This window comes from Pedobacter psychrodurus (assembly GCF_004331735.1).
Classification (GTDB): domain Bacteria; phylum Bacteroidota; class Bacteroidia; order Sphingobacteriales; family Sphingobacteriaceae; genus Pedobacter; species Pedobacter psychrodurus.
This window is the reverse complement of the sequence record NZ_SJSO01000009.1, coordinates 1-115343: the sequence shown is the minus strand read 5'-3', so window position 1 is coordinate 115343 and position 115343 is coordinate 1. Positions and strand designations below refer to the sequence as shown.

The following is a 115343-nucleotide window of genomic DNA, read 5'->3' as shown; positions in this document are numbered from 1 at the left end:
CAACGGGTACATTAAAAACTTTTTATAACTCACTTTAGCGCACGATGAAAAAAAAACTAACAATAACCCTGATCTGTATTGCCCTCATCTTCTTTTTTATGTTTAAGCTGGCCTCCAACAAGAAGAAAATTGAGGAGAAAAATACTCCTGTGAAAATCAAAAATGTAAGTATCCCGGTAACCATATCCCCAGTTATAGCAAAGGTGGAGGCGAATGGCCTGGTGAAAACTGGTGTGCTGGCCCCAATATCACAGGCGAAGGTACTTTCAGGAGCTAGTGGAAACATAAAAAGACTCCTGTTTAAAATTGGCGATCAGGTAACCACAGGCCAGTCCTTCGCCGTTATTGATACCAGGCTGCTTGAAATTGATCTTCAAAAATCATTATCCAATGTTTCAAAACTCAAGCGCGATCTGGAGATCTACACCGAGCTTCTTGAAGGAAATGCAGCCACGTTAGAAAAAGTTAATGAGATCCGACTGAACTATAATGATGCCTTGAGCCAGGCTGGACAGCTTCGTCGACAGATTTCAGATGCCACTATAAAGGCACCAACGAGTGGCGTTGTAGCTTCAAAAATAATGGAAGAAGGTATGTTTGTTACTGCTGGAAACGAGATTGCTTCGCTTGTTAACCTTGAAAAATTGAAAGTAGAAGTATTTCTAACCGAATCGGAAGTCTACCAGATTTCTCTCGGACAGGAAATTAAACTGAAAACAGACGTTTACCCCGAAAAACCTTTTCTGGGTATGGTTACCTTCATCGCTCCACAGGCCAACCAGTCTTACAACTATCAGGTGGAAATCACTACCGGCAATGATAAAAAATCACCCCTCCGTTCGGGAACTTTTGTATCGGCTGATTTTTCGAGTAAAATAGCAAAGCAAATCCTGCTTATTCCAAGAGAAGCACTTATTGAGAGTACACAAGATGCTTCAGTTTATGTAACGCAGAACGGTAGGGCAGTTCTTCGCAAAATCGATGTCGGCCAGGAGTATGGAAACCTTATTGAGGTAATCAAAGGACTTGGCTTAGGTGAACAGGTTGTTACCTCCGGACAGATCAACTTAAAAGATGGAACACTAATCAATATTACCAAATAAAGCACAGCAGAATGTCAATTACCGAAATAGCCATCAAAAGGCCATTGTTACTTATAGTTGTTTTTACTGTACTTGTTCTTTTTGGACTCCAGTGTTATCTTGGCCTGAACTACAATCTTCTGCCGAAAATCGAGGTGCCTACTGTTACGGTAAGTACCATCTATCCTGGCGCCTCTGCTGCGGAAGTACAAACAACAGTAACCAAAAAACTCGAAGATGCCTTTTCATCTGTGGAAGGGCTCGATCAGATCAATTCTACCTCGCAGGAAAGTGTTTCTGTAATCACTATTGCCTTCAAGAGTGGTACAGATATAGATAAAGCAGAGCGAAACGTTCAGCGTAAAGCAGATCAGGCACAGAATAATCTGCCTGGCGATGCTCAAAAACCCCAGGTTAATAAGGTTAACCTGGAAGAAACACCTGTAATCAAATCTGGCGTAACGGCCAGTATGGCCCCAAGGAAATTATATGATTTTGTTGATATCCAGCTTAGGCCAATCCTGCAGAATGTAACCGGTGTTGGCCAGGTAAATATTATTGGAGGGGATAAACGCGAAATTCAGATCAATATAAAGCAGGATAGGTTGTTACATTATGGCATTGCTATAGCGCAGCTTACCCAGGCGGTAAAAAATTCTAATCTTTCTTTTCTCGCAGGAAGCATCGAAACAAAGAACCAGCAGCTGTCCATCCGTTACGATGCCAATATCAGCTCGCTCGAGCAGCTGCGCGATATTATTGTGCTGCAGCGGGCCAATGAAGGAACTGTTTATTTAAAGGACCTTGCTGAGGTAGTAGATGCGACTGCAAAGACCACCGCCATTAACCATATCAATGGTATACCATCAATAGGTATACAGATTATTAAGCAGAGCGATGCCAATGCTGTTGATGTGAGCAAGCAGGTGAAAAAAACATTTGCCGAAATAGCGCGCCAATACAAAGCGCAGGACCTGAAGTTTAACATATCTACCGATCAGAGTGTATATACATTAAATTCGGCCGATGCGGTAATGTTCGATCTTATGCTTGCTGTAATTATAGTTGGGATTGTGATGCTCGCCTTTTTGCATAGTTTCAGGAGCGCTATGTTTGTATTGATTGCCTTGCCCTCATCTATAATCCCAACTTTTATTGCCATGTACCTCCTTGGTTTTTCACTCAACCTGATGACCTTGATGGCCCTCTCTTTAGTGGTTGGCATCCTGGTAGATGATTCTATTGTGGTACTGGAAAATATTTACCGCCACATGGAAATGGGGGCAGATAAGCGTAAGGCAGCACTTGAAGGCCGTAATGAAATTGGTTTTACAGCGCTGTCTATTACCCTGGTTGATGTTGTGGTATTCTTACCACTTGCCCTTGCCGGAGGAATGATCGGCTCGATCCTGAGAGAGTTCTCCCTCGTGGTGGTTATTTCTACGCTAATGAGCCTTTTTGTTTCATTTACCATCACCCCATTGTTGGCCAGCCGTTTTGGTAAACTGGAGCACTTGCAGGGTAATACGCTTTGGGGTAGGATCAATATTGGCTTTGAACGCTTTATCGATAGTCTAAAAGAGGATTACGCAAAGTTATTGGAAAAGGTATTGCGTAAAAAAAGATGGCTTTTGTCTGCAACGATACTTTTGATTATCGGTTCGATAGCGCTGGTTCCAACTGGTTTTATAGGTGCTGCATTCATTCCAAAAACCGATCAGAGCGATATTATACTCAATATGGAACTGGAGCCTACAGCAACAGTTTATAAAACCAATATGCTGGTGCAACAGGCTGAAAAAGTGCTTATGGCCCAGCCAGAAGTAGAAAAAGTATTTTCAAGTATCGGCTTTGTAAGTGGCAGCGTATCGGGGACTAGCAGTAGTGCGAATCTTGCAGAGCTGACCGTTTCTCTGGTGGATAAAAAAAGACGGAGCATGAGCGCTGAGGAGTTTGGTATCCTGGTGCAGGAAAAACTTAGCCGTGCCATTACCGGCGCTAAATTTTCTGCCTCATCAACATCTATAACAGGAAATGTGAGTAGTGCCCCGATACAGATTGCCGTTAAGGGAGTCGACTTGAAACAAGTTAGGGCGGTAGCTGAGGAATATAAAAGAATAGTGCTCGCGGTGGCCGGTACGCAATTCGTAAAACTTTCGGTTAAGGATAGAAAGCCAGAAGTAGATATCAGGCTCAACCGGGAAAAAATGAGTTTATTGGGGCTCAATGCAAGTCTTGTAGGCTCTACCCTGCAGAATGCCTTTAGCGGAAACGACGATAGCCAGTTTAAACAGGATGGAAATGAATACAACATCCTGGTAAGCTATGATAGTTTCAACCGTTCAAATATCAAAAATGTACGGAATCTACCCTTCGTCAATTCGCAGGGACAAACCATCTTGCTGAACCAGTTTGCAGAAGTAAAGGAAGCACTGGGGGAGACCACTTTGCAGCGTATTGACCGCCTGGGGTCAATAACTGTTCAGGCCAATGTGTCGGGCAGGCCAACCGGAACGGTTAGTAATGAGATCAAGAAAAAAGCCCAGGTAATTAAAATCCCAGATGGCATCAGCATCGAATTCCTTGGAGATGCTAAAAATCAGGGTGAGGCATTTGGGAGTCTGGGACTTGCCCTCCTTACCGCAATAATATTGGTTTATCTGATCATGGTTGCCTTGTATGAAAATGCAGTATATCCATTTGTTGTGCTTTTTTCTATACCGGTTGCATTGGTAGGCGCTTTTCTTGCACTTGCCCTTACCATGGAGACACTGAATATTTTTACCATTATAGGGATGATCATGCTTCTGGGCCTTGTTTCAAAAAATGCGATTCTTATTGTTGACTTCACTAACAAACTTAAAGAAGATGGATACGCTGTCAAAGATGCGCTTTTGGAGGCAGGAAAGGAAAGGCTCAGGCCAATATTGATGACTACCCTCGCGATGGTATTTGGGATGCTTCCCATCGCAATTGCTACTGGTGCTGCATCCGAAATCAAAAACGGAATGGCCTGGGTGATTATCGGAGGACTAACCAGTTCAATGATCCTGACATTGTTTGTAGTTCCAAGTATGTACCTCATCATAGACAGGCTGATTGTGGGGCTCTCTAGAAAAGTTAAACATTAAAATTCTATGAACCTTGAATCAAAAGAGGCCAATAATAAGCGTTTGAATTTTCGCTTGGCCAATGTCGAATTAAATAGAGGAGAGCAACTTCAGTTAAAAGCAGAGGATAACCTTCAGGCAAAGGAAGCTGATAATACATGTGTTTTGATCGTAAAATGCGGCTGTATTTTGATCGGTAGAGGCTCTGACCGCCAAGAGGTTTCCGAAGGACACACATTTATCACCAACGGAAGTGTCCAGCTGTTAAAGGTTGTAGCAGAGTGCCACTCTACATGCATCAAATTAATTTGTTTTGATACCGAAGTACTATTTTCGCTTAACCTATCAGAATCATTACTCTTAAACCTTCACTCCTGGTTTTTAGACAATAGCAATAAGTATTTTATCTCTTACAACGAAAATATACTTAAGGTAGCAGATTTATTGGAAACGGTGCTCGAAAACAATTTTGGCAATCCTATGAATGAAGAAGCACTTCTCTGTGCTTTTAAGGTGATGATCTATGAAACGATCGGACTTTTGCGAACAGATTATATAAACGTAAATTCCAGCCGCCAGTTACGTCTTTATTCTGACTTTTATTACATGCTCAGGAGAAATTACAGAAAAGAACATATGGTAAGTTTTTATGCAGACAAGCTCTTTGTTACATCAAGGCATCTCTCCATGGTGATTAAAAACCAAAGCGGTAAAACCGCAAGCGCATTGATAGAATCTTTTATAGTACAGGATGCAAGGAGACTGTTAGAGCGAAATAAACTTTCGATAGCACAGATTGCAGATAAACTTAATTTCAGCGATCAGGTACATTTTGGTAAATATTTTAAGCGCATAACAGGGCTTTCTCCAAAGAATTTTAGGAACCGTCTGCTATTGCCACAAGTCTGCTGACCCTGGCAGGTCAAAAGTTCAAACTTTTAAAATGAAATTAGGCTAGATAGGAGGGGATCCGCTGGTTCCTGGCCAATTTTAAGATTGTATAATTTTCCATTCCCGGAAATTAATCCGGGAATGAAAAAAATAGATTTTAGTCAAATAGCTCCGCGAGCTTTTTCTGTAGTTCATCCCCATGAAGGTTTTTGGCAACGATTATACCATTTGGATCAACCAGGAAATTGGCTGGGATTGCACGGATACCATAAGTTTTCATCGCCCCACCATCTATATTGGCAGGTGAGAGGAGTTGCGTCCAGGGCATTCCATCCTCTTTTATAGCCTTTATCCATTTGGCACGATCCTTTTCAAAATCGATGGATACTCTAATAATTGCAAAATTTCTATTCTTTTAGGCGTTATAAGCCTTTAATACATTGGGATTTTCGGCCCGGCAGGGATGGTACCATGATGCCCAGAAGTCGACAAATATGTACTTTCCTTTGATGTCTGTGAGCTTAACAATCTTGCCGGCGGTATCTGGCTGAGCGAATGCAGGCGCTTTTGATCCTACATCTGTAACTTTAGCACCCATAATCACTGCTTCAATGATCTTTCCATTGTAACTTTTTTTGAGTTCAGGATCTATTCCCGCCCATAGTGACTCTGCCTTTTCAACAAATACGTATGGCCCCATCAGTTCTGTTATCGCATCGATACTGAAATAAGACTTTGGATGCGTTTTTACATAGGTTCTTAACAGATCCTCCCTCTGCTGGGTAGTTCGATCAATTTCTGCCTTGAGCATTGCAGCCCTCGGCAGGATTTTTCTATCGGCGGCCTTTATTTGGACATATTCATCCCATAACGGTTTGCGCACCTTGGCAACTTTGTAATGGAGCCATGTAATTATCACACTAATTACAAAACCTGTCTCTTAGCTTTTGAAGTTGTGATTTCAACATGTTGAGGCCGATATTATTGAGAGAATGTTTAACTTCCGTTAGGTAATAAAGTCGACTTTTCCTAGTAGGATCGTTTGTCGCCGCTTGAGAGTCGACTTTTATACGCTATGTCGACAAATAATTGTATTTGGACATAGCGATAACTTATATGTTTTGTTAATGTTTTGATTTATAATATTTTGTGTTTTTGGATTGATGTTTGGCATTACATGTTGATACTAGAAATCAAGAGGTTATTATTATCATGCCTTTTGAATAATCCAGATACCTTCTAGCAGAGGGTATTTGACCTATATGGTATTTTGCCCGAAAGCTAAAATTGTAAATGTGTTTATATGTGTGGCGGGGCATTATAAACATTTAATAAGCACTTTTTTATGAATATTAGTATAACCCATATCAATACTGCATGTGTGTTACTGGAGATCAATGGATACCGGATATTGACCGATCCAACCCTGGATGAGGCTGGTGGTCTGTACTATCATGGCTTTGGTGCATTTTCAAGAAAAACTGAAGGTCTGGAGATAATGCCGGATCTGCTTGAAGATATCGACCTGGTCTTATTAAGCCATCATCAGCATAAGGATAATCTGGATGTAAAAGGTCGTGCATTTTTAGAACGGGCTAAGACAGTTATTTCTACCGTGCCGGCAAGTAAAGCAATTAAAGGTGTAACCGGCTTAAGAGAGTGGGAGAGTATTCTCTTAGAAACACCAAAGATTAAAGGGCTTAAGATTACTGCTACCCCTGCCCAGCACCGGCCTTCATGGATACCTGAATTTGTTTCCGGGAAAGTGATCGGTTTTATCATTGAAGCAGATGATCAGGAAAACGGGGTGATATATCTATCCGGTGATACGGTTTTTTTTAAAGGCATTGAAGAAATTGGTAAAAGAAATGTGATCGATATTGCCATTCTCAATGTGGGCGGAGTACAGTTCCGTTATTTGACAGGGTTGGGTAAATATACCATGGATGGACAGGGACTGATAAAGGCTTCAAGGGTTTTAAACCCCAATCGAATATTTCCGGTACATACCCGTGGATGGACTCATTTTAAGCAGGATGAGGCGGAGCTTAAGGAACTTTTATATGCTGATCCTGTGACAGCTTTCCGGACAACCTTTCTGAAAGCAGGAGAAAAATATAAGTTAGCCGATCATTGAAGACTATTAACCATTAAAACCATATCAAAAATGAAATTAACCTATTATGGACACTCTTGCTTTGCGGTGCAGGCAGGAAGTAAACACATTCTTTTTGACCCTTACATCAGTCCAAACGAACTGGCATCAGAAATTGATATTAGGCAGATCAAAGCTGATTATATTTTTATATCCCACGGTCATTTTGACCATATCACCGATGCAAAAGAAATTGCTTTGAACACAGGGGCCACGGTGGTTGCAACCTGGGAGGTTAAAGATTGGATGAATGCCAACGGCGTAGAAAATACGCATCCGATGAATCCTGGGGGGCAATGGGCTTTTAATTTTGGTAAAGCGAAATGTGTAATTGCCCAGCATTCCAGCAGTATGCCAGATGGCAGTTATGGTGGAGTGCCATGCGGTTTTGTTTTAGATACCGCTGAAGGTAAGTTTTACTATAGTGGCGATACCGCTTTAACAATGGACATGCAGCTGATACCCAAATGGACAAAACCGGATTTTGCAGTTTTACCCATCGGTGATGATCTGACGATGGGAGTAGAGGATGCTATTTTGGCCGCTGAGATGGTCGGGGTAAAGCATGTTCTAGGCGTTCACTACGACACTTTTGGCTATATTAAACTAGATCATGAGTGGGCATTTCAAAAATTCAGTGCAGCCGGTATTACTTTACACTTGCCTGTTATAGGTGAAACCATTGATATTTAATACCTCCAGATATTAGGTTTGCTGACCAAATTTTTGATAATAAAGAGATGGGCTCATTCGCTGGCTCATCTCTTATTTTCTAGCATATAAAGGGCTGGTTCTCATGGATGTGGATGTTCAGCCCTTTTGCAATGGCCATTCCCAGTCCCATATCTACTCTGAAAAAATGGCAAAGCTGTCTGGTGATAATCTCTTTTCTTTTAGGACCATCGATGCTGCTCATCGCATTGATGATATTTTCAATAAGGCTTTTTTGTTCATTTTCGCTCAATACTGTTCTATAGAAAAGTCCTGGCTGAGTGTAATGGTCATTTTCACCATCGGCGTTTCTCCAATAGTGGTCTGCTATATTGCTTGCCAATTCCTCTACAGGTCTTTTATAGCTAATATCCTCAGATATATCATCAAAGCTATTAGGGTAATAGTTGGGGCAATCCTCGCCATTGCTATCTGTCCGCATCGCCCCGTCGCGTTGATAATTCTGTGTCATGAAAGGGCATGCATTGACCGGAATGAGTTCATAATTGGTTCCAAGCCTATACCGCTGGGCATCAGGATAGGATAAAATTCTTCCCTGCAGCATTCTATCCGGAGAAAAACCGATACCGTCCACGATCCTTGATGGAGAAAATGCAGATTGTTCCACATCTACAAAATAGTTTTTGGGATTCCGATTAAGTTCCAGAATACCGACCTCGATCAATGGAAACTGTTTCTGACTCCAGGTTTTGGTAAGGTCAAATGGGTTAAAATCCAACAATGCACTCTGCTCTTCGGTCATTACCTGGATATTTAGTTTCCATTTTGGAAAATCCAGGTTGTCGATTGCGCTTACAAGGTCGCGCTGGGCAAAATCTGGATCCTGAGATTTCATGTTCTGCGCCTCAATAGCACTGAAATTCTTGATCCCCTGCATAGACTTAAAGTGGAATTTCACGAAAATACGTTTGTTCCCGTTATTATACATGGAGTAAGTGTGGCTCCCAAAACCGTGCATAAACCTGTATCCGTAAGGGGTTCCCCGATCGCTCATCAGGAACATCACCTGATGGATGGTTTCGGGATTGAGGCTGAAAAAGTCCCATGTCATCGTCGGATTTTTACAGTTGGTGTAGGGATCACGCTTCTGAGTATGTATAAAGTCTGAAAACTTTTTTGGATCTTTAACAAAGAAAATTGGAGTATTGTTGCCCACAAGATCCCAGTTTCCATCTTCTGTATAGAATTTGACGGCAAAACCCCGCGGATCGCGTTCGGTGTCGGCGCTCCCCTTTTCACCACCAACGGTTGAAAACCTTAAAAATACTTTGGTCTCTTTGCCCAGTTTATCAAATAATTTGGCTTTTGTTAAATGGCTGATATCCTGAGTTACTGTAAACGTTCCAAAGGCACCCGATCCCTTCGCATGTACCATTCTTTCAGGAATTCTTTCCCTATTGAAATGAGCCATTTTCTCGTGAAGGATAAAGTCCTGTATCAAAACCGGCCCCCTTGGGCCTACCGTTTGAGAATCCTCGTGGTTATAGTATGGGATTCCTGATGCTGTGCGTAATTTTTTCATGTGATCTGTTTTAAGAAGCGGGGCTGTTATCTTAACCCCCGCTAATGGAAATTGATTGTTTTGGACGTTATCAGTTTGTTTTTTGAGCAGGTTGATTAATTCCATGTATCCTCGTTAGCCTTTTTCTCAATGTCTTTGGCAAAGAGCGGGGTTTCTTCATGGTTGTGTTTAGCCGCATTTTTGAGCATTTCAGGTTTTACTAGCGCTAAATCTGTAATGCCTGCCTTTTCGAGCAGAATTTTTAAGTCTTCGGTCAAAAGCACAATGATGTGGTTCGAAAATTCGGTTATCTCATCGGATATCTTTTTAATCTTTAACTCCCAAGTGATGCCCATAGTGGCCCTCCCTAATGGTGAGATGGAATCAGAAATAGAGCTCACACGGCAATGGCCAGCTTCACTGATGTCTTCATGATAGTGCTGTACCAACAAATTATCGCCTACCATTTCTACATTGATTGATATCATTTTTCCATCATCTGTTACAGAAGAGCCGCCGGCAATATGGGCAGTTGAACAGGCCTGATATTCATGGTCTGTTAAGGTAAAAAGCCATTGTGTCAGATTGATTTTTTCTATTGGGGCATTGATCACTGTGGTAGAAGTGTGTTCTGCAAGTATTTCCATGTTGTTAAGATTTGATGCTGGCAATAAATTCATCAGTTGACAATAGCAGATGACCGTAACTTGGAAAGTTTACCTCGACGGTTACATCCACTTCTTGCATATTAAAGGCAGCAATTCCGTCTTTGATCAGGGTAACATGGTAGCCCAGTTCTACGGCATATCTCGCGCTAGAGTCGATGCAGGTATTTGCCCGCATGCCGGCAATTACTACGTTTTCTTTTCCGTGCATCCTTAGCAGGAAATCGAGATCAGTGTTCGCAAAACCGCTCGCCGTCCAATGGTTCTGGGCAACCAGGTCACCTTCCTTTGGAACAAGGTCGGGATGAAATTCCCCACCCCAGCTACCTTTTTCAAAGAGTTGATGTTTTTTGCTCCCCTGATGCGAAGGGCTTAAAAAGCGCCAGTTCAGATAGTCGCTCTTGGTGGTCTGTCTATGCGGGGCATAAATGACCTGAAGATGGTTTGCTCTCGCCCCGGTAACGAGTTTCTTCAGGTTTTCTATTAATCCGATCTCTTCAATACTGGCTCTTGTAAGCGGCCAGAGCTTTCCGCCCTCTGATAAAAAATCATTATAAGGGTCAATAAGGATCAATGCTGTTTTTTGTATCTGCTGCGAGGTCATAAGATTTTAGTTTTAGTGGTTAAACTCGATACTCAAACTATATGCCTTGTATTTAATTCGTTGTTTTTCAGTTGTTTATGTTTGTTTTTGGAGGCTTGTTTTTATCGATATTCCGTTAATAGTGTTTAAAATCGACAGCAAACGATTAGAGTAATGTATCAGATGCTAACTAAATCATTTCAGCTTTTGCACATAATAGCGAATCATCTATCGCCGATTAGCGGAATACCGTTGTTTTTGAAACAATGAATTGTGCTTAAGTTGCTGTTTATTAATTATTTATGTTTTTGGTATGCCAATCGCATTAAGGGTAAAAGAATATTTAAACCTAAAAACCTAAAGAAATGGAAAAAGAAATTTTATCAAGGAAAATCAAACTGATTATGGGCTTGGCCCTAGCTGTTTGGATGACTTTTTTTGCACTGAATGTATTTGCTCAAAATCCCATCAAGAATATCGTCTTAGTGCATGGGGCATTTGCTGATGGATCTGGTTGGGAGTCTGTTTATAAGCTACTGAAGAAAAAAGGCTATAATGTGAGCATGGTCGGAAACCCCAATACCGGAATGCCTGAGGATGTAGCTGCTACTAGCCTCGTACTAAAAAAACAGCAAGGGCCGGTTTTATTGGTAGGGCATTCTTACGGAGGTGCAATTATAACAGAGGCCGGTAATGCCTCCAATGTTGCCGGGCTGGTGTATATTGCAGCTTTTGTGCCCGATAATGGGGAAACACTGTTAAAGCTGTTGCAATCCGGTCCTCCCGCACCAAAGTCAGGAATATTGCCTCCTGAGAACGGCTATATCTGGTATGATAAAGCAAAATTCCATGCAGGATTCTGCGCGGATCTGCCTAAGGAAAAAGCGGATTTTTTAGCTGATTCACAGATTCCAGTCTCTGCTTCGGTATTCGGTCATGTGATAGAGAACGCTGCATGGAAAACCAAACCCAGTTGGTATATTGTTGCAACAGAGGATCAGACCATACCGCCAGATGCAGAAAGGTTTATGGCAAAAAGAGCTGGGGCAAAAGTGACTGAAATCAAAGCCAGCCACCTGGTATTCATGTCGCAGCCTGATGCAGTTGTTAAGGTAATAGAGGAGGCTGCAAAAGGCGCTTCAAAATAGTTGGCTTTCAGATCAAGTGCCTTACCTTCGGTTTTTAAGCTGAAAGAGGTTCCAGGCTATCTTCACTTTCCATTAATTTGATTGTTTTTAGATCATTATTGGAAAGTGAGGATATTGTGATTTTTGTTCCGCCCTCGGAATCAATTTTTAGATAAGCCTCCAATTGCCCGGTAAGGCCCTTTATCAATTTCATGCCCAGCGACTTGATGCTGCCCAGTTCGAAGTCGTGTGGCAGGCCTTGTCCGTTGTCGGTTATACTCAGTTCATAAAGGTTCTGGCTACAGTGTTTTAAACTGATAGTAATTTTTCCACGGTCCCCGGCTTTGAATGCATATTTTAAGGCGTTGGTGATCACCTCATTGACGATCAGTCCCAGCGGGACAGCCTCAGCTACATCAAATTCGACTTCGGTTATCTGGATATCAAATTTAATATTGTTCTTTACATCGAAACTCTCTTTTAGGTAGCGTACAAGTTCAGGGATATATTGTGCCATGTTAATGGCCTTAACATCGTCGGATAGATATAATTTCTGATGGATCAGCGACATTGCATAGATCCGGTGCTGACTGTTTTTGATTGCTTCGAGTGCATCATTCTCTAAGTAAGCAGACTGCGATTCGAGCAGGCTCATCACTGTATGCAGATTGTTCTTCACGCGGTGATGGATCTCTTTTAAAAGCCATTCCTTTTCTTCCAGCAGGATCCGCAGTTTATTGTTGCTCTGTTCTATTTTCACTTGCTGGCTCTCCAGCTGCCTATTGCTGGTTCTTTTTATCCGGTATAAGCGGTAGAGTAATAAAGTGAGCAGTAAAAGCATTAGCGCAGCACCGATGACAACTTTCTGCTGGAATTGCTGTTTTTGCAGGTTACTTTCCTGAAGTTTTGCATTTTGATTGAGCAGGTCGATATCCTTCTGCCTCAGCTTAAGGTCCGTCAAGTTCTGCTGTGTAATCAGGCCGGCTTCTTTTAGCTGTGCCTGCTGGGTTTTTGCAGTCTGGTAAAGCAGAGCTGCATTTTGGTTAAGCAGGCGGATATTATTGTCTTTGAGGCGCAGATCCGTTTCCTTTTTTTGCGTCTGGTACGCAAATTCAAGTTCCTGGGTATGCTTGTCTTTGCTGACCATATAAATAGAGTCGCTCAGGCGTTTACTGATCCCCAGATATTTATAGGCCGGTTGATAATTTCCCATAGCAGAGTCGATCCGGGATTTTAATGCGTAATACTGGATCAGATATGGGGTGTTGTTGGCCAGGGGATATTTTTCTGTATTCCTGATACTTTCATCGGCCTTTTTAAAATCTCTGGTAAGCGCATAGAGGCTTCCAAGGTCGTTGTATAATGAACCTGGGTTTGCCCTTTGCCGCTCGCCGTAGCGGATAGCCTCTTTATAGTTTTCTTCCGCAAGGTGATATTGTCCGAGCGCCCTGTAGCAGTGTCCAAGGGCAACATGGTAATAAAGTTTCGATTGCTCCATATCAGGGGGCAATTTGGTGCTGATGGTTTTTACGTAATTTAAGGCTTCACTGGGACGCTGCATGGCAATAAGGCATTCTGCGTAGCTGTTGATGATAGAATAGATCAATATTTTCATGCCGAAAATAGCATTGCCATCTATGAGTTTTCTATGGTAGATAAGGCTTTTTTCATAATTTTCGGTACGCTTATAGATGCTTAAAAGACCGGTATAAACAGATATCCTATCTTCCACACTAAGTTTTTCATTCAGGTTTTTTTCGGTCAGCTGTGCATAATAGAGTCCCTTGTAAAAATTTCCGCGGTTAACATACTCATTGCAGAAACTGCTGTACAGTCTTGCTTTGGAAGGATAGCCCGCGGATGGGGCATAACGCATGATGAACCCATAATGTGTTTCAGGATCCTTTTTACTGCCGTATTTATACCATTCGGCCAGACGCATGAGACGGTCCATAGACTGTTTGATGTAAACCGGTTTTGCCAGTACCATACTTGATTTTAAACTTTGCTGGTTCAAAAGTTCCGCAGAATCGAGAAAACCGGTATTTATCTGCCCTGGTTTTTTGAACGCAGCATACCAATAATGATCGCTCAGATTAATGAGCAGTTTTACTTTGGAGGTATCGCTGAGAACAGATAATATCTTATTTACAATGCCGATCTGATTCCGTTCCTGATAGCAGGAGGCGGTAAGTAACAATGTTTCGTTATAGCAGTGTTTATCTTTCAGCGCTATGCTAAGTGTTTTGGCCTGGGAGAGCAACAATACGGCGCTGTCAATATGCACTTTTTCTTCCCCGTTACGGTAGATATAAATGCTTGCCAGGCGTAATAGCAGATCCAATTTCTCTTGTTTAACGCTCGTTTCATTTATTTTTTTCCTGATGGATGGAATATTGGAAGGGCTGATTGGAAGATAACCGGGAAAATACTGGCCTTTAACCGTCAGCTCGTTTGCCAGACCGGTTAGTATGTCCATATACTTCATGCGTAGTTTATCGCCATTCTTGCGGTAACACGTCTTTGCTTTTTTATAACAGCTCAACCGCTCATTTTTTTCCTGCAATATACCCAGCTCATACCAGGTCCTACCCTGCAGATCGAACAGACTGGCCTTGTTGGCTTCGGTGAGTACTTTACGGTAGATACTCACTGCTTTGATGTCATTTCCCTGTTGGTGGCATGCAATTCCTTTGAACAGATCTGCTGTTAGTACTCCTTTTCTGTAATCAATTGATCTGCTGAGCAGTTGACCCTGTCTGCCGTAAAAATCGGCAGAGTCAAGATTACTGTTGAAACTGGCGCGGGTTTCATAAGTTTTGTATAAATAATAGTAGGCCAGATCCAATAACATGTCTGCCTTGATCCTGTTGTTGCCTGTTTTTGACAGGCGTTTAAGGATACTGTTGGCATCTTTATCTGAAATGGCAATATAAATGGGGTCTGCTGATAGTCTGATACCAAAAAAGACGAACAATATAATTAGTAGGTTAAGCTTAATTTTTTTCATTGGATTACTGCCAAAAGGCTTATATCAGTTTATCAGTTCTTCAATTTCTTTAGCTTTGTTTGTATCTGCCAAAACATTGTTGACTATCGAGGTGATCATTATCCTGGTTCCGTTCTTGCCCTTGATTTCCAGAATGCCTTCAAGTTGTTCTGTTAAACCTTTAATGAGTTTCATGCCCAGTGACAATACTTTTTTCAGTTCAAAATCTACGGGCAGTCCTATCCCGTCATCTTCGAGGATCAGCTGATAACAACTGTTGTCCAGCTTTTTTAATGTGATACTTACCTGTCCTTTTTCCCTGCCAAGAAATGCATATTTCAGTGAATTGGTAACGCCTTCGTTTATGATCAGGCCGAGAGGTACAGCCTCGGCAATTTCAAATTCAATAGGGTCAATATCCATGATGATCTGGATATTGCTCCTGATTTCAAGGCTTTCTTTAAGATAAACGACCAGATCGGGGATGTAAACGGCCATGTCGATTGTTTTTACATCATCGGATTGATAAAGTTTCTGATGGATCAGCGACATCGCATAAATCCGGTGCTGGCTGTTTTTGATCGCGTAAAGTGCGTCAGTTTTAAGGTAGGCCGATTGTGATTCCAAAAGACTGATTACCGTGTGAAGGTTGTTTTTGACTCTATGGTGCATTTCCTTTAGCAGCCAGCTCTTGTCAGACAGCAGGTCCTGTAGGAGTTGGTTCTTTTGTGTGATGAGCTTATTTGTTTTTTGTTTGGAGCGGAATTGTCTCCATAATAGTGCTATCACCAATGCGAACATGATAACCAGGGCAGTTACGATATTTTTGATCAGGGCCTGTTGCCTGATCTCGCTTTGGTGGAGTTCGGACTTTTTGTTCAGTAGTTGAATGTTCCTGTCCTTAAGTATCAGTTCTGCTTTCGTTTTCTGTGAGGCCAGTGCCGCCTGGTAGAGTTCGTTCTGCTTAAGTTTTGCCTCTTTGTTTAAAAGTGTTGCATTTTGTTTGAGTAAAAGGGCATCTTTACCTAGTACCTGAAGCTCACGGTCCTGGGTATTTAGTTGAGCCTCTTTTATAGCCAGATTGGCTTTGTTTTCCTTAACCTTAAAACTGAGCTCCATACTTGCGAGCATTTTTGTCCTGTTTTCATTCTGAAGAGAATCACTGATCGATTTATACTTTTTATAGTGTGATAGGGCACCTTTATAATCACCGGCAATGGAGTCTATCATACTTAATCTGAAAGCGATCCTTGTAGGTGGACTGATGGATCTGCTTGCCTCTAAGTAATAAACCTTAGCTTTTTCATAATCTTTGAACTGGAAATAAAATTCGGCCAGCGATGTATTTACTGTAGTTTCCCAGGCAGGTTTTTTATTCGCTTTGTACATATTTACCATCTCCTTCCGAGTTGAATCTGCCTGCCTGAACATATTGGTTATGGTATATAGCCGCAGGAACATTGCGGTCGATTCAAACGTATTTTTTTCAGATTTTGCTGGATACTTTTCCGTAAATACGATATAGTTATCAAGTGCCGTCTTTTCCTGCTTTGAGTCTATGAGGTTGTTGGTGATAAGGCTCATGTTGTAAAAAAGCCAGTTGATATTCTTTTCCCGCTCAAATATGATTTGTGCCCTGACCAGGTAATCTGTTGCATCTTTACTATTACCGGTCACACGATAGCAATTGCCAACTATCGAGTAGGATATCGCTAAATCTATATCTTCTTCCTTTGTGCTTTCAATGGCCATCAAGCCATATTTTAGTGCTTCAGTTCTGTTTTTTAGTAAATTGTTCAGCAGTGCCAGGTAATTTAATACGCCTGTTATCTTTTTATACCTGAGGGAACTGTATATATTCCAGGCTTTCATATATTCATCCAGGGCGGGCTGATAGTCAGTTTTCTTATAGTATACCCATCCTTTCCATTTGTAGATTGAGGCGAGCCTGAGCCTGTCATTGCTTTGCTTTAGGGATTCTTCTGCCTTGATGAGATATTTTAGCTTGGCTTCCTCTTTTGCTTCCAGCATGGCAGTTTCAAACCATGCCCAACCTTCAAGATCCTTGAGGTTCGCATTGGCCCCTTCTGATATCACGTTCTTTAACAAGGAGCCTGCTTCCCCGTGTCTTTTGGTCTGGGCAAATGAAATAGCCTTTAAGATTTCCGCTTCCAGAATGCCTCTTTTGTACTGTAGGTTTTGATTGAAAACCAGTGCCTTTTGAATATAGACATCCGCATTCTTTTGATTATTAGGTTCTTTTTTTTCGGTATATAAATAATAATGGGCCAGGTCAAGATATAACCGCGAGCGTTCCTGACTGCTTTTGGTCGTCTTTAGTTTATTAAGGGCCACTTTTGCCTGTTGAGGACTAAGCCCTGGCAATAACGGATCAATCGCCTTTGCGTTGTTGACCGCAAAAAGATTGACTGATAGCAGTAGCAGAAATATCGGTGATCGCATATTATTTAATTTAAGACAATCTCGCCGGTCGGATTACATTTCCTATGCCACAAAGGCTAAAAAAGATACGCAGAGAAAAATCGCCTGTTCAAGGCTCCGAATAAATTTCCATTTTGCGGTAAGCCCAATAAATTATGGGCCTGAAAATAAATCGTTGAGCCAATGCCAGGTGCCATGGAGGACTTTGAGCATCTTACCTATACTAGTTTTTTGTCTGTTCCGGTTATAGTTTAAAAATAACAATAATTTTGATTAAAAAGAGATCATTTCCAAAGTTGTTCAGAAGGTTTACACATCGGCTGAGATATGAATAGCGATATTTCGACAGTAGATCCGGGATTAGCGAAATATCGATTGCTGGGACCATGATTTTTAAGGGCTGGGCCATTTAAAGAGCCCTTTTGTGATAAGGCATAGGTTTTGTCTTAATGGTTATGTTAAACCAATCACCCTAACGATCATGAAAACAAAATTCCTTTTAACCTATATTTTCTTGCTACCCTTATGTTTTTTTAATGTAAGGGTCCTCGCTCAGGATAAGCTGGCCCGGACAGATAGTATCTGGGTCCGGTTACTTCCGAAATATGATAGCGTCAGTAATTTCCACCGGAAGCTTTTTGGGGAAAATTACAGGAAGGAATATGCGCTGGAAACCAAACTTCCTGTTATCCGTTTATCAAATTTTGCGGGAGGTTTAAAGGCTGTTCAAAGAGGCGGGGGCAACCAATAGAAATCCATCAGGCTTTTAGATACCAAGGGCGATGAATGGGTATTGCGCAGCGTGGAAAAATATCCTGAAGTCTTGCTTCCCCCTGCGTTGCGGAAAACTTTTGCAAGGGATATCATCAAAGATAATATGTCGGCCCAACACCCTTTTTCCGCCTTGGTTGTACCTGTTTTTGCCGAAGCCATCGGTGCTCCGCACAGCAGTCCTGTTATCGGCTGGATAGCCTCTGATCCAAACCTTGGCGAATTCTCCGCGGATTTTGCAAACACGGTAGCACTGGTGGAGGAACGGGAGCCTATGGGTAAATCTGATAATACCGCTAAAATGCGCCAGAAACTTATTGAAGATAATGATAATACCATAAACGCAGTGTTGCTACTGAAACTCAAATGTTTGGATGTGTTGCTTGGCGATTGGGACAGGCACGATGACCAGTGGAGGTGGAAGCCATTAAAGTCCCCCAAAGGGATCAGTTATATCCCTGTCCCAAGAGACCGTGACCAGGTTTTTTACCGCTCAGAGGGTAAAGTTCAGCGTTATGCCCAGTCTTCCTGGTTTTTGCCGATGATGCAGGGATATGAAAGGGATATCCGGAACATCAACTGGTTTTTATGGGAAGGAAGGGAAATCAACAGCCGCTGGTTTAACGCGCTTGATGAAAAACAGTGGAATGAGGTGGTCAAAGAATTTTGTGGGCTCATGACAGACGGACTTTTTGAAAAAGCATTAAAAAAACTACCTGAGCCCGGTTATACGTTAAAGAAAAATGAATTGCTTGATCAGTTAAAAAGCAGGCGGCAAAATATGCCCAAACTGATGAACGGTTATTATCATTTCTTCAACAGCATTGTTGATATAGAGCTGACTGACAAAAATGAGCTGGTAGAGATTGCCGATAGTGCAAACAGAAACCTTTTGGTTAAAGTATTTAAGCTCACAAAAGAGGGAAATAAAGGTGAGCTGTTCTATCAGCGTAATTTTGTTCCTGCCATTACCAGGGAAATCAGGCTTTATCTGCATAATGGTAATGACAGGGTGAAATTTAATAACACCGCGTCAGATATCAAAGTGAGGATAATTGGGGGAGATGGAGGGAAGGGATATGGTATTGAGAAATCAAAAAAGGGCATTTTACTTTACGATTCAAAAAAGCAAGAATACAGTGGCGCTGATTCTGGAAAGCTTAGGAAATATCTTTCTTCCGATTCGGCCAATCTGGTATATCTGCCGAAAGATTTATACAAAAGGCATTTTATCACTCCAAATTTTGGCTTTAATAACGATGATGGGCTGTCAATTGGATTGGGACTTAATCTCATCAGGCCAGGGTTTAGAAAAGTCCCTTATGGAAGTTCTCAGTCTTTTTCATTTTTGTATGCATTTGCCACAGGGGCCTTTAAATTTAATTATATAGGGGAGTGGCTGAAGGTCATTGGAAAAGCTGATGTGGTAATTCAGGCCAATGTTTATGCGCCCAGCAATACGCAGAATTTTTTCGGTCTTGGAAATGAGACCTTTTTCAATGAATCAGGCAATAACATTTCTTATTACCGTGCCCGTTTCAATCTTTTTGAAATAAATCCGGCTATCAGGTGGAAAGGTAATAAGGCAATGGTCAGCGCTGGTCTTGCATATCAATATTACCGGTATGACCCAACTGAAAACACCGGGCGCTTTATTGGTGAACCTTCTTTATCGCATTCTGCAGATAGCGCATCTGTAGACCGGGACAAGATGTTTGTGGGAATAACATTTAAGTACAGCCTTGATACCAGAAACAATGGTACACTGCCATCAAAGGGGATTTTACTTGATTTAAAAATAGTTGGTTACAAAGGTCTGAACGGTTATTCCAATTCCTTTGGCCAGTTTAACCCAAGCCTGAGCTATTATCAAAAAATAGGGCCTAAAGGAAACCTTGTTTTTGCTGAAAGGATCGGAGGAGGGATTGGCGTAGGTAAACCGGCCTTTTATCAGGCCCAGTTTTTGGGTGGGCAAGGAAATTTATTGGGGTATAGGCAGTTCAGGTTTGCAGGGGAGCAGAGTGTTTACAACAACCTTGAGCTGAGGCTTAAACTTGGTGATTTTGTGAATTATGTTCTGCCCGGGCAATTGGGCCTTGTGGGACTTTACGATGTTGGCAGGGTTTGGAAGCGTGGCGAAAAATCTGATGTTTGGCATCATGGGGTGGGAGGCGGTTTTTATTTCGCACCCGCATCGATCACGGTAATCCGTTTGCTCGCTGCCTATTCTAAAGAAGGCTGGTATCCTTATTTTGGTCTGAGTTTCAGGTACTAACGAAAAGCCGCTAATTTACTGGTTAAATTTTGCTATTTCGACAATATATTTTATCTGTATTTATGTATCTGATTGTCTGTTAGTGTTTTATGATGTAGGTATGTCTTTTGCTGTACCCCAGTATGTCTAACTAATTCTAATGGTGATGAACAATAAGATATTTGGAAAGAAATGCGGGTTAAGGGTTTCTGAAATGGTTTTGGGAACTGGCAATTTTGGTACACGCTGGGGTTACGGTACCCAGGCAGATGAGGCAGAGCGGATATTCAAACGGTATATCGATATGGGCGGGAATTTTATTGATACCGCGGATGGCTACCAATACGGAGAATCAGAAGAGCTGCTTGGCAGGTTTATTAAAGGAAATAGGGAAAATCTTGTCCTGGCCTCTAAATTCTCTACTGGTGGCTCTGGTGTACAGACCACCGGAAACAGCAGAAAAAATATTGTTTATGCTGTTGAGCAAAGTTTAAAAAGACTCCAAACAGACCGTTTGGATATTTATTGGGCGCATTTCTCAGATAACCAGACACCGATCGAGGAAATTTTGCGGGCCTTGGATGATCTGGTCCGTTCGGGCAAGATCCTATATTGTGGATTTTCCAATTTTCCCGCATGGCGCATCGCTGTAGCCTCGCTCATTGCCGATATGAAAGGCTGGACACCTGTAATCGGCATCCAGATCGAATACAATCTTTTGGAACGCACCGCAGACCGGGAATTGTTGCCCATGGCAGATGCGTTGGGACTTGGTGTTGCCTACTGGTCTCCATTGGCAGGAGGTACATTGACCGGCAAATACCGGAATCAAAACCTTGCTGAAGAATCCAGGAAAAAAGCCTGGGGAGGGGTATTGGTAAAAGGTGAGAACAGCCAGCAGGCCAGCCAGGTTTTAGATGCGCTTGATGATGCTGCGAAAACATTGAATATCAATGTAACCGAGCTGGCATTGGCCTGGTTGAGGCAAAAGGATAAAAGCAACGGAATTTACAGCTGCACGATTGTGGGGCCCAGAACACTGCCACAGCTTGATGTTTACCTGAAAGCATTAACCGTTACTTTGCCACAGGAGATTATAGATCAGCTCAATCTCGCCAGCGCTGTTGCTTTAGGCAGTCCACATGAAACTATTGCGGAGCAACAGAACAGTATTTTTGGCGGCAATGCTATAGAAATCAAACATAAAGTATATTAGTTCATCACGCTAAATTTGCCGATTTAGCGTGATGTAGTTTAGCTCAACTTGGTAAAGGCAGCGATATATCTGCTTGCTAGTTTTGGATATTCATGCTGTGGACCATGACCTGAATTCGGCAGGATAATAAACTGCGAGGTTTTCCATGTTTTGATGATCGGAAACCAGTTTTCTACCGGGAAACTGGGATCGTGGTCACCCATTAAGATCAATATCGGGATTTTGGTGTGTGCCAGTTTTTCCCTGGAGTTATAGCTGTCTGTTTTGAAATCGGCACCTCCCATAAAGTAATTGTTGAACAGTTCCGGCGGCACCATTACGCTTAAGTCTGTTTTTCTGGCTGCTATCCTTTCATTCGATTTTTTTGCGGCCGCCACGCTTGACTGCGAGGCCGGTTCAAAAAACAGGACGATTTCATCATTCAGATCGTTTACCGGTTTAAGCGCTGCGTCAAAAAAGACCTGTTCCGGCGGCGTCCCGTTTTCTCCCGGTGGATTTGAGCCGATGATGATCAAATGGGAGATCATCTCGGGGAAATGAGCGGCAAAAGTCTGGGCAACGGTTCCGCCATAAGACCATCCGCCGAGGATAAACTTTTTCAGTTTCAATGCCTCCGCAAATGCTTTTACTTCCATTGCCACTTCCAGGCTTGTGGTAGGCAAGCTTCCGGTGGACAGGCCGATTCCCGGATAATCAAAAATGATTACCTGGTGTTTTTTCGCAAGATTGTCCAAAAACAGGGGGTCCCAGGTGTCTAAAATTCCCCTGAACCTATTGCAGAGCAGGATGGCTTTTCCCTCGCCAAGGCTACGGTAGGCAATTTTGTTCTTTCCCGCCTGGATATATTGGTTAGGGATTTCAACGGCAGTTAACTGTGGTTCTTTAATTGTTTTCATGTTTCGGTTTTAATTTTCACAATGCCTCCCAATTCTTATGCCGATTGTTTATGTTGCTGTTAATCAATTCGTTGTGTTTTGTTGGTTTTTCTGTTTAGCGGTATTCCGTTAAAGTATCCGTTGGATATATAACCTGATCAAAGATTAGCGATATTTCGATAAATGAGCAGTTTGTGTATTCTGTAACTGATTGTTTTTTAGTTGTTTATCTATTTGGCATGATGTTTAACTCCTGCTTGATAAAATTATCAACATGAACAGCCTTTTAACCAAACAGGTTATCGATCTGCATGCCAGGGGATATCATCTCGATTTTGCAATAACGGCCGATTACGGGGTGCTCTGCATACAAAGCAATTCGTTCTTTCTCAGTGAAGCGGTTGAGCTTAGGCTGGCTGCGCAGGGTTTTGATCAGTTGAGCTGTTGCCAAAAATATGTTTATACAGTAGAAACCTTTACTGGTGAACAGGGACTATTAATGGCTGATGTTGTTTTCTGCGGTAATAGATAGAAATAATGATTTGTTCACACGATAACCAATACAAGTTATGACCGTTTTTTCTGATCAGCAATGCAATATCCTGTTATCAGTAAGTACCGATATCGCCAATATCAAAGGCAAGGAAGCGCTTGTCCATTTAATCAATAACAGGATCAAACCACTTTTAGGCTTTACCGGCTTTACCATATTTACTTTTAACAATCCAGAGAAGGTATCCGAAAATTTTGTGTCGGATCCCGGGGATAATTTAAGGCGGCATCCGGATTATGATAGTTTTATTACCACCGGTTCAACGGTCAGATGGGAAATGCTCTTAGGGCCCGCAGAAGATCAGGGCCCGATAGTTCTTGATCTTGGGGATGCGCCCTTAGCCTTGAGCCGCTGGGAAGTGAAGATCTTTCGTGATTCAGGTATCGTGCAGGTGGTCTGTGTGGTGCTGCAACAGGCGGGCGAAAAATTCGGGCTGGTCAAGTTTTACCTGGAAAAACCTTTAGATCAGGATAAAGGGATGCTCAGTCTGGTTTTGGGAGCAGTTAACCAGATTGCCGTTGCCGTATCAAACATCATTTATCTGGAGGAAATCAAACAGCGGGAAGAAGAGAAGGAAATATTGCTGTCCTTTAGTAACAGCATGGCCGCAGTGAGGACCAAGCATGACCTGAATGCCATCATCAATGACCAGCTGAAAAAACTCTGCAACATCAGGGATTATGTGATTTCTGTGATCCACGAGAATGGAAAAACCCATGGTGGATTTATCTATAACTTAGATGCAGACTACATCAGAATGCCGGAATTTACCAAGGCGCTGAATACTAAATTTGACATCAATGATGGGGTTTTTGATGTGTTTATGGTTTCGGACAAACCTTTTATTTTCAATATCGCAGCGCTGCTCACGCGCAAGGATGTACCGGGGTATATCAGGTTTTGGCACGGGATAGGAATCAGGACCGTTATCGGCATTGCACTGACGCGCTACAGCGAACCGATCGGCGTACTGTGGATAGAGCCTGAAAAGGCCGAGACATTTGATGTGTTTTATAGCAGCCTTTTTAGCGGAACGGTAGTGCAGCTTTCCATTGCCTTATCAAATATACTGGCCAATGAAAAAATAGAGGACCAGTTAAAGGAAATTGATGGTTATAGGCTCAAGCTCATGGAAGAAAAATCATATCTTCAGAATGAGATCGAAACAGACAATAACCATAGTGAGATCATTGGCTCAGGTGAAGAGATGGCTGAAGTTTTCCGGATGATCAGTCAGGTATCCCCAACAGATAGCACGGTTCTTTTGCTCGGTGAAACAGGTACAGGCAAAGAGCTTGTTGCAAGGGCAATACATGGAAATTCAAAAAGAAAGGAAAAACTGATGATCAAGGTAAACTGCGCCGCCCTGCCCGCCAATCTCATCGAAAGCGAACTTTTTGGGCATGAAAAAGGGAGTTTTACAGGCGCTATGGAAAGACGGACAGGTAAATTCGAACTGGCCCATCAAGGGACCATATTCCTCGATGAAGTTGGAGAAATGCCATTGGACCTGCAGGTTAAATTACTGCGTGTACTGCAGGAACGGGAAATTGAGCGGATCGGAGGTAAGGGGGGCATAAAGGTAGATGTAAGGGTTATCGCCGCCACCAACCGTGACTTGCTAAAAGAGGTTGCCAACGGGATGTTCAGAAGCGATCTTTATTACCGCCTGAACGTTTTCCCCATTACCTTGCCGCCTTTGAGGAGCAGAAAGGGAGATATCCATGGCCTGGCTAATTTTTTTATTGAAAAGTTTGCGAAAAAAACGGGCAAAAACGTGGCCACATTCAGTGAGAAAGTTCTCCAGGACCTGATAGGTTATCACTGGCCAGGTAATGTAAGGGAGCTTGAGCATCTGATGGAGCGGAGCGTGCTGCTTTCACCGGGACCGGTGATCAAAGAAATCCATTTTTCCATTACGCAGAATAGGGGCAATGAAAAGAAAGCAGGCCATGACCATATCAAAACAATAGATGAAAACGAGCGGGAGCATATCTTAAATGTACTCAATAGGTGTGGAGGGAAGGTTTTTGGGCCGCATGGTGCTGCAGTCAAACTTGGTGTCCCTGTCTCTACGCTTAACTCCAAGATAGCCAAACTAGGCATTGTTAAGGAAAAAGTTGTTTCCGTTGGGAAGGGTTAAAAACTAAAAGCCCCTCCGCAGGGCTTTTAGTTTAGTGATTGTTAAGCCAGTCAATAATAAAGTCTGTTTCTTCCCGCCAGTTGGCGTGGTCCATTGCCAGATGGTTTTTGTCAGGATATTCTTTATACTCCCTGATCGAGCCTGTGTGGCTATATTTTTTGAAATTGGTATAGTTCAAAGATGGCGGTATAATGTTGTCTTTGGTACCCGAAAGGAACAATAAAGGCACGTGCGGTCTTTTAAAATCTACTTTCCCTTGGCTGGACAGTGCGCCCCTTGCTGCCCGTTTTGATTCAGGTATCACCAGTTTGTTGTACATTTCCTGTTGATAGGCCAAAGGCATACCGTTTGTAAAAGTATACTGCCAGTGTTTAAAAGACATCAGATAGGTTTTGTCTGCCGAAGTGAAAAGCCCCAATGAAGGCGTTACCCCTTTTAAAAAAGACCATTTAAAAGACAGTACGCCCTGCGGCGGAACCGAGTGATATATCACTGCTGCATCAGCCAGCCCTCGCTGAACCAATAGCTGGGTAATGAGGCCGCCCAATGAATGGCCGATGATAATGGGTTTCTCTGGTAAGGCATTGATGATGTTAGCATAATTGTCCACCACCTGCGTCAGGTTCAATGAAGCAATTCTGGCATCAGGCTGCCTTTTCCTGATTTCTGCCGGAGGATCTTCCTTAAAGGGCCAGGAGGGTGCAATGGCCTTATAACCTTTGCTTTCAAAATAGGTAACCCATTTGTCCCAGCCAATGTGGCTCACGAACGCCCCGGTTACAAAAACGACTGTTTTTGATTTTATCGATTTCATTCTGTTTTTTTTATGATCTTTCTTTTGATGTTTAAGAAATCTCTGGTTTGAGGTATGCTTTAAGTTCAGCTGCGGCGTGTAGGAAGAGGGACTTTGATTGTGGGGTATCAGATAAGGGGTTTAGCAGACCGAAATCGTGAATTGCCCCGGCATAGACCATTGTCGTTACCCTGACACCGGCTTCATCGAGTTTACGTCCGTATGCCAGACACTCATCATAAAAAATATCAGCCTCACCGACCTGTATCAGCGTGGGCGGGAGGCCCGTAAGCTGATCTTTGGTGGCCAGTAACGGTGCTGCATAGATCTCCTTTCTCTGTTCATGGTCAGGGATATAATTCTCGTACATCCAGGTGATGAGTGGCGTGGTAAGAAACCTTTCCTGTCCATATCGCCTGTATGAACCGGTTTCAAAATCGCTGTTTACCGTCGGCCAGAATAAGATCTGAAGTTTTATTTCAGGGCCATCGTTTTCTTTTGATTTCAATGCGGTTACTGTCGCCATATTTCCCCCTGCGCTGTTTCCTACCAATGCCAGTCGTTTGCCATCAATGCCTATTTCATGCCCGTGTTTCGCAATCCATTTAGTGGCCGCAAAAATTTCATCAGGTTGTCTGGGATACTGCGCATCGGGTGCGGGAGTGTAATTGATGAAAATGCCGCTGCAGCCTGATAGTATCACCAGGTCTCTCACCATGCGTTTATGAGTTGGGTAATCGCCAAGTACCCAGCCGCCGCCATGTATGAAAATAAATGCCGGTAGTTCTGCTGTGGAACCCTCTGGTTTTACAATGTTGAGGGCAATCTGGTAGCCATCAGCATTAATGATCAGTTCAGATTCGCTGATGCCAGAGAGATCTACCGTTTTTGATGCCTGGGCGCCGACAAGAACTTGTCTGGCAGCTACTGGAGCCAGGGATTCTATAGGCTGGCTGCCCGAACTGTTCAGGGCGTTCAAAAAAACTTTTGTTTCTTTTGAAAGCGCGCTGTCAGCAGAAACCGACGGTATAAACTGGTTTTGTGTGGCTGTAATGTTCATTGTTTTTTTCTTTTTTTTTGTTGGATAGGCACGGATATGCCAAGGATATGCCGTTTGTTTAACTTGTTGTAATTGAGTGTTTTGTGGTTTGTTCTGTTTTGGGATTTCTGTCGGAATATCAATAATTATCGAAATGGAAAATATTCTGGCAGATTGTTTCTTGTTGAGTTAGAGTGTTTTGGTAATGAGGTGGTTATGATTTTTTGTTGAATTAAATTTTTGTCGTAGCTTTAGTGAACCGAACCCTATTTTTGATCCCAAACTGCCTAAACAGACCTAAAGATGATGAAGAAACGTATACTAATTGTTGAAGATGAATTTGTAGAGGCCAATAACCTTGAGATGATCCTTCATCGGGCAGGTTATTACGTTTGCGATATCGCCGGTTATGTAACCAAAGCGCTTGAAATTATTGAAAGAGAAAAGCCTGATCTGGTATTGCTCGATATCTTCCTTAAAGGGAAACTGACGGGGATCGATCTGGCGAAAGTGTTAAAGGAAAAAAATATCGCCTTTGTTTATCTTTCTGCGAATTCTAACAAGGATATACTTGCAGAGGCAAAAAAAACTGAACCATACGGTTTTCTGGTCAAACCTTTCAGGGAAAAGGATGTGCTTGTGACGATAGATATTGCAAACTACTTGCATGAACAAAAACTAAAGCTTAAATTCAGGAGTGAACATGTTGCCAAGGATGCTTTTGTACAGCACAGGGATTTTGAGGGGATAATCGGAAAGAGCCAGGCACTGAATACCGTGTTCAACCATATCAAACTGGTGGCACCCACCGATACATCCGTACTGATCTTAGGTGAAAGCGGTACTGGAAAGGAACGGTTGGTGGATAGCCTACATGCACAGTCACTGCGAAAAAGCAGGCCTTTAATTAAGGTCAACTGTGCCGCACTTCCTGCATCGCTGATTGAATCTGAGCTTTTCGGACATGAAAAAGGAGCCTTTACCGGTGCTTATGATAGGCGCATAGGGAAATTTGAGCAGGCAGATACCGGCACTATCTTTTTGGATGAGGTGGGAGAGCTTCCGCTCGATCTTCAGGTGAAACTATTGCGCGTGCTACAGGAAAAAGAGATTGAGCGTGTAGGTGGTAAAAACACGATCAAAGTTGATATCAGGATCGTTGCAGCAACAAACCGTAACCTGGAGACAGAAGTCGCCAACGGCAAATTCAGGATGGATCTCTTCTACCGGCTGAATGTTTTTCCGATTGCCGTGCCACCTTTGAGGACAAGAAAAGATGATATTCCGGTTCTGGTTGCACATTTTATTTCGCATTATGCCCCAAAGCTTGGCAAAGATATCGAGCGCATATCGGATGAGGCGATGAAGACACTGATGAACTATAACTGGCCCGGGAACATCAGGGAACTGGAGCACCTTATCGAAAGGAGTATCCTGCTCTCTCCGGGGAAAATAATTACAAGTGTGCTCTTACCGATCTTTGAGGACGTTCCGCCTGTGAAAGAAATTACCTCCGTGGGCATAAAAACGATGGAGCAGAACGAGGTCGAGCATATTGTACATGTCCTAAAAATCTGTAAAGGCAAGATCGCCGGGCCAGGTGGCGCGGCCGAACTGCTCAATCTGCCTTACTCCACGCTGGTTTCCCGGATGAAAAAGCTTGGCATAAAAAAGGAAAATGTACTGCGCTGAGAAATGGTAACATGGTGTTACTTTTTCCAATAGTTGTTGGCTGCTGCAATCGTTGCAAACTCGATGGCTACAGTATGGCCGATCGAAATGAGCATGCCCGCATCTCTTGCATAAATATCTCTTAATTTGTCCCGGATCTGGTCATCTGGCTGGGTTGCTTTAATGATCAAGCGGGCCATCTTTATAGCCAATATCCGTCCTTCCAAAGGTGAATCTGTAATTAAGGTGTTGCCGGGGATAAGGTCGATCGTATTGGACATATTCGGTTTTTAAGTTTTTGAAATGGGAACATGTTGTTTCATGCTCCCTTTAACTATTACTTTACCTGGTAGGGCAAGGAGAGGTCTTTTGATAAAATCTGGAAAACATTGTAAACGCCCAGCATAGGTTTATCCATTCCCCCATCTGCGGGTGCACTGATCTGCATGTAACAGGTAAGCACATCGAATTTAAAACTGGTTACATTATTAACGTGGTATGCGGGTACGCTTAACCTGATCACTTTGCCTTCGGTAGCTACCGGATATCCCGGGGAATCCATATACATGGGCATATCTGCTGCGGTTTTGGGCTTGGTCACCTGTTCGGCTTTTTTGTGTTCTTTGACCGAGAATCCCCCTGGCACACGGCTATCTTTTACCAGTATTACCCAGTGGGGATGCCAGACTATCCCGTCGTTATCGAAACGTTTGTCCATATTTTCGTCCCATAAAGGTGTATCGTCAAAATCCGGATGGGAGGTGAGTGCCATTGCTACAATTCCTTCAGTGGAGCTGAATCCAATATCTTCAGCTTTAAGTGTTGTGGGAAAGACATAACCCAAAACCGGTGCCATATCAAATTTACCGATTGGGCTGGGTGTTGTGCCACCTGCTTTGCCGGCAACGGTAATCTCGAATTCCAGTGTACCAAAGGCTTTGTTGTGTACAATTTTTGCCGCCTTGATATTGAAGTCCTCTGATTTGGCAAAATCCCTGCATTTATCGCAGGACCATGCATTAAAAGCTGAAATAGCCAGTAAAGTAATGAATAGGGTTCTTTTCATGATCTGTTTTTTTTGATATTTATTTGTTTTAAAATTGATTCTTTATCGTCTTCTATTTTTTCTATCGACACCGGCTGGTTATTGCCTGTTGTCATTGAACCATATTTGAATAATCCATTAAATGCAGATTATCATGCCAATATTTCTTTCATGGCAAAATGAATGTTGTATTCGGTAGAAGGATACTAATATTATGCCTATTTGTTAAGGTGCTGTTATATAGCTTTTTGCGCATATTAACACTTTTTGCTGAATGGTTGCATTTAAACAATTAGCGAAATTGTTTATTAAGCCCTGGGGTTTGGACTGATTTATATATAAAAAATAGCAATCAATAATACTAGAACAGTTGAAAAAAGATGGATTAAGTATTTGCTTCTGATATTTTTACCACTTCGGTGTTCCACAAAGGATCCGAAGGGAGTCGAACCTCTCGATTTATTTATCTGTAAGTCAGTATGTTGTGTTTTTTGATTAGCTTTGAGGAACCAATAACTCACCTTTACTTTTAAATGCAAAATCTTAATGATTAAAGGTGCTGAATTACCTGATAACATACAAAAGGCTTTGGCAAAAAAAATATTGTTTAAATTAGGTTGGGCAGCAAAATTCAATTATGAACACGCTAATCCATCACTCCGACAGGGCTTGCAATACTTTTATAAGGAATACTGATAAAAAATAACATCAGATGCTGCATGACCGAAAGCTACGATCCATAAAGGAATGCTGTGGCTGAGCGGGTGAATGGAATTTTAAAACGAGAATTTATTTTAATTAGGGAAGGAGTCCAAATTTCTGAAATGAAAAAAATAGTTTCTGAAGCATTAATATTTATAATGATATTAGGCCACACCATGTATGCTTTATGAATACACCAAAGTATATGCATGGTAAAATCAAAACTTATAAACGAAAAATTAGCAACCAGAAAGAACTGGCTGCTAATTAAAATGTAATTTTTATTTTATTATTAATCCTGTATCTAATTTTCAGGACTGGTCATTTCTTGCGCTTTCGAGAAGCGCCTCAAATTAAAATCTGTTTTTGATTTTTCATTTTGATAAATTCCCCTTTCAAACATAATGTTGAAAAGTTATTGCGCTTCCAATATCCATTGCTGGTTTGAAGAACCTGTACTTCCGTTGATACTATATTGGACGATTTTGGTTCCGCCTGTAGTTGTACTGCCCGGATTATCCAATACGTAATGATTTGAAAGATTGCTCTGGATCACATATTTGTTAGCAGCTACCGGAACCAGATTCCATAGCTGGTTAGCACCATTGCTAAGGGTATATTGGATAATATTTCCGTTTAGCGTCTGCGTTCCCCCAGAAATATCCAGCGCCTTATTACTGTTGGCGTTGACGATTACATATGAACTTCCCTGAGTATTAAATTTCCATTTCTGTCCATTGCCTGTGGCGCTTGTCGCTTGGACCAGAAAGGTGCCATTGGCAGTGCTGTTATTTTCTATGGCGAGGTAAAGACTGCTTGCCGCATTTTTTATTTTGTAAAAGGTACTTCCGGAAATACCCGTAGATACCGGTACAGAAAAAGCGCTGGAAGTCTGATTGAAGATGTCGGTAAGGGTAATCCTGACAGAATAACTTCCTGATCCTAAAGTTGTGCTGATCGTAGCCGTTCTTTTTTGGGGCAATGTTTCCTCTGTTGTATTGATAACGGTGCCTGAAGAATTCAACAATTCTACTTTTGAGGATAGTTGTGGACTTTTAGATGAGTTGTTCTGCCAGTTTACCGTTACCGAAGTGCCATTACTAATGGCACTTGCAGACTGTACCTCACCAATGGTAAGTGCTGGCGCACTTCCCTGGTTGGTCTGTGCGGGGAGGGCTAATATTCGGCCTGTACCAAATCCTGCACTTGGCTGTACGTTGCCTCCGTGTTCCATAAAATAAGCATCTTCTGTGGCATCATATCCAGAGTTGAAAGCCTTATCATATATACCGTTCCTGCCCTGGTCACCGGCATTTGCACTGAAACTCCTGGCGGTATGTTTTTGCCATGCATTTGCCGTATTGAGATTCCAGCAATCTTTAAAGAAAGCCTTTCTGATGAAACTGCCATCGTAGGCTGTGTTGTATCCTGTCCAGTTCTCTAAAAAGGCATCATTACTCGAACCTAGAAATGTTGTTCGTTCAGGGATAGCCAGTGTGGAAGTATGGAACCAGACACCCGTTGACATGTTCTGTATAAAGGTTCCGATATAGAGCTTGCTGTTGAGTTTCCAGGCCCTGAGGGCAACATTATACCAGGTGTTGAGCGACCATTGATATGGGTTGATCGTTTTATACCCGTCGCCCTCACCACCGAACCTGCTGCTGGTCGTTCCTGGTCCCGTGTAGGCCACTTCCGAGAAAACCCCTCCGGCGGTATTGGGATCCCAAAGAGAGGAAATCAAAATGTTCGGGGTTCCGAAAGAATTATCGGGAGTCTGTTGCAGTCCTGCGTAACCCCCGCTGAAATTGTGCACAGAGAAATATTCGGCATTAGCCGACTGGGTAATTTTTACCTTATGGAGTTTAACGATAGCATCGGATGGAAAAGTGAAATAGATGTGCTCTGAGGGAGCGGCGTTTTCTGAACTGGCAAGTGCTGTATTGGCAACTGCCAGCGGCGTTTTTGATAGTCTGGGACTTTCAGTGACCATAGCTTTTTGACAGGCACCAAAGGTAGAGAGAATAATGAGGATGGCAAGCAATGGCCATCTCAGTAAAATGGTTGATTTCATGGTTGTTAAGGTTAGGTTTTTTAAGTTGTTTCCAAGTTAGTTATTAAAATATGACCGGATTTTTTTTTCTCCACGCAAACGATTGAGTTGTTGAATTGGTGCCAACTGTTGTTTTTTTGTGCAAATATTATGAACTGTATCCCAGATTGGGTCTTATGGGTTCTTTTTTACGATTTAAAAACAGGCACGATGTTTTTTTTACGCTAAAAAGTGTTATAGCAGACCGTACCGGCAGTTTTTTAAACAATCAAACGTTTGCGCTTTATTCATTTTTGTACCGCATGGATGAAGCTATGAGGTTATCTGTACTTACTTTTATCACCATCAGCCAGGATGTTATTTTTTTTGAAGGGATTTTAAAACAGGTGGAATGGGATCAATCGAATGGGTTTGTCCGCCACCGACGAAAATGGCCATAGTATATTTATCTTTGGGACACTGATCTGTATCCGTAAGGCTGCCTTTTTCTTCGGAAAGAAACAGACAAAACTGTTGTTGACCGAAGGTATTATCCGGTGCGGAACTGACTTTATCAACGGCCTTTCTTTCCGAGTGATATAAATGCGCGAAGAACGGGAATGCACCCAAGGAAAGCATAGCAATGTTATTGTCAAAAGGACAATATAGAGCACTGGTTTGAAAACTACCCCTGATCTCGATGGCACCGTTGACCGACAGCTCTGGTTGGCAGGCGAGGTATTGTTAAAACGGACACACGGATAGTCGGGCTGCAATGCATAGAAGTTGTCCCATTGGATATACCTTCCCGTCGAAACAAAGTGATAATGGGTTATCCCACCTGATATATTGCTTGTACCTCCCCAGTCATAGTACACATTGTTGCCCAATTTACATCCCCAGGCACTACTGGAGGCTGGGGGAATATTCTGGCAGAAGGCTGGGACAGCGAGCGCTATTAAAATCAAAGAAAAAAACCAGGTAGGTATGATTCCTGAAACACTGGCTTTAGCCCTGCAAGGCATTAAAAACATATAGGACATGGTAAAGATTTATAGATTTAAGGGTTCTTTAAGAAAAGTCTTTGTTATTCAGGGACTGTCGGTTTTTATACCGATGGCTGGCAGAAATACCGCTCCTGGTAATAAAATATAAGCTTGGGGACCTGCATCAAATTAATCGCCTCCAATCCTTCAGAATTCAATATGATTTCAAAATTTACGGGATCATCATGCAGCCTGGATTCCAGTTGCTTAAGATAGAGGTTAGTAGCTTTTGCCAGTGCTGAATTTCCAATGACCTTTCCGTTTAACCAGTCGGTCTTTGCACATTGTTTGCCAGTTGCAAGATCGACACGTTTTTTTTCAATTGTAATCCTCATGTAGATAAAGGAGTTACCTTCCTGATCTGTTTTTCCTTTCAGAAAGAAAAGTAAACTGAAATTTCTTTTCATAAAAGTAATCTTAAAGGTGAAAAAAGTTAAGATTGCAATCAAAAAAAGTCAAGATTTTTGCGTGGTAAAATAGTTGTATTACAGATAGTTATCATCAAATTCGGTGCATCAGATTTTTTTGTTTGACGCACCTCGCATATGCGTTATTTGGCCAAAAAAGCCAATAAATACAAAAAAAAAGCCTGCAAATCATTGATTTGCAGGCTTTTAGTGTTTTTTGGTGAATTTTGTTACTGATTCCAGTGGAGCCGAAGGGAGTCGAACCCTTGTCCAGTTGTGAGATAAATTATACCTTCTACATGCTTATTTTTCAATTGATTTTCGGGAAATAAACGGGCTGAAAACCGACCTTATTTAAATCCTTAGATACTTTATCTCACTTTAAGTCGTATCTCCTTAAAGCCAGCTTTGTTGTTTCGATGCCCCAGATTCTAACCCAACAATGCAGCAGTTAGAGGGACAAAAGCTAGTTAGTTCTAAACTAAGCAGCTAAGGCGTAAGTATTTTCGCCAACTAAAATGTGAACGTTCACTTTAAGTGCTCTCCGTACAACGCACTGCATGCTAACATAACCTTCGCCACCCTGTCAAATCCAAGAACGGCCCCTTTTTAGTTTACAGTTTTAAGTAATCAGTTTGTAAACCGAACTGCAAATATACAAATAAAATGCCAAATAATAGCTGTAAACTAATATTTGGCATCTAAAACTGCGAATTAGGAATTGCAAAATGTCAACTATATTGTTCTTCCAGGGTATTGCTGCAATGCTACTTCCAAACAGTCCATAGCTGCGTTTAAATCGCCGGTATTTAATACGTACGCCATGCGCACCTCGTTTTTACCAGAACCTGGGGTAGAGTAGAAGCCGGTTGCAGGTGCCATCATTACCGTTTGGTTATTGTGATTAAAATCTTCTAAAATCCACTGACAGAATTTATCAGCATCATCAATCGGGAATTTTGCTACCACGTAAAATGCACCGCCCGGATTAGGACAGAAAACGCCTTCTATATTATTTAACCGGCCAACCAAAGTATCACGGCGCAAAGTATATTCAGTATTTACTTTTTCAAAATAACTATCTGGTGTATCTACGGCCGCTGCACCAGCAATTTGCTCAACCATGCCCGGGCTTAATCTTGCTTGCGCAAATTTTAATCCTGATGCAATAACTTCTTTGTTTTTGGTAATTAAACAGCCTAAACGTGCACCACAAGCGCTGTAACGTTTAGAAACCGTATCCATAATAACCACATTTTCATCTAAGCCGATTAAATGCATTGGTGAAATAAATTCCCTTCCATCGTAACAGAATTCACGATAAGCTTCATCAGAGAATAAAAATAGATCGTATTTAACACAAAGTGTTTTTAAAGCCTCTAATTCTGCTTTTGAATATAAATAACCAGTGGGGTTATTGGGGTTACAGATAATGATCGCCTTGGTTTTTTCAGTAATCAATTTTTCAAATTCGGCAATCGGCGGTAATGCAAAACCATTTTCAATGTAAGAAAGGATTGGTTTTACCACCACGTTGCTCATACAGGCAAAGCCATTGTAATTGGCATAAAAAGGTTCTGGGATGATAATTTCGTCGCCCTCGTTTACGCAGGTTTGCATGGCAATGGTGATGGCCTCAGAACCACCAACCGTTACCAATATATTTTCGGGTGTAATGTTGTAACCCAGTTTATTGTAGTATTCGGTAAGTTTTAAACGGTATGCAAGTGTACCTTCTGATGGTGTATAGGCCCAAACATTAAAATCAATGTTTTTGATGGCGTTTAACATTCCTTCAGGTGTTTCTATATCTGGTTGACCAATATTTAAATGGAAAACTTTTTTACCATCTTTTTTAGCTTGATCTGCAAATGGAGTTAACTTTCTGATTGGCGATGCAGGCATCTGCACACCTTTTTGTGAAATTTTTGGCATGGCACAAAAATAAAAAAGTCCCGATGAAAATCGGGACTTTTTAAATATTATCGTTTAAAAAATTATTTTGAAGTTGCAGCAACCGTTTCACCTTTAATGTAAAGCACTTTAATTGGTGTTTTAGCATTTGAAGTAATGGTTACGGCTTTCGAAAAAGTAGATGGGCCAGCAGCAGCGTTAAACGTTACTGAAATTACACCAGTTTCACCTTTTTTCAATGGTGTAGAAGTGTATTTAGGTACTGTGCATCCACAGCTTGCTTCAGCTTTGGTGATAATTAAAGGTTCTTCACCAACGTTGGTGTATTTAAAATCGTATGTTACTGGTTTGTTTAAAACAATTTTACCGAAATCGTGAGTTTCCGATTCAAATTTAAACTCTGCAGGCTTAGTTTGCGCATTTACAGCAATACCTAAACCTAAAACAAAAGCGAATAATACTAAGATCTTTTTCATGTTATGTGGTTGTAATTTATTTTTTAAATTCTAAAACAAATTTAATGTTTTCATATTAAAACAAAAACTATTCCAAATATATTTTACAAATCCATATATAATTTTACAATGGAGGATAAAGGCAAACTTTTAATTTTGTATATATTTGCCGCAACCAATCTTTGATTACTATGCCGAATGAAAAATTGATGACCAACACTATTGATGCTTCTGAACTAAGTTTTAACGATTTTAAATCTATCGTAATAAACGACTATAAAATAGCCTTTGAAAGTAGGCAGGCCAGTGTTTTAGGCCGTAGAGAAGTATTAACAGGGAAGGCTAAATTTGGGATTTTTGGCGATGGGAAAGAAGTACCCCAGGTGGCTATGGCAAAAGCTTTTAAAAAAGGCGATTGGCGCTCGGGCTATTACCGCGATCAAACTTTTGCCTTTGCAACAGGGATTTCTACCATTAAAGAATTTTTTGCACAGCTTTATGCCAATCCAACCGAGGGAGCAGATCCATTTTCGGGCGGAAGACAAATGAACTGTCATTTTGCAACAAAATCAATTAATGAAGATGGAAGCTGGAACGATTTAACGCAAATTAAAAACTGCTCATCAGATATTTCTCCAACAGGTGGCCAGATGGCCCGTTTGGTTGGTTTAGCTTATGCTTCTAAATTATTTAGGCAAAATAAAGAGCTCGATTACCTAAAACACTTTTCGGTTAACGGAAATGAAGTTGCTTTTGGTACCATTGGTAATGCATCAACTTCTGAAGGGGTATTTTTTGAAGCCATTAATGCTGCAGGTGTTTTACAAATACCTATGGCCATTTCTATTTGGGATGATGCCTATGGCATTTCAGTTCCGGCAAAATATCAAACTACAAAAGAAGATATTTCTGAGGTTTTAAAGGGTTTTCAGCGTGATCCTGATCAACCAGGATATGAAATTTATAAAGTAAAAGGCTGGGATTATCCAGCTTTATGTGAGGTGTATGAAAAAGCAATAAATGTTTGTAGAGATGAACATGTACCTGTTTTAATTCACGTTACCGAACTTACTCAACCACAGGGGCACTCTACCTCTGGTTCGCACGAAAGGTACAAATCAAAAGATCGTTTATCTTGGGAAACCGAACACGATTGTATCCTGAAAATGCGTACCTGGATGCTCGATTCGGCGGTAGCAACCGAAGAGGAAATTGCAGAGATTGAAAAAAACGCAAAGGTTTTTGTACGTAATGCACAAAAAGAAGCTTGGAATGAGTTTTTAGATAGTATTAAACCAGAACAAAAACAAGTGGTTGATTTAATTAGTGGTATAGCTAAACATCAACCAGAACTGGCTAAAATTGCAGCAAATCTGGCTTCAACTGCCGATGCACAACGGCGGGAAGTTTTTACTGCTGCACGAAAAGCCATACGTTTATCGGCTAGTTTTGGCTCTCCAGAACGCAATGAACTGTTAGCATGGTATAAACAGCAGGCTAAGGTTAATTACGACCGTTACAATTCTAAACTGCATACTAACGGCAAAGAAGGTCCGGATATGATTGCAGTGGTTAATGCTGCATATGATGAGCAATCTAAAATGGTCGACGGTAGGGAGGTACTTAATGCCTGTTTTAACGAAAACTTTGCCCGCGATCCGCGTTTAGTTGCTTTCGGAGAAGATTTAGGGAATATTGGTGATGTAAATCAAGGTTTTGCAGGATTACAGGTAAAATATGGCGAGTTAAGAATTACCGATACTGGAATTAGAGAAATGACCATTATGGGGCAGGGTATCGGTTTGGCTATGAGGGGTTTAAGACCGATCGCCGAAATACAATATCTAGATTATTTAATTTTTGCACTGAATGTACTTAGCGACGATTTAGCGTCGCTATCATACCGTACCAAAGGGATTCAAAAAGCACCTGTTATTGTACGTACCCGTGGTCATCGATTAGAAGGAGTATGGCATTCGGGTTCACCAATCAGCATGATTTTAGGCGCTTTAAGAGGGATGCATTTATGCGTACCAAGAAATATGACCCAAGCTGCCGGTATGTACAACACCCTTTTTAGGGCTGATGAGCCTGCAGTAGTAATTGAGTGTTTAAATGGTTACCGACTTAAAGAAAAACTACCAATTAATGTTGGCGATTTTACGGTTCCATTGGGCAAAGCAGAGGTTTTAGAAGAAGGAACTGATATTACTGTAATATCTTACGGTTCGTCATTAAAAATTGTTCAGGAGGCAGCAGAAGAATTGAGCTTATTGGGCATTTCGGTAGAAATTATAGATCCACAAACACTGTTGCCTTTCGATACCACACAGGTTTGCGTAAACTCGCTTGCCAAAACCAATAAATTACTGGTAGTAGATGAGGATGTTCCTGGAGGTGCATCTGCATATATCCTGCAAAAGGTACTGGAAGAGCAAAAAGGTTATTTTCATTTAGATGGTCAGCCGAAAACATTATCGGCTAAAGCACACCGTCCACCATTCGGGTCAGACGGTGATTATTTCAGTAAACCATCGGTTGATGATGTAATTGAAACCATTTACCAGATGATGCATGATGCAAATCCAGCTAAATACCCTCCATTTTTTCAATAAGGTGATAGATAAGGTATAAGATTTAACCGTCTGAATAATTTAAAGGGTTTACAATCAGTTTCTTATTTTGTTTATGCTTAAATGATTGGGATTTTGATGGAAAGGTACAATACTGATTACCTATTGATTAGTATTTTAATTACTTTTATAAACCAAACCCTATTTTGTTATTTCTTATGTTTTATCTCATCCCGGATATGAAACGCCGTGATTTTCAAGATTTTTCATGCCCATTTTCTAGTAGGAACAAATCATTGGTTTGATCAGAAAATGAAGCGCCATCTTGTAAATGCTCGGTTTGTTAGTAAAGCGTGTTTTTTTAAAAAAGGCATGCTGTGTCTCTTTTTCTCGTTTTTATACGCGGCTAGCTTTAGCCAGGTGAGTGCGCCGCAGAAAAAACTGGATAGCCTTTTAAGTTTAAATCAAAAGAATTTAAAATCAGACTCCACTAAAATCAAAATATTGACGGAAGTTTACCGCCAATACATGAGGATGAAAAATGTAGATAAAGCAGAAGAATATGTGGATAAAACCATTCAGCTTTCGCATGAGAAAAATTTAAAAAAATTCTCTGCAATGGCTTATTACCGTAGAGGCTTAATGTATCACGGTAGGTCTAATTATCAAAAGGCAGAAGAAAACTATCATAATGCAGTTGCCGAGTTCTCTTCATTAGGCAATTTGGATATGGTAGCTGGTGCTTACCTCAATCTAGGTGCCTTATATGGCAGTATTCCCGATTATGTTAAATCATTAGAAGTTAACCAAAAGGCAATAGCGATCTACGAAAAAATGGGCAACGAAACCGATATGGCAAGTTGTTATACCAATATTTCTACTATTTATCAGCGTTTGGGTAATCAGAGTCAGGCACTGGTTTACATGAACATGGCACTAAAAGTTTTTGCTAAAGAAGGCGAAAATACAAGAGGCGTAGCAGTTGTTTATGAGCTGATTGGGACCAATTATTTCGAGGCTTCAGATCGTGAATTAACGGAGATGAATGTAATGCCCAACCAGAAAATAAAACTGGCCTTAGCGTATTATAATAAATCGTTAAGGGTATCAGAAGCTATCGGAGATATAGGGTTGGTAGCTACCGTTAAACGAGATCTTGCCGATTTGTACAGTTCGGTAGGACAAAAGGATGCGGCGTTAAAATCGTATCAAAAATCGGTCGATTTAAATAAATCGGGAGAAGATAAGGAAGCCTATGCCGCAAGTTTATATGCTTTGGGAAACTTTTACCAAAAAGAAAATGATTTTGAAAATGCAATCCTATTACTCAATAATAGTTTAAAAATTGCAGAAGAAAACAGACTGCTGGATATTGAAAAACTAGCTACTTTAGGACTAAGTGCCGTATATGAAAAACAAAAAGACTATAATAAATCATTAGCCTATTACAGACAGTATATTGCAGTTAGAGATAAAATTTTCGATCAGGAAAAGGAAAAGGAAATTACCAGAAGGCAGCTACAGCTCGATTTTGGCATTAAAGAACGCGACTATTTATTGAAGCAAAAACTTACAGAAGGCGAGTTAAAAAGACAACAACAAGAACTTGCGCTAAAAAGGCAACAATTAGTTTTGAGTGATAAAGAAAAAGCATTAGATCTGTTAACTTTTCAAAAGGCAAAAGCTGATCTCGATATTCAGCGTTTGGCTCAAAACAGCAAATTTGCTAGTGCTAAATTTGAGGCACAGTTAGCCGCCGGAATAAAGGATAAACAGATTAGTAAACAGGTGCAGCAGATTAAATTTGACGAACGTATAAAATTATTCCTTACCATAGCCACTACACTTATTCTGATTATTGCCATTGTTATATTTTTTAACCAACGGAAAACAACCAGGCTGAATAAGATTATCAATACTCAAAAACGAGAGTTAGAGCAGTTAAGTAAGGTTAAAGATCGCATTTTTAGTGTAGTAAGTCATGATATGCGTACGCCTGTTAATTCATTAATTTCCTTTATGCAGCTGTTAGAAGGTGGTAATATTGAGCAAGAGAAGTTAAACAGATATGCTGCGTCACTAAAAAATAATCTCACCTATACCTCCACAATGATGGAGAACCTCCTTAATTGGGCGGCCAGCCAGATGCAGGGGTTCGACCCGTATTTAGAATCATTAGACGTTTATGATCTGATTAATGAAGTTATCCTTTCTTTGCACGATAACGCCAATGAAAAGAGCTTAGCTATTCAGAATTTAGTGCCAGTCAAAACATTTTGCAAAGCTGATTCGAATATGTTCATGCTGGTTATTCGCAATATCATCAGTAATGCAGTTAAATTTACGCCTAATGGCGGTACCGTCACAGTTAGTGCTGTTCCCAATGGAAATACGCTGGAAATTAAAATTTCAGATACGGGCATCGGTTTAACGCCTGTACAGGTCGAACATTTTAATAAGCCAGGTTATCTGGGCGCGGGTGTGAGCACATTGGGTACCAATAAAGAAAAAGGTACAGGTTTAGGTTTATTGCTCTGTAGAACCTTTATTAGCCTAATGGATGGTAAAATTAGCGCCGATATTAATCCTACAGGCGGAAGTTATTTTAAAATAATTTTGAAGAAATAAACTTATTTTAAAAATCTCGACAGAATTTTCTTGTCAATTGATTTTTCTAATAATTCTTGCCGGTTAGAAGCACTTATTGGAACCAGAAAGTTATGATTTAAATGAACCTCATGATTGGTTAAGGTTACAATATGGTTAATGTTAATAATGTACTGTTTGTGTACTCTTGAAAAAATTCTCGAAGGCAATTGTTTTTCTAAATTTTTTAGGCTTACCAAAATAACATGCTTATCGCTACTGGTAAATAGCTTTGAAAAATCGCCCATACTTTCAATATAAATTACATCATTATATTTCAGCTTGGTTATGCCTTTAGTTTCCCTAAAAAAGAAATAATCATCGTCTTTTTTATCGTCGCTATTTAAGTTTTCGACAGGAAGTTTACTTACTTGTTTCCTTAATTCAATATACTCAATTGCTTTATTGGTGGCTTTTAATATGCGTTCGAATGTTGCTGGTTTAACAATAAAATCCAGGGCATCCAGATTAAAGCTTTCTGCAGCGTACTCACTAAATGAAGTGATGAAGATAAATAGCGGCTGTTTTTTAAGGCTCTTTAATAAATCCATGCCAGAAAGTTCTGGCATATCGATATCAGAATAAACGATATCTACTGTAGTAGTGGCTAAAATTTGAGAAGCTTCTATACCATTACTGCAAACAGCGATAATATTTAATGATGGGATTTTTCTTAGGTGCATTTCTATAGCATCTCTTTCAATTTCATTATCATCAACAATTAAACAGCTGTACGTCATTTAGAAATAGGTTTATATAATTTATTTTAGAGAACACGTATTTTTACTTAAAGTTTGTAATTTACGTTAAAATGTGGATTATAATACAATCCAGGTATCATTTTATAGATAAACGTAACATCAACATTTATTTCTGGTGTTTCTTTTCACCAGTGTATAATTTTTCGCCTGCTTTTATAGCCAATTGTAAGTCGTTTTCTTCTGGCGGCACAGGGCAACGGTATCCGTCACTATAGGCACAGTAAGGATTATAGGCTTTATTAAAATCGATTTCGATGTGATTATCTACGATTTCTTTTGCATCCAGATCGATGTATCTGCCACCGCCATAAGTTTCCTTATTATTAGTTTCGTCAGTAAAGGGGAGAAATAGGTGATCTTTATAAACCGGGTTGGTTGATAAAGAAACACTTCTATATAAAGTCATTTGAATTTTTTTGTCATTCAGAACGAAGTTTATACGTGCATATTTATAATAATCGCTGCTGGAGCCATTAAAAGCAGGCATTTTGAAAACTTTTTCATTCTTCAGTATTTCTACATCAGCCAAAATTTTATATGCACTGTCTGCATCATAAAAGTGAAGGTTTTGCAGGTCTTTTTTCTTGAGCGGAGACCGTTCTTCTTTAATGAAATCCTGTTTATAGGTTTCACGATGTTTTGCGATTTGTTCAGCATAACTTTGTGCAAAAGTATTCACGCTGATCAATAACAAGAAGAAAGTGATGATTCTCATTAACAAAAATTAAATAATACTTGCTTTGTTTCTTAAAAACTGATCAGCTAAAACGAGTGCTGCCATGGCCTCAACAATTACTACCGCTCTAGGTACCACACAAGGATCATGTCGGCCTTTCCCTTTAATCTCTGATGCTTCACCAGCTGCATTTATGGTTTGTTGGTTATGCATAATGGTTGCTACAGGCTTAAAAGCTACTTTGAAGGTAATATCCATTCCATTAGAAATGCCGCCTAAAATACCACCGGCATAATTGGTTGTAGTTTTAAAAACTTTCAAATCGGCAGCTTTTGGCTGAGGGATATCATTGTGCTGCGATCCCCTTAACTCACTTCCGGCAAAGCCTGAGCCATATTCGAAACCATGAACCGCATTAATACTAAGCATGGCTTTACCTAAATCGGCATGTAATTTATCAAAAACAGGCTCACCTAAGCCAGCAGGGCAGCCTTTTACTACGCAGCCTATTTTTCCGCCAACGGTATCGCCATCTTTACGAACCGAATCAATAAATTCAATCATTTCGTGTGCAGTTGCAGGATCAGCACAACGCACAATATTTTCTTCTCTAATTTGCAATAAAGCTGATAAATCATTACTTTCTAAATTAGGCGCTTCTATTGTTCCTACTGAAGTTACATGTGCAAAAATTTCAATGCCCTGTTGCTTTAAAAATAGCTTGGCAATTGCTCCGGCTGCTACACGGGCAGCAGTTTCGCGCGCAGAGGAACGACCTCCGCCACGGTGATCGCGGATGCCATATTTTGCATCATAAACATAATCGGCATGGCTAGGGCGGTAAACATCAACGTTATGACCATAATCTTTTGATCGTTGATCTTCGTTCGGAATTAAAAGTGCAATAGGCGTGCCTGTACTTTTTCCTTCAAATACACCCGATAAAATCTGAACGGTATCACTTTCTTTTCTTTGTGTGGTAATTTTGGATTGGCCCGGTTTGCGTTTGTCCAGTTCTGACTGGATAAAATCCATATCGATATCCAATTGCGCCGGACAGCCATCAATAATTACCCCAATGGCTACGCCATGAGATTCGCCAAAAGTGGTGATGCGAAATAGTTGTCCGAATGAGTTGCCTGCCATGTTTGTTTAGATGTGAGAAGCTAGATATGAGATTTGAGAAATACTCCTGTTATCATATCTAAACTTCGATGTTTTAGTTTAAATTATTTAGATGTTAGATTTGAGATATTAGATTTGAGATTTCGGCCTCAAATTGCACTCAAATCTGGTTAGATTAGTGTTATTTTATTTCTTGAGCCTCACGTCTAGTATCTCAAATCTCATGTCTCAGATCTAGTGTCTCAAATCTCTCTTACCTCAAAGCCTGCTTTTTTCAAATCTTCCCAATAATACGGATAAGATTTTTCTACTACCTGCATTTCTTCAATTTCAACTTCGTTAATCAATAATGCTAGTGGTGCAAAAGCCATCGCCATACGGTGGTCCTCGTAGGTTGCAATGGTAATTTTATCTGGGAAATGAAGATGATCAGTGTTTAGTGTATAAACCAGATTGTCTTCAATTAAAGTAACGCCTATTTTTGCCAATTCGTTCTGAAGGGCTGCAATACGGTCTGTTTCTTTAATTTTTAAGGTTTCTAAACCTGTGAAAGCCATGTTTTTGCCCAAAGCGGCTGCAATAACGACAATGGTTTGTGCTAAATCTGGACAGGTTTTTAAGTCTAAAACCTCTTTTGTATCTAAAGAAAGGCCTAAGTTGCTAATGGCAATTCCATTATCGGTTTTGCTGGTCGCGATGCCAAAAATCTTCATGATATTTTTGATCTGGCTATCGCCCTGCAAACTTTTTTCTTTTAAAGCAGGTAAACTAATTTCTGCTTCATCAGCTAAAGCTGCAATGCTATACCAATATGATGCGGCGCTCCAGTCGGGCTCTACAACCAAAGTACCATGTTTAAAAGCCTGTGGTTTAATGGAAATCGAATTCCCATTCCAGGTATGTTCAATACCAACTTCTGCAAGCATATCTAAAGTCATATCTACATATGGCTTCGAGGTCAATTCACCTTCAATCTCTAATACCAGGCCTTGTGGTAGGATAGGAGCAATCATCAGCAAGGCTGAGATATATTGACTACTGATATCGCCTTTAATTTTAACTTCAGCAGTTTTTTGGTTTAAAGGGCCAACAATATTCAATGGCGGGAAACCTTCAGCTTCTGCATAAGAAATATCTGCGCCAATCGTTCTTAAAGCCTCAGCTAAAATACCAATAGGGCGCTGTTTCATCCGTTCCGTTCCGGTTAACAGGAAATTTCCATTTTTAGCCGAAAGGTAGGCCGATAAAAAACGCATGGCTGTTCCTGCTGGGCCAACATCTACTGTTTTTGATTCCTGGATTTCTACTTCTAATTCTTCTTCAAGATTATTAAGGATGCCATTTAAGGTTACCGTATCGGCAGCATTGGAAAGGTTTTCAACTTTAACCAGTTTTTTGCTTAAAGCGCTAATAATTAAAGCCCTGTTGCATTCGCTTTTTGAGCCTGTTAATTGGATTTCCGTATTAATATTCTTGGTTCCTTTAAAAGAAACTAAGGCGTTTTTCGACATTTTATTCTGTTTTTATTCTTAAATGTAAGTGTCAGATGATAACATCTGACACCACATTATATTTGTTTTTTGAGTTATCGAAATTATTATAAGTCCTTCGACAGGCTCAGGATGACACCACTGTTAAACTTAGCTTTAAGCTTTAGTCTTTCAGCTTTAACCTCAATTACGCTTTAACCTCTGTATGTTGCTCAGCAGCAATGCCTTGTTCAGCTTTGCCAGCATTCATAATTTCAGTTTGTTTACGGATTGATTCACCGTGCACCAATTCTAAGAATTTCTCAGTAAAGTTTAAGTCTAATTTTAAAGCTTTTGCAAAAGCATGACCCTTTTTAATGATGGCATCCCAACGGTTAACCTGTAAAATAGTTACCTGGTTATCGCGTTTAAACTCACCAATTTTTTCTACAATAGCCATACGCTCACCTAATTTCTGCAATAAGATGTCATCAATTTTATCGATTGATTTACGTAGATCAGCTAATTTATCAGCGAAAGCTTCGTTTGGTGCTTCTGGTTCACGAACGGTTAAACGATCAACCAATTCAGCTAAAGCCGCTGGCGTAACTTGTTGTTTAGCATCTGTCCAGGCAACTGAAGGATCTACATGAGATTCGATCATTAAACCTTGCATATCTAAATCTAATGCTTTTTGAGAAATGTAAGGGATTAACTCACGGTTACCACAAATATGACTTGGATCGTTGATGATCGGTAATTCAGGACAAAGTGTTTTTAATTGGATCGCAAGCTCCCACATTGGTTCGTTACGGAAAGAACTTTTCTCGAAAGAAGAGAAACCACGGTGGATAGCACCAATTTTAGTAATTCCTGCGCCATTAATACGCTCAATTGCACCAATCCATAATTGTAAATCAGGGTTAACCGGGTTTTTGATCAATACCGGAACATCATGACCTTTTAAAGCATCAGCAATTTCCTGAACAGTGAAAGGATTTACAGTAGAACGTGCACCAATCCAAAGGATATCTACACCAGCTGCTAAAGCCTCTTCAACGTGTTTTGCATTTGCAACCTCTACAGCTGTTGGTAAACCTGTTTCTGCTTTAGCACGTTTTAACCATTCTAAACCGATACTTCCGATACCTTCAAATTCTCCCGGACGTGTACGTGGCTTCCAGATACCAGCTCTCAATACCGATACTTTACCAGTTGCAGCCAATAAATGTGCTGTAGTTAATAATTGTTCTTCAGTTTCTGCGCTACAGGGGCCAGAAATGATTAAAGGCTCGTTGTTTACGTTTAACCAGGTGTTTAATGGTTGGATGTTTAAATTAAGTTTCATGATGATGGGTTTGTTTAAAGTCCAGAGTCCCTAGTCGGAAGTCTGAAGTTATATTTTAATTATTTTATTATTACAAGTTTGAATGTTCTACTATTTGTCTTCGGACTCCCGACTTAGGACTCCCGACTTTTTATACTTTATCGTTCTTCTGGTATTCTCCTAGTATGTTGAAGTTCGATGTATATTTTAATGCTTTTCTAATCGCCTTATCATATTTTTCGGTACTTGGCCACTCTAAGTCGACGTAAAAGTAATACTCGTTTCTTTTACCTAAAACCGGCATAGATTGTATTTTTGTTAAGCTTACATCCTGTTCGGCGAAAATATTTAACACAGTTGCCAATGAGCCTGCTTTGTGTCCAACCTGAAAACAGATTGATGCTTTATTTATTTTCTTTCCTTCGTCTGTTTTATCCTTTTTAAGGATTAGAAAACGGGTGTAATTTTTTTTGTTCGATTCTACACGGCGTTCTAAAATGTTTAAACTGTAAAGTTCTGCAGCTAAACTATTTGCAATGGCCATGGTATCGGTTAATTTCTCCTCCTGAATGCGTTTTGCACAGGCAGCAGTATCGTTGCTCTCCACGATTTTAATGTGTGGATAATCATAAAAGAAATCGATACACTGGCGGATGGCGATAGGATGTGAAGTAACCACTTTAATATCTTCAAACTTTACGCCTGGTAGCGCCATCAAGTGCAATTGGATAGGTAAGTAAACCTCGCCCACAACCGAAAAACCAAAATCTCTGATCAGTGTATAGTTTGGTAATAAACTGCCAGCGATAGAGTTTTCGATAGCCATTACTACGAAATCGGCATCGTTTTTCTCTAGCTTGTCGCAGGTTTCTTTAAAAGAATTACACTCAACAGTTTCAATGTCTTTACCAAAGAATTTGTATGCGGCCTCCTCGTGGAAAGATGCTTTAATACCCTGAATTGCTACTCGTTTTGTCGTTTCCATTTTTGCGTTAAAACAAAAAAGTCCCGGCTGTTTGCCGGGACTTTCTTATACATTTTAATATTGTTATATATCTTTTTGCATATTAGCCCCGGCTCTTACTAAAATAGTAAAAGTAACCAAAGTAATATGTGTTTGTAATTTGCATTTCTTCTTTTTGTTGAGCCAAATGTAATAACAAAATTTTATTTGTCAATAGGAAATTGAAAATATTTTTAATAAAATTTAATTTTGTTTAAAATGGACTAGTTTCTTAATAGGCCTTTTTGTTTCTTAAAACGGTTGAAAAACGGATTTATATATGGTTAGGGTTAGAAATATTGATTAGAGATGATCAGTCGCGCGAGATCGTCATTCCCAACTTGATTGGGAATCTTAATGCAAAAGTATTAAGATTCCCGCCTGCGCGGGAATGACGATTGTACTAATTGAGTACTATCATAGAAGCGTAACGAAGTACATGCAGACGATGAAATACCTGTTCGCCACAGTCATCGATTCTTCGCTGCGCTACCATTGATAGACTCCAATAGAATGATCGTCATTCCCGCGCAGGCCTATCGTGTGGACTCATCTCTGTAGCGGTCGTCATGCTGTCCCGAATCTTCGGGATCAGCATCTTTCCTGCTATTAAATGATACTTAAACCCTTAAAAACGCTAGTTTAGGCACATATGTTGATTGTTTTTTTTCGCTCTTTGCCGCGGGGCATCAAACTTTTGAGGCATCAAAAGTATGCAAAACCGGAGCTTTAGCGGAGCTCATTCATGCCTATAAAACAATAAATAACCATGAATAAATGCTTTGTCAATCCAGCAATGTGGCCTCACGCAGCCCAGGCTCATCAAAAAAACAGCGGCACTTTGTTTTGTTCGTTTCTACAAAATGAAAGTTTGAGGGCTATTTTTACAAAACCACTGTGTTTTAGGTTTGGCAGTACAACTTGTTCTTTTTTTTACCCGTTTTTTTGATTTCCTGCCACTTGGGATTGACGGACGTTCTTCGGTAAAACCTGTGTATTATTAAAGTAGGCTAGCATAATGCCCAAAAACCCAACACTCAAAAGATGTGTCCACACGATAGGCGCAGGCGGGAATCTTAAAGCGCGCGCTACTAGCGATCGCTGTAAGATTGCTTCCCCGAAAAACAGGGCAGGCTGTCGGCTGAAAAAGCCTTTACAGCAATGACGATTCCTCGCAGGCTATTGTGGCTAAAAAAAATGTTCACAAAAAAAGGTCTGTGGAGACACAGACCATTAGATTAATATTTTTATCCAGTAGAACTTAACTCTCCCCGGTCATTGAGTCCTTTTACTTTATTCTGTTGCAAAGTTTCGTACCTGTTTCGTTCCTCTTCACGTAATTCCTGTTGCATAATTTTAGCAATTTTGGTGCTTCCATCATGGCTCCATCCCGGGGGATTGAAAATGTATTTCACTTTATCTATAAAAGTAGGCGCTTTTTTAACATCAGCGCTCAAGGCAATAAACTCATGAAAAATAATGTTAACCGCACCAGTATCTTCTGGCTGAGTAGTTAAACCATATTTAATCACATCTTCTGGTAACTCCTCTTGGAAAGTGCCGAACCACCTATCCCAAAGTATTAAAACCATACCCATGTTTTTGTCTAAGTAACGTACATTGCTGGCATGGTGTACGCGGTGATGCGATGGTGTTACAAAAACATATTCATACCATTTTGGAAGTTTAATGTTGTATTGCGTGTGAACCAGGTTACCATAAATTTGGGTCACCAGGTAAGCAAAAAGAATATCAACCGCTGTAAAACCCATAAATGCTAAGGGCAAATAAAAGAAAACACGGTACAATGGTTCGAAAACGGTTGAACGGAAACCAGTGGTTAAGTTAAAATGTTCTGATGAATGATGTGTAACGTGCATTGCCCAGAAAAAGCGTACATAATGACCAACTGTATGCAAAAACCAATACAGAAAATCCTGCGCTAAAATCAAAACAAACCAATAAAGCCAAATATTAGGAATTTGGAACAAACGGAATTGATAGCAATATTGCAGTAGAAAAAAAGTGCCTGTTTTTGTTGCTAAATTGATCACAATAGCAGCCGTCATCAGGTAGATATTGGTCCAGGTATCGCGTTTGGTATATAATTTTCTGTCGTGCATATAGCTGAAATACATCTCAACCAGGGTTAAAACGATTACGAAACTAAATAGCCCGATAACAGAAATATCACTTCCAGTAAACTTCATTTTACAAACTGTTATAATAGTCTAAACTGCTTAAAATATCGGCTGTGCTTACACGGCAGTTAAACGTGCATTTGCCTGTTGTTTCTAAAAGCGAGAAAAGAATATTTCCATCTTCATTCTTTTTATCGCTCTGCATCAATTGTAAAAGCGTATCGAAACTTTCTTTTTTGATGTGGTATTTAGGATATAACGATAAAATATATTCACTAATATCGTTCAGTTCCGCTTTGGTTAACGTACTGTTTTTGATTGATAATGCAGCCTCACAAACGAAACCGATGGCAATCGCTTCACCGTGGGTTAACGGATTTTCGTCATTCGTCAAAGAATAACCCTCTACAGCATGCCCAATGGTATGGCCGAAGTTTAAAATCTTACGCAGATTTTTCTCATGCGGATCGATGGTTACCACTTCATTTTTAATTTCTACTGAGCGGTAAATATCTTGAGCAGAAGGGGTTAAGTAGTTGCTTTCTTTTAATTTTTCGTAATAAGGCTTATCATAAATCAAACCATGTTTAATCATTTCGGCAAAGCCCGATAAAAGCTCACGTTGTGGCAATGTTTTTAAGAATGCAGTTTCGATAAAAACCATTTGTGGTAAGGTAAAGGTACCCACCATGTTTTTTACATTATCGATATCGATTCCTGTTTTACCACCTACTGAAGCATCAACCTGGGATAAAAGGGTAGTAGGTACGTTAATAAAATCGATTCCTCTTTTATAAGTAGAGGCAATAAATCCACCCATATCGGTAATTACACCACCGCCTAAATTAATCATTAAACTTTTGCGGTCTGCCTCAAAATCCAAAAGCGTTTTCCAAATTCCGATACAAAAATCGATATTCTTGTTTTCTTCTCCTGCCGAAGTTTCGATCAGGTCAAATTCAGAAAAATCATCTAAAAGGGACTGAAAAAGCGGTAAGCAGATTTCGCTCGTATGCTCATCAGCAAGTACAAAAACTTTACTGTATTTGTTGCTTTCTAAAAGTGTTTTTAGTGCTGCTAAACTACTTTCGAAATATAGGCTGTGGCCTGCGCTGGTTAGTGGTTCCATTAAATAATTTCTATTTTATTTTCGCCAAAAGTGATAATATCGCCAACCCTAACCTTATAGCGTTTGCGGAACTCGACCTCGCCGTTAGTTTTTACTAAACCATCCTCAACAACGGTTTGGGCATCACCGCCACTGCCAACTAATCCGGTTGCTTTTAACAGCTGGATTAATGGAATAAATTCGCCTTCTAATTTGAATTGTATCATTTTGTGCAAAAATACGATTATTTAGAGGTTTTTAGTTTTAACAATCAATGCTTTTTATAATTTTGCACCAATCTGACTTATTAATAGATAAAAATGGATTTATCCCCCAACAAACAACCAAATTTCGACAATACGGAAATTGCTTTCCGTCAAAAAACCAACAACGAACTAAAAAAAGCATATTGGCTTTTTAAAATGATTGGCAGTAATTTCCTTACCAAAGTTGGTCCTGCCATTACCAATTTCTTTTTAAATATTGGTTTACCCATTCAAGGCGCTATAAAGGCAACTATCTTTCAACAATTTTGTGGTGGCGAAACCATTGCCGAATGTGATAAAGCCATTGAACAATTGGATAAAGGCGGAGTGGGTACCATTTTAGATTATTCGGTTGAAGGCGAAGAAGAGGAGCAGGTTTTTGATGAAACCTGTGCAGAGATTATCCGTACGATTGTTCGCGCTGATGGTGATACTAAAATTCCGATTACGGTTTTCAAAATTACCGGAATTGGTCGTTTTGCCTTATTACAGAAGCTGGATGCTAAAGAAACCTTAAATGATACAGAAAAGGCAGAATACGAAAAAGTAAAACTGCGTTGCGAAATGATCTGTAAAACTGCTTTCGATAAAGGCGTACCAATTATGATCGATGCAGAGGAAACCTGGATACAGAATACCATTGACGAACTGGCATTGGATATGATGCGTAAATTTAACCGTGAACGTATTATTGTTTACAATACCTATCAAATGTACCGTCATGATAAATTAGCCGATATGAAGGCCGACCATTTAATTGCCAAAGCTGATGGTTTTATTTTGGGTGTGAAAATGGTTCGTGGTGCCTATATGGAAAAAGAACGTAAACGTGCAGCAGAAATGGGTTATCCTTCGCCAATTCAGCCAGATAAAGCAGCATCAGACCGCGATTATAACGAGTCTTTGCGTTATAGTGTTGATCATATTGAAGAAATTGCCATTGTTGCCGGAACGCACAATGAAGATAGCAGCCGTTTATTGACTTACCTTTTAGAGGAAAAGAATATTACGCACAATCATCCCCATGTATATTTTGCCCAGTTGTTAGGGATGAGTGATAACTTAAGCTTTAACCTTGCCGATTCGAATTATAACGTAGCAAAATATGTTCCTTATGGACCGATTAAAGCGGTAATGCCTTATTTGTTCAGAAGAGCACAAGAAAATACTTCAGTGGCCGGACAAACAGGCCGTGAGCTGGGTTTGATTGAAAGAGAATTAAAAAGAAGGAAACTGTAATTCAGTTAACAGTTGGTTTTTTCAGTTAATAAGGTCGTCATTTCGAGCGGAGTGCAACGCAGTCGAGAAATCTAATTAGATAGATCTCTCCATTTCACTGCATTCCAGTCGAGATGACGATTTTTCTTTTAGTTTCGTCATACTGAACTTGTTTCAGTATCTATCATTCTGTAAAAGACCCTGAAATAAATTCAGGGTGACGAACAGAGGATATTGAGGTGTTATAGATGCCTGCGAATTGAAAATTCGCCCACTGGTAACTATTTCTTCACTACAAAAGATTGTTTACCGCTAAGCAGGTCGTAGAACAAAATAAAATCGCTAACTAAGCTATAACCTGGATATTGAAAAGTAGCCGGTTTGTTTTTTTCGAAGAAAAAGTGACCCACCCATGCAAAGCCGTATCCCAATACGGGTATGGCTAAAAAGAAATGCCAATTGTGAAAAAGAAAGCCTGTAAAAAAAGCAAGGCAAACCAGTCCTGTACCGATAAAATGTAAAATGCGCGATGTGGTATTGCTGTGTTCTGATAAGTAGAAAGGGTAGAACTCTTTAAGCGATTTGAACTTTTTTTCTGACATACACTAATTTACAAAATTCCGTTTGCTTTTAAAAAGGATTCCAGTTGAGCCGGTTTTTCTGTCATTAATAAGGTATTTAAACCTACTTTTTTAGCACCTTCTATATGTTGTGGACTATCGTCAATAAATAAGGTTTCGGATGGGTTTAAATTGTTGTCTTTTAATACCTGTTCGAAAATATTGGTGTTGGGTTTACGCAGTTTCATGTGCTGAGAGAAATAAGCTTTCTCAAAATAAGCATCGTAATCATTAATTTTGAAGGTTGTTTTCAAGTAATTGATAATCCAATCGTAGTGGATTTCGTTGTTATTGCTCAATAAAAAAGTACGGTATTTTTCTTTTACCCTAAGCAATAAATCGTGGTTTTCCTGTATGGTTCCAATTAATAAGCTGTTCCATGCATCATCAATCTGCTGGTCGGTTAATTCGGGTTTCCCTGCGGCATTTCTAATTCCTGCCCTAAATTCGGCTGGAGAAATTGCACCAGTTTCAAAATCATCAAATAGTTGATTGTGCGCTTTGTGGGCGAAGAAATTTTCAATATCCGTAATGCCCAGTTTTTGAAAAGATGCCTGAGCAATTCTGAAATCGATATCAAATATTACGTTGCCGTAATCGAAAATAATGTTTTTAATGTTCTGCATGGAAATCATTAGGATTTGCTGCAAAGATATTATTGCTGATTTAATGAAGTGTATTAAATCACGTTTTTTTACAATAAATAGCAATACAACCTAATTTGATAAGTTTTAATTATTGAGTGATCTTTTGAAGGTGTGCCATTCCCGCCCAATGTAATTAAGTTAAGGAGAAAACAAAAAAACATTGTCATCCTGAGACTGTCGAAGGACAAATGTTTTTTTGTTTTCTCAATTAAATGGTCTTCGACAAGCTCAGACTGACAACAGATGTGCTAACTCAATGATATTGTATTTTCGCCTTCGCGGCAATGACGCAACATCAAAATGATTTTATTTATAAACCTATTTCGGCTCTACTGTTACCGATTGGATAATTGGTCTATTCTTTTTGTCATTCGTTTTTAGCGCTTTGAACACAAAATAGATAGAATGGAATTTTCCATCCGAAAGCATATTAATTGGAATACTTTTCCTGAAGGTAGATTTGCCAATCATAATGCCTTTAATGTCATCCAACCTGATTTCGATCTCTCCATCGGTACCTTGATCAAGGTTTAAGAATGAAAGATCAAAGCCCGAAATGCCAGATAAGTCGATGTTTTTGATGGCTAACCAACCATTATCCTTAGTTAATACAAGTTTTTCTCCGCCAAAAACATCTTTTCGCTGAAAACCACCAAAATCTTTAATGTCGTCAGCATCAATTATACTGCTTTTAAGATTGATGAGATTAGTTGTGGTTAAAGGTTTTAAACCTGCTGCACCTGCATCGGTATAGGTTGCTTTTAGCGTCAATACAGATTTCTTCTTATCGGTGGCTGCTGGTGGAACAATTTTGCCAGAAGTTGGAAGTGATGCTTTAACGGCTTCCTTGTTGCCTAAAGTCATAATCCACGCTGTAATTTTTTTCACTTCAGCCTCTTTCATTGCGGTATGTGCAGGCATTGGTACTTCTCCCCATACGCCATGACTACCTTCAATCACTTTTGAAGCCAGGTAATCAACCGCTTTGCTGTCGTTTTTATATTTAGCTGCAATTTTATTAAACGCAGGACCGATGGAAACTGCAGCCTCTTTGTGGCAAGTGCTACAATCAGATTTTAGCATTAGCGTTTTACCCACAAGCGTTTGTGCAGCTTGTTGGTGGCCCAATTGTGCGCCTGCTAAATCGGTTCCTTCGGTATAGGTATTGGAAATATAAATGCGGCTGCTATTCACTTTTGCACCCTTATCGCTCACTAAAACCTTGTAATCAACTGGTTTATTCGGGAAATAAAAACTTTTGTTACCAGCTAAATCTATACTCACATTAGGGTACTCGTTACCTGCAAAAACCGATATCACCTGGCTCTTTGCTGAAGCTTTACTTTTATCCATTACGGTAACACTTACCGGATATTCGCCTACCTTAGTAAAGGTATGCTGTAGGGTTGGTGTTGTGGTTGTTTTGGTCATTCCTTTTCCAAGGTTCCAAATATAAGTTAAAGCATCTCCATCAGGATCTTTAGCTGTAACAGTTGCAGTCATCTTGTAAGGAAGTAAACCGCTTGTTTTTATAATGTTCAGGCTTTCAACTGTTGGTGGTCTGTTTCCTTTCAGGTAATCGATCCTGGTAATTGCAGCATCAGGATTTTTGGTAAACCAGCCTTTGCCGTACTCGAGGATATATAACTTTCCATCGGGACCCAACTCCATATCAATTGGTGCTGCTAAAGAAACTTTAGACATAAAAGGCTCCATGCTTAGGTAATCACCCTGTGCATTCATTGTAACCGCTTTAACCCATCCACGTACCCATTCATAAATAATCAGCTTTCCGTTGTAATAAGCTGGGTAAGGTGAGTTTGCTGTAGCATAATATACTGGCCCGGCCATTGCTGTACGGCCACCTGCACCAACCTGTGGAAATTCCTTTGATTCGCCATAAGGATACCAGATATATGCCGATTGCGCGGGTGGAAGTTTTTCCAAACCCGTATTGTTTGGCGAGTTATTGATAGGAGATTCAGGATCAAATGCATTCCCATTTGTTCCATTGGTATAGTCGTATGCTTTATAAGGGTAGTTGTTCCCGATAAACAATGGCCAGCCGTAATTACCAGCTTTTCGTGCCTGGTTTACTTCATCATAACCTCGAGGGCCTCTTAAATCGTCATCATTGGATGCATCGGGGCCAACTTCTCCCCAGTATAAGAAATTGGTTTTTTGATCTACCGAAATGCGATAAGGGTTTCTATTTCCCATTACATAAATTTCTGGTCTGGCTTTTGGATCGTTTTTAGCAAAAAGGTTGCCATCAGGTATGCTATAAGTTCCATCCTCATTTACTTTTATCCTTAAAATTTTGCCTCTTAAATCGTTGGTATTACCTGCCGATCTTCTGGCATCGTATTGTTCTAAACCCTTTCTGTTATCAAGCGGGGCATAGCCTTTATTTACATATTGTTGTTTGGGTACATCAAAAGGAGTGGAGTTGTCGCCAGTAGAAACATAAAGAAGGTTGTCTGATCCAAAAGCAATAGATCCTCCGGTATGGCAGCAGATTTCGCGTTGAGAATAGAATTCTAAAATGATCTTTTCTGATTCTTTTACAATCTGATCGTTTATGAGCTTAAACCTGGATAATCGATTTACCGATTTATCAAACGGACTGTAGAAAAGGTAGATATATTTATTAACTGCAAATTTTGGATCTGCGGCCATGCCCAATAATCCTTCTTCTGCATTCACATCAGGGGTGTTGGTTTTAAAATAAACATCAAGTTTGCCAGCTTCTTTAATTTTTTTGGTCTGATTTTTATAAATCAACACTTCACCTCTGCGCTGCGCTACCAAAATATCCAGGTTAGGGAGGATGGTCATTTCAGTAGGCTCTGTGAATTCTCCTTGTGCAAGGGTAACTTTTACAAAACGGTCTTGATCTGGTGTGTCTATTTTATGTTTTGGGGAAAATTCGAAAGCCTTGCTTTCGTAAATGTTTTTGTTTAGTGTTGTTGCCGATATAAATACAAATGCAATGGCAGATAACAGTAGCGTAAAAGTTGTTTTCATTTATTTGGTTGAGGAATTTTTAATAAATATAGGATATAGTTTTATAGCCTGAGGTATTGTATCAAAATTTATGCGAATAATGTATAAATAGAATTTGTTATTTATAAAATGAATGAGTTATAGAATTATAGATTGATTGAATTACCATCTCAAGTTAATCTTTTCATAATATGTAAATATTAATGTAACTTAAACAAGAGAAAGCAATTGCAGAGCAGTTTTTAATTTTATTAAAGATTTGGTTCGCTAGTGCCTAAAATCAAAAATGATTTATAAAAATGTTTTTAATCAAAATCCATTCGTCAACAAATTTAGTATGGTTATCTATTTTTTATTTTAGAATCTCTACTGTTGAATTGGTATGGTGTTGATAATGTTAGCTTTATATATAGACACACTAAAAATGATGCTATGACTGGAGTAATAACAGCTTACAATAAAGAAAGAGGTTTCGGTTTAATCTCGCAGTATTTGGTTTTAGAAAGCATTTATTTTGATATAGTAGATTGCAAAGCGAAGGGTTTGTATGTTGGGAGTTCGGTTGAATTTGATACTGCTATTACTAAAAGAGGAGTAGTGGCTAAAAACATAATGGGTATAGTTAAACTTAAGGTTAGGCCCAAAACTTTAATATAAAGATTTCGATTTTAAAATTTTGCTTAATCCCTATTCAGCGCGTTCCGTTTAGGCTATTTAAAATCAGTTATTATAAATAATTGATTTAATACGTATGGCAACGGGAACCATTGTCACATTTCATAACCACAAACCTCTCTGTTTCTTAGCGCATGATCAGCTTAAAAAGCGGGTTTTAGTCCTTAAGTTCGAAGGATTTAAAATTGGCGATCGGGTCAATTATCAGCTCATATCATCTCCAACCGGACTCATCGGAATCTGCGTAAAAAGCAATTGCATTTAAAAATCGCACAACTTTAAGTTGTTTTTTGAATTATTTTTTGTCAGCCTATTGTCATTCTGATTTTAATCTGTAAATTACGAAATGGGCGATAAAGTAAATTTGATTCTTGGAATAGTTTTCCTTTTAGGTGGTTTTAGTGTTTTCTTTGTGATTTTTAGCGGAAAAAAGGGTTAGTTCAATTTTCAAATACTTTTTTCAGGAGGAATTTTTCTCTTCGAATGGTTTATTGATGATGCGGCGAAATTCGGTATCCGAATAAAAAAGAATTCATTTTCTGGTATTACATCAGCCCTATATTATTTAGGATTGCTGGAGTATGTAACAATAAATAAAGCTGAAGCTTAATTAGTAGGAGATTTTTTATAAAATCTTCAATTACAGGCTATGCCATATCTTATTGTATGCCTATCGAGATATTTATTGCCGGTAAGCAGTGCTGTTCCTATCTGTTGTTTAATTCAAATACAATGTGTTGATGCTAGTGCAATGCCCTAAAATAGGAAAGTCGTTGAGCCTGTATTCGACTTTTTTTGTTTACATGTGCTATGTTTGTTCAAGTACTAAAATCATCACTAATTATCGCTTGATCTATAGATTTGATATAGAAATCTATTTAATAGCTAAACCTTTTCTATTTTTTGTATGTTTAGTGTATAAAATCTAAATTATGCAAGGAACAATAAAATTTTATAATGAAGCTAAAGGTTTTGGCTTTGTTGTAACAGAAAATGGAGATGAAGTTTTTGTTCATGTTACAGGCTTGATTGATAAAGTAAGTCAGAATGATCGGGTAGAGTTCGAGATTGGACAAGGGAAAAAAGGTCCCAATGCGGTTAATGTAAAACTGATTTAATGCTTCGATGAGATTAGGTACTGTAAAGTTTTATAACCCTAAAGAAGGCATTGGTAGCATTACCCCATCAAATGGAGGGAGAGAAGTAAGCGTTTTTGCCCGCGGCGTAATAGATCCGATAAGGCCCAATAATATTGTTCAGTTTGATATTGAATTTACACCAAGTGGCATCGAGGCCATTAAGGTGATCGTGTTATCTACATAGATAGGCCATTTAAATAAGGTTCTTTTTATATCATTGTATTAGTTTATATATTATTTGGCACAGTTTTTTGGGTTAGCTATAATAGTTAACGCAAAAAAGTCGAAATGGTGATAAAAGAAATGGGAACTATAGATTACTATAATGAAACTGAAGGCTTTGGGAAAATCAGGAGCGATATTGGAGAAGAAGTTCTGTTTTATCAAAGCGGCCCAATAAATGGATTTAATCCGAGTAGGGGCTCGAAAGTTTCTTTTGAATTGCATCAAATATTATCAATTGCAATAAATGTGCTAATTATTGAGGCGAAAGCTTAATGATTGTTTAATGTGTTGATCCTTTAGCCTGTATTGCAGATAGAATTTATCATTAAAATAAATTATTTTAGCAACTTGTAACCAAATCTGATAAATTTGGTCTTACTGTTGTTTATCCTTAAGTTTTTATGATACAGTTAGAGCCAATTAACGGGTTTTTTAAAAGAGAACGTGCGTTGCAGGCAATATACCCTATGCGTATGTTGATTGTACGCGAGGGAAATGGCTTTTTGTGCATGAATTCTGGCGATTACCCCCTGTTAAAAGGTAGGATGTTTTTTATTCCAGAAGAAGGTCTGGTTAGGTTGGATGGAGAAATTACCTCAGGTTATTGGCTCAGTTTTAGCAGTTTGTTATATGCCGAATTTTTACTTCAGCACTTAGATCCCCAGGCTAAGAACCTCTTCTTAAATTTATCTTTCAGGGATCTCGATCCGCAAAAATCTACCAAAACTTATAGTTTACTCGATCAGCTAAAAAGAGAAATCAATATTAAAAAAGATATGCCCTTTTTAGCACAGTACTTATCATTATTTCTGGGATTTACAGCTGGTTTAGATGGCTATCTTACTGCTTTAACCTTAGATGAGTTACAGCAGGTATTGCGGTTTAGGGCCATTTTGGAACAATTTTATAAGCAAGAAAGATCCATTCAATTTTATGCGGAAGGCATGGGAATGAGTACTGGTAAATTAAATAAATTTTTAGACCATGTACTTGGAAAAAGCCTAACCGTGCTCATAAAAGATCGGATTATGCGCGAAGCGGAAGAATTGCTGCTTCATAGTGATTATACGGTTGATGAAATAGCTGAACTATTGGGCTTTGAACAAACCACTAATTTTAGCACAAGTTTTAGACGGCACAAAGGCGTATCAGTACTTCAATTTAGCCGTCTAACCTAAATTAAATGAAAAATTGGTGCGTCTGGCAAAGAAATGATCATCCGTTTGATTTCATCTCTTCTAGAGAACAGGTTTCCAGACCTCACCACATTAATTGCTTTCGCGCCTAACGCGTAAAGTTTTGCTTACTGCATCTATTTTATCAGCCGCACCAATTTTTACGTCCGCTAAATTATAAAATCTTAGTCTAAAGAAGAAAAATATTCTTAATAATGTTACGTATTTGTATTTTAGTGTTTACAAGTATGTGTCTGCGTTACTCTCGAGCAGACAAAATAAAAGTCTAGTAAATTTGTAGATTATTGGCAAAAAATTATATTTACCAAAAATATAATCATTGTAATAAGAGTTTATGAAATCTTTTCCCATACTAAATGCATTAAAATTTATAGCTTTTGCTACGTTGATGGCCAGTTTTACTTCTGTACAAGCACAAAGTAAAAAGAAACCCAACATTATTTTTATCCTGGCTGATGATTTAGGCTATGGTAACGTACACAGTTTTAATCCAAATTCTAAAATCCCGACACCAAATCTGGATAAGCTAACTGAAGATGGAATTAAGTTTACCCGTTTCTATGCTGGAAATACAGTTTGTGCACCTTCAAGATGTGCTTTAATGACTGGTTATACCATGGGCCATGCCTGGATAAGGGGCAATGCAAAAGCAAAAGATGGTCTGGCCGCCTTACGTGCACAGGATACTACCCTGGCCGAACGCTTAAAAGGAAACGGATATAAAACAGGCATGTTTGGTAAATGGGGACTTGGCGATGAAGACAGCAAAGGTGCACCACATTTAAAAGGCTTTGATAGTTTTTATGGATATCTGGATCAGTCGCATGCACACGATTATTATACCAACCGTCTGTATGAAATTGTTGGTGGTAAAACAGTAGAAATACCTGTTGACACCACAAAATATACTGAAGACTTGATTGTAAATAAAGCTGTTGATTTTATTAACGCCAATAAAGATCAGCCTTTCTTTTTGTATCTGCCTTTAACGGTTCCACATGCGGAGTTGAAAGTACCTGCAGCACTATTGAAGAAGTTCCAGCATGCAGATGGTTCGAGTAAATTTCCGCCGGAAATGCCTTTTGAGAAAAAGGGAAACTATGATAGTCAGGCGCAGCCACATGCTACTTTTGCAGCAATGGTAAATAAACTCGATGCTGATGTGGGTACTATTGTAGCGTTAATCAAAAAATTAGGTTTGGATAACGATACTTATATTTTCTTTACGAGTGATAATGGCCCTCATAAAGAAGGTGGTGCCGATCCGGTATTTTTTAATAGCAGTGGTGAGTTTAGGGGCGTTAAAAGAGATTTGTACGAAGGTGGCATCCGCGTGCCGTTAATTGTAAGGGCACCGGGTAAAATTGCGGCAGGACAGGTTAATCCTACACCATGGGCCTTTTGGGATATATTGCCAACCTTGGGCGAGCTTACCGGAACAGCATCGCCAAAAAATATAGATGGCCTGTCGTTTTCTCCATTGTTAAGTGGGAAAAAAGCAGCTAAAGAACACGAATATTTCTACTGGCAATTTAGCGAAAGTGGTTTAAAAGAAGCTTTAACCAAAGGCGATTGGAAATTGATTCGTTTTAAAGATAAAGGCACTGCCGAAAAGTTAGAGTTGTATAACCTAAAAGCTGATATTGGGGAAAAGAACGATATTGCTGCGAAAAATCCTGATACGGTTAAAGCACTTTATGCTTTGATGAAACAGGCTAAAACACCTGCAGAAAATCCACGTTTTGATTGGTCTGAAATTGAAAAATAGATGAAAATGAAAGTGATTAAGCCAATTTTAGTTTTAAGCTGCGCTTTGCTTTTTGCCTGTAAAAACGATGTGGTGAAGCAGAATACTCAAGTGAAAGTGAAATATAAGCCTGAGGCTTGTTGCTCGTCTAACCTGCCATCAAGGTTTGGTATAAAAGCGACTGGCAATGTTCGCCAATTCGGTGATAAGAAGACTTTATAAGGATGGTAGAGAAGTCAAGTTTTTAAAACTTGACTTCTCTTTATTGCGCCCTGCAACCCCGAAAATGAAATACTGTTTAGGCCCATTAGCCCCGGTTGGAGTGTTACCCTGCAGCAACGAGGTACGAGGTACGAGGAAGCGAAGCGTAAAAGCGTAAAACGGGAAGAAACTGACTGTTTTGTACCCGCATTGCGCTCCAAATGGAAATTGGTGTTTTTTAGATTAGGAAATGAGTGGCTTGTGGCTCTTGGCGGTTTGCAGTCCCGCTTTTGCTTATAGTCCTCGCTGCGCTCCGGGCTATTCCGCTCTATCGGGTTTACGAACAAGGGTCTGTGCACCCTGCAACCCCAAAAATGAAATACTGTTTAAGCCCATTAGCCCCGGTTGAAGTGTTACCTTGCAGCAACGAGGTACGAGGCAGCGAAGCGTATAAGCGTAAAACGGGAATAAACTGACTGTTTTGTACCCGCATTGCGCTCCAAATGGAAATTGGTGTTTTTTAGATTAGGAAATGAATGGCTTGTGGTTCTTGGAGGCTGTCAGCCCCGCTTTCGCTTATAGTCCTCGCTGCGCTCCGGGCTATTCCGCTCTATCGGGTTTAGGAACAAGGGTCTGTGCACCCTGCAACCCCAAAAATGAAACACTGTTTAAGCCCATTAGCCCAGGTTGAAGCGTTACCCTGCAGCAACGAGGTACGAGGCAGCGAAGCGTAAAAGCGTAAAACGGGAAGAAACTGACTGTTTTGTACCCGCATTGCGCTCCAAATGGAAATTGGCGTTTTTTAGATTAGGAAATGAATGGCTTGTGGTTCTTGTAGGCTATCAGCCCCGCTTTCGCTTATAGTCCTCGCTGCGCTCCGGGCTATTCCGCTCCAATCGGGTTTAGGAACAAGGGTCTGTGCACCCTGCAACCCCAAAAATGAAATACTGTTTAAGCCCATTAGCCCCGGTTGGAGTGTTACCCTGCAGCAACGAGGTACGAGGCAGCGAAGCGTGTAAGCGTAAAACGGGAATAAACTGACTGTTTTGTACAGGCATTGCGCTCCTGATGTAAATCAGTTTCTCTTTGACTACTAAGCATATAATTTTAACCATATGAGACATTTAAGAACATATTAGTTTCAATGAACTTCCATGTCTTATGTGGTTCAGAATATTAAATGAAATAAGTCTGTGAGGACACAGACCATGGTATAAGAAAGGTCGTCATTCCCGCGCAGGCGGGAATCTTAAAGCTTATTGCATTAAGATTCCCAATCAAGTTGGGAATGACGATTCCTCGCAGCTTATTACTTCAAAAAAATCCTCTGTCATTTGTATCGGTTTTTATACAATAAATTATCTCTCAGAATGACACTACGCGTAATTAATCCTCAAACAAATAACCGCTATAGGCTAATCCTTTAGCCACACTTTTAAAATTGTCGCCAGAGTTTAATGGAATGTGCGGGAATTTGGTTTTAAACAAGTTTTGCACGGCCGAAACCATCGATGTTCCACCGGTTAGAAACAAACAGTCAATGTCATCTGGGTTGATTTTGTAGGTTTCCATAAATTGATTCAGATACGCATCAATTTTATTGATGTCTTTTTCGATAATCGAATTATACTCTTCGAGCGAAATGTTTTCATCAATCTCGATTTCCATGTTGCTGTAGGTAAATGTAGAAACAGGCTGATCGGAAAGTTCAATCTTTGTTTTTTCGATCGATCTGAACAAAGAATAACCCAGGTTATTTTCGATCAAGGTGATCAGGTTTTTAAATTTCGGATCGTTTCCAGAGTAATAATAATATTCCTCAATCTCTTTCTGGATTTTTAAACCGTTAAAAAAGTTCATTTTATCCCAGGTGCAAATATTGGCAAAAAGCGATTTCGGTACATTTAAAACTTTGCCAGGTGTGGCCTCATACATGGTGTTTTTTCCGAAATATGGCGTGCCTTTATCCCACATAAACGCAGAATCCAGACTATCGCCACCAATGTAGATACCACCAGAGGCAATCATATCGTTTTTACGGTCTTTGCTACCTACCTTATCCGGATCAAGGATCAGGTAGGTGAAATCTGTTGTGCCTCCACCTAAATCGGCTACTAAAACACGTTCTTTCTTCCTGATTGTTTTTTCGTAGGCAAAGGCCGCCCCAATAGGTTCGAATTGAAAACGCACATCCGTAAAACCTGCGCTTTCTGCAGCTTTTTTTAACCTGGTTTGCGCCAGGGTATCTTTCATCGTATTATCATCATCAAAGAAAACCGGACGGCCGATAATGGCTTTGTGGCAATCTTCACCAATGATCTGATCAGCCTTTGCTTTTAAATCTTTAAGAATCAGGGTTACCAGGTCAGCAGCTGTATATCTTTTGTTATGGATTCTGGTTTCGGTAAAAGTAGTTCTCGAAAGGATCTGTTTAATGGATTTAATAAACCGGCCTTTCATACCGTCGCTCAGGTAAGCATCTATTGCTTTTTCGCCAACAATATGACTTTCACCATCAACAAAACTTTTTACCTCAGTAAAATAAATTAACGAGGGGATCGAAATCGTATCAACAATTTCTTTCTTTTCTTCATCATAAATAGAAAGTGCCGAATTGGTTGTTCCAAAATCGATTCCGTATAAAAACTTACTCATGGGCTTGATGTATTGTGGTTGTGGCGATTTAAAAAGGGGTTGCGAAAGTATTAAAAAAAAGCGAGGCCTGAAAGTTTTAAGCTAAAAATATACCTTGTATATAAAACCTTATTCACTATATTTAAAAAACATTCACGCTTTTAAATTAAATCACAGTTGAAAACTACTATACTCTGTTTACTGGGCTTAATTTTCCAGCTTTTTTGTATCAATACGGTTTCTTTCGCTCAAAAAAATGTACCCGATACGGTAAGAACCGGAATTTATGTAACGAGCATTCACGATATAGATTTTAAAGACAAAGAATATACTGTTAATTTCTGGTTATGGCTAAAATATAAAAACAAAGAATTTAATTTTGCTGATAACCTGGAGATCCCGCAGGCCAAAACGGTTAGCAAATCATTTTCTACGATCGATAGCAGTGGTAATGAAGTGTATATGCTCATGAAGTTGCAATGTGTAATGAAAGATTCGTGGTCGATCAATAATTTTCCATTCGACCATCAATTGCTGAGGCTTTCTGTAGAAAATTCTCAATTCGATTCAGCTGCCTTGGTATTTGTTCCTGATACATTAGGTAAACAGTTTGATCCGCGGTTTACCCTTCGTGGATGGAATATCGACAGTTTAAAAACTTCTTCTGCCAATAAAATTTATGAAACGGCTTTTGGCGATCCAGGTATAAAAGTACCAAGAACCGAATACAGTAGTTATAAAGTGAGGATCGGGATTAGCAGAGATGCTTTTGGCCTGTTCTGGAAAATGTTTTTGGGCATGTATGTAGCTTTTTTTATTGCTTATATGTGCTTTTATATCCATGCCGATAGCATCGATTCGCGCTTTGGACTAAGTGTAGGCTCTCTTTTTGCCGTAATCGGTAATAAATACATTATTGATGGTTCGCTCCCCGAATCGACTACTTTTACACTGGTAGATACCTTGCACGGAATTACCCTGGTGTTTATTTTAATCGTGATCATATTAACAGCCTTTTCTTTAAAAATGATCAAAAAAGGAGAGGAGAAAAAAGCTGAAAGGTTTGATCGGTTTTTCTCCATCTCGCTTTTAACCGTTTACCTTCTTTTAAATATTTTCTTTATCGTAAAGGCTATAAATGCTTAGCCGAAGATTAAAATAACTCACTTGTACCCAAATGGGCGTTTACAATGCGGGTAATCTGCTGGCCAAGCTCTTTCGCATTGCCAATCCCTATGCTTTTAAGCGCTGCCAGCTGATCGGTAGTTCTGGGCATTTTTTCGGCAATAGAAAGTAGTGCTAAGTCAGAAAGTACTGCATAATCTTGGGTGCCGCGTTGCAGCGCGATTGTTTTGCGCCATTCGACCAGGTTTTTATAAACCTGCGGATTGGAAATCTCTTTTGGCTTGATGCTTGATTTAACCTGTTTTTTCTCCGGTTGTTTATTACTTGCCGCGTGTAAGGTATTGATGTAATCTTTGATGGAAAAGGGATTCCACGAAATTTTAAATAAAGCCAGCTTGATCTGCAGTGCATCTTTACAGTCGTTTAATACCGTAAGCAGTTTATCAGAGTGGGTATCATTATAAAAGTTGATGGCCACAATTCTTGCCATTAAAGTAAGGAGTTGTTCCAGTTTTGGAACGAAATAATCAGATGCTTTCTGCAAACGTTCCCTAAAAGCACTTTCATTGGCCGGATTTTCATCGGTGCTTATTTTCGAAAATTCCTTTGCGATAAAATTCCTGGCTACTTTAAAAATCTCGTGCTGAAGGATCTGGTTGCCTTGTTCGTAAATTGATAAAAAGGCATTCTTCTCGTCTTTGTCGATCAATTTAGACCGACCGAGTTTTTCCCAGTCTTTGGCTACCAGCGAGAAATCCAGCAATTCATGGATCAATCCCCAGGCATATTGCTGCGTATAACGTGTCAGCAGCTCAGCCGAAGGTTTATCCTGGTAAGTGGCTTTTGTGAAACCGATTACTTTGGCATCGGTAATGATATTTTCGGCAACCACAGGCGATTTTAGGATAAGCCCTTCTAAGCTTCTGCAACGACTTAATGCTACGTAAGCCTGTCCGTGGGTAAATGCGGTGCTTACGTCAACTATAGCCTGATCAAAAGTTAATCCCTGGCTTTTATGTACCGTGATGGCCCATGCCAGTTTAAAAGGATATTGCGAGAATGATCCGGTGCTGGTTTCGTCGATTTTATTTTCTTCGGCACTCAGGTTATATTTAACATTTTGCCAGATTTCTTTTTCTACTTCGATTTCCCTGCCGCCACTGCTAAAGGTTACTTTTATTGAATCCTGACTAATAGCCGTTATTTTTGCCGCTTTTCCATTGTAATATTGTCTTTTGCCCGACGAATCATTTTTGATAAAGATGACCTGCGCACCCAGTTTTAATTGGAGTTTTTCGTCGGTAGGATAGGCATCCTTTGGGAAATCGCCACTTAGCTCCGCATTAAATTCGAAAATTTCTCCGGGTAATTTTTCTAAACAGCCCTGGTTAATTTCGTTAACCAGTTGGTTGTGTGTGGTTAAAGTAATGTAATCATCTTTCCATTCCTGATCTAAAGATGGATCGTAACGTTCATTCAGTTTCGCTAGTAAGCCAGCATCCAGACTGTTTTCGCGCATGCCATTCAAAATATCCAGAAATATGGGGTCCGATTGACGGTAAACTTTATCTAAGGTAAACGTAAGCATGGGCGTAGACCTGAAAACCAGGCTATCGAAAAAGTAGGGGCTGGAATAGTAACTGCCCAGGATATGCCAGGCATCGTGAAAAATAGGAGAGAGCTGGTAAAGATCGCCGATCATCAATACCTGAACGCCACCAAAGGGGCGGTTGGAGCCTTTAACACGCTTTAAAGTACGGTCGATAAAATCAATTAAATCGACCCTAACCATACTAATCTCATCAATAATTAATAAATCAAGGCAGCGTAATAACCTTGTTTTTTCATCGGAGTATTTAAAATTCGTTTCCGCATTTTCATCAACAACCGGAACCAAAGGGCCAAAGGGAATCTGAAAAAAGGAGTGAAGCGTTACGCCTCCGGCATTTATTGCCGCAACAGCGGTAGGTGCAACAATGGCAAAATTCTTTTTGGTGGTATCTCTAATCTTGCGCAGCAGGGTAGTTTTTCCCGTGCCAGCTTTACCAGTTAAAAAAACAGGCTGGTTGGTGGTGGCTAAAAAATCTAAAAGAAGTTGGTTGTCCGGATCGGGCGTATTCATATCAATTACAAAATTAACCTATTCGAAATTGATTTGAGGATAGATTAACGGGTGTTTTATCCACAATTTTTAATCAGAAAAGAGGGGTGGTAAAATGAAAAGTAAAATTAAGCACTTGAAAATGAGTTTATATTCTTTCTTTTTATGAAAAAATGCCGAAAACATTTTCGAAAATTCAATTCAAATTTGTAACATTGCACTCGCAAAAAAGGATAACCTTTTTTCCGGGCCTATAGCTCAGCTGGTTAGAGTAGAAGACTCATAATCTTTTGGTCCCTGGTTCGAGCCCAGGTGGGCCCACTGCTTTAAACCCCTTTAAGGATGACTTAGAGGGGTTTTTTGTTGCCCAAAAAACTAGGCTACTGGCTATTTAAAGGCTGTTTTGATGATGGTAGGGCCTTTGTAGATATTTTTAATTATTGTCTGCTTGAAAAGACAGGATTGCGGAACATCGGTTGACCAGCCATAAAGCTTTCGCTTTATCGATCCTATCGTGCTCAACTTGACAGATGCCCAAGTAAAAAAAAGCGATTCAATTTAAAAAAGGTTAACCTACATGGGCTAGGAATTTTAAAAGGAAAAAATGCTGGAGAAATAACATATCTTCTGTCATGATAATACCTATATCTCTTATTTAAAATTCCTACCCCCATGAAAAGCTTCTTTAGTTTCTTTGAACGCAACTTACCCGCCAACAGGTTAAAGATTACCTGAACATTAGCGAAAGCACCTCCAAACGTAAGGTAAAAGACGGCACATTAAAGCCTGTAAAACTAACGGGCAGCGATCGTTTTTAACCTGCGAAAAGGCCGTATCTGATTACCCCTTCTTTACCTGTTGTTTACCCTTTCTTGCTACCAGGTTAACCCCAGGGTTACCCCAGGCTTACCCCGGCTTTACCATTTGGTTACCTAAAAGGTAAAGCCAAGGCCTGTTTTGGCCGATCGGCCACACAGGTCATAGTTATGCTGCCCTTAAGCAGGCTGCCACAAGCAGCCCGGTTGTAGCAGTGCGGGCCAGCTGTAATGGTTCATTTTAGCTCGTTATTCGTGTTAATTGGTCTAATTTAGCTCATTTTAGCTCAAAATGGGGTGCCAATGCCGCAAAGCCGCTAGGTTTGGAGCATGGATTTAAACATACCGGTATAAACAGCAATCCTTTTTGAACAAACATTTTTTTACTTAAAAAACAAAAATTATGGCAACGTATTCAAAAGGAGCAAATGGCACATTCTCGGGCAAAGTAGGCCGTGTAATCGGCAGCAACTGGCGCAGCATAGATTACCTGAAAGCAATGGCAATGACGAAGAAGCGTTCACTTTTTACAAATCGGTTTTGGCGGCGAGTTTACAAAAATCAGCCGTTTTAAAGATTTAGCAGGCCCCGAGTTTCAGGTAGCCGAAGATGAGGCTAATAAAATAATGTACATCGGCTTGCCGCTTGGCAAAAACAATGTGTTAATAGCCAACGATGTTCTCGGCTTTTTGGGGCGGGTGAGCGAAAGTGAAAACCGGTCTAAAATATGCGTGGCTGAAAGCCGTGAAGAAGCAGCTAAAATATTTAAAGGATTATCGGCAGGCGGAGAGGTGGAAGGACCTATTGGCGACAGCCCATGGGGTACCTATGCCTGAATATTTAGAAATAAATATGGATACTTTAGGTATCGAATTTTGAAACCTTTTCGACAATGAGGCTTAATTGGTTAATTTTGATGGGGACACTATCGCTTTCCTCCTTTTCAACTTGGCATAAAAAAGAGGGCACTTTTCAGTACCCTCTTTTTTTATCTGATCTGTATTTGGTTTATTTATAAAGGTAATTTACTGCAATCACATCATTTGCATTAAAGGTGCGGTTACCACCGTTAGAGCAAGCCAGCATAAACGATTCTGCATCGGCTTTTGATGGTGTTCCAGGTATTTGGATAGCACCAACTCCTGCTGATCCTTCGTTGGAGCGTTTTCCCCCACAGCTATATGCTCTGTTCATATAGTCGGTATGGCGGAATCCTATGCAATGTCCAACTTCATGTTGTAAAACAGAAGCCAGATACAATAAATCAGGATTTGTTCCATAAGCATTAACATTTGTATTCATTTTAACCTGGTTAAATGGTTCGCCTGTTGAGGTAGGAAAACCAGCAGATCCTAAAGTGATATAGCCACCACTTGGTCCTTCGTTAAATCCAAATACATCAATGTTGCCAGTAGTACCTGTATTTGCCCTTTGGAAAGTAACACGTAGACCCAGAGAATTATATCTTGAAATCATCAGGTCAACAGCATCACTATATACTTGTGGTAAATTTGTAACAGAAACTGTAATCACACGTGGCAGTGATTTAACAAGATTCGTTGTGCGGTACTGTTCGGTTTCAGCAATGTTTAAATTAGGACTTAAAGACTTTTCAGTTAAGTTGGCATCTGTTAGCAGAATATCGCCTTCAACCAGATAACCGTTATCCACTTTTCGTGCATTTTCGACACTAAACCCTAAGTTTTTTATTTGTTGTAAAGTACTTGCTGATATTTCCGCTTTGTTGTCAGTTTGTTCAGAAGTGTTGTTCTTTTTACACGAAGATACGCCGAGAAATAAAGCGCATAGCATGGCTAATGATAAAAATTTTGTGTTTTTCATGTTTAAGTTAGTTTAGGTTAATGGTATTGATCAGATGATCTAATATATAAACAAATTATATGTAATCAAATAGTTACAATATTTTTTTAAAAAATATCTTATGTCGCTGTTTTTGGTATTTATTAATGGATCGTTTGGAATCTTAGATGGCTGCGCCTAAACTATCTAATGCGATTTGTATAGTATTTAATTTAAAAACTCACGCCTACCTGTAAACCTGTAGAGAGTGAGGTAGGTAGATTGTTGCCGAATCTTACTGGGAATGGTAATGAAAAATACAGGCTCGCATTTTTTCCTTTTTTTATAACCTGGTTCAAAATTGGTGTAAAGCCATAACGGCCGCTAGTCTCAAATGCTGCGCGACCAATCAATGTAAATCCGTGTTTAAACCGGAACATCGCTCCTGGATGAAACAGGACTGAACTTACTTTCGAAATGTTATGCTCGGTACGGATACTGGGTGCAATCTCGAAACTGATCCCAAATTTGTCACTCTTTAAAATGTTTATTCCAAATGGAAATGCGAGGGTATATACATTCGAAAAGTTATCATGAAATCCATTTTTATCCCAGGATCCGATGGGGTGGAGCAAACTGAAATAGCCGGTTACCTTTGGATAGATCTGAGTTTGGGTTGTTTGTTGTGCTGTTGCAGATAAACTTAGTGCGGTAGTGAAAACCAGCACAAACATACTGTGCATGAAAAAGGATCTGGTAAAGATTTTATGCATAATTCCTAAATGAATTTAATGAGTAGTCCGATGATAGCCGCTACACCAATGATGTAAGGCTCCTGTAATTTTCTGATGTAGATGAGTGCCAGTATAGCGGCTACTGCGATAAATGCGGTTGGAATGTCTTTTATAGAGCGCGTACCGATCACAATTACTGAACCCACCAGAGCGCCAATTACAGCGGCGGTAATTCCTTCTACGAATGTTTTAACGCTGTTGTTTTTTGCAATCTTTTTGAAAGAGGGGGCTAAAGCTACAGTAAAAAGGTAGCAAGGCAGAAAAGTAGCGAGTGCCGCAACGCTGGCCCCCGGAAATCCTGCAACAAGATAGCCGATAAAGCCTACCGTAATTACTACTGGTCCGGGTGTGATCATGGCAACCGCAACCGAATCTACAAACTGCGCCTCTGTAAGCCAACCGAATTCCTTCACTACACCACCGTGCAGGAAAGGTACAATAGCCAGTCCGCTACCAAATACAAATGTGCCTGCTTTAGCAAAAAACCAGCCGATCTCTTGTAAGGTTTTGCTGTCATAGTTCCAGAAACCAGTACTGAATAGTATTCCGGCAGGTAGGGTGGATGGCTTTTTGATCCATTGTGGTGGAGCCTTAATGAGCATATACAGGATGCCACAACCTAGAAAAAGTAAGACTTCCTCTTTTTCGGTAATGATGGTGATTACGATTCCAATGATATAAAACAGCCATAAAAGCCATTTGGATTTAATGGCAGGAAGTTCCAATTTGCTGATTGACTTAATAGTCAGTTTATAAGCACTCATGGTAATGATACCGATTACGGCAGCACCTACACCATAAAACACCGCTTGCATCCACGCTAGTCCGCCATATAGTTGGTAGGCCATGCCGAGCAAAACCACCATGATGAAGGATGGCAGTACAAAGGCTAATCCTGTTAAAGTAGCTCCGATTAAACCATAATGTACAAAGCCAATATAAATGCCTAGCTGTGCTGCCAGAGGCCCTGGGGCCAGTTGTGCAAGCGCCAGCCCCTCTTTGTATTCCTCTTCGCTTATCCAGCCTTTCTGCTCAACCAGGTCACGCTGCATATAACCAACCAGCGCAACCGGACCACCAAATCCCCAGGTACCCAGTTTTAGGAAATACTTGGTGATTTCGGCTAGTGAGTATTGCGGCTTGGTTTTATCTGTTTGTTCTTTCATCAGGCAAATTGTATTTTCATTACAATATTGCTTATTCGCAGAACCTTATAATTGTACAGATTTAACTATTTGTATCCGTTTTACTTTTTTGGTGCTTTTTTCTGTAAAATGATGGATTTTCTCCGGTCTGCTTCTTAAAAATCCGGTTAAAGTGGCTCTGGTCTGAAAACCCAGTGAGATAAGCAATCTCGGTTAAGGAGTAAGTTGTACTTTCTATTAACAGCATAGCCTTTTCAATCCGCATCTTCCGTATATAATCTCCAAAAGATAGGTTATCAAAGTATTTGGAAAACGCTCTTGATAAATACGCTGGGTTAATCTCCAGTTCATCTTAAGCCTGCTGGAGGCTCAAAGACATATTGGTGTCCATCTGATCCTGTATCATTTCCCGTAATTCATTCGCCCAGGCTGGTGCTTTCTTTCCTTTATTTTCCCGAAGGTACTTGGTATATATCTCCAGTAACATTTTTTCAACTGGACTGGCCTGTGTATGTTTTTTGTGGTAAAGGTGTTTTGCCCAGCTGTATAGCCCATCATAGATCCGTATACCTAGTGCCAGTAATTCCTGGTCATTTGAACTGTGATAGGCTAATCCCGAAAATACAGCTTCTAGCCCTGCTGCCTGTGGAGCGAAGTCATGACGATCAGTGTCTGCCCCACGAACGATGGCAGCTATCCGGTCAAGAGCAATATCTTTTAACTGGTATTTTTTGATGAAATAATCAAATGTGCATTGATCGTCGTAATGCGTATATTCCACATCTGGCATGTCAAACGGTACGGCCCCTAATTCTTCAGCCTTAATCATCACCTGATCTGAAGGCACATAAATAATTTCTGCATCGGGATCGATAAAACGCCTGATCAGCCAAGGGCAGGCAATTCGGTCAATTTTCGGATGCTCGCGGGTGATCCATTTTGTCATTTTTATTAGGAGTTTAAGCAAAGTTAACTATCGTAGGTGATTTTAATAATAATTCGATGAAACCTTCGCTTTAATAATTAGAGTGGATAATATCATTCCTCTAATTAAAATTTGACGACTTTTTTTAGATAGTCTCCAAGATACATGCTGTTACTTTTTTACCAAAAGCGGTTTTCCTTTTTCAACGATATAGGTTGCGAGTTCAATGGCCTTCGTTTTTCCGATATTTTTTGCAGCGTGCGCCACACCGGCAGGAATAAAAAGTGTATCACCTGCTTTAAGTGTTACTTTTTCTTTTCCCTCAACCTCATAAATAAATGTGCCTTTGAGTACGTAGATAACTTCTTCGCCGGGATGGGTATGCATACCGAAAGCTGTTCCTTTGTCGAAATCTATTCTCACTTGTACGGTTTCCCAGCCGTGAATGCTGAGGTCGTGTCGCTGTAAGGGTATGCGTGTGATGCCTTGTTGTGCAGCGGCAGTGCCTGGTAAAAAAAATGCAGATAGGCTGAGTACTACGGCTATTGCAAGGATGCTGAAATTCGTTTTCATCTTGTTTTTTGTTTAAAATAGGTTTAACGGAGTGTTTTAAAAGCTGCGCGGATCTCTTCTGAGAAAATTTGAGGTTGTTCCCAGGCGGCAAAATGCCCTCCTATACTTACCTCATTAAAATAGATTAAATTTTTATATGCGCGGCGCGCCCAGGTTTCGGGTGATGCATAAACATCTTGAGGAAATGTTGTAACCGCTACCGGAATGGTGATTTGATCGGATTTCATAGCACCTGCACTAATGAGGCTTACATTTCGGTTTTCCCAGTAAATTCTTGAGGAAGAACCTGCCGAGCCAGTAAGCCAGTATAGCGAAATGTCGTCAAGAACTTCATCTTTTGTTGGCAACTGTTTGGGATCATTTCCATACGACCAGTTTTCGAAACCAGGATGCAGGAAAATCCATGCCGCAAGTCCTGCTGGAGAATCGTTAAGACCATAACTTACGCCTTGCGGACGTGTTTCCATTGTTGTTTTATAGATAAACCCACCGCCAACGATCTCTTTATTGAGTTGTTCAAAAGCAGCACGTTCTTTATCAGAAAAACCTGCCGGTACAGTTTTACCTCCCAGTGCCATTCCTGCTTCTGTCGGTAATGTAGCTGGTAAATTGCTATGGATACCTAACAATCCTTCAGGTGCTCGTAAGGCCATAGCATTAACAATTCCAGCACCCCAATCGCCACCTTGTGCAACATATTGTTTGTATCCAAGACGGTCCATCAGTACAATCCAGGCTTTTGCAATCCTGTCGATATTCCAGCCTGCTTCAGTTGGTTTACCTGAGAAACCGAAACCAGGAAGGGAGGGAATGATTAGATCAAAAGCATCTTCGGTTTTTCCGCCATATGCAGTTGGATTGCTTAGCGGACCAATAACATTTGTAAATTCAAATACCGACCCAGGCCAGCCATGGCTTAGAATTAATGGCATGGCATTTTTATGTTTCGATTTAACGTGGATAAAATGAATGTCAACTCCATCTATCTTGGTTACAAATTGTGGATAAGCATTTAGTTTGGCCTCAGCTTTTCTCCAGTCGTAATTTGTTCCCCAGTATTTGATCAGTTCTTTCATTTTGGAAAGTTTAGCGCCCTGCGATTGATCTGTTACTGTTTCTTGATCTGGCCATTTTGTAGCCAAAACGCGTTGACGGAGATCTTTAATAGCCGTATCTGAGATGTTTACTTTAAAAGGCCGTATGGGCTCTTCAGTTTTCAACTTCTCCTGAGCAACGGCAAATGTGACTTGCATCAGTAATATTCCTGTGAATATTATGCGCACGAAATTATTTATTGTTTTCATTTTGTTATTCTCTTTAATTATGGTTTAATTTTTTATTATGATGAGAGATGTTCAAATAGCTCAAATCTTTATTCAACCGGTCAATCCCTGATTACCTTGTTTTTATAGAATATTAGTCTCAACGTTGATATTACCTTTTATCGCTTTTGAATAAGGACACAAAGTATGTGCGTGTTCTGCAATGGCTAGCGCATCTTCACGATCGATACCTGGGAGATTAATGTTTAAGCGAACCTGTAATGAATATCCTTCGGTATCTGATAGTACCAGATCTACTTCTGCATCAATATGTGAGTCTGCCGGAAGTTTGATGTTTTTGATTGCTGCTGATTTACCCATGGCGCCTAAAAAACAAGCTGACCAACCTGCAGCAAACAATTGCTCGGGGTTAGTGCCTTCGCCTCTTCCTCCAGGAGGAGTAAGTGTAATGTCTAAACGGCCATCTGAACTTTTTGAAGCGCCTTGACGGCCACCAGTAGTAGTTGTTGTTCCTGTGTACACCACTTTTGATGTACTGTTGTTTGAATTTTCCATTTTTTGTTATTTTAAATTGTTTATTGATCTGCGATAAAACTGTTTTTGTTTTATGCAGTAAAGGTATTGTGGTAATGGCTGGAGAACTATGACAGAGTAGTTGAAGTAGACAAAGTAGGGGATAGAATAGACAGAATTGGTTATGATCTTGTCTGGCGGGTTCGGAAGTTAATCTTGTATACATCCCGAAACTGTTCTAATATATTATCCTGAACCTGCAGAATTTTGATTGTATCCTTTGAATGAGAAAATTAAGCCCTGATTAATCCTAGCATAGCTACAGTATTTTTTATGCCAAATATGTTATAGCTTTTTTTAAAAAGCCTGTCTGGTAAATTTCGTAGATGGTGGAATGTTTAATAAGAAGTGCTTTCTCTTTTGATACCTTGCGTTGCCGTAAAGCCCCTTCAACATTGTCGCATATTACCACTGGCAAACTCGAATTTACATGCCATCTTGGTGTAGTCAGGAATTCATATTAAAAACCGACAAGTTAGTGGAGCAGCTACCACTCCAAAAACGGGCGAAACCGAAAAGCCTGAAGAGTAGGGAATTAAAAAATGATTTTATGTCGAACAACAGCGTTTCATTGCACAGAGTTTTAAAAGCATCGCCAGAAAAAATATACCGTGCAATCACCGAGCCCTTGGCCATTGCTTCATGTTACCTCCATACGGTTTTCTTTATACCGTTCACGAAATGACAGTAGCATTAGGAGGTTCTTTTAAAATGTCGTTTCAAAATTTTACCACCTCTAATAGTCATTCATTCGGAGGGAAATACATTGAAATCATACCAAACGAGTTTCTAAAGTACACCGATCAGTTTGATGATCCAAATCTGCCTGGTGAGATGATCACCGCAGTTTGGTTAAAAAAGACTTTGGTAGGTACTGAAATTAAAATTTCACAAGAAGGGATTCCTTCAGTTATACCTGTAGAGATGTGTTACCTCGGTTGGCAGGAGTCGCTTGAAATGTAGCAACTCCAGTTTGTAGGTTGCATTAAGATTCCCGCCTGCGCGGGAAAGACGACGATTTTCAGAATCTGTCATTGGTAGCTTGTCGAAGGACTTAGTTAAATACGTTTTTATGTGTTTCGACAGGCTCTCCGTAGGAGTCCTTTGGACAACATGACAAAATATGAAGAGAAATTGCCTTTATGATAAGCCTCTAGTATGTACTTACTTCCATTTTAATATATTAAACTTATGCCCATCTGGGTCGGCAAAGGCGCAACCATACATGCCTTGAAATTCCTCCGGTGGTGAGAATACAGCACCACCAGCATCTTTTACTTTTACGGCCCAATCATCTACTTCTGCATCTGTTTCTGCCGAAATGGTAAATATGACTTCGTTGCCCTTGCTCAAATCGGCCAGCTCGCCTTTCATGCCCTTTTTTAAACTATCTTCCTTAAAAAAGTGGATCACAAAATTATCCTCTCCAAATAAAAAGCTTGCTAACTCATCACTTTCGCGCCCTGCATTTTTTTCAAAACCAAGTTTGGTGTAAAAGGCGCTGCTTTTCTCTACATTTTTAACGCCTAAATTGGCCCAGATTTTTGTTTTCATCATTATAGTATTTAAATATTGATAACAAAACAATAACGAACTCACCAACAAAACCGATTATGGATTTGATGCAAGATATGCCGGAGAGAATAATAAAAATAATAAAATCATAATCAGTAATAAGAGCCCATTCACCCAATAGCGGTTTTTCCAGGGCTTTAAATCAACAACCTGTTTGTTCTGTGCTACATAGGCTGTTTCCATGGGGTATAACCTTCCAATGATGAGCATAATGGCTGTAGTAACAACAAAAAGAATGGCCAGCACATGCAGAAAGTGTATACCGGTATCAAAAACCATTTGTGTAAATATATAGGCTAGAAAGCAAAATCCCAGACCTATTTTTGCGGCAATTGGCGGAACTTTTTTGGTTACAAATCCAACAAACATAATGGTAAAGATCGGGATACTAAATGCCGCATTTATCTTTTGCATAAACGTATAAAAGCTGTCATTAGAAAAGATGAATAATGGTGCAATGAACATGGCCAGTAAGGAGGCAAACATTTCAAATATTTTCGAACTTTTTAACATATTGGCCTCGGTAAGGGCAATGCCTTTCTTTTCTTTGGCTGGTTTGTAAATATTAAGGATAAACAAGGTGCTTGCGCTGTTCAGTCCAGGAGAAAATGAGGTAATAGCAGCGCCAAAAATAACGGCGGCGATAAAACCGCTCAGTACGGGAGGCGATACATCGCTTACTACCCTCGAAAAAACTTCAGTGGTATTCTGCATATTGCTATACATATGAACAGCAATAATTCCTGGTAGCATAAATAATAAGGGACCAAGGAGTTTACCCGCACAGGCCAGTGCAATTCCCTTCTGGCTGGCTTTAAGATCAGAAGAAGCCAATGCCTGTTGCACAATTACCTGTTCAGTACCCCAATAAAAGAGGTTCATCAAAATCATGCCGGTAAAAATGGTAGAAAACGGAATGGCATCGCCTGTTTTTCCTATTGAATTAAAGTGTTCGGTTTTTGAGGTAAGGATGGTATGTATGCCGTGTTGCAGGTCTCCATTTCCAACATGTCTCAGCCCAAAATAAGCAAGTAATAATGCGCCTGTAAACATACAGGCACCTAATACAAGATCAGAAATAACAATGGCTTTTAAACCGCCCAAAATAGAATATAAACTGCCCACAAGCCCAATGCACCAAACCAAAATCCAGATGCTGCTGCCATAACTGATGTTCCAGCTATCGGAAAAGTGAAACAGGCCATTTAATGCCACTGCACCGCTGTACAGTACAATAGGCAACAGGTTAACGAGATAGCCGATCAGAAAAAGGAAGGATACCAGTTTTTTGGTTTGCGGATCGTAACGGCTTTCCAGAAAATCGGGGGTTGTAGACATGGCGCCCTTTAAATAAACAGGGATCACAAATTCTGAAACCACTAACATGGCGAATACAGAACTTACTCCCCATGCCATTACCGTCATGTTGTTAATGTACACCGATTCGCTGCTACCTACAAATTCGGCCGCACTGATATTGGTGAAAAACAAAGCACTTCCCACGGCGGTAAAGCTTAAGGTACGATTGGCAAGAAAGAGCCCTGCAGAGGTCGTAATTTTATGCTTTCGGGTTTTGATCCATGAAATCAATGCAACCAGAAAGGTTACCACAATAAAAGTAACAAAGGCTGTAGTATTCATGTGCTTTGGCTATAAAGAATTTCTTCTGATGAGTACCGTTGGAATAATTTCCTGGATTTTTTCTTTTTTCAGCACTGCCTGTGCAACTTTTTTGCCCATTAACGAGAAATCGGCCGAATATGTGGTGATGCCTCCACCTATAAGTTCTTTTACAACTTCATCGTTATGCGAAAGGATGCCGATATCTTTTCCCACCTGAAGCTGCTTTGCTTCGCAATCTTTCAAGATTTTCCAGATTTCTGAGTTGTTCAGTGTAAAGTAAACCTTGCCTTTTTCTACACTTCCAGGCTCATATTCATTTATGATCCGTGTATTTACGGCAAAATCTTTAGTGAACTTTTTAAAGGCCCTGATAATTTCGACAGGATCTAACGAACCGGGAACATGGAAGAAAATCATTTCATCGAACTTTTTTATGGTATCAGCAAGTTCGGCTAAAACCTGATAGGTAGATTGTTCAAATTCTTGCGTAACATAATTAAATTCACCTTTTAGTGCTTCGTAACGGTCGAACATGATGAGTTTATTGTTCGGCAAGCTATCTAACAGGTGTTTGGTTTTAGGGTGTGGAATTGGCGAAATAACATAAACACCATATTTTCCTTTGATCATATCCAGCATCGTTTCGAACATGGTGATATTACCATGATGAAAAAAAACATCGATATGCACATTTGGCCCAAGTTCATTTCTAAAATTACGGTAAAACTGCTCCTGAAAAGAATCAATCAAATACATGAGCAGGGCTACCTTTAAGGTTTGTTCGGTATCGTCGTTAGCCACAAAATAGCCTAAGCGCTTTTTAGATTCCACTATACCCCGGCTAATCAATTCACGATAACCTTTCATTACCGTTTCGCGGGCAAAACCAAGTTCTTTAATCAAAACATTGATAGAGGGAAGCGCTTCTCCTTTAGAAATAATCCTTTCATCAATGGCATTAATAAAACCCTGAACAAACTGCTCATGTTTCGAATAAGAGGGTATTTCTTCCAGTTCCTGTATTTTTTCGAAAATAGTGATCATAAAGTAGATTGGGCTACACTAGTCTATAGGTTTATAATTCTTGTTTGCCTTTTATTTACAAGGTAATAAAATTCAGTTAATCAACAATCGAAAAAAAAATATTCCACATCTCATTTTCCGTGTATTGGTTTGTAAAGATAGATTATGTAACAATAAAGGCACAAAATGGCTTGTTTTTGTTAAGGCAGCTAAATCCTGAACGCGATTTTTTTTATAAAAGCCGAAAATAAGTTTTGCAATTCTAAAAAAAGATCGTTTATATTTACATTATAATAGAACAGAATAGACTAGATTAACTAGACTATCTTTTTATTTCCAACCAAAATAAACCAAATATGAACTTAAAACTTACTTTTCAAAAGTTAGGCTATCCTGATTTGCTCTGGAAAAAGCTTATTTTATTACTACTCTTTTTTGCCGTTTTTGTCCCCTCGTTTGCCCAGCAAATGGTTTCGGGTAGGGTAACAGACAATGGATTGGGATTACCAGGGGCTTCGGTTAGGGTAAAAGGAAGCCAACAGGGCACAAAAACAGATACCGATGGAAGATTTAAATTAAGCGTTCCCTCTAATGCCATTTTAATATTCAGTTATATAGGTTACACTGATCAGGAAATTAATGTAGGTGATAAAACCAACATCGAGGTACAGTTGGTAGAAACATCAGGCGCTGGCCTTAATGATGTGGTTGTGGTAGGTTATGGTACCAAGAAGCGGGCAAATTTAACGGGTGCGGTTGCCACGATCAGTGGAGCTGAGCTGGCTAAATCTCCTTCAACCAACCTGACCAATTCTATTGCCGGTCAGGTTCCGGGGCTTATTGTAAATACCAGAAGCGGCGAGCCGGGTAATGATAATGCCGATGTGTTTGTTCGTGGAAAAAGTACTTTAGGCAGCACGGGGGCACTGGTGGTAATTGATGGGATTCCAGACAGATCGGGTGGTTTTGCCAGGTTGAACCCAGCTGATATCGAATCTTTTACGGTGATCAAAGATGCAAGTGCTGCAATTTATGGTGCACGATCGGCAAATGGTGTTATCCTTATTACCACAAAAAGAGGTAAATCTGGCCGACCAGTGTTTTCGCTTGGAACCAACTGGGCTACAACACAGCCTACACGTGTGCCAGAGATGCTCAATTCTTATCAATATGCACAGGCAACCAATGAATACGATGCTTTAGTTGGTCAGCAATTAACATGGAAAGCGGAAGATATTGAAAAATTCCGCAACGGATCTGATCCGCTGGCTTATCCCAACAGCAACTGGTGGGATGCGGTAATGAAAAAACGTGCACTACAGCAAAATCATATTCTTTCACTTAGTGGTGGAACAGATAAAGTGAGTTATTTTTTCTCGGGCCAGCACCAGAAACAAGATGGTATTTATAAACGCGATGCCGCCTATTATACACAAGACCAGGCGAGGGCAAATGTAGATGTGAATGTAACCGATAATTTTAAAATAGGGGTGGATGTGAGTTACCGTAACGAATTCCGCAATGCAGCCAAACGTGGTTATGATGCCGGGGGAATTTTTAGGGAATTATGGTTAGCCTATCCTTACCTTACCCCGATATACGACAATGAACTTGTTGGTGTGGGTATTGGAGGCGGTCCGGATAACAGTTTGGTTTACATTACTTCTGGAGAGGCCGGATACCAAAGATTCACAACTGATTACCTGCAAACCAAGGCATCTTTTAGCTGGAAGCTGGATAAGGTGGCCAAAGGACTTTTTGTAGATGGGTATTACGCGTTTGACAAAACGATATCGAAAACCAAATCGTTTACCAAAACACCACCACCAGCATACCGCTATAACCCGGCTACGAAAGGATACACTCAGGTTGTTTCTTCGATTACGCCATCTTTATTTGAACAACGGGGCGATATTAATCAAGGTTTATTAAATTTAAAGTTAGGATATTCAAAAACAATCAGCGATCATACTTTTGATGCCTTTGTTGCTTTCGAAAGCTTTAAAGGAAATACCGACATCATTAATGCCAACAGGGTAAATTTCCTGAGCAATAGTTTGGACCAGCTTTTTGCAGGTAGCCTTATCGGGCAGCAGAACAATTCGAGCGCTGCAAAAGCCGCACGTGTGAATTACATTAGCCGTTTCTCTTACAATTATAAAGGTAGGTACCTGTTAGATTATACCATGCGTTATGATGGTTCTCAGAATTTTCCACAAGGAAAACGTTATGGTTTTTTCCCAGGAGTATCAGCAGGATGGCGTATTTCGCAGGAAGATTTCTTTAAATCTGAAGTGATCAACGAGCTGAAATTGAGGGCTTCGTGGGGCAAAACCGGTAATGATGCGGTTTCTGCATTCAATTACCTGCAAACCTATTTGCTTGGTAGTGGTTATGGCTATTCTTTGGGTGCTGGCGCTTCACAGGTCTCATCTCTGGTATTAGGTCCAACACCAAATCCGAACATTACCTGGGAGCTGGCCAATACTACCGATATTGGTCTGGAAGCACAATTTTTTAAAGGAAAACTAGGCGTTAATATCGATGTATTCAGGTCGCTGCGTTCTAACATCCTGATCACGAGAAGCGAGTCAGTTCCTGGATATACAGGTCTAACACTACCAAGTGAAAACTTAGGTAAAGTATTAAACCGTGGTATAGAAATGGAGGTTTTACACCACAACAATATTGGCGATTCTTTTAAGTACAACGTTAGGGGCAATATCACTTTCGCAAGGAACAAGGTAATCTTTATGGATGAAGCCGCCAATATTCCCGATTACCAACGCAAAACCAATATTCCTATCGATTCGTGGTTCTTGTACCAAAGTGATGGCATTTATCAAAATCAACAGGAAATTAACAATACGCCACACCCGGCAGGTACTGGTGTTGGCGACATCAGGTATAAGGATATAAACAATGATGGTGCGATTAATGACCTGGATAAAGTGCGAACCCCACTTACCCGTACACCAGAAATTATGTTTGGTACCTCTGTTGGTGCAAGCTGGAAAAATATAGATTTTACGGTTTTCTTTCAGGGGCAGGCAAGGGCCAAATCTTACCTGGCACCCGCAGGCTTAAATATGGTGCAGGAATTTTTTGAAAAAAGATGGCAAAACCCGGGAGATAATAAATACCCAAGAAACTTTAGCGGTCCAACCGGCAGAACATTTGGCGTAAATACCCTTGAATCGGATCTGTGGTTAAGAAATGCAGCTTTTGTAAGGTTAAAGAACATTGAATTTGGTTATACCTTTTCAAAAACGTTAATCGAAAAGATAAAAATGCAAAATGTAAGACTTTACATCAGCGGAACAAACCTATTTTCTATCGATCGCTTCGGGCCATCATTTGACCCCGAAACCCCAAGTAATTCAGGACAGTATTATCCACAACAGCGTGTGATCAATGTTGGCGCAAACATTACCTTCTAAAAAAGTATATCATGAAATTGAACATCAATAATTATAAAATCAACAGCACGATTTTACTCATCTGTACACTGCTGTTAATCGGAGGATGTAAAAAGGCGCTCGAGCTGCAGCCTTTAAATGCTTACTCAGAAAAGGATGTGTGGACCGATCCGAAACTGGTTCAGGTTTTTGTAAACAGTATTTACGATCAAACCGTGTTGGCTTACCAGGATGGTGGACTAGGCTGGGGCGCGCAAACCGATGAGCTTTACGGAAACTTTAACTGGACAAACGAAAACCTGTATGTACGGGGTGAGGCCACGCCAGATAACCAAAGTTCAGGATCGCTGAACCATTGGAACAAAATGTATGCTTCTATCCGCTACAGCAATATATTCTTTGCAAATATTGATCAGGTAACGGGAGGAGGCGATGCGGTTAAAAACATGAAAGGTGAGGTGCATTTTTTACGCGCTTTGGCTTATTTCGAACTGCTAAAAAGGTTTGGCGGTGTGCCGCTTATTGTTAAGGTTTACGATGTGAACGACAAAAGCTTTAGCGAGAAAAGAGCCACTTGGACCGAAACGAAGGATTTTATACTTGCCGAGATCACAGAGGCTTTAAAAACCTTGCCAACAGTTTATGCAAGTGCCAATGATAAAGGTCGCGCCACCGCAGGAGCAGCTTTGGCCTTAAAATCGAGACTCTTGCTGTATGCTGCGAGCCCATATTTTAACAAAAGCAACGATAAGAAGCTGTGGGAAGATGCAAAATTGGCAGCCAAGGCGGTAATTGATTTCGCTACGCCTAAATATGCCTTATATGGCAATGCGGCCAACGGTACCTATAATAAAACCTATCTCGATTTTTTCAATTCAGAAATCATCTTTTCAAGGGTATACAGCGGCTTGGTAAGGGCAGATCGCTACAATACCGTTAGCCGTGATTTGAGTCCAAATGGTTATAATGGTTATAGCGCATACAATGTTGTTCAACAAATGGTTGATGATTTTGAAATGGCCGATGGTACGAAATTTAGCTGGAGCAATCCTGTACAGGCAAAAGACCCGTATCTGAACAGAGAACCAAGATTTTATGCTACAATTTTGGCCAATAACCAGCAGTTTAAAGGGCGTTTAACGAGCTTTTTTGAAGGTGGTGACGACTCTCCTCAAAGTCCTTATTCTCCATGGAATGCGTCGAAAACGAGATACTGTGTGAAAAAAATGGTAAATGAGGCCTTCGACTGGAATGTTCAGGACTACGATGCTACCCAGTGGGTGGTTTTCAGGTTATCAGAAATCTATTTGAATTATGCTGAAGCCTGTGCTGCACTTGGTGAAGATGGCGAGGCCCTAAATTACCTGAATAAAATAAGAACCGAAAAAGCGGGTATGCCAGTGGTAAGTGGATCTGGAGCCGTGTTAATGGATAAGATAAGACATGAGCGCAGGATAGAACTTTGTTTTGAAGGACACCGTTATTTTGATATCAGGAGATGGGGGATCGCAGAAACAGGTTCAGAAGATGCAAAAGGGGTTACCATTACCAAACAAGCAAATGGTACGTTTAACTATGCATTAATGACCGTTCAAGAGCGCACCTGGGTGCCAAGTTTTTATTTCTACCCAATACCAAGAAGTGAAATACAAAAGAACCCTGCCATTGTGCAAAATCCAAATTATTAATTAAATGCTATTTTTAATGAAGGTTGTCTCATAAATAATAGAATTTGTCATCCTGAGCCTGTCGAAGGACCTTATCGAAAGATTTTAGGGCGTTTCGACAGGCTCAACGTGACAGATTTGAAGAAAAATTGTATTTATGAACAGGCCTCTTCATTTTTTTCTTTTTTGATATGAAATCTTTCCCGATAAAATGTATATCGCTCATCTTATTTTTGCTCTATTATTTTGATGCAAATGCCCAGGATTTACGCTGGCACCTGCAAAAGAGCGGGGGCATTGAATGGACCGTTAAAAAAAATGCCAAACATACCGATCAGATAGAAATGAGCGGGAAACAAATTTCCGCCATAATTACCTATGGGGTAAACGATAAAAATAACCTGATCTTAAAAAGAAAACTCGTGTTCCCGATGCTGCGGATTATCCCGAACGATACCCGTGGGAGCCTGATTAAGGATTTTGATCAGTTAATGCCGTCAGTTTTGATAGATGGAACACCCTTGAACGAGCAGCCTGTGGCTTTTTCCATCAACGGTTCTGTAGTGGCTAGGTCTGAGGTGGGGTATGTGAGCGTGCTGCGTGAGCTCTTTCCATCAACTGATAAACCGGCATTTATTGAACACACGGTATTTAAAAATAAGGGATTGAAACCAGTAGAAATTGTTGTCCCGGAGCTTAATCACACAGATAGTACAGCACGCAATAAAGGTGTTTATGGTATATACCTGCTGAATACAAAAATATTTGGAGCCGGTAGGTTTATTTTAAAGGCCGGAGAAGAGCAGGCCTATGCAATTGTTTATTCTGCATGGAAAACAGCCGATGAGCCTTATACTTATTCTTCAGCATACGAATTGTTAAAGCGACAGAATTTTGTAAACGAAATTACGCAGCAACTGGTGCTGAAAACGCCAAATGATACCCTGAATCAGATGTTTGCTTTTGCCAAAATCAGGGCATCTGAAAGTATTTTTGACACGAAAAATGGTTTAATGCATGGTCCTGGTGGTGGATCTTATTATGCTGCAATCTGGGCAAATGATCAGGCAGAATATATGGATCCGTTTTTTCCTTTTTTGGGTAATGCTGCAGGAAATGAAAGTGCTAAAAACAGTTTCCGCTTGTTTGCTAAATATATGAATCCCGATTACAAACCTATCCCAAGTTCGATCATTGCAGAAGGAACTGATAAATGGAACGGAGCTGGCGATCGTGGCGATATGGCTATGATTGCTTATGGAGCCTCAAGGTTTGCACTGGCTTATGCAGATACTGCTGAAGCGCGAAAATTGTGGCCACTAATAGAATGGTGCCTGGAGTTTTCGAGGAGGAAAAAAAGTGCAGATGGCGTAATTGCTTCCGATTCGGATGAGCTGGAAGGAAGGTTCCCTGCTGGTAAAATTAACCTGTCAACCAATACACTGGTTTACGGCGCATTAATCAGTGCTTCTGATCTGTCGGTGAGCCTTGGGGATAAAACGACTTCAGTGAAATTGCGTAAAGAAGCTGCCGTATTAAAAACAGCAATAGAGAAATATTTTGGCGCTAAGGTGCAGGGATTCGATACTTACCGTTACTACGAGGGAAACGATAAGCTTCGGTCGTGGATAGGAATGCCCCTGGTGATGGGAATTTACGACAGAAAAGAGCAAACCGCCAAAGCACTTTTGTCTGATTATCTGTGGACGAAGGATGGGATGTTGAGCGAATCGGGATCAAAAGTATTCTGGGACCGTTCGCTTTTGTACGCGGTGCGTGGCTTGTTTAATGCAGGTATAACCGATACCACCATGAAATACCTGAAATACTACACCGCCAAACGTTTGCTGGGCGAACACGTACCCTACGCTGTTGAAGCCTGGCCGGAAGGAGATCAACGCCATCTTTCGGCTGAGAGTGGATTATATTGCCGTGCCATAACCGAAGGATTGTTTGGTATACAACCTACAGGTTTTAAATCATTTCGTTTGTGCCCTTATCTTCCTTCAGACTGGAAGCAAATGTCGCTTAAACACATCAGGGCATTTAATAGCGATTTTGGCCTTACGGTTTCCAGAATTGGAGGAAAGATCAAAATTTTAGTGGAGCAGGAAAGCGGCAAAAAACAAGAAATAAACTGGGACGGAAAACAGGCTGTAGAAATTAACTTATATTAAACACATGAAAAGAATTCTTTTTGTACACTTTTTTCTTTGCCTATGTTGTGGCGTTTATGCGCAGGGCGGAGTAAGTTTTAAATCAACTGATGCCGCTTTACAAACCGCATTTGTTCGGGCTAAAGAAATGGCATTAAGCTATAAAGGTAAAGCCACCGATCCGGTTGGCCCTTGGTACGAATCTGCTTTGCCACCAAGATCAGCATTCTGTATGCGCGATGTAGCCCACCAGAGCATTGGAGGCGAGATACTGGGCTTGAGTAAGGAAAATAAAAATATGTTCAGGTTGTTTGTGAACAATATTTCCGAATCTAAAGACTGGTGTTCTTATTGGGAAATTAACCATTTAGGGAAACCGGCCATAGAAGATTACCGTAATGATACAGCATTCTGGTATAACCTGAATGCAAATTTTGATATTTTAAGTGCTAGCTGGAAGCTGTATTTATGGACGGGCGACCAAGAATATATTAATGGTGCAGGTTTTAAAAACTTTCACGAAAAATCGGTAAGCGAATATATTAAACGTTGGGTATTACAGGCAGATTCATTGCTGAAAAGGCCAACGCATCCAAATGCTCCAGTACCTTTTAATGATAACGATGCCTTTCATAGGTGCCGTGGTTTACCTTCTTATTCAGAGGGTGTGCCCAATATTAAAATGGGGGTCGATCTTGTTGGGGCAATTTACAGCGGCCTAATGTCGTATGCGGCTATCCTTGAGCTAAAAGGGCAACACGATAAAGCAAAACAGTTTAAAGAAAAGGCGGTCGGTTATCAGAAAAGTATCGATGCTTTATGGTGGAATGATCGTGTTTCGCGATACAATACTTTTTATTCGAACGACAATAAGTTCGGCATGGATGAAGGAGAAACCTTTTTACTTTGGTTCGATGCTTTAAAAGCTGGTGAGCGTAAAGAAAAAACCATACAACATTTATTGTCAAAAGACTGGAATGTAGAAAACCTATCGTATTTCCCATTAATTATGTACCAGAACGGACAGGCTGAAAAAGCCTATGGTTATCTGCTTCATTTAACCGATCCTGCAACAGCCAGGAGAGAATATCCTGAAGTTTCTTTCGGTGTAATTAAAGGTTTTACAGAAGGATTAATGGGTGTAGAAGCTGATGCGCGGCTTAATCAGATCAGCACTTTATACCGTGGTAAAAAAACAACAATTGCTGAATTAAAAGATCTACCTGTATTAATGACTTCGATCACGGTAAAACATGATGGTAATATTGCTACAACATTAACCAACAATGGAAAAAAGAAAATTCTTTGGGAGCCCAAATTTTTAGATGATAAGGGAAAAACCATTGTGAAGAAAGCAGTTTGGATAAAACCAGGGAGCTCGCTTAAAATAAAAAGGGCTTAACTGTTTCATTAAGACTATTATTTAACCATTCAGATATTTTTCATCATTAGTTCAATTCCTTTTTTTTAAAATGGCGTAGGGGTAAATACAAATGTTGTTGTCATACTTTCAAAACACAATAAATATTCAATTATTTAAAAACAAAAAGTATGAAAATGAACAAGTTTTATTTATTAATTGCTGTTATGGTTATTACAGCGGGAGTAGCAAAAGCACAAGATTCTGACCTGGTATTTGGTGTAAAAGCTGGTGTAAACTATGGAACATTGCCAACAAGTTTTAAGACCATAACAGATAAAAAAGGAAAGGTAGGTTATAATTTGGGGGTATTTGCACGGGTTGGTAAATCGCTATATTTTCAACCAGAATTGAACTATGTTAGTTTTAAGAGTTCATATGTTTATGCAGCTAACACGTATACACCAAAATTTAACCAACTTAATTTACCACTTATGGTAGGATATAAGCTTATCGATACCGAAGACTTAAATTTCAGGGTTTCTGCAGGCCCTGATGTTAATTATACCCTTAATGACGCAAAAGGGCCAGTTGGCTTTGAGTATAAAAAGCTTAATTTCGGTGGGGTGCTCAATGCTGGTGTAGATATTGGCAACATCAGTATCGATGCCAGATACAGTAGGGGCCTTACCAAAATTAATAAAGGACTAGACGAAAAAAGCGGTTTGTTTAATCTATCTGTAGGATTTAAACTGTTTTAAAAAGTAGGTTAATCAACCTTAAAATAATAATATCCTTATTTTACTATAAAATTGCCCTTCAGTTTATTCTGAAGGGTTTTTTTGTGTCCTTAATGGTATTATGCTTGTTCTTTGATTGATTATAAACGAAACTACGTTTGGATATGAACTAATTCTTTAAAAACTAAAAATGTGTAACTTGAATTCGTAAACACATATTATATGAAATACAACCGACGCGATTTTATTGGTGGCAGCATGGCACTCACATCTGCTTTATTTTTAACGCCAATGGAAACACTAAGTATACCTTCTTCTGGATCTGAAAAATGGACGAGCGGTTTCGCGCTAAAAATTATGGCACCTTATTGGGGCTTTAATGGCTCGGTAACCGATTTTTGCAAAAAGGCAAAAGCGTCGGATTATGATGGAATAGAAATCCTCTGGTCGGCAGAAATTGCTGAAGAATTATTTAAAGCGTTAAAAAAATATCAATTAGAAGTTGGTTTCCTTTGCCGTGGAGATGAAACCCTTCCAGTACCGCACTTTGCAACTTTTAAAAAAGTACTTAAAGAAGCTATTGAACATCGGTATCAAAAACCTTTGTATATAAATGTTCACTCAGGGAAGGATTTTTTTCAATATCAAGACAACAAAAAATTCATTGATTTTACTGTTCAGTATGCTAAAGAAACTGGAGTTCCTATTTATCATGAAACCCATCGTTCGCGTATGCTTTATTCGGCTCCGGCATCATTACAATATTTACAGGAAAACCCTGATTTAAGACTAACCCTCGATATTTCTCATTGGTGTAATGTTAGCGAAAGTTTACTCGAAGATCAACCAGAAACTGTGGCACTTGCTATTTCACGTACTGATCATGTTCACTCCAGGGTTGGCCATGCAGAAGGGCCACAAGTAAGCGATCCGAGAGCACCGGAATGGAAACAAGCGGTTGAAGCGCATTTTGCCTGGTGGGATAAAGTAGTTGCCATAAAAAAACAGCAGGATAAAATTCTGACCATGTTAACCGAATTTGGACCGCCCGGTTATATGCCAACCATTCCGTTTACCAACCTACCAGTTGCCGACCAATGGGCAATAAATGTATTTATGATGGAGGTTTGGCGAAAAAGATATTTGTAGTTTTTGCAAAAAAGAAGGCTGGTTTTGGCCAGCCTTTGGTGTTATTTTTGGGTTAATTCCCAATTGTAAATTCGCTCTTCTATTAGCCTCAGGTACAAGTTTCGCTTTTCAGATACCTTTCTTTTATATCAAAAAAAGGGAGGCGAAAAGCCACCCTTAATATCATGAGGTTATGTTTTTAAACAGTTTATATTGCCTGTATCTTTAAAACCACACTTGTTCTGTAAGCATTGGCTTCCGGATTAAAGCCTACCTTCATTAAAAAGTCGCCAGAGTAAACTTTAGTGCTATCAATTGGCGATTTGGCACCGGGGTACAGATTAATTTCTTCTATTTTATACTTTTTACCCGGGTCTAATCCCTTTAGTTTAATCGGTAATATTACACCATTGGTAAATAGGGTTGCCACATGGTAATTAAAAACAATAGCCTGATCTTTAGCATCATTTACATAGGCAATTGAAGCTATTTTATTTTCGTAAGGATCCTGTAAACGGTATTGCTGACCATGCCAAATAATATCTTTAAAGCTATTATATGTTTTAACGGCATTCTGACTAAAAAGCAAATCATTTTTACTGAGCTCATTTACACGTACATCATAGCCCAGTTTTCCCATCATGGCCACATCTGTTTTAAATTTAATGGGTTGTTTACCCATATCGGTAATGTGGTTATCTACTGCAATAGAAGGAAAATAATACGAGTATTCCCATTGAATAAAGATGCGGTCGTATGGATTGGTATTATCACTAGGCCAAAATTCGGTGAAATGTTTTAATGCAGCATAATCTACTCTCGAACCTCCTCCAGCACACAGCATCATCGGTGTTTTAGGATATTTTTTTCTAATCCTATCCAAAACGCTATTTAATCCCCTGATGTATTCAAGATAAAAATGATCCTGGTTTTTTAAGGTAGGAGAGTTGGCATTGTATATTAAGGAGTTACAATCCCATTTAATAAAAGCAACTTCTGGCACTTCCTTAAAAATATCATCTACTGTTTTGTAAATAAAATCCTGAACCTTGGGGTTGGTTAAATCCAACACCAACTGGTTACGCATGTAATATTCTTTTCTTTCAGGCTGTCTGATAATCCAATCGGGGTGGTTCTCATAAAGCTCACTTTTAGGGTTAACCATCTCTGGCTCTATCCAGATGCCAAATTTTACACCACTTGCTGTGGCTTCTTTACCCAAAGTACTGATGCCATTTTTTAACTTTTGTTTGTTGTACTGCCAATCGCCCAGGCCAGAAGTAGATCCATTGCGAGGGTATTTATTTCCAAACCATCCATCATCCAATAAAAAAACATCAACCCCTAATTTTTTGGTATCCTTTGTTAATTCGTTTAGTTTTTCATCATTAAAATCGAAATAAGTAGTTTCCCAGTTGTTTAGTATGGTAGATCTTTGGCCCTCTCCATCTAATATTTGATAGTTTCTGGCCCAATCTTGTAAATTTCTGCTCGCTAAACCTTTTCCTGCAGCTGAATAGGTATAAATAAAGCGGGGTGTAATGAAGTTTTCGCCAGCCTTTAAAGTATAGTTCGACGAAAAATTATTAATCCCGGCAGTTATCCTGAGGTAATATTCGTCGAAAGTTTCAAAATCTAACTTAAAGTTTCCTGTCCACGCTAACGATCCCGCAATTACTTCACCCATATCTTCAGTGGCAGGCTGATCTATCGAAACCATAAACGAAGAAGAATGAAGCAGGTTTGTTCTGGTTCCTAGTTTAGAATCTATGGTCTTTATGCCATGCAACAATTGCTGCTCTTCCGATCGCATTTCGCGCGTAGCCCCACTATATTGGTTTTTAAGGAAGAATTTTTTTCCACTTAAGGTAAGATTTGCAGAAGCATATTTGTTTAGCACTATAGTGCCTTTTTCTTTATGTTCAATTTCTGCCCATTGCTCAATTACGTTTTCATTAAAATAGGCCAGGTACTTTAAAGTAACCTGAAAATTGTATTTTAAATCTTTAAGGATAATGCTGGTTAATTTTCTATTCTGATCTAGCTGTTCGGTTTTTACATCCAAAAATGTCAATACTGTAGATTTGTTCCCATCAGCATGGGTTACAGTTAATGCAGGTTCTAATAAATTGAGCGAGCCAGAGGCAATATAAGCTTCACGTTTATTTAAAAGATCATCAGAGCCAGGTTTGTATTTATCTAATGCCTGTATGCTTGGGTATTCGCTCGAATTATCTAATTTTTTGCCAAGGTATGTCGATAATAAGGTGTTATCGCGATCTGTTTCCAGGATCAGTACATTGTTTTTTGTAGCAATTTCTATGGTTTTTTGCGCAAAGCTATTTAGGCCTATTGTCATGGAGATTAAAAAAAAAAGTTTGTTTTTTCTTTTCATTATATATTTGGGTAAAAAGTTTAGGTGATGCACCTAATATTATTAGCATCAAATTAAAATACGATTTGCGATCAATCATGATGTTAAAAGGTGAAATTAGCACTTTCTGCTGTCAATGAATTTGCTATTTATATCAAATTATTATCATTTTTTGACAAGATTAGCATAAGATTAATAGTTTAAAATTTGACCGTTTCTAAATCTTAATGTAAAATAAATAAGGCATTATTATTGTTGAGGGGAGATCAGTGTTGTTTTTAAAAAATTAGCGTAATTTTATCATCATAAAAAATAATACAATTTTCAGCTTTAAAGATTTTCAAGAAATGCATTTCCTTCGTCATATTAAATTATCGCAACCCCATACTCATGAACTATAAACAATTGCAGGAAGATGTAGAAAAGCACGTTGGCGATTACTTCCATACGCATAGCGATCCACGCTTAGTTTATCATAACCTGGAACACACGCAAGAAGTAGTAAATGCGGCGCAGCAAATTGCCAATCATTACCAGCTAAATGAGCAGGATTTTTTTTCTGTAACAGTTGCGGCCTGGTTTCACGATACAGGTTATTTTGAAGATGCATTAAACCACGAAGCAAAAGGAGCAGAATTGGCTGATGTTTTTTTAGCAAAACATCAGGTTAATCAAGAAATCCGTGATCATGTTAAAAGTGCAATATTGGCCACTAAAATTCCCCAGAAACCTAAAAATGAAATTGATAAAATTCTTTGCGATGCAGATCTGTTCCATTTAGGCCTGGCCGATTTCAGAGCAAAAGGTAAATTAATGCACAAAGAAAATGAACTCATCTATAAAAAAGATATCAGTAAATTAGATTGGCGCAAAAAAGATATCCAGTTTATGGAATCCCATCACTACCATACCGATTATGCCAGTCTGTTATTAAGCGATCAGAAACAGAAAAATATCAGTAAACTGAAAAGTAAATTAACGGCTCAGGAGGAAATAAGTATAGAACTAGACGAGGCTAAAAACTTTGCACCTAATGTGGTGCCAGACAAAAAGAAGAAGGATAAAGACGATAGGCCAGATAAGGGGATCGAAACCATGTTTAGGATTACCTCAGCCAACAACCAACGGTTGAGCGACATGGCAGATAACAAAGCACACATCCTCATCACCGTAAATTCGATTATGCTTTCCTTAATTGTGAGTTTATTGTTAAGGCGATTGGAAGATCATGGTAACCTGATTATCCCCACATTTATTTTGTTAGTGGTGAGTTTAACATGCGTGGTCGTTTCCATTTTATCAACCCGTCCATCTATTCCGAAGGGAGAATTCACTCAGGAAGATATGGATAATAAAAAAGTAAATTTATTGTTTTTTGGTAATTTTTATAAAATGAGCTTACCCAGTTATACCGATGGTATGATTAAGGTGATGAACGATAAAGATTTTTTATATGGAACATTGATCACCGACGTATACTCGCAAGGCGTAGTTTTGGGCAGAAAGTATAAACTAATCCGCCTGGCTTATAATATTTTCATGTTTGGTTTAATTGCAGCGGTATTGGCATTTGTAATTGCTTACGCAGCTTACGGTAAACTTTAATGGAACAGCTAGTAGAAACCTCCCTTTTCAACAGAGATTTAAGCTGGTTAAAGTTTAACGAGCGTATTTTAATGGAAGCCGAGCGAAACACTGTTCCACTTTTAGAGCGAATTAAGTTTTTGTCGATATTCTCTTCCAATCTCGATGAGTTTTATCGCGTAAGAATGCCGGTGCTGCTGGCATTGGAAAAATTGAGCAATAAGGAAGATAACGATATTCAGATTGACGATAATTTGCTGAGCACGGCCAATCAGCTTATTTCAGAACAACAACAGCGTTATGGTAAGGTGCTTAAATCAGATCTTATTCCCTTGCTCAAACAAAATAAGATAAACTTAATTTATGGGCAACCATTCCCCGCAGAAATTCAGAAAAGTATAACCCGATACTTTTTGAGTCAGGTAATGGCTTTTTTGCAACCTGTTTATGTGAATGCTAACACCAATTTCTTTCCTTCAAATAATGAACTCTATTTTCTGATTACACTAAAAAAGAAAGAAGATGCAGAAGTTGTTATTTTAAATATTCCTTCCAATCAGCTACCCCGTTTTTATAAGGTAGAAACAGGAGATGAAATCTTTATTGTTTTTCTGGATGATATTGTGCGTTTTCATTTAGACCGTATTTTTCCCGAAGGAGAAGTTACCGGATGTTATAGTTTCAAAATTACCAGGGATGCCGAAATAGATCTGAAAGATGAATATTCGGGCAGTTTATCAGAGCAGTTAGAAAAACAATTGTTAAAACGCGATTCAGGTTTGGCTACACGTTTTCTCCATCAACCAGGTATACCGGCTAATGTTTTCGAATTGCTTAAAAAGCTTTTCAATTTAAAAAAGGCCAACAGGATGGAAGGGGGACAATACCATAACCTGAAAGATTTTATGGGTTTCCCTGTAAATCAGCCAAAACTCTCTAACCAAAACTGGCCAAAAATTTGCAATACCGATTTGATAGATGGATCATTAACTGAGGCCATTTATAAAAACGATATTATTGTACATACACCTTACCAGAGTTATGATAGTGTGTTGCGCTTTTTTAACGAAGCGGCTATTGATGCTGAAGTTAGGGAGATATATGTCACGCTTTATCGCGTAGCCAGCGATTCGAAAATTGTAAATGCTTTAATCAGCGCTGCAAAAAATGGCAAAAAAGTTACTGTTTTAGTAGAGCTCAAAGCCCGTTTTGATGAGGCCAACAACATCAAGTGGGCAAAAAAAATGAAGGAAGTTGGCGTTGATATTATTTACAGTGTTACCGCCTTAAAAGTTCATGCTAAAGTTGCCTTGGTAAAACGCCAGACCGGTAATAGAATGCGTTATTCTGGTTTATTTGCTACCGGAAACTTTAACGAAAGCACAGCTGCTTTTTATACAGATCATATTTTAATGACGGCCAATAAAGAAATGCTGCGCGAGGTAGAGCTGCTTTTTATTTTCCTGGCTAAAAGGGTTAAACCAACTTCTGCCGACCTGATTAAATTTAATCATTTATTGGTGGCCCAGTTTAACTTACAGCAAGTTTTTCTTAACTTGATAGATAGAGAAATTGAACATGCCAAACAAGGTAAGCCAGCAAGTATTACCATTAAAATGAACAATCTCGAAGAGAAGGTTTTAATCGACAAACTTTACGAGGCATCATCGGCAGGCGTAAAGATCGAAATGATTGTTAGAAGCATTTGCCGCTTAATTCCAGGCTTAGCAGGAATGAGCGAAAATATTAAAGTTACCCGTATTGTAGATCGTTATTTAGAACACGGACGTGTTTTTATTTTCCATAATTTAGGTAAGAAGGATGTCTATCTTGGCTCTGCCGATTGGATGAACCGGAATATCTACCGTAGAATTGAAGTTTGCTTTCCGATTTATAATGAGCAGATTAAACGAGAAATTATAGATATTATCGAAATCCAGAAACAAGATAATGTGCAGGCGATTTGTATAGATGAAAATATGAATAATATTCCTGTTAAAAGTGGTGGGGCTCCAGTCGAGTCTCAACACGATATTTATGAATTATTAAAAAAAGCTTAAATGCAGCTTAGTACGGTCGTCATTCCCAACCCGATAGCTATCGGGTTGATTGGGAATCTTAAAGCCTATTGCATTACGATTCCCGCCTGCGCGGGAATGACGGACGATAAATAAAAAAAGTTATTAAAGATTAAATTTTACCCTTATGAAATACAATAAAAACTTCCTAGCCCCCAGCTTTTTAATTGCCGTTGCCTTTTTAGGTATATCCTGTGTAAATGCTAACCGCGATGATAAAAATAGTGATTCAACAGAAACAGTTTCTGCAGGCGGAGGCGAAAAATCAAGCCTTCCTTACGATTTAGCAAATCCGGTAAAATATAACATGCCACAAAATCTTTTCGAAATTTCTGGAATTGTATTTCATAACGGCGACCCGAAAGAAGTATTTGCTATACAGGATGAAGATGGCGATTTATTTCACCTGGGTTTAACCGATAAAGAATCGAAATTTACCAAATTTGGAGGTAAAGGCGATTATGAAGATGTGGCAATCTTAAATAACACCGTAATCGTTTTAAAAAGTAATGGCGAACTGCATACTTTTCCAATTAGCGAAATCAATAAACCAGAAGTTGCAGATGTAGTTAAAACCAAAGATCTGGTTCCTAAAGCTGAATACGAAGGCTTGGCTGCTGATGAAAAAACAGGCATGGTGTATATTTTAACCAAAGAAATTAAGAAAAATAAAAGCGACCAGACCGATGTTTATGCCTTTAAATATGCTGATGGCAAATTTACAGCAAGTGGAACGTTTGCCTTACCTTACAAAGAAATAACAGACTTATCGGGTGAAGCCAAAATCAAGTTTCGTCCATCTGCATTGGCTAAAAACCCATCAACTAATGAGTGGTATGTACTTTCGTCAATGAATAAACTATTGGTGGTTACTGATGCAAATTTTAAAATTAAAGCAACTTATCCACTAAAAGGAAGCTTCTTTAACCAACCAGAAGGTATTGCATTTGATCGCGATCAGAACCTTTATATCTCTAATGAGGGTGGTACATTATCGGCAGGAAACATTTTAATGTTTAAATTGAAGAAGTAAGGGTTAAAGAAAAATCTGTCGTACCATCGTCATCCAATAAATCGGTCGTCATCTCGACTGAAGCGTAGCGAAATGGAGAGATCTATAATAGATTTAGCTTCGCTGAGCACTTTGTGGTTCTCGATTGTGTTGCACTCCGCTCGAAATGACGATTGATTATGATAAAAACTTAATGTCCTTAACTTCTTAATGGTGAAGAGGCTAAAACTTTTGAATGGAAAGGACCATTAAGGTATTAAGATAGTTAAGGTTTGATGCTTAGTGTATTAACTTCTTAATTGTAAAGAGAATGAGATTCTCAACCCAAAAATAGCCAAAAAACAAATTAAATTTTAAAATAACTATATTTATACAAACGCTGAGTCTATGATTAAAAGATTTACCCTTTTTACCATCTTATTTTTAATCAACTTCATTGCCTTTGCGCAGGATGATGTAAAATACCGTGTAATTCTTTTTGGTGATGCCGGCGAAATGAACCCTGCGCAGATGCAGGATTTAAAAAATGCGGCGAAGCAGATTCTGCCTAAAAAAACTACCGTTGTATACTTGGGTGATAATATTTATCCAACCGGAATGGGTTTGCCTGGCAGTGTAGAAGAAGAGGAAACTAAAAAAATCCTCCGTTCACAATTTGAGCCCATGCGAAAAATGGGCGCTGCGGTTTATTTTGTTCCCGGCAACCACGATTGGGATAAATCAGGCCCTAAGGGTTTGGCCAAAATTAAGGCGCAAGATGATTTCCTTAAAGCGCAGAATGATCCTTTATTGAGGTTAATACCAGAAAATGGATGTCCTGACCCTGTTGCAATTAAATTAACTGATAAATTAACCATTATTGCCTACGATAGCGAATGGTGGCTGTTTCCTTACAATAAATCGAACCCTAATGGCGAATGCGAATGCAGGACAAAAGATGAGGTTTTGGTAAAAATGGAACAACTGCTCGAAGAGAACAAAGACAAGGTTATTCTGTTAGCTTCACACCATCCATTTCAGAGTTACGGACCACATGGAGGTTATTTCAATTTAAGGAACCATCTTTTTCCATTAACATCTTTAGCTAAAAATCTATATATCCCTTTACCTGTTTTGGGCTCTGTGTATCCTTTACTCCGTTCTACCATGTTAAGTCCTGAAGATTTAAACCATCCGGCTTATAAGGATATGATTAAATCGGTAACCGGTGTATTTGGTGATTATCCAAACGTAACTTATGTTGCCGGTCATGAGCATGGTTTACAGTTAATTAAAGGAAAGCAATTGCAGATCATCAGTGGATCGGGCTCAAAAGTATCACCAAATAAAGAAGGTAAAACCTCATTGTTTCACGAAATGCAACAGGGTTACGTAGTGGCCGATCAGTTAAAGAACAATGATATGCGTTACGAATATTATATTTATTCTGATACAAGCGTTAAAAAGGTATACAGTTATATCAAAAAGTTCGAAACCATCCCTCAAAAGGTAAGAAATAGAGACAAGCCGATCGCTGCTGATAGTATTTTTGTACGCATTAAGCCCGAATATGATAGCGTTGGCCGTTTTCACCGTGCTATTTTTGGCGAAAATTACCGTAAAGAATATGCTGCAAGAACAAAAGTTCCTGTACTAAGGGTTTCTCAAATGATGGGCGGCTTAAAAGCGACACAACGCGGTGGGGGCAATCAATCACGTTCTTTACGATTAGAGGATAAAAGCGGCAAAGAATATGTATTGCGTAGTGTAGAGAAATATCCTGAGGTACTTTTGCCCGCTGCCTTGCGTGAAACTTTTGCTAAAGATATTATTAAAGATAACATGTCTGCACAACATCCGTTTTCGGCTTTGGTTGTGCCCGAACTGGCTAAAGCAGGTGGCATTGCACATAGCAATCCGATTATCGGATGGGTTTCGCCTGATGATAATCTTGGCGAATTTGAATCTGCATTTGCCAATACTTTGTGTTTGTTTGAAGAAAGAGAGCCAACAGGGGAGTCAGACAGTTCTCCGAAAATGGATAAAAAACTAACCGACGATAATGATAATAGGTTAGACGGACCTGCCTGGGTAAGAGCAAGGGCATTTGATGTGTTACTTGGCGATTGGGACAGGCATGAAGACCAATGGCGCTGGAAAGAAACCAAAACAAAAGATGGTTCGCTTTACTCGCCAGTGCCAAGAGATCGTGACCAGGTATTTTTTAGATCAGACGGTTTTTTACAGCGTTATACGCAATCTTCTTCCTTATTGCCAATGATGCAGGGTTATGAGCGTGGCATAAAAGATATTAATTGGTTTTTATGGGAAGGAAGAGAAATCAGCAGCCGTTGGACTGCCAATATCAACGAAGAAGAATTTGATAAAATTGTGAAAGATTTCTGCGCAAATTATAACGATGCCGTTTTCGAAAAAGCACTAAAAAAACTCCCTGAACCAAGTTACTCATTACATCACGATGCTTTTTTAGCACAGATGCGTAACAGGATAGCCACTTTACCAAAGTTAATGAACCAATATTATCATTTCTTTAACCGCATTGTAGATATCGAGGTGACCAATAAAAATGAACTGATTCAGATTACCGATGCTGAAAACGATGGGTTACGCGTAAAAATCAATAAAATTTCTAAAGAGGGTAATATCAAAGATGAACTCTTCGATCGAAAATTCGATTCCAAAGTAACCAAAGAGATTAGGGTGTACATGCACAATGGTAACGATAGCTTGATCCTGAACAATAAAAACTCGAACATTAAACTGCGGATTATCGGTGGCAAGGGTACTAAAGTATACGATTTTGTAAACAGCAACGGATCTGTAAAGTTATATGGTAGAACCGATAAGGCAACTTATAATGGAGAGGATACCAATAAAATCAGAAAAATAATCTCTAACGATACTTCGAATTTTAGCTATATCCCAAAAGATATGTACCGTCGGAATTCGTGGTTGCTAAATGCAGGTTACAATAATGATGATGGTGTTTTATTAGGCTTGATGTACAAACAGACCAATCCTGGTTTCAGAAAACAACCTTATGGCAATTCGCAGACCATTTCCTTTCTGCATTCGTTTTCGACCAAAGCTTTTAGATTTAATTATAAAGGTGAGTGGTTAAAAGCTTTAGGTAAGGGCGATTTTATTTTAAAAGCCGATGCTTTCGCCCCAAATAACACACAGAATTTCTTTGGTTTGGGGAATGAAACACCTTTCGATGATAACGACAACATCAGGTATTACCGAGCACGTTTCAATCTTTATCAAGTTGATGCCTCAATCAGGTGGCGCCATCCCAAATCTACTTTTAGTGTAGGTCCATCATACCAATATTATAAATATAATAAAGAAGATAACGATGGACGTTTTATCGAAAACCCATCATTATTGCATTCGTCTGATTCGCTTACCGTTCGAAACGAAAAGATGTTCGCAGGCGCATTTGTAAATTTCACCAATAACACTCGTGATAATGATTTACTACCAACATTGGGCAGTTTTGTAGATTTTAAACTGTTGGGCTATAAAGGCGTTAACAAATATTCTAATTCTTATGGGCAATTTACCGCGAGTATAGCGCTTTATAAAAACCTCGATGGCAGAAAAAACTTCATTTTGGCCGATCGTTTCGGCGGAGGAGTAACCATTGGTAAACCTGCTTTTTATCAGGCTTTATTTTTAGGTGGACAAGGCAACCTTTTAGGCTATCGTCAGTTTAGGTTTGCTGGCGAACATATGTTTTATAATAATTTAGAGTTACGTGCTAAAATTGGCGATTTAGTAAGTTATGTATTACCGGGACAAGTTGGCTTATTGGGTTTTTATGATGTAGGTAGGGTATGGAAAAGAGAAGAAGCCTCTACATTATGGCACCATGGCATAGGAGGAGGAGTTTACTTTGCTCCAGCATCACTAACAGTTGTGCGATTTGTGATGGGGCACTCGTCTGACGGCTGGTATCCATACGTATCACTTAATTTTAGGTACTAAATTTGTGTAACATATTAATAGATGTAATATCCAAGTATTACGTTCAGCAGACGAACATTGTTTTTAGGAGTATGTATCTTTGCAATGAATTAGTAATTAAATAGATAACTATAAATTTTACACTATAGCAAACTTATACAATGAATACCAATGTAATACAGATACATAAAAACGAATGTATACATTGCCAGGTAGAATCATCTCTGTCTTTCCGCCCACTTGTGGAGTATTTAAAAGGCAGATTGAAAACAGAAAAATCGGTAAAATCTGAGTTTTACAGGTTTTTACTTCAAAAAATTGAAAAAGACGATGTGCTGCTTGGCAACATCAGTGCCGAAGATTTATCCCAATATAAAGATACTTTAGAATTAATTTTCACTATTCTAACCCCTTTAATGGATAATGAAGATGATTTGTTTTGGGCATTAAGTACTCCAATCCCAGATCAGATTTTTTTTAGCACCAATGCATTCTATAAATTTTTTAAGGATCATGATCCTAAAAATAAGGTAACTAAAGACAACGAGCCTATTGAGAAAAAACAGCTTAAGTTTATCTACAATATTATTTTAGGCCGTTTTTATAATTTTACTTCGGTACTGAAAAATGAGATCATTTATGCTCACATTAATCAAGATACAAAGCTTACACAATACTACAATATCCAAACTGATACAAAGTTTGTAGATATTGTGTATAAAGGAGATTTACCTGAGCTTAATTTTGAAGAACTGGGCAAGCATTTTCAAGATGAAACCGAATTGGAATACCTGGTAGAGCATTTGCCATTACAAAATTTCCATTTTGAAGGATTCAGCATCATCTCTATAACAGATGTGACCTTGCAACATGCCATTGATGGTATTCGCGATGCGCTTGTTAATCACAATTATCAAACTGAGGCGTACACGCATGTAATTCACGCTTTAAAAACGCTTAGCGGAAACGGAAAACTTGAATTTGGCTTAATGCCTTTTTTAACTGTTAACAACAAGCTTGTTTTTGATAACCAGGAGTTTTCACAAAGTATGCTGATTAATTCGGCAAAATCATCCAATCTCGAAGAAGAAGTTTTTTATTCGTTGGTTGATAAGTATAAAGAAAACCCAAGGGCAATTTTTGTAAGCTCAATCAATGACGATCAGATTGATAAAGATCCTTTTTTAAGGGTTTTAAAAGCTGCCGGAGTTTGTTCTTATTCGGTATTACCCGTGTATTACAATACCCAGTTGGCAGGCGTTTTAGAAGTTTATTCAAGTGAGGAAGTATTGGTTGATGATAAACTTTTATCGAGGTTACGTCCGGCTATGCCCTTAATCGGTCAGCTTTTCCAATACAGTATCGAAGAATTTGATGCTAAAATGGACGAAGTGCTGATGGATAAGTTTACCGCTTTACAACCATCAGTACAATGGAAATTTAACGAAGCTGTTTGGCACTTTCTTCAGCAAAATAACAGTTACCATAAATTAAAGGAAATTGAAACGATCACCTTTAAACATATGTATCCGCTGTTTGGCGCAATTGATATCCGTAATTCTACAATAGAGCGAAATAAAGCTTTAAAAGATGACATGGAAGTACAGTTAAATAGTTTAATTGATGCTTTAAAGGCCATCCGCAAACATGTTTCTTTAGAACTTACCAATAAACTATTGTTCAATTGTAAAGATTGGATTAAACGAATTGGTGATTTTGCTTCATCAAACGAAGAAAACAAACTGAACGAGTTTTTAGAAATCGAAGTTTATCCTTTCTTATCGATTATAAAAGCGAACTATCCTATAACAGCTGAGTTTGTAGATCGTTATTTCGAAGTAATTGTTCCAGAAACTGGCGCTGGTTTTGAAAACCGCAGGCAGTTGGAAGTTTCAATGCAGTTGATCAACACAGAAGTGAGTCAATACCTCGAGAAGTCGCAGGTCAATTTACAGGCTTCTTACCCTTGTTATTTTGCCAAGTTCAGAACCGATGGGGTGGAGTACGATATTTACATCGGACAGGAGATTGCACCTGAGCGACCATTTGATTTGTTGTACCTAAAAAATATCCGCCTTTGGCAATTAACTTCCATGGTCGATATCGCGCGTTTATCTAAAGGATTAATTGGCGAAATGCCTCGTGCATTAGAAACCACACAATTGATTTTTATCCACTCTAATGCGATTGATATTAGTTTTAGAAATGATGAACGTCGGTTTGATGTAGAAGGTGCTTATAATATTCGTTACGAAGTGGTTAAAAAACGTATCGATAAAGTGTTGGTTAAAGGTACAACTGAACGTTTAACCCAGCCCCATAAAATTGCAATGGTTTATTTCAATCTGGAAGAAGCCAAAGAATATATGGAGTACATTAAATACATGCAGGTTCAAGGTCATTTAAACGACGATTTAGAACAGTTGGAACTAGATGAACTTCAAGGTGTTTCCGGGTTAAAAGCTTTAAGGGTAGGTGTAAAATATCTGGAAAATAAAGTAGCTACCAAGACCGATGTTGCTAAAAAACTTAAACCTAAAGAGATCAAATCTATCGAAAAGGAAATTGCCCAGGTGCTACAGCATTAATAATCCGTAAGAGGTCGTCATTTCGAGCGGAGTGCAACGTAGTCGAGAAATCTATTTGGATAGATATCTCCATTCCACTGCGTTCCAGTCGAGATGACGGATTTACTGCTGAAGGTTTAGCATATCATTAATTTTGTGCATTCCATCGTCCATCTTACATTTTCCATAAAACAAAAGGCCTTCTGATTCCGATCAAAAAGCCTTGTTTAATTTGTGTGTTTTATAATTACTTGATTGCGGCAATTTCTTTTTCAACAGCAACAGTTTCTACAGAACTGATGTTGGTTTTCAAAGCTGCAAATCTATCGATGGTTAATTTTTGCGATTTACCCATTACTAAAGTATGATTATCAGTAGAACCGCTTAATTTTAAATCTGCATGATCAGAAATTACGGTATATAAACCTTCTGAGCTGGTATTGATTTCGGCATGCGCATTTCCTTTTAAGAAGATCTGAAGATATTTAGTTCTTATTTTTCCTTCAGTTTTAACAATTGCATTTTCTGAAGCTTCAATTCTGTAAAAATCGTTTACATAAACGGTTAGTTTTGCTTTTTCGGTACTGGTTGAAGTGATTTTTAAATTATCACCATCCTGCATAACTTTTGCCGTTCCTATGTTATCATCAGTATAAGAAATGCCAGAATTACTCCGTTGGATAATGGTTACTTCTACATTTCCTTTTACAGAAATTCTTTTAAAAGCCGATATTTTTAAAATTGCATCTGGCTCTTTTTCTGTTGCAGAAACGCTTGTAGTAAATACAGCCGACGATAAAACGATTGCTGTTAATGAAGTGGCGATTAGTGTTTTGATTGAGGTTTTCATAATATTTTTATTTAATAATTAAATGTTAATTAATTGTTATTTAAATGTTTAAGTCTTTTTGTTGTAGTTTTGTAGATAAGACGCAGTGAAATGAAAAACGTTGCAGGCAATGTTGCGTTTTTATACTATCGATAGATTATACTCGACGAACAGGCATTAATTCAAGACGAAAACTTGAAACTTTTACTACCCAATTGTAAAATATTTTAAGATCTATTATTGGATTATTCTTTTTCTTTATCTTTAGGGAGAATTTTAGTCTGTTTATTTATGAAGAAAAAGGTTGTACTTGTTCAGGATAATAAAGATATCCTTGATATAATGGACCAGGTATTGGAAGAGGAGGGGTTTGATGTTACTGCATCATTAACAACCGAGCCTATAGATAAAATAGATGAAATTGAACCCGATGTAGTGATTGTGGACGATCACATCAAAGGGAGAAAGAAAGGATCAGAAATAATTAAAGAACTTAAATCTTCCCCTGAAACGGAAGATGTATCGGCCGTTTTAACCTCAACGTCAAATAACTTGCCACAGCAGGCCGAAGAATGTAAAGCTGATGATTACATCGAAAAACCATTCGATATCGATCATCTGGTTAAAGTGGTTAAGAAAAATAGTTAACAAGACATCGTCATTCTGATCAGATAGCTATCGGATGCAGTGCGACGGAATGGAGAAATCTAAAAGGGCATTTTTTATTAAATATAACTTACAGATTTCTCGGTTGGGCTAGAAATGACGGATTCCATTAGTGCGTTCGTCATTTCGACTGGAGTGCAACGGAATGGAGAAATCTACAAGATCATTTTTATTAGATCTAACTTATAGATTTCTCGGCTACGCTCGAAATGACGACTCTCTATCTAATATGAGGCTTAAATGTATCTGTTTTAACCGTTGCTTTTAATTCATGTAATATCGTATACAGACCAAAATTAGTTCGGTTAACATAAATAAAATGTTTTACCCCACGGGCCTGTTTAAATTCTGGCATTTTCGAAATTTTTTCGCCATAAGCATATAGTTGCTCAAAAAAATCAGGTTTACTAAAATCGAAAGATTTACTGGTATAAGGTTTGGCAAAGAGACTAATCATCTCCCCATAAGATTTATGGTAAAACTCAATCTGCTCCGGAGAATCGTCCGCATGGATCATATCTAGTTTTCTAAAGGCATCTATCGTTTTATTTTTATCGTTAATTACATCAGTAGAAATTAAGGAGAAAAACGGGTAATAGAAATCATCAGGCATCTCTTTAATACAGCCAAAATCAATTACACCTAAATTTTCATCTGGCGTAATCATAAAATTCCCTGGATGTGGATCGGCGTGTACGGCCCTGAGTTCGTGCTGTTGAAAGTTGTAAAAATCCCACAACGCCTGTCCTATTTTATTTCGAAGTTCTTGAGAAGGGTTAGTTTGTAAAAATTCTTTTAAATGTAAACCATCAATCCAGTCCATGGTAATGATCCGCTTCCCTGATAATTCGGGATAATATTTCGGAAATACCACATGGTTAAGGTTTTTACAGGCTTCAGAAAATTCAATTGAACGCTTAATTTCCAGTTCGTAATCTGTTTCTTCGAGTAAACGTTCTTCAACTTCTTTAATATAAATATTTAATTCCCTTTCCGACATGCCCAATAAACGAAAAGCGAAAGGTTTTACCAGTTTTAAATCGGAAGAAATACTATCTCCCACACCTGGATATTGAATTTTAACGGCCAGTTTTTTACCATTAAGCATTGCCTGATGTACCTGCCCAATAGATGCCGCATTGCTGGAGCTTAGGTTAAAGCTATCGAAAATATTTTCTGGTGTTTTACCGAAATTCTTGGTGAAGGTTCGCACAATTAATGGACCCGAAAGGGGCGGGGCATTGTATTGCGACTGAGTAAATTTATCAACATACGATTTCGGCAGGATATTTTTATCCATGCTCAGCATTTGTGCAATTTTTAAGGCGCTTCCCTTTAATTCACTCAGCGATTTATAAATGTCGGTGGCATTATCCTCATTTAGCTGCTCGCGGTCCATTTGGGGGTTAAACAGTTTTTTGGAGTAATGTTTAATATAGTTGCCTCCGATCTGAATACCGGTTTTAACAAATTTTGCGGAGCGCTCTACCTTGGTAGTTGGAATACTTTTTTGTGTCTTCATCTGGTGTTTAAAACCTCATCTTATCTGCAAACTTTCCATTCCTAGATAAAAACTTCCCATATTCCAATAAATTATCAATGGGCGAATACTGAAAAAGATCGAAAGTTACATTGATGCCTTTTTCGATGGCTTCATCGCTTTTTTCGAAACCTTCGCTATCATCGTTAATCCAAAAATTAACAATAAAAGCAAACTGAATCCATAAGGCATCTTTGTACCTTTTACTTAGAAAACGGCGCTCGGCAAGCTCGCCACTATCTAAACCTTCTTCAATAATTTCTTGTGCAAAGTTTTCGAAAATAGGTTTTACTCCAGCCAGAACATCGGGGGTAGAAAATTTACCACGATGATTTTTTAAGCTGTAAATCACAAAACTACGTTCGTTCTTCAGGTTTTCAAGATAACTGTAAAAGAAAGAAAGCATTTTTTCTCTGGCTGTATATTGGGGCCAAACTTCCTGCTCTTTGATTTTGTTAATGGTTTCGAAAGTAAGTTCGAACCAGATTGTTTTTTCTATACTTTCGAAAGAAGAGAAAAACTGATAAAAATCCGCCTCAGTAATTTTAAGCTTCTTCACAAAAATATAAACCGATTTTGGTTTTTCATCATTCGTTAAAACATAATCTAAATATGCTTTTCTAATTTGCTGAGCGGTTGCCATATACCTGTTTTTTACAAGTATAACGTTTAATTTATTGGCTTGTTTTTTCTCTTGGTTTTTTGTTGATCATGAAATTGTAATAATAGCTTTCAAAATATTTGAAAGTTGGTTTTTTGACTAATTATTTTAGTTTTAAGAAATTTTTATTTTAACATTTTTTTATAATAAAACTAAAATAATTAGTATTTTTGTTTCTAATTATTCCTTAACAAAATAAAGCAACATGATTCAGGTAAACGATTTTTTATATGGCAAAATGGAACTGCCAATGGTATTTTCTGATCTGTTAAATACTGATGCTTTAAAAAGGTTAGGTGGGATACATCAAAGCGGTGCTATATTTTTGGTCAATCCAGATATCTGCCATTCGCGCTTGGAGCATGCCATTGGCGTCACTATGTTGATCAGGATGCTCGGTGGTTCAGAACTGGAGCAAATTGCCGGGTTGCTGCACGATATTTCGCATACCGCTTTTTCTCATGTGGGAGATTATGTTTTCGATAATACAGATGAAGATTATCATGAAAAGGTTTTTGCTGAAGTTTTATGTAAATCTGAAGTGCCTGATGTGCTGTTAAATTATGGATATAATGTTAACCAGATTCTGTATGGTACGTTTGATATTTTAGAGCAGCCATTGCCGGCGCTCTGTGCTGATCGTTTGGATTACACTTTGCGTGATGGTATTCATGGTGGGGTAATTTCCCGTCAGCGTGCCCGTGAATTTTTGACTGCCATTGTTTTGAAGGATGGAAAAATAGCGGTGAATGCAGAAACTGAGGTGGCTTGGATTAATGAAGCTTTCGAGAAGTTAAATAATGATATGTTTAAATTGCCAATTCATTTATATGCTAACGGCAAAATAGCCGAACTAATTAAGAAATTTCTGAGTAAAGGGATATTGGTTGAAAGTGATATGTTTAAAACAGATACCATGCTGCTGAACAAAATCAGAACTTCTTATGAAGGATATGAAGCCATTAAGTCGATCAAGCAGTTAAAAGGTTTTGCCGAATTTATGCGCCATGGCGCGGTACCTAAAATCAAAAAAAGGACGTTGAATGCCCTTTTAGTGTAGCGGTAGACGGTTAGCGTTTAGGGGGTGGTGATAGGCGTTAGGAGTGAGTCTCTCTCGTTCCATAATCCTGAGAGGTCAGTTTTTAACTGAAAAACATTGGAGTTGCAATGACAGGTTTTAGCGGCTCGTCATTCCCAACTTGATTGGGAATCGTAATGCAATAAGCTTTAAGATTCCCACCTGCGTGGGAATGACGCTCGGTTTTTGGAATCTGTCATCCTGAACTTGTTTCAGGATCTTTCTTTAGTGCATAATGAACTAATGGCTTTAAAGCAACAATCCATTTCAGAAGAATTAACGTATATTGTAAAAAATATAAAGATATGTCTGCAATAGAAATTATTTTAATAGGAGTGGTTATCCTGCTTATTTTTGGTGGCAAAAAATTGCCAGAGTTGATGAGGGGAATAGGGAGAAGTGTGAAAGAATTTAAGGATGCCAAAGATGAACCTCCTGTTAAATAATTGTACTAAGTAAAACTTTCCGTTAATGGTACTGTTTTAATTAAAAGAAAAGCCAACATGGAAAATAAAAAGGAAGATCTGGCCAAATCGAAATCAGATTTTACAGCAGAAAATTCGAAACATCCTGAAAAGGGATTAAATGATTGGAATGACCGCTTAGATGAAAATCTAGAACCTGAAGACCATAACGATAGCGAAGCAGATGAGAAAGCTAAAGGTTTCTCCGCAAAATACGGTAGCGGCGATCAGTCCGATCAAGGCAGTAACTGAATATTTATCATATAGCCACTTTTAACAAGGTGGCTTTTTTGTTTTGCATGATATTTATTCATCATTCTAAATCTGGTTTTTTCAAAAGGCATTACTTTTGTATGTGAAACTTTTTTACACTACTCTCTCAGTTTATTACACGAAAGTTGGTTTTTCCGCTTAAAATTGTTAAAATTCTAATAATTGTTTTTTCTTGTGATTTGATTAATGGTATATTGCATAGCTAATCAAACAAATATGTATAACGTTTTCAAACTAAACTGATAGGTAATGAGCAGGCATTGGTTATTGGTTTTGTTTTTCTTGCTTTTTGCAACAACCCTGTCTTTTGCTCAAAACACATCAAATAAGGGGAAAGATTTTTATGTTCCGTATGCCGGCCATATCGATGGAGACAGGTCAAGGTTAACCTTATTTTTATCTGCAGATCAAGCTACCGGATATGAAGTTTATATCGGTAATACTTTAATTTCTCCGGCTGGTGCCACTGTACCTGCCAATACCTGCTTGCCATTTGTAATCAATCCAAATGATTATGCGGTATTAATGGGTAGCTCCAATTTAATAGAACCAAATAAAGCCATTCATGTGGTTACAACTAAAGCGATATCATTATATAGTATTATTTCTAATAATGCCCGTACGGGTGGTACTTTAGTATTGCCAACAAATACACTTGGACAAGAATATTATGCCTTTAGTTATGAAAACCGTGGAAATCAACAAGGTTTTTCGCAATTTACTATTGTGGCAACAGTTGATAATACTGATGTGGAAATTACGCCTAAACAAAACGAAAGATATGGAGGAAGAACCGCCAATACGACTTTTACCATTAAGTTAAATAGAGGTGATGTTTATCAATATCAATCAGTTGGCGATTTAACAGGAAGCCACATTAAAGCCTTAAATTGTAATCCTGTAGCTGTATTTACGGGTAATACCTGGGCAGCATTTTGTAATGCAGGTAATAGCCGTAATCCGAGTGGGGGCGATAACCTGTATCAGCAGGTTTTTCCAGTTTCGGCATGGGGGAGAAATTTTGTAACCGCACCTTTTTATAATACCCTTCATGGTAATACCGATATTATGAGGGTAATTGTGGCTGAAGATAATACGGTATTAACCGTTAATGGTAGTACTACCGATGCCAATGGAACTCCTCTTTCTAATCCATATATTAAAGGATCGGTAGTTACCTTTTTTTCTACTTCGGCAAATGTAATTTCAGGTTCGAAACCAATTGCTGTGGCGCAATACCAAACTTCGCAAACTTGCAATCTAAACAATGGCACCAATACCAACCAATATCAATTTCCAGGCGATCCTGAAATAACAGTGCTTAATCCTGTAGAGCAAACACTAAATAATATTACGGTTTTTTCAGATCTGGGATCGGTAAGAGTGCCTACTCAGATCACTAGATACTATCTGAATGTAATTATTAAAACAGCAGATATAGCGTCATTTAGGCTTGATGGTAACCCGGTGAATAATTTTACTGCTATTGATAACGTATTTAGCTATGCCGTAATTGATGTGACCAATACGCAGCCCCAACACCGATTATCTGCAGCAGGTGGTTTTTCGGCAATTTCATACGGTTATGGACCAGTAGAATCTTATGCATACTTAGCTGGGGCAAATATTCAGAATTTTACTTTTCAACCCACCAGTACGGTTACGGGGCAACCTATTAGCAGCGGTTGTTTAGGGGAGCCGATAAGTTTAACCATAAATTTACCTTATCAGGCCATTAAATTAGATTGGGAGATTCAGGGGGCAACGAGTTTTACTGATAATAGTCCGGTGGCAATAAACACCTTTACCAGGCCAAATGATAATAATACTTATTACACCTATAAGTATCCTAACGACCTGAATTATCCAAATCCTGGTGATTACCAGTTTAAAGTAACTGCAACTAAACCCAATGCTGATAATTGTGGTAATACAGAAGAATTGATTATCGATTTTTCGGTTGATAATCAGCCTACGGCCGCATTCGAATTACCTGCTACCGGTTGCCAGTCTAGTGGTGTTCAGTTTACCGATAAAAGTGAATCCAATTCAAATTCAAGGAGCATTACACAATGGCTATGGGATTTTGGTGATGAAAAAACATCTACTGAGCAGAACCCTGTTCATATTTATGATCGTCCGGGAACTTATAATGTAGTTTTAACGGCTACAACAGATTCGAAATGTTCAGAAACATCTTCTGCATTTTCAATTGTGATTAACCCTCAGCCCATATCCGATTTTGATGTAAAAGGTTTATGCACAGGCAAACCTATCGTTTTAACTGAAAAATCGACAATTGAAAATCCGGGAACTATCATGAAATGGACCTGGGATTTTGGCGACGGAAGTACGCCTTCTACTGAACAGCACCCCATCCATCAATATGGTGCTACTGGATCTTATATCATTACACTAACGACCGAAAGTGATAAAGGCTGTGCGAGTATAGTGAAAAGCAAAACCGTAACTGTTATTGATCCACAATCTGCTGGTTTCGAACTTCCTGATTTTTGTTTAACGGATGGAATAGCTAAGTTTAAAAATACCTCCAAAAATGCAGATGGAACTATTACGGGTTTAACTGCTCAATGGCAATATATTGATAATAGTGGCAATGCATTAGCTACTTCTACCGGGTTTGATGGTACTTTTATACCAGCTGCCACGGGTAATTATAATGTGACCCTGACGGTGAAAAATCAGGATGGTTGTGAGACGTTCGTATCAAAACCATTTACGGTTAATGGTGATGTTAAAGCAGCTGATTTTGATATTATAAACGACCATAGTTGTGCTAGCGAAGATATCATCATTAAAAATACCTCTACTGTATTTACGGGTAGCATCACAAAGATTGAGATTTATAGAGATTTTGGTAAAGAAACTTCCATTTATAAAACAATCCCTTATCCGGATAATAACGAAGTCTTTATTATTAAGTATGATACTTTTGGTGGCACTACCGACCAAACATTTAACATCAGGCTTGTTGCCTATTCTGGAGAAAACTGTTTTAAATATTTGGATAAAACACTTACGTTAAAACCAGTTCCGCAATTGGTGTTTGATAATATGGCTCCGGTTTGTGAGGCCGATGGTACAGTTTTAATTACGCAGGCTAAACAGAAAGCTGGAGAAGAAATGAATGGGGCACCAGGCGTATATAGTGGTGAAGGGATGAAAGCGGATGGCACCTTTAATCCTAAAATTGCCGGGCTTGGGCCACATATCATCACTTATACATTTACAGGTGATAATGGTTGCCCCAGCGCTATAACTAATACGATTGAGGTGTACAAATCGCCTGTTGCTAACGCAGGTACATTGGTTTACATTTTAGCAGGCGGGCAGATCGAAATCCCTGCAACAGCTGAAGGCACTAATTTGAAATATAAATGGGCGCCTGCAACAGGTTTGAACAAAACGGATGTATTAAATCCCATTGCATCACCAGATAACGATACAGAGTATACGCTTACAGCAACCACACAGCCAGACGGATGTGCCACAACATCGAAGGTACTGGTTAAAGTTTTGCAAACGCTAAATTCCCCAAATACCTTTACGCCAAATGGCGATAATGTAAATGATACCTGGATCATAAAATATTTAGAATCTTATCCAAATGCTACTGTCGAAATTTTTAACAGAAACGGAAATAAGGTGTTTTTTAGCAATGGATATAAAATTCCTTTTGATGGAAATTACCGCAATGAGCCCCTTCCAGTAGGTGTTTATTATTATATCATCAACCCCCGCAACGGACGAAAAACAATAACAGGACCGCTCACTATAATCAGATAAATTGAAGAAGCTTATCATCATATTTGCCCTTTTTGCAACATTTAAGGTTTTTGCACAACAAAAGCCACAGTACACCCAGTATATTTTTAATCAGTATCTGTTAAATCCGGCGCTGTCGGGAATTGAAAATTACCTTGATTTTAAAGCGGGTTACCGCAAACAATGGTCGGGTATTACCGATGCACCTCAAACTTCATTTGTATCGGCACATTGGGCACTGGGCGACAATCAATTGTGGAGTAATGCGCTAACCTCTTTCCCTGAGCAAACAGGTAATCCGATGGACCGGAACTATATGCAAAATTACATGTCGTCGCCATCGCATCATGGAATGGGGGTAACCGCTGTTTTAGATAAAACTGGTCCGATAAAAAGATTGGATGCCAATGTGACTTATGCTTATCATTTACAGCTAAGTAATAATTTTAATCTTTCGGCAGGTGTTGCTGCAGGGGTTTCGAGTATTTCGTTAGATGTTAATGCGCTTACTTTCGATACACCGATTGATCCGGTAATGAACAGGGCATTGATTAATCAGGTAAAGCCCGATTTGAGTATTGGTTTATGGTTGTATGGTGCCAGGATGTTTGCTGGAGTTTCTGTACAGCAGATTCTGCCACAAAAATTAAGTTTTACAGGTGATAACAGCTATAATCTGGGTAAAGAAGCCCCGCATTATTTTGCTACGGCAGGATATAAGTTTTTCTTAGATGATGAAATTGCCGCTGTACCATCGATAATGGTAAAGTATGTATCACCAGCGCCTGTTTCTGTTGATGTAAACCTTAAACTGGCTTTTAAAGACAAAATCTGGTTGGGTGGAAGTTACCGTAAAGATGATTCGTTTGCGGCAATGGCCGGCTTTAATATCGGCAAGATGGTTAACTTAACCTACTCGTACGACTTTACAACATCAGAGTTAAATCAGGTAAGCAATGGTAGTCACGAAATTGTATTGGGTTTATTGCTGAATAATATCTACAAAGTGCCTTCGTATATTAAAATGTGGTAATCTGTTGTTATTCAGTTTTTTATAAATATGCAGCTTATAGATCGGAGCGCAAAACCTGTATAGAACAGGAAGTTTCCTCCCGTCTTTCGCTTTTACGCTTCGCTTCCTCGTACCTCGTTGCTGCAGGGTAATGCTTCAGCCGGGGCTAAATGGCCAAGGCAGTTTTTCATTTTTGAGGTTGCAGGGTGCACAAACTTTGTGCTTAAACCCGATTGCAATGCAAAGCCCGCAAGCCAGCAATCCCGATTCATCCTATCGTGTTGACACAAATATTTAAGAATAGTCTAGGCGTTTTACTAGCTTGCTTTGACAAAACACAAGTTTTACCGAAGAACGCCCGTCAATCCCAAGTGGCAGCAGAATCAAAAAAGCAGATGCAGAAAAGAATAAGTAGCACTACCAAGCCTAAAACGCAGTAGTTTTGTGTTTATAAGCGTTGCGTTTAAGGTTTAAATGATATTAAACACAAACCCCGAAGGGCTCAATCAGACAAAAGAAAACACATACAACACCTGATTAAACAAAGTGCCGCTGTTTTTTTGATGAGCGTTTGGCGGTGAGGAGCCACCTTGCTGGATTGACAAAGCATTTTTGCATACTTTTGATGCCTCAAAAGTTTGATTCCCCGCGGCAAAGAGCGGTAAAAAAACAACATTTGTGCCCAGACTATTCTTTCTTAAAGAATCAATTAATAGCAGGAAGGATGCTGAATAAATCCGATAGCTATCGGATCAGCATGATTGTTATGATAAAAACAAATTTTAAGCAGCCATATTATAGTTATTTTTATAGCTGGCTTGATTTTTTATAACTGCAGCAACTCTTAGTGCTATCTTGTTTCTAACAGCATTAATTATGCTCATGCTATGCTTCCCTTCATCCTTTTTTCTATTATAATATGTTTTGAATTCCGCATTATGTTGAATTAGAGATAATGCACACATATGCAGCAATCTTTTAAGCTCTTTATTAGCCATCCGGTGTACCCTGGTTTTACCTTTGATACTT

At 39.3% G+C, this 115343-nt stretch carries 89 protein-coding genes, 1 tRNA gene, 1 other RNA gene and 1 pseudogene (1 of these 92 running past the window's edge); 45 read left to right on the top strand and 47 right to left on the bottom strand.

Translation table 11 applies throughout. The annotated features are described in order from the left end of the window. The 4 genes in view from EZ456_RS13080 to EZ456_RS13065 are tightly spaced (at most 11 nt apart) and all read left to right on the top strand, a layout consistent with a single transcriptional unit that may run on beyond the window. A protein-coding gene (locus EZ456_RS13080; RefSeq protein ID WP_131530815.1) for a TolC family protein crosses the window boundary here: on the top strand, positions 1–38 show its 3' portion. It extends 1291 nt beyond the left edge of the window; 38 of the gene's 1329 nt are visible here — the last part of the coding sequence; the start codon falls outside the window, past its left edge; it ends in the stop codon at positions 36–38. A gap of 6 nt (positions 39–44) precedes the next feature. After that, positions 45–1103, top strand: coding sequence for an efflux RND transporter periplasmic adaptor subunit (locus EZ456_RS13075; protein ID WP_131530813.1), 1059 nt, complete (start codon positions 45–47; stop codon positions 1101–1103). An 11-nt stretch (positions 1104–1114) separates the two neighbouring features. After that, positions 1115–4213: an efflux RND transporter permease subunit gene (locus EZ456_RS13070; RefSeq protein WP_131530811.1), complete on the top strand. Its 3099-nt coding sequence runs from the start codon at positions 1115–1117 to the stop codon at positions 4211–4213. A gap of 6 nt (positions 4214–4219) precedes the next feature. Beyond that, positions 4220–5104, top strand: a complete 885-nt coding sequence (locus EZ456_RS13065; protein WP_131530809.1) for a helix-turn-helix domain-containing protein — start codon at positions 4220–4222, stop codon at positions 5102–5104. A gap of 136 nt (positions 5105–5240) precedes the next feature. Here EZ456_RS13065 and EZ456_RS25820 read toward each other — a convergent pair. Then, positions 5241–5783 (bottom strand): annotated as a pseudogene (locus EZ456_RS25820) (TlpA family protein disulfide reductase). A 645-nt stretch (positions 5784–6428) separates the two neighbouring features. Between EZ456_RS25820 and EZ456_RS13050 the strand changes: the two are divergent. Together EZ456_RS13050 and EZ456_RS13045 are read left to right on the top strand one after the other, a co-directional pair. Next, positions 6429–7220 (top strand): MBL fold metallo-hydrolase, encoded by a 792-nt coding sequence (locus EZ456_RS13050; protein ID WP_131530803.1) that lies wholly within the window; start codon positions 6429–6431, stop codon positions 7218–7220. Positions 7221–7250: 30 nt separating this feature from the next. Next, on the top strand, positions 7251–7931 hold the full coding sequence (locus tag EZ456_RS13045; protein ID WP_131530801.1) for a metal-dependent hydrolase: 681 nt from the start codon (positions 7251–7253) through the stop codon (positions 7929–7931). Between the two features lie 79 nt (positions 7932–8010). Here the strand turns inward: EZ456_RS13045 and EZ456_RS13040 are convergent, their stop codons facing one another. From EZ456_RS13040 to EZ456_RS13030, 3 genes are all read right to left on the bottom strand, one after another. Next, positions 8011–9492: a catalase gene (locus EZ456_RS13040; RefSeq protein WP_131530799.1), complete on the bottom strand. Its 1482-nt coding sequence runs from the start codon at positions 9490–9492 to the stop codon at positions 8011–8013. 95 nt (positions 9493–9587) lie between these two features. After that, positions 9588–10118 (bottom strand): hypothetical protein, encoded by a 531-nt coding sequence (locus EZ456_RS13035; protein ID WP_131530797.1) that lies wholly within the window; start codon positions 10116–10118, stop codon positions 9588–9590. Positions 10119–10122: 4 nt separating this feature from the next. Then, positions 10123–10740, bottom strand: coding sequence for a cysteine hydrolase family protein (locus tag EZ456_RS13030; protein ID WP_131530795.1), 618 nt, complete (start codon positions 10738–10740; stop codon positions 10123–10125). A gap of 344 nt (positions 10741–11084) precedes the next feature. On the opposite strand from EZ456_RS13030, the gene EZ456_RS13025 reads away from it, so the two are divergent. Next, complete coding sequence (locus EZ456_RS13025) at positions 11085–11867, top strand: alpha/beta hydrolase (protein ID WP_131530793.1); 783 nt, start codon at positions 11085–11087, stop codon at positions 11865–11867. A 34-nt stretch (positions 11868–11901) separates the two neighbouring features. Here EZ456_RS13025 and EZ456_RS13020 read toward each other — a convergent pair whose 3' ends face one another. After that, positions 11902–14856 carry a histidine kinase dimerization/phosphoacceptor domain -containing protein gene (locus tag EZ456_RS13020; RefSeq protein WP_131530791.1) on the bottom strand — a complete coding sequence of 985 codons (2955 nt, stop codon included), beginning with the start codon at positions 14854–14856 and terminating at the stop codon, positions 11902–11904. A 24-nt stretch (positions 14857–14880) separates the two neighbouring features. Further along, positions 14881–17298, bottom strand: coding sequence for a sensor histidine kinase (locus tag EZ456_RS13015; protein WP_131530789.1), 2418 nt, complete (start codon positions 17296–17298; stop codon positions 14881–14883). A gap of 460 nt (positions 17299–17758) precedes the next feature. On the opposite strand from EZ456_RS13015, the gene EZ456_RS25545 reads away from it, so the two are divergent. The 3 genes from EZ456_RS25545 to EZ456_RS13005 all read left to right on the top strand — a co-directional run bounded on the left by EZ456_RS25545 (position 17759) and on the right by EZ456_RS13005 (position 21518). Then, positions 17759–18028, top strand: a complete 270-nt coding sequence (locus EZ456_RS25545; protein WP_225876535.1) for a hypothetical protein — start codon at positions 17759–17761, stop codon at positions 18026–18028. A gap of 126 nt (positions 18029–18154) precedes the next feature. Further along, on the top strand, positions 18155–20323 hold the full coding sequence (locus EZ456_RS13010) for a BamA/TamA family outer membrane protein (protein ID WP_225876534.1): 2169 nt from the start codon (positions 18155–18157) through the stop codon (positions 20321–20323). Positions 20324–20468: 145 nt separating this feature from the next. Continuing rightward, positions 20469–21518, top strand: coding sequence for an aldo/keto reductase (locus EZ456_RS13005; RefSeq protein ID WP_131530787.1), 1050 nt, complete (start codon positions 20469–20471; stop codon positions 21516–21518). A 38-nt stretch (positions 21519–21556) separates the two neighbouring features. Here the strand turns inward: EZ456_RS13005 and EZ456_RS13000 are convergent, their stop codons facing one another. After that, entirely contained in the window at positions 21557–22414 is an 858-nt protein-coding gene (locus EZ456_RS13000) for an alpha/beta fold hydrolase (RefSeq protein ID WP_131530785.1), read from the bottom strand. 253 nt (positions 22415–22667) lie between these two features. On the opposite strand from EZ456_RS13000, the gene EZ456_RS12995 reads away from it, so the two are divergent. Both EZ456_RS12995 and EZ456_RS12990 read left to right on the top strand, forming a co-directional pair. Next, the gene (locus EZ456_RS12995) at positions 22668–22925 is read left to right on the top strand and encodes a hypothetical protein (protein ID WP_131530783.1); all 258 of its coding nucleotides are present in this window, start codon (positions 22668–22670) and stop codon (positions 22923–22925) included. Between the two features lie 37 nt (positions 22926–22962). Beyond that, a complete protein-coding gene (locus tag EZ456_RS12990) occupies positions 22963–25089 on the top strand; it encodes a sigma-54 interaction domain-containing protein (protein WP_205945086.1) in 2127 nt (708 codons plus the stop codon). Positions 25090–25120: 31 nt separating this feature from the next. On the opposite strand, the gene EZ456_RS12985 is transcribed toward EZ456_RS12990, so the two are convergent. Together EZ456_RS12985 and EZ456_RS12980 are read right to left on the bottom strand one after the other, a co-directional pair. Further along, on the bottom strand, positions 25121–25903 hold the full coding sequence (locus EZ456_RS12985) for an alpha/beta hydrolase (protein WP_131530781.1): 783 nt from the start codon (positions 25901–25903) through the stop codon (positions 25121–25123). A gap of 31 nt (positions 25904–25934) precedes the next feature. Further along, complete coding sequence (locus tag EZ456_RS12980; RefSeq protein ID WP_131530779.1) at positions 25935–26942, bottom strand: alpha/beta hydrolase; 1008 nt, start codon at positions 26940–26942, stop codon at positions 25935–25937. Positions 26943–27227: 285 nt separating this feature from the next. Here EZ456_RS12980 and EZ456_RS12975 point away from each other — a divergent pair, with 285 nt between their 5' ends. Next, positions 27228–28613, top strand: coding sequence for a sigma-54-dependent transcriptional regulator (locus EZ456_RS12975; protein ID WP_131530950.1), 1386 nt, complete (start codon positions 27228–27230; stop codon positions 28611–28613). Between the two features lie 17 nt (positions 28614–28630). Here EZ456_RS12975 and EZ456_RS12970 read toward each other — a convergent pair whose 3' ends face one another. From EZ456_RS12970 to EZ456_RS12935, 8 genes are all read right to left on the bottom strand, one after another. Then, positions 28631–28873, bottom strand: coding sequence for a hexameric tyrosine-coordinated heme protein (locus EZ456_RS12970; RefSeq protein WP_131530777.1), 243 nt, complete (start codon positions 28871–28873; stop codon positions 28631–28633). 56 nt (positions 28874–28929) lie between these two features. After that, positions 28930–29658 (bottom strand): hypothetical protein, encoded by a 729-nt coding sequence (locus EZ456_RS12965; RefSeq protein ID WP_131530775.1) that lies wholly within the window; start codon positions 29656–29658, stop codon positions 28930–28932. Between the two features lie 1096 nt (positions 29659–30754). Next, positions 30755–32413, bottom strand: a complete 1659-nt coding sequence (locus tag EZ456_RS12960; RefSeq protein ID WP_131530773.1) for a DUF3472 domain-containing protein — start codon at positions 32411–32413, stop codon at positions 30755–30757. A 336-nt stretch (positions 32414–32749) separates the two neighbouring features. After that, positions 32750–33010: a hypothetical protein gene (locus tag EZ456_RS12955; protein WP_131530772.1), complete on the bottom strand. Its 261-nt coding sequence runs from the start codon at positions 33008–33010 to the stop codon at positions 32750–32752. Positions 33011–33479: 469 nt separating this feature from the next. Beyond that, positions 33480–33824 carry an Arm DNA-binding domain-containing protein gene (locus EZ456_RS12950; protein ID WP_131530770.1) on the bottom strand — a complete coding sequence of 115 codons (345 nt, stop codon included), beginning with the start codon at positions 33822–33824 and terminating at the stop codon, positions 33480–33482. A gap of 240 nt (positions 33825–34064) precedes the next feature. Next, positions 34065–34430, bottom strand: a transfer-messenger RNA (tmRNA) gene (gene ssrA, locus EZ456_RS12945). 129 nt (positions 34431–34559) lie between these two features. Beyond that, positions 34560–35759, bottom strand: coding sequence for a pyridoxal phosphate-dependent aminotransferase (locus tag EZ456_RS12940; protein WP_131530769.1), 1200 nt, complete (start codon positions 35757–35759; stop codon positions 34560–34562). Positions 35760–35821: 62 nt separating this feature from the next. Continuing rightward, positions 35822–36214, bottom strand: a complete 393-nt coding sequence (locus EZ456_RS12935; protein WP_131530768.1) for a DUF1573 domain-containing protein — start codon at positions 36212–36214, stop codon at positions 35822–35824. Between the two features lie 170 nt (positions 36215–36384). On the opposite strand from EZ456_RS12935, the gene EZ456_RS12930 reads away from it, so the two are divergent. Both EZ456_RS12930 and EZ456_RS12925 read left to right on the top strand, forming a co-directional pair. Beyond that, positions 36385–38808, top strand: coding sequence for an alpha-ketoacid dehydrogenase subunit alpha/beta (locus EZ456_RS12930; RefSeq protein WP_131530766.1), 2424 nt, complete (start codon positions 36385–36387; stop codon positions 38806–38808). A gap of 330 nt (positions 38809–39138) precedes the next feature. After that, a complete protein-coding gene (locus EZ456_RS12925) occupies positions 39139–41394 on the top strand; it encodes an ATP-binding protein (RefSeq protein WP_165501316.1) in 2256 nt (751 codons plus the stop codon). A gap of 2 nt (positions 41395–41396) precedes the next feature. Here the strand turns inward: EZ456_RS12925 and EZ456_RS12920 are convergent, their stop codons facing one another. The 9 genes from EZ456_RS12920 to EZ456_RS12880 form a co-directional block, all read right to left on the bottom strand. Beyond that, on the bottom strand, positions 41397–42152 hold the full coding sequence (locus EZ456_RS12920; protein ID WP_131530762.1) for a LytR/AlgR family response regulator transcription factor: 756 nt from the start codon (positions 42150–42152) through the stop codon (positions 41397–41399). A 127-nt stretch (positions 42153–42279) separates the two neighbouring features. After that, a complete protein-coding gene (locus EZ456_RS12915; RefSeq protein ID WP_131530760.1) occupies positions 42280–42888 on the bottom strand; it encodes a DUF1684 domain-containing protein in 609 nt (202 codons plus the stop codon). Between the two features lie 9 nt (positions 42889–42897). Beyond that, positions 42898–43995 carry a chorismate synthase gene (aroC, locus tag EZ456_RS12910; RefSeq protein WP_131530758.1) on the bottom strand — a complete coding sequence of 366 codons (1098 nt, stop codon included), beginning with the start codon at positions 43993–43995 and terminating at the stop codon, positions 42898–42900. A gap of 221 nt (positions 43996–44216) precedes the next feature. Continuing rightward, entirely contained in the window at positions 44217–45485 is a 1269-nt protein-coding gene (aroA, locus tag EZ456_RS12905) for a 3-phosphoshikimate 1-carboxyvinyltransferase (protein ID WP_131530756.1), read from the bottom strand. A 166-nt stretch (positions 45486–45651) separates the two neighbouring features. Further along, on the bottom strand, positions 45652–46791 hold the full coding sequence (locus EZ456_RS12900; RefSeq protein WP_131530754.1) for a chorismate mutase: 1140 nt from the start codon (positions 46789–46791) through the stop codon (positions 45652–45654). A gap of 130 nt (positions 46792–46921) precedes the next feature. Next, entirely contained in the window at positions 46922–47755 is an 834-nt protein-coding gene (locus EZ456_RS12895; protein WP_131530752.1) for a prephenate dehydratase, read from the bottom strand. A 1265-nt stretch (positions 47756–49020) separates the two neighbouring features. After that, the gene (locus EZ456_RS12890; RefSeq protein ID WP_131530750.1) at positions 49021–49983 is read right to left on the bottom strand and encodes a sterol desaturase family protein; all 963 of its coding nucleotides are present in this window, start codon (positions 49981–49983) and stop codon (positions 49021–49023) included. Position 49984: 1 nt separating this feature from the next. Continuing rightward, positions 49985–51043, bottom strand: a complete 1059-nt coding sequence (aroB, locus tag EZ456_RS12885; protein ID WP_131530748.1) for a 3-dehydroquinate synthase — start codon at positions 51041–51043, stop codon at positions 49985–49987. Beyond that, entirely contained in the window at positions 51043–51249 is a 207-nt protein-coding gene (locus EZ456_RS12880; protein ID WP_131530746.1) for an RNA-binding S4 domain-containing protein, read from the bottom strand. The genes aroB and EZ456_RS12880 overlap by 1 nt, the downstream gene beginning before the upstream one ends. Before the next feature lie 93 nt (positions 51250–51342). Here EZ456_RS12880 and EZ456_RS12875 point away from each other — a divergent pair, with 93 nt between their 5' ends. Continuing rightward, the gene (locus EZ456_RS12875) at positions 51343–52527 is read left to right on the top strand and encodes a proline dehydrogenase family protein (RefSeq protein WP_131530744.1); all 1185 of its coding nucleotides are present in this window, start codon (positions 51343–51345) and stop codon (positions 52525–52527) included. A 260-nt stretch (positions 52528–52787) separates the two neighbouring features. On the opposite strand, the gene EZ456_RS12870 is transcribed toward EZ456_RS12875, so the two are convergent. The 3 genes from EZ456_RS12870 to EZ456_RS12860 all read right to left on the bottom strand — a co-directional run bounded on the left by EZ456_RS12870 (position 52788) and on the right by EZ456_RS12860 (position 56800). Next, positions 52788–53108, bottom strand: a complete 321-nt coding sequence (locus tag EZ456_RS12870; RefSeq protein ID WP_131530742.1) for a DUF962 domain-containing protein — start codon at positions 53106–53108, stop codon at positions 52788–52790. An 8-nt stretch (positions 53109–53116) separates the two neighbouring features. Next, on the bottom strand, positions 53117–53752 hold the full coding sequence (locus EZ456_RS12865) for an HAD family hydrolase (protein ID WP_131530740.1): 636 nt from the start codon (positions 53750–53752) through the stop codon (positions 53117–53119). Between the two features lie 339 nt (positions 53753–54091). Beyond that, a complete protein-coding gene (locus tag EZ456_RS12860) occupies positions 54092–56800 on the bottom strand; it encodes a PQQ-dependent sugar dehydrogenase (protein ID WP_131530738.1) in 2709 nt (902 codons plus the stop codon). Between the two features lie 411 nt (positions 56801–57211). Here EZ456_RS12860 and EZ456_RS12855 point away from each other — a divergent pair, with 411 nt between their 5' ends. The 7 genes from EZ456_RS12855 (at position 57212) to EZ456_RS12825 (ending at position 61983) form a co-directional block, all read left to right on the top strand. Then, positions 57212–57436: a cold shock domain-containing protein gene (locus tag EZ456_RS12855; protein ID WP_131530736.1), complete on the top strand. Its 225-nt coding sequence runs from the start codon at positions 57212–57214 to the stop codon at positions 57434–57436. 947 nt (positions 57437–58383) lie between these two features. After that, entirely contained in the window at positions 58384–58572 is a 189-nt protein-coding gene (locus EZ456_RS12850; protein ID WP_131530734.1) for a cold-shock protein, read from the top strand. Positions 58573–58579: 7 nt separating this feature from the next. Further along, on the top strand, positions 58580–58777 hold the full coding sequence (locus EZ456_RS12845; RefSeq protein WP_131530732.1) for a cold-shock protein: 198 nt from the start codon (positions 58580–58582) through the stop codon (positions 58775–58777). A gap of 119 nt (positions 58778–58896) precedes the next feature. Next, the gene (locus EZ456_RS12840; RefSeq protein WP_131530730.1) at positions 58897–59091 is read left to right on the top strand and encodes a S1 domain-containing protein; all 195 of its coding nucleotides are present in this window, start codon (positions 58897–58899) and stop codon (positions 59089–59091) included. Positions 59092–59219: 128 nt separating this feature from the next. Next, the gene (locus tag EZ456_RS12835) at positions 59220–59996 is read left to right on the top strand and encodes an AraC family transcriptional regulator (protein ID WP_131530728.1); all 777 of its coding nucleotides are present in this window, start codon (positions 59220–59222) and stop codon (positions 59994–59996) included. 352 nt (positions 59997–60348) lie between these two features. Then, positions 60349–61782, top strand: coding sequence for an arylsulfatase (locus EZ456_RS12830; RefSeq protein ID WP_225876533.1), 1434 nt, complete (start codon positions 60349–60351; stop codon positions 61780–61782). Between the two features lie 6 nt (positions 61783–61788). Beyond that, positions 61789–61983 carry a hypothetical protein gene (locus EZ456_RS12825; RefSeq protein ID WP_131530726.1) on the top strand — a complete coding sequence of 65 codons (195 nt, stop codon included), beginning with the start codon at positions 61789–61791 and terminating at the stop codon, positions 61981–61983. Positions 61984–63348: 1365 nt separating this feature from the next. On the opposite strand, the gene EZ456_RS12820 is transcribed toward EZ456_RS12825, so the two are convergent. Beyond that, on the bottom strand, positions 63349–64617 hold the full coding sequence (locus tag EZ456_RS12820) for an Hsp70 family protein (RefSeq protein ID WP_131530724.1): 1269 nt from the start codon (positions 64615–64617) through the stop codon (positions 63349–63351). Positions 64618–64773: 156 nt separating this feature from the next. Between EZ456_RS12820 and EZ456_RS12815 the strand changes: the two genes are divergently transcribed. Further along, the gene (locus EZ456_RS12815) at positions 64774–65742 is read left to right on the top strand and encodes a ligand-gated ion channel (RefSeq protein ID WP_131530721.1); all 969 of its coding nucleotides are present in this window, start codon (positions 64774–64776) and stop codon (positions 65740–65742) included. Positions 65743–65749: 7 nt separating this feature from the next. Here EZ456_RS12815 and EZ456_RS12810 read toward each other — a convergent pair whose 3' ends face one another. Further along, positions 65750–67843, bottom strand: a complete 2094-nt coding sequence (locus EZ456_RS12810; RefSeq protein ID WP_131530719.1) for an HRDC domain-containing protein — start codon at positions 67841–67843, stop codon at positions 65750–65752. Positions 67844–68069: 226 nt separating this feature from the next. On the opposite strand from EZ456_RS12810, the gene EZ456_RS12805 reads away from it, so the two are divergent. The 3 genes from EZ456_RS12805 (at position 68070) to EZ456_RS25730 (ending at position 69473) form a co-directional block, all read left to right on the top strand. After that, a tRNA-Ile gene (locus EZ456_RS12805) sits at positions 68070–68143 on the top strand. A gap of 897 nt (positions 68144–69040) precedes the next feature. Beyond that, on the top strand, positions 69041–69211 hold the full coding sequence (locus tag EZ456_RS25735) for a hypothetical protein (RefSeq protein WP_317130002.1): 171 nt from the start codon (positions 69041–69043) through the stop codon (positions 69209–69211). A 52-nt stretch (positions 69212–69263) separates the two neighbouring features. After that, on the top strand, positions 69264–69473 hold the full coding sequence (locus EZ456_RS25730) for a VOC family protein (RefSeq protein WP_317130001.1): 210 nt from the start codon (positions 69264–69266) through the stop codon (positions 69471–69473). A 172-nt stretch (positions 69474–69645) separates the two neighbouring features. Here the strand turns inward: EZ456_RS25730 and EZ456_RS12790 are convergent, their stop codons facing one another. The 8 genes from EZ456_RS12790 to EZ456_RS12760 form a co-directional block, all read right to left on the bottom strand. Continuing rightward, positions 69646–70479 (bottom strand): M57 family metalloprotease, encoded by an 834-nt coding sequence (locus EZ456_RS12790; RefSeq protein WP_131530717.1) that lies wholly within the window; start codon positions 70477–70479, stop codon positions 69646–69648. Between the two features lie 191 nt (positions 70480–70670). After that, positions 70671–71210 carry a hypothetical protein gene (locus EZ456_RS12785; RefSeq protein WP_131530715.1) on the bottom strand — a complete coding sequence of 180 codons (540 nt, stop codon included), beginning with the start codon at positions 71208–71210 and terminating at the stop codon, positions 70671–70673. Positions 71211–71215: 5 nt separating this feature from the next. Next, positions 71216–72397 carry a chromate transporter gene (locus EZ456_RS12780; RefSeq protein ID WP_131530713.1) on the bottom strand — a complete coding sequence of 394 codons (1182 nt, stop codon included), beginning with the start codon at positions 72395–72397 and terminating at the stop codon, positions 71216–71218. Between the two features lie 61 nt (positions 72398–72458). Continuing rightward, positions 72459–72716: a helix-turn-helix domain-containing protein gene (locus EZ456_RS25540; RefSeq protein ID WP_225876542.1), complete on the bottom strand. Its 258-nt coding sequence runs from the start codon at positions 72714–72716 to the stop codon at positions 72459–72461. A gap of 12 nt (positions 72717–72728) precedes the next feature. Continuing rightward, on the bottom strand, positions 72729–73322 hold the full coding sequence (locus EZ456_RS12775; RefSeq protein WP_225876532.1) for a chromate resistance protein ChrB domain-containing protein: 594 nt from the start codon (positions 73320–73322) through the stop codon (positions 72729–72731). Positions 73323–73472: 150 nt separating this feature from the next. After that, positions 73473–73874 carry a cupin domain-containing protein gene (locus EZ456_RS12770; protein ID WP_131530711.1) on the bottom strand — a complete coding sequence of 134 codons (402 nt, stop codon included), beginning with the start codon at positions 73872–73874 and terminating at the stop codon, positions 73473–73475. A gap of 23 nt (positions 73875–73897) precedes the next feature. Next, positions 73898–75178: an epoxide hydrolase family protein gene (locus tag EZ456_RS12765; protein ID WP_131530709.1), complete on the bottom strand. Its 1281-nt coding sequence runs from the start codon at positions 75176–75178 to the stop codon at positions 73898–73900. 102 nt (positions 75179–75280) lie between these two features. Then, a complete protein-coding gene (locus EZ456_RS12760) occupies positions 75281–75712 on the bottom strand; it encodes an organic hydroperoxide resistance protein (protein ID WP_131530707.1) in 432 nt (143 codons plus the stop codon). A 699-nt stretch (positions 75713–76411) separates the two neighbouring features. On the opposite strand from EZ456_RS12760, the gene EZ456_RS12755 reads away from it, so the two are divergent. Beyond that, complete coding sequence (locus EZ456_RS12755) at positions 76412–76693, top strand: SRPBCC domain-containing protein (protein WP_262711991.1); 282 nt, start codon at positions 76412–76414, stop codon at positions 76691–76693. 201 nt (positions 76694–76894) lie between these two features. Here EZ456_RS12755 and EZ456_RS12750 read toward each other — a convergent pair whose 3' ends face one another. The 3 genes from EZ456_RS12750 to EZ456_RS12740 are packed head-to-tail and all read right to left on the bottom strand — an operon-like array spanning position 76895 to position 79972. Next, a complete protein-coding gene (locus EZ456_RS12750; protein ID WP_131530705.1) occupies positions 76895–77284 on the bottom strand; it encodes a VOC family protein in 390 nt (129 codons plus the stop codon). 57 nt (positions 77285–77341) lie between these two features. Then, on the bottom strand, positions 77342–78946 hold the full coding sequence (locus EZ456_RS12745; protein WP_131530703.1) for a solute:sodium symporter family transporter: 1605 nt from the start codon (positions 78944–78946) through the stop codon (positions 77342–77344). A gap of 9 nt (positions 78947–78955) precedes the next feature. Beyond that, positions 78956–79972 carry a GntR family transcriptional regulator gene (locus EZ456_RS12740; protein WP_131530701.1) on the bottom strand — a complete coding sequence of 339 codons (1017 nt, stop codon included), beginning with the start codon at positions 79970–79972 and terminating at the stop codon, positions 78956–78958. A 335-nt stretch (positions 79973–80307) separates the two neighbouring features. On the opposite strand from EZ456_RS12740, the gene EZ456_RS12735 reads away from it, so the two are divergent. From EZ456_RS12735 to EZ456_RS12710, 6 genes are all read left to right on the top strand, one after another. Then, positions 80308–83391, top strand: a complete 3084-nt coding sequence (locus EZ456_RS12735) for a SusC/RagA family TonB-linked outer membrane protein (protein WP_131530699.1) — start codon at positions 80308–80310, stop codon at positions 83389–83391. A gap of 11 nt (positions 83392–83402) precedes the next feature. Further along, positions 83403–85058 carry a RagB/SusD family nutrient uptake outer membrane protein gene (locus EZ456_RS12730; RefSeq protein ID WP_131530697.1) on the top strand — a complete coding sequence of 552 codons (1656 nt, stop codon included), beginning with the start codon at positions 83403–83405 and terminating at the stop codon, positions 85056–85058. Positions 85059–85228: 170 nt separating this feature from the next. Next, complete coding sequence (locus tag EZ456_RS12725; protein WP_131530695.1) at positions 85229–87214, top strand: glucosidase family protein; 1986 nt, start codon at positions 85229–85231, stop codon at positions 87212–87214. Positions 87215–87218: 4 nt separating this feature from the next. Beyond that, positions 87219–88595: a hypothetical protein gene (locus tag EZ456_RS12720; RefSeq protein ID WP_131530693.1), complete on the top strand. Its 1377-nt coding sequence runs from the start codon at positions 87219–87221 to the stop codon at positions 88593–88595. A gap of 155 nt (positions 88596–88750) precedes the next feature. After that, complete coding sequence (locus EZ456_RS12715) at positions 88751–89314, top strand: porin family protein (protein ID WP_165501315.1); 564 nt, start codon at positions 88751–88753, stop codon at positions 89312–89314. A gap of 201 nt (positions 89315–89515) precedes the next feature. Next, positions 89516–90442 (top strand): sugar phosphate isomerase/epimerase family protein, encoded by a 927-nt coding sequence (locus EZ456_RS12710; protein ID WP_131530689.1) that lies wholly within the window; start codon positions 89516–89518, stop codon positions 90440–90442. 187 nt (positions 90443–90629) lie between these two features. On the opposite strand, the gene EZ456_RS12705 is transcribed toward EZ456_RS12710, so the two are convergent. Further along, complete coding sequence (locus tag EZ456_RS12705; protein WP_131530687.1) at positions 90630–92816, bottom strand: alpha-galactosidase; 2187 nt, start codon at positions 92814–92816, stop codon at positions 90630–90632. Between the two features lie 369 nt (positions 92817–93185). Between EZ456_RS12705 and EZ456_RS12700 the strand changes: the two genes are divergently transcribed. From EZ456_RS12700 to EZ456_RS12680, 5 genes are all read left to right on the top strand, one after another. After that, the gene (locus tag EZ456_RS12700; protein ID WP_131530685.1) at positions 93186–94400 is read left to right on the top strand and encodes a Pycsar system effector family protein; all 1215 of its coding nucleotides are present in this window, start codon (positions 93186–93188) and stop codon (positions 94398–94400) included. After that, positions 94400–96439 (top strand): polyphosphate kinase 1, encoded by a 2040-nt coding sequence (gene ppk1 / locus EZ456_RS12695; RefSeq protein WP_131530683.1) that lies wholly within the window; start codon positions 94400–94402, stop codon positions 96437–96439. Before EZ456_RS12700 ends, ppk1 begins: the two co-directional genes overlap by 1 nt. 145 nt (positions 96440–96584) lie before the next feature. Then, positions 96585–97490 (top strand): SdiA-regulated domain-containing protein, encoded by a 906-nt coding sequence (locus tag EZ456_RS12690; RefSeq protein WP_131530681.1) that lies wholly within the window; start codon positions 96585–96587, stop codon positions 97488–97490. 366 nt (positions 97491–97856) lie between these two features. Continuing rightward, positions 97857–101459 carry a BamA/TamA family outer membrane protein gene (locus tag EZ456_RS12685; RefSeq protein ID WP_131530679.1) on the top strand — a complete coding sequence of 1201 codons (3603 nt, stop codon included), beginning with the start codon at positions 97857–97859 and terminating at the stop codon, positions 101457–101459. A gap of 140 nt (positions 101460–101599) precedes the next feature. Further along, positions 101600–104026, top strand: a complete 2427-nt coding sequence (locus EZ456_RS12680; RefSeq protein ID WP_131530677.1) for a GAF domain-containing protein — start codon at positions 101600–101602, stop codon at positions 104024–104026. 226 nt (positions 104027–104252) lie between these two features. Here EZ456_RS12680 and EZ456_RS12675 read toward each other — a convergent pair whose 3' ends face one another. Then, a complete protein-coding gene (locus EZ456_RS12675; RefSeq protein ID WP_131530675.1) occupies positions 104253–104855 on the bottom strand; it encodes a GIN domain-containing protein in 603 nt (200 codons plus the stop codon). Between the two features lie 270 nt (positions 104856–105125). Between EZ456_RS12675 and EZ456_RS12670 the strand changes: the two genes are divergently transcribed. Next, positions 105126–105482, top strand: coding sequence for a response regulator (locus tag EZ456_RS12670; protein WP_131530674.1), 357 nt, complete (start codon positions 105126–105128; stop codon positions 105480–105482). A gap of 238 nt (positions 105483–105720) precedes the next feature. On the opposite strand, the gene EZ456_RS12665 is transcribed toward EZ456_RS12670, so the two are convergent. After that, positions 105721–107022 (bottom strand): ABC1 kinase family protein, encoded by a 1302-nt coding sequence (locus tag EZ456_RS12665; protein ID WP_131530672.1) that lies wholly within the window; start codon positions 107020–107022, stop codon positions 105721–105723. A gap of 7 nt (positions 107023–107029) precedes the next feature. Next, entirely contained in the window at positions 107030–107683 is a 654-nt protein-coding gene (locus EZ456_RS12660; protein ID WP_131530670.1) for a TetR family transcriptional regulator C-terminal domain-containing protein, read from the bottom strand. A gap of 223 nt (positions 107684–107906) precedes the next feature. On the opposite strand from EZ456_RS12660, the gene EZ456_RS12655 reads away from it, so the two are divergent. From EZ456_RS12655 to EZ456_RS12635, 5 genes are all read left to right on the top strand, one after another. Continuing rightward, complete coding sequence (locus EZ456_RS12655; RefSeq protein ID WP_131530668.1) at positions 107907–108761, top strand: HD domain-containing protein; 855 nt, start codon at positions 107907–107909, stop codon at positions 108759–108761. 323 nt (positions 108762–109084) lie between these two features. Next, positions 109085–109225, top strand: coding sequence for a Sec-independent protein translocase subunit TatA/TatB (locus EZ456_RS12650; protein WP_083505447.1), 141 nt, complete (start codon positions 109085–109087; stop codon positions 109223–109225). A 57-nt stretch (positions 109226–109282) separates the two neighbouring features. Beyond that, positions 109283–109495, top strand: a complete 213-nt coding sequence (locus EZ456_RS12645; protein WP_131530666.1) for a hypothetical protein — start codon at positions 109283–109285, stop codon at positions 109493–109495. 270 nt (positions 109496–109765) lie between these two features. Then, on the top strand, positions 109766–113323 hold the full coding sequence (locus EZ456_RS12640; RefSeq protein WP_131530664.1) for a PKD domain-containing protein: 3558 nt from the start codon (positions 109766–109768) through the stop codon (positions 113321–113323). A 1-nt stretch (position 113324) separates the two neighbouring features. Next, positions 113325–114335 carry a PorP/SprF family type IX secretion system membrane protein gene (locus EZ456_RS12635; protein ID WP_131530662.1) on the top strand — a complete coding sequence of 337 codons (1011 nt, stop codon included), beginning with the start codon at positions 113325–113327 and terminating at the stop codon, positions 114333–114335. A gap of 761 nt (positions 114336–115096) precedes the next feature. Here EZ456_RS12635 and EZ456_RS12630 read toward each other — a convergent pair. Then, positions 115097–115343: transposase (locus EZ456_RS12630; RefSeq protein ID WP_205945083.1), on the bottom strand; the 247-nt coding region annotated here is incomplete at its 5' end.

Coding starts and splice junctions, on each gene's coding strand:
- EZ456_RS13010 (WP_225876534.1), top strand. CDS start 18,155: ATGTCGGCCCAACACCCTTTTTCCGCCTTGGTTGTACCTGTTTTTGCC.
- EZ456_RS12670 (WP_131530674.1), top strand. CDS start 105,126: ATGAAGAAAAAGGTTGTACTTGTTCAGGATAATAAAGATATCCTTGAT.
- EZ456_RS12955 (WP_131530772.1), bottom strand. CDS start 33,010: ATGCTTTCCTTGGGTGCATTCCCGTTCTTCGCGCATTTATATCACTCG.
- EZ456_RS12935 (WP_131530768.1), bottom strand. CDS start 36,214: ATGAAAAAGATCTTAGTATTATTCGCTTTTGTTTTAGGTTTAGGTATT.
- EZ456_RS13035 (WP_131530797.1), bottom strand. CDS start 10,118: ATGGAAATACTTGCAGAACACACTTCTACCACAGTGATCAATGCCCCA.
- EZ456_RS12990 (WP_205945086.1), top strand. CDS start 22,963: ATGACCGTTTTTTCTGATCAGCAATGCAATATCCTGTTATCAGTAAGT.
- EZ456_RS12930 (WP_131530766.1), top strand. CDS start 36,385: ATGCCGAATGAAAAATTGATGACCAACACTATTGATGCTTCTGAACTA.
- EZ456_RS12650 (WP_083505447.1), top strand. CDS start 109,085: ATGTCTGCAATAGAAATTATTTTAATAGGAGTGGTTATCCTGCTTATT.
- EZ456_RS12645 (WP_131530666.1), top strand. CDS start 109,283: ATGGAAAATAAAAAGGAAGATCTGGCCAAATCGAAATCAGATTTTACA.
- EZ456_RS12735 (WP_131530699.1), top strand. CDS start 80,308: ATGAACTTAAAACTTACTTTTCAAAAGTTAGGCTATCCTGATTTGCTC.
- EZ456_RS13015 (WP_131530789.1), bottom strand. CDS start 17,298: ATGCGATCACCGATATTTCTGCTACTGCTATCAGTCAATCTTTTTGCG.
- EZ456_RS12895 (WP_131530752.1), bottom strand. CDS start 47,755: ATGGAAACGACAAAACGAGTAGCAATTCAGGGTATTAAAGCATCTTTC.
- EZ456_RS12680 (WP_131530677.1), top strand. CDS start 101,600: ATGAATACCAATGTAATACAGATACATAAAAACGAATGTATACATTGC.
- EZ456_RS12975 (WP_131530950.1), top strand. CDS start 27,228: ATGAAGAAACGTATACTAATTGTTGAAGATGAATTTGTAGAGGCCAAT.
- EZ456_RS12995 (WP_131530783.1), top strand. CDS start 22,668: ATGAACAGCCTTTTAACCAAACAGGTTATCGATCTGCATGCCAGGGGA.
- EZ456_RS12940 (WP_131530769.1), bottom strand. CDS start 35,759: ATGCCAAAAATTTCACAAAAAGGTGTGCAGATGCCTGCATCGCCAATC.
- EZ456_RS12725 (WP_131530695.1), top strand. CDS start 85,229: ATGAAATCTTTCCCGATAAAATGTATATCGCTCATCTTATTTTTGCTC.
- EZ456_RS12950 (WP_131530770.1), bottom strand. CDS start 33,824: ATGAAAAGAAATTTCAGTTTACTTTTCTTTCTGAAAGGAAAAACAGAT.
- EZ456_RS12980 (WP_131530779.1), bottom strand. CDS start 26,942: ATGAACATTACAGCCACACAAAACCAGTTTATACCGTCGGTTTCTGCT.
- EZ456_RS12960 (WP_131530773.1), bottom strand. CDS start 32,413: ATGAAATCAACCATTTTACTGAGATGGCCATTGCTTGCCATCCTCATT.
- EZ456_RS12830 (WP_225876533.1), top strand. CDS start 60,349: ATGAAATCTTTTCCCATACTAAATGCATTAAAATTTATAGCTTTTGCT.
- EZ456_RS12765 (WP_131530709.1), bottom strand. CDS start 75,178: ATGAAAACAATAAATAATTTCGTGCGCATAATATTCACAGGAATATTA.
- EZ456_RS13005 (WP_131530787.1), top strand. CDS start 20,469: ATGAACAATAAGATATTTGGAAAGAAATGCGGGTTAAGGGTTTCTGAA.
- EZ456_RS13070 (WP_131530811.1), top strand. CDS start 1,115: ATGTCAATTACCGAAATAGCCATCAAAAGGCCATTGTTACTTATAGTT.
- EZ456_RS12985 (WP_131530781.1), bottom strand. CDS start 25,903: ATGAAATCGATAAAATCAAAAACAGTCGTTTTTGTAACCGGGGCGTTC.
- EZ456_RS12775 (WP_225876532.1), bottom strand. CDS start 73,322: ATGACAAAATGGATCACCCGCGAGCATCCGAAAATTGACCGAATTGCC.
- EZ456_RS12925 (WP_165501316.1), top strand. CDS start 39,139: ATGCTGTGTCTCTTTTTCTCGTTTTTATACGCGGCTAGCTTTAGCCAG.
- EZ456_RS13000 (WP_131530785.1), bottom strand. CDS start 22,414: ATGAAAACAATTAAAGAACCACAGTTAACTGCCGTTGAAATCCCTAAC.
- EZ456_RS13040 (WP_131530799.1), bottom strand. CDS start 9,492: ATGAAAAAATTACGCACAGCATCAGGAATCCCATACTATAACCACGAG.
- EZ456_RS13030 (WP_131530795.1), bottom strand. CDS start 10,740: ATGACCTCGCAGCAGATACAAAAAACAGCATTGATCCTTATTGACCCT.
- EZ456_RS12820 (WP_131530724.1), bottom strand. CDS start 64,617: ATGAGTAAGTTTTTATACGGAATCGATTTTGGAACAACCAATTCGGCA.
- EZ456_RS12700 (WP_131530685.1), top strand. CDS start 93,186: ATGAACTATAAACAATTGCAGGAAGATGTAGAAAAGCACGTTGGCGAT.
- EZ456_RS12865 (WP_131530740.1), bottom strand. CDS start 53,752: ATGCAGAACATTAAAAACATTATTTTCGATTACGGCAACGTAATATTT.
- EZ456_RS12780 (WP_131530713.1), bottom strand. CDS start 72,397: ATGAAAGAACAAACAGATAAAACCAAGCCGCAATACTCACTAGCCGAA.
- EZ456_RS12790 (WP_131530717.1), bottom strand. CDS start 70,479: ATGAAAAACACAAAATTTTTATCATTAGCCATGCTATGCGCTTTATTT.
- EZ456_RS12710 (WP_131530689.1), top strand. CDS start 89,516: ATGAAATACAACCGACGCGATTTTATTGGTGGCAGCATGGCACTCACA.
- EZ456_RS13050 (WP_131530803.1), top strand. CDS start 6,429: ATGAATATTAGTATAACCCATATCAATACTGCATGTGTGTTACTGGAG.
- EZ456_RS13075 (WP_131530813.1), top strand. CDS start 45: ATGAAAAAAAAACTAACAATAACCCTGATCTGTATTGCCCTCATCTTC.
- EZ456_RS12640 (WP_131530664.1), top strand. CDS start 109,766: ATGAGCAGGCATTGGTTATTGGTTTTGTTTTTCTTGCTTTTTGCAACA.
- EZ456_RS12915 (WP_131530760.1), bottom strand. CDS start 42,888: ATGAGAATCATCACTTTCTTCTTGTTATTGATCAGCGTGAATACTTTT.
- aroC (WP_131530758.1), bottom strand. CDS start 43,995: ATGGCAGGCAACTCATTCGGACAACTATTTCGCATCACCACTTTTGGC.
- EZ456_RS12970 (WP_131530777.1), bottom strand. CDS start 28,873: ATGTCCAATACGATCGACCTTATCCCCGGCAACACCTTAATTACAGAT.
- EZ456_RS12685 (WP_131530679.1), top strand. CDS start 97,857: ATGATTAAAAGATTTACCCTTTTTACCATCTTATTTTTAATCAACTTC.
- EZ456_RS12840 (WP_131530730.1), top strand. CDS start 58,897: ATGGGAACTATAGATTACTATAATGAAACTGAAGGCTTTGGGAAAATC.
- EZ456_RS12965 (WP_131530775.1), bottom strand. CDS start 29,658: ATGAAAAGAACCCTATTCATTACTTTACTGGCTATTTCAGCTTTTAAT.
- EZ456_RS13045 (WP_131530801.1), top strand. CDS start 7,251: ATGAAATTAACCTATTATGGACACTCTTGCTTTGCGGTGCAGGCAGGA.
- EZ456_RS12730 (WP_131530697.1), top strand. CDS start 83,403: ATGAAATTGAACATCAATAATTATAAAATCAACAGCACGATTTTACTC.
- EZ456_RS13065 (WP_131530809.1), top strand. CDS start 4,220: ATGAACCTTGAATCAAAAGAGGCCAATAATAAGCGTTTGAATTTTCGC.
- EZ456_RS12715 (WP_165501315.1), top strand. CDS start 88,751: ATGAACAAGTTTTATTTATTAATTGCTGTTATGGTTATTACAGCGGGA.
- EZ456_RS12860 (WP_131530738.1), bottom strand. CDS start 56,800: ATGAAAACAACTTTTACGCTACTGTTATCTGCCATTGCATTTGTATTT.
- EZ456_RS12835 (WP_131530728.1), top strand. CDS start 59,220: ATGATACAGTTAGAGCCAATTAACGGGTTTTTTAAAAGAGAACGTGCG.
- EZ456_RS12855 (WP_131530736.1), top strand. CDS start 57,212: ATGACTGGAGTAATAACAGCTTACAATAAAGAAAGAGGTTTCGGTTTA.
- EZ456_RS12770 (WP_131530711.1), bottom strand. CDS start 73,874: ATGAAAACGAATTTCAGCATCCTTGCAATAGCCGTAGTACTCAGCCTA.
- EZ456_RS25545 (WP_225876535.1), top strand. CDS start 17,759: ATGAAAACAAAATTCCTTTTAACCTATATTTTCTTGCTACCCTTATGT.
- aroA (WP_131530756.1), bottom strand. CDS start 45,485: ATGTCGAAAAACGCCTTAGTTTCTTTTAAAGGAACCAAGAATATTAAT.
- EZ456_RS12900 (WP_131530754.1), bottom strand. CDS start 46,791: ATGAAACTTAATTTAAACATCCAACCATTAAACACCTGGTTAAACGTA.
- EZ456_RS12810 (WP_131530719.1), bottom strand. CDS start 67,843: ATGAATACGCCCGATCCGGACAACCAACTTCTTTTAGATTTTTTAGCC.
- EZ456_RS25730 (WP_317130001.1), top strand. CDS start 69,264: ATGTACATCGGCTTGCCGCTTGGCAAAAACAATGTGTTAATAGCCAAC.
- EZ456_RS12720 (WP_131530693.1), top strand. CDS start 87,219: ATGAAAAGAATTCTTTTTGTACACTTTTTTCTTTGCCTATGTTGTGGC.
- EZ456_RS13025 (WP_131530793.1), top strand. CDS start 11,085: ATGGAAAAAGAAATTTTATCAAGGAAAATCAAACTGATTATGGGCTTG.
- ppk1 (WP_131530683.1), top strand. CDS start 94,400: ATGGAACAGCTAGTAGAAACCTCCCTTTTCAACAGAGATTTAAGCTGG.
- EZ456_RS12655 (WP_131530668.1), top strand. CDS start 107,907: ATGATTCAGGTAAACGATTTTTTATATGGCAAAATGGAACTGCCAATG.
- EZ456_RS25735 (WP_317130002.1), top strand. CDS start 69,041: ATGGCAACGTATTCAAAAGGAGCAAATGGCACATTCTCGGGCAAAGTA.
- aroB (WP_131530748.1), bottom strand. CDS start 51,043: ATGGAACCACTAACCAGCGCAGGCCACAGCCTATATTTCGAAAGTAGT.
- EZ456_RS12845 (WP_131530732.1), top strand. CDS start 58,580: ATGAGATTAGGTACTGTAAAGTTTTATAACCCTAAAGAAGGCATTGGT.
- EZ456_RS12740 (WP_131530701.1), bottom strand. CDS start 79,972: ATGATCACTATTTTCGAAAAAATACAGGAACTGGAAGAAATACCCTCT.
- EZ456_RS12920 (WP_131530762.1), bottom strand. CDS start 42,152: ATGACGTACAGCTGTTTAATTGTTGATGATAATGAAATTGAAAGAGAT.
- EZ456_RS12705 (WP_131530687.1), bottom strand. CDS start 92,816: ATGAAAAGAAAAAACAAACTTTTTTTTTTAATCTCCATGACAATAGGC.
- EZ456_RS12755 (WP_262711991.1), top strand. CDS start 76,412: ATGACAGTAGCATTAGGAGGTTCTTTTAAAATGTCGTTTCAAAATTTT.
- EZ456_RS12660 (WP_131530670.1), bottom strand. CDS start 107,683: ATGGCAACCGCTCAGCAAATTAGAAAAGCATATTTAGATTATGTTTTA.
- EZ456_RS13020 (WP_131530791.1), bottom strand. CDS start 14,856: ATGAAAAAAATTAAGCTTAACCTACTAATTATATTGTTCGTCTTTTTT.
- EZ456_RS12665 (WP_131530672.1), bottom strand. CDS start 107,022: ATGAAGACACAAAAAAGTATTCCAACTACCAAGGTAGAGCGCTCCGCA.
- EZ456_RS12825 (WP_131530726.1), top strand. CDS start 61,789: ATGAAAGTGATTAAGCCAATTTTAGTTTTAAGCTGCGCTTTGCTTTTT.
- EZ456_RS12750 (WP_131530705.1), bottom strand. CDS start 77,284: ATGAAAACAAAAATCTGGGCCAATTTAGGCGTTAAAAATGTAGAGAAA.
- EZ456_RS12890 (WP_131530750.1), bottom strand. CDS start 49,983: ATGAAGTTTACTGGAAGTGATATTTCTGTTATCGGGCTATTTAGTTTC.
- EZ456_RS12745 (WP_131530703.1), bottom strand. CDS start 78,946: ATGAATACTACAGCCTTTGTTACTTTTATTGTGGTAACCTTTCTGGTT.
- EZ456_RS12785 (WP_131530715.1), bottom strand. CDS start 71,210: ATGCATAAAATCTTTACCAGATCCTTTTTCATGCACAGTATGTTTGTG.
- EZ456_RS12760 (WP_131530707.1), bottom strand. CDS start 75,712: ATGGAAAATTCAAACAACAGTACATCAAAAGTGGTGTACACAGGAACA.
- EZ456_RS12870 (WP_131530742.1), bottom strand. CDS start 53,108: ATGTCAGAAAAAAAGTTCAAATCGCTTAAAGAGTTCTACCCTTTCTAC.
- EZ456_RS12675 (WP_131530675.1), bottom strand. CDS start 104,855: ATGAAAACCTCAATCAAAACACTAATCGCCACTTCATTAACAGCAATC.
- EZ456_RS12875 (WP_131530744.1), top strand. CDS start 51,343: ATGGATTTATCCCCCAACAAACAACCAAATTTCGACAATACGGAAATT.
- EZ456_RS12690 (WP_131530681.1), top strand. CDS start 96,585: ATGAAATACAATAAAAACTTCCTAGCCCCCAGCTTTTTAATTGCCGTT.
- EZ456_RS12880 (WP_131530746.1), bottom strand. CDS start 51,249: ATGATACAATTCAAATTAGAAGGCGAATTTATTCCATTAATCCAGCTG.